This window comes from Eremococcus coleocola ACS-139-V-Col8 (assembly GCF_000183205.1).
GTDB classification, from domain to species: domain Bacteria; phylum Bacillota; class Bacilli; order Lactobacillales; family Aerococcaceae; genus Eremococcus; species Eremococcus coleocola.
Map to the genome: position 1 here is coordinate 1 of NZ_AENN01000018.1, position 97,877 is coordinate 97,877.

The following is a 97,877-nucleotide window of genomic DNA, read 5'->3' on the forward strand; positions in this document are numbered from 1 at the left end:
TTCTTTTTTTTTGTGGTCATTAAACCTATAAGAATAAAGGAGGGTAGTTGGTTGTTTGAATATTTTCAGAATAGCTAAGTTATATTAATTAAAGATTAAAAAAGTTAAAATTGAATTACTATCACAAAATGATATAAAAAAATATTTTTTAAAAACTAAATTTATTAAAAAAGTGAATAAAATTAACTTATATTAGGCTATCCTTAAAAGGATAGCTTAATTATACTATAAGTAAATTTAATAGTATTATCATAAATAATATCTTGATACTTTTTTTATAATTGTATATGATTATTGGTGTAAGCGCTGACAAAATCATGATTGATTTAAGGGCCATTAGATCAATTAAATAATCTAGAGAAGGAAGGTTAAACTATATGCCTGAATTTGTTACCAAGCGTCGATTTGATAATCCACTATTAAATGGTTTCATGTTATTTTTATTTATGATTATTTATGCCAGTATTGCTTGGATTATTTTTTCTCAATTCTTTAATTTAATTATTACACTGATTGCAGGGTCTGCCTTAGACGCCTTACCCCATGAAATTTCCCATAAATATCGTGAAGTTTTTGTAGAAGGGGCCTTCTTCTGGTTGGCGATTACGCCGTGGATTTGGATGGCCTTAAACCTGGGAAATCCGAATAAATATGACAAGGGTTACAAGCAACCCATGGTTGGGATTATTTACGTCGGCAAGGCATTTCTTTGGGGATTGATTGGTTTCTTATTCTCATGCCTTTTATTAGGAATTTTCTGGAAACCTTTTAATTTAGCTTATATCTTTAATCCACAAACGGAAGAACAAGCGATGATTGCGATTAAGGGCCTAACGGCATCCAACTTCTTTGCTTTAGCTTCAATCTTAGGTCAAATTTTATCCGTATCTTTATTCGGTAAGTGGCCAGCCCAATTATTTACCAATGAACCTAAGGCGATTAACTTTATTAACTGGTCCCTATCGCTAGCATTAGCAATTTTAATTTGGGCAGCCATTATGATTCCTGGTTTCTTGGATCCTTTAGCTTTTAATGGCATTGAGATTACCGCTAACCCATGGGGTTCTTGGGTAGGAACGAATGCTTGGTTCCAAGCCTTTATCTTCTTATTCTTGATGCCAGCAGAAGGTTTTGCGGGTTATCCACAACGTTTGGTGACACGTAAACAACCTTGGTCTGGTTTAGTAGGGTTAGCGATTGCTATTGGCGGTGCCTTCCTCTTAAGAGGAGCAGCAAATGTCTTATTAGGCGGTATTGCAGAAGCGTCAGGCCTTGCGCTTGATGTTGTGGTGGCAGCCTTTTTCTTATCCTGGATTAACGTGATGTTGACTTGGCACCAATACTTCGAAGACTATCCAAGCCTTGAACAAGCAGGTGGCAATGAAGGAAAACGGATCTTGACTCAGTTAGCCATTGTCCTAGTCTTAGGTACAATCTGGGGTCTTGCTTGGCCATTTGTTTATAAATATTTACCAATTGCTGGTAATGATTTAGGCTTGGGTCATCCAGTTTTAGGTCCGGTTGCGGGTCAATTTGTCTACATGGTTCCAATGTTATATTCAGCTACTGGTTTTGATAGATGGCCAATTAATCAAAATGTGCCAAAGGTTTAAAAACATATAGATTAAACCAAAGAATGGGAGCTAGACAAAGTGTCTGCTTCCTTTTTTAAAGGACGATTTTTAGCTTTAGTAACCTATATTTTTATAATCAAAAACCGTTTAGAACATTTTTTGTTCTAAACGGTTTTTACTTAAAGCTTTGCTTTAGATGGTTTGTTTATTAGATTATGAATTAGTGTAAGTATTCGAAGATACCAGCAGCACCCATACCATGGCCGATACACATTGATACCATACCATATTTAGAGTCAGGGCGGCGTTCCATTTCAGACAAGAGGCGGGCAGTTAGGATCGTACCAGTTGCTCCTAAGGGGTGACCAAGGGCGATGGCGCCACCATTTACGTTGGTGATATCAGTATTAATACCTAATTGACGGATAGAGGCAACGGCTTGGGCCGCGAAGGCTTCATTTAATTCAATTAAGTCAATATCTTCTAATTTCATATCTGTTAATTCTAAAACTTCAGGAATAGCATAAGCAGGCCCAATCCCCATGATGGATGGGTCTACACCAACTGCTTTGAAACCGATGAACTTAGCAATTGGTTTTACGCCAAGTTTTTCGACCATACGGCCAGACATTACCACTACGAAACCAGCTCCATCAGAAATTTGAGATGCGTTTCCGGCAGTTACCCCACCATCTTTTTTAAAGATGGTTCTTAACTTGCTGAGGCTTTCTACAGAAGAACCTGGACGGATACCTTCATCTTGGTCGAAAATAAATTCTTCCACTTCAATTGAGCCATCTTCTTTATAAACAGGACGTTGGGCGTGAACCGGTACAATTTCGCGTTCGAATTTGCCGGCTTCTTGTGCTTCATGGGCGCGGCGATGGCTTTCAGCGGCAAAAGCATTTTGGTCTTCAGCGGAAATGTTGTATTGAGCCGCAACGTTTTCGGCAGTCACACCCATTGGGTCGCCTAGGCTTGGACCATTGTCTTGAAGGTAGGGGTTATTAGTCATTTCGCTACCACCTAAAGGTGTAGTAGACATTAATTCAACCCCTCCAGCAGCGATAATGTCGCCTTGGCCGGCCATAATTTGGTTGGCAGCTAAGGCAATCGTTTGTAGACCAGAAGAACACCAACGGTTTACAGTTTGACCGGCAACTTTTAAGTCTAAGCCAGCTCTTAAAGCAATCGTCCGGGCGATATTGTGACCTTGAATCCCTTCAGGGAAGGCACAACCCACGATAAGGTCTTCAACCATTTCTGGTTTGAAGTCACCGCCTACGCGGTCTAAGACACCTTCTAAAACTTCAGCAGCAACATCATCAGGACGTGAATAATATAAAGAACCTTTTTTACTTCCTTTTCCTACAGCAGAACGGCCGTAAGCAACAATATATGCATCTTGCATGTAATAATCTCCTCTCAGTTGACCAGGTATTCTTAGTTTCTTAATGGTTTTTTAGTCTTAAGCATGTGTTGGATACGCTCAGATGTCTTTACATTCTTAGTTAAGGCGATGAAACCTTCTCTTTCCAAGCTTTGTAAGTAACGTTGGTTAACCACAGTGTTTAATGGAACGTCCCCACCAGCTAAGACCTTACCAGCTGAGGTTGCAATCGTTGCGTCATAGTCAGAGGCAAAGTTGCCAGAGGTTAAGGTTTGGATATCTGCCTTAGCGATGGCAAAGTAGTTAGAGCCTTCCACCGCATATTCTGCCACTGGTTTTGGTACATAGTTATAGCTAGCTTCTAGGTCAGCCTTCTTTAAAGCGGCTTCTAGAATCAGCTCATCGTTAGCAATAATCATATCGGTATCGCGGAGAATGCCCATGGCTTTAGCGTCGTATGCATTTTTAGAAACTTTAGCATTAATTACATTATTAAAGGCTTTTTGTAAGTCTTTAATTTCTTGACTCCGTTCATTATTCTTAAGATACACACGTTCAGCTAGTTCAGCTAAGCCACCGCCAGCTGGAATAACACCCACGCCCATTTCAACTAAACCAAGATAAGATTCAGCCGCAGCCACAACGAATGGGGAATAAAGAACTAACTCACAACCGCCACCTAGGGCCATCCCCCGCATAGCGGTCACCACTGGTTTATTGGCATGTTTCATGGCTAGCACGCCTTCATGTAATTGGTCAATCATGTCGCCAATTTCAGAATCTTGTTTGCCTTGGTTAATCATATCATGGATTTGATCTAAGTTAGCACCAAGGGAGAAGTTTTTACCTTCAGAATAGATCACCATACCTCGGTAGGCTTCGTTTTCTAAGGTAGCTACCGCTTCTTTAATATCGCCACATAATTCTTGGGTAATGGTGTTGTTTGGCGTTCTTAAGACAAAAATTAAGAGTCTATTGTCGGCTTCATATAAATCAGACACCTTGTCATGGTTCCAAACGGTTCCCTTCACGTAGTCATTTAGGCCGGCAACATTAGAGATGTCTTCTTGGTCTTGATAAAAACCTTGATTCCGATCTTCAATCCATTTTGGTAGAGATCCGAATTTAGCTTTCAAACGGTCTTTCACTTCATTGAAACCAATCGCATCCCAGATTTGAAATGGTCCTAATTTCCAGTTGAAGCCCCAAACCATAGCGCGGTCGACATTTTTATAATCATCGGTTGCTTTTGGCACATTAATGGCTGAATAGTAAAGGACATTACCTAAAGAGTCCCACATATATTGGGCTGCTGGATCATCTGATTGGAAGATAGCTTTTAAGTTTTTATTTAAGTCACGACCTAATTCATTCAAGAATGGAATGTCAACTTTAGAGGCTGCTTGGTAGTCGCCGCTTTCAAAGTCATAAACTAGGTTGTTTTTGCCTTCACGTTTGTAGTAACCGTGTTGGACCTTGTTACCTAAGGCGCCCGCTGCCACTAATTTACTTAGGGATTCAGGCACCACATAGAAGTCTTTTTCAGCAGGGTCTTCTAGGAGTCCTTCAGCTACGTGCATGGCAATATCTAAACCTACGAGGTCATTTAAGCGGTAAGTTGCAGTCTTAGGCCGGCCAAGGAAAAGTCCGGTCATGGCATCGACTTCAGTGATAGAATAGCCTAGGTCTTCGCCCCGTTTCATGGCGTCGACTAAGGCATAAACCCCAATTCGGTTAGCGACAAAGCCAGACACATCTTTAGCATGGACTGCTCCTTTACCTAATTTACGGCTGGTGAAGTCTTCTAGTCGTTCAACGGTTGCTTGGCTGGTCTTGCTGTGAGGGATAATTTCAATCAATTTCATATGACGAGGTGGGTTGAAGAAGTGGTAGCCAACAAAACGACTAGCTTGTTCTTCTGTTAAAACGGAAGCAATTTTTTCAATAGGGATACCAGAAGTATTGGTGGCTAAGATAGCTGAATCTTTAGCAATGCTGGCAACATTCTTCCAGAGGTCATGTTTAATCTCTAGGACCTCTGACACGGCTTCAATATATAAGTCAGAATCATCGTCTTCTTTAAGATCTTGGTCAAAATTACCAAAAGATAAGTTTTTGGCAAAGCTTGCATCGAAAAGAAGTCCTTTACGTTTATCAGTAATTCGGTCAAAAGCTCCTTTAGATAATTTATTTGGATCCTCTTGGTCGATAACAAGATCGAGTAGCTTAACTTGCAGTCCGGCATTGACAAGCAGAGCAGCGATTTGGCTACCCATATTGCCAGCACCAAGGACAGTTACTTTATTAATAGACATGTTTTAATTCCTCCAATATTTTATTAATTTGATTAACGTAAATAGCCAGCTTCTTCAGCTTGTTTGGTTAGTTCTTCACGGAAGTCTGGGTGAGCCACTGCAATTAAACGTTTGACCCGTTCACTAATTGGTTGGTTATGGATATCAGCAATTCCATATTCAGTTACCACATTCATAATATCTTGTCGAGGGCAGGTGACTGGTGTAGCAGGTGGAAAGGCAAAGATTATATTAGACGTCCGTTTACCTTCCTTGTTTACATTAGATGAAGAAACACAAACGAAAGATTTACCGCCCTTAGAGTGACTCGCACCACGGACGAAATCAGAGGCCCCTCCAACAGAAGAGACTTGGCGGTGACCAATTCCTTCAGAGGCGACTTGACCGGTTAGGTCAACCATGAGGCAAGCATTAATTGAAACAAATTTATCAATAGCAGAGATGTTACTTGGCTTATTGACTTCAGCTAAAGGTCGGAAAACCACATTGTCATCTTCCTCAGTAAATTCATAGAGTGCTTGGGTTCCTAAGGCAAAAGCCCCTGTGATAGTTTCAGTGATAACCCCTTGTTTACGTAGTTCTATCATGGATTCAGTAATCATTTCTGTATGAACGGCTAGTCCTGTTACCTTACCAATCATTCCTAAAGAGACGGCATTGGATAGACCACCAAAGCCGACTTGGAGGGTGGCACCATCTGGAATATGTGGGATAATTTGGTCTGCAATTTTATTTTCTAGTTCGGTTGGAACAGATGAAGGAATACCGACCATGGCTTCATCGAATTCACAAATATAATCGACTTCATCGATATGGGCTAAGTGGATCGACTCTTTACTTGGTGTTTCATGTTTGTTGATTTTGGTTACTTTTTTGTTGACCTGTAAGATTACTGTCATATCTTTGTCAAGCGCTTGGCGTGAATAAAGACTTCCCATGGGTCCAAGGTTGAAATAGCCATCTTCATCCATTGGGGTGCCTTGTAAAACGAAAACATTCGGTTTGACTTGTTCAATCATCCGGTAAGATAAGTCGGAGAAGTTACAAGAATCGACATGGAAAAGTTTATTTGGATAAAGTTTCCGTTCAACTGGTCCCATAAAATGAGAAGTATATTTGATATGACTGGCAGCTTCTGGATCTACTAGGAAATTAAAGGGTTCCAAAATAAATAATGAATGCAATTCGACATGATCTAATTCCCCAGCGCGCGCTCCGATTTGGCGGATTAATTCCATTGGCATCCCCGAAATAGGGTTGGATAGGATTTTATCTCCCGATTTAATCACTTGAGCTGCCTCTTTAACTGAAACCAGTTTACTATTATATTGTTCTAAAAACATTTTTACTTCCTCCTTAATAATTTTTATGACTAAAGTAACCAAATAGCAAAATAACCAATACTATTAATCTTTTGAATACAAGTATTAATCGTATTAACAAGCCATAGTATAAGGACTTTAGAAAGCGATTACAAATACCTATTATTTATGATACTATAACCTCAAGTTATATTACTTGTGAAAATTATAATGATGGGGGGTTAAGTAAGGTTAATTTATAAGTAACTCTTTATTAATATTAATTAGAGTATTGTGAAATATATTTTAAAAAATCCTGTCAAGATGTTGTTAAATGGCCTTGTTAATTAGAAAATTATACTGCTTAAGAAAAATCAATAACTAAATCTTATATAAAAGTTAGATGAATTTATAGTTTAGGAATGCTTACATAATCAGTTTGGTTTGTCTTTTATGTCTTTAGGTTATAGTAATATAAAAGATATTTATTGGAAAAATTAAAAAAAGCCTCTTATAATTCAAGATGTGAAAACGCTTTAATTAATAAGGAGGAAAGAATATGTCAAAAGCCGAAAAATTAGCTCAATTGTTCCCAGAGGATTTATATAAATTTTCAGATTGCCTTACTGAAAAGGAAGTCGATGTTTTAATGGAGGTAGAAGCAGCCCTTGAAAAACATTTGCGTCCAGTTATTACCGAGCATAGTGAAAAGGCAGAATTTCCTATGGATGCCTTCTATGCTTTCGTGAATGAAGTTGCTATTATGAGCGACCCTCGTTTATATGAAGACCGGGAAGATAAATATACACCATCTCAATATTACTATGCTTATCTATGGTATCTCATGTCTCGTTTTGATACTTCAATTGCGACTTTCTTCGGTGTTCATGGTGGTTTAGGTTACTATACCTTCCTATTAGGTGGATCACCTGAACAGGTAGAACGTTGGGTTCCAAAATTACAAAACTTTGAACTCCAAACGTGTTTTGGTTTAACTGAACCTGAACATGGATCTGATATTGCGGGAGGTCTAGCAACAACGGCAACTCGCCAAGGTGATAAGTGGATTATTAATGGCGAAAAACGTTGGATTGGTGGCGCAGGCTCAGCTGATGTCTTACCAATTTTTGCTCGCGATACGGAAGATAATAAAATTAAATGTTTTATCTTAGAAAAAGGCCAAAAGGGTCTAACAATCGATAAAATTGAAAATAAAATTGCCTTACGGATGGTACAAAACGGTCACATTACCATGAAAGATGTGGAAGTAGCCGATGATCATCGGTTGGTTAATATTAATGGCTTTAAAGATGTTGCCCGTGTATTATATGTGACTCGGTCAGGTGTCGCTAATTTAGCTGCTGGTAATTCTGCCGGTGCCTTCCGTGCGGCCTTAAAATATACCAAAGAACGTAAACAATTTACTAAATCTCTCGTTGAATTCCAATTAGTCCAAGAAAAATTAGCCCGTATGCAAGCCAATGTCATTTCAGAATTAGCTTTAATCACTCAAATTGCTAAGTTACAAACTAGTGGGGAATTCGATGAAGTACGCTCATCCATTGCCAAAATGTTCAACTCCCTACGTTCCCGTGAAACCGTTGCTTTAGCGCGGGAAGTCTGTGGTGGAAATGGGATTACTTATGACTACGATGTAGCTCGTTTCTTCCAAGATGCGGAAGCAATCTATACCTATGAAGGAACCCATGAGGTAAACTCCTTAGTCATCGGTCGTGCGATTACTGGTAAGGGTGCCTTTGTCTAATTTATAATAAGAGAGGGAGGAGGGCTTAGATTACCGAGCCCTTTTCCACATTTTCTGCTTAATAGCAAAATTTCCTAAGTTTTTACACATTGAGTCAAGTTAAGCTTTAAAAATTAGGCTGACTCCGTTAAATCAGCCCACTAATTAAAGAAAAGGGGTTATAAAAATGTACGAAACAATTTTATTTAAAATCGAGGAAGGGATCGCCACTATTTCAATCAACCGTCCAGAGGTCGGCAATGCTTTTGGCGATAAGACCTATGATGAAATTCGTTTAGCTTTGGAAGAGTGTTCAGGTAATGATGAAGTTAAGACTGTGGTTATTCGTGGGGAAGGACGTTTCTTCTCAGCAGGTGGTGATGTGAAATCCTTTAAAGAAATGTTGGATGCTGGCACTCCAGTCACAGAAGACCTGGTAAAGATGGCCGGTGCTATGGGTCGGGCACCGAAACTTTGCCAAAAACCAGTGGTAGCCATGATTAATGGCGCTGCTGCGGGCGCTGGGGCTGCTCTCGCCATGGCGGCTGATTTCCGGGTAATGAGTGAGTCATCTTCAATTGTGACCGCCTTTATTAATATGGCCTTTCCAGGCGATACTGGTTTAATCTATTATCTACAACAAGCCTTAGGTACACCACGTCTCATGGAATATCTAGCTTTTTCCAAACCGATTAAGGGGGCAGAAGCCAAGGAATTAGGTCTAACCACTCTATTAGTGGCGGATGAAGACTTAGAAAGTGCAACTTATGATTTTGCTAAGAAATTGACTCGATTACCATTGAAGGCCTTTGCCCGTCAAAAAGCTATTGTGAATGAGTTCTTCTATAAAGATTTAGAAGCCTTTAACAATCGTGAAGCCCAATTTATGCATGTTTCAGCTATTGAACCAGACCATGCCGAAGCCGTCAATGCTTTCTTGGAAAAACGCCGGCCAGACTTTAATAAATAAGTTTGATTTGAATTCCTAGTTTTTGGATTAACTAAAAAAACCGTCGCCTTATAGTGACTCCAAAAAGTTGGACCAGAGAGATGAGTACATATTTTATGTACTTGTCTCTCTTATTTTTTTGTTTTGGCGAGAGCGTTTTAATCTTTCAATTCCAAACGCTTGGTAGGCATTAACTCAAACTTCAATTTGAGAAGAAGACTTAAATTTATATTTTTTACTTAACAATCCATACCCAATCGTATCCGAAAGATATTCTGCGACGACTTTCATTTTTAAATCTAAGCTATATTTAGCCATACAAAGACCCCCTAAAGTTGGATTTTTTGGTCCAACTTTAGGGGGTCAGTACACCTACCAATTTTGGTAAGCGACGGATCTTTTTTAGTTTGCAATTAGTTTTTTTCGGGATAATTAATATATACTGCCAAGCGGTCTGCTAAATCATCCGGAGTAGCGTGTTCTAGTACTTCGGCTAATTCATGGACTTCTACTTGATTATAGTTTAATTCTTTTGCTAAGAAGTATTCCCAAATTTCATGTTTGCGGATTAAGTCCTGAGCCATTTGGCGCCCACTGTCAGTTAATTCCATCCCTTGATAGGGTGTGTAAGCCACGAGATTTTCTGCGGCTAATTTGGCAATCATTTCTGACACAGAAGGAGCAGAAATTTTAAGCCCTTGGGCAATCATTTTATTGGAGACTAGTTGGTCATTTTGACTGTGCTCGTAGATGTATTTAATATAGTCTTCCCGGCTTTGTGACATGGTGAATCCTCCCTTTGTATGCGTATTAATATTTTACCATGGATGGGAAGTAAGAACAATTTTTAGATTTACCTAAAAATTTTTAGGTAAACCTATTGATTTTTAAAAATCATTCCCTTATACTGAGTTCAGAAAATAAGTTAGGTAAACCTAAAAGGAGGAACACAATGTTTCGTAAAATCTCAAAAATATTATTTGTATTAAGTTTAGTCGTATCTGTTTTGGTGACACCTTCCGCTTTGGCGGCTGACAAGCCAAAAGTTACAGTCACTACCTCATTCTTAGCCGATATGGTTAAGAATTTAGCGGGTGATGCGGTTGAGGTTGAAATGATTATCCCGGCCGGTTCTGACCCTCACCTTTATGAAGCCAAGGCTCAAGATATTGAAAAAATTGCCCAAGCTGATTTAGTTTTATATCACGGCTTGCACTTTGAAGGAAAAATGGTCGATATCTTAGAAGAAAGAGGTCAAGCAGTGACCCGCGATTTTGATCCAGCTTCAATCAATGAAATGGATGAAGATGGTCAAAAAGCGATCGACCCACATTTCTGGTTTGATATTGACTTGTATAAACAAGCCACTCAAGCTGCTTCAGAATCTTTACAAGCAAGCTTTCCTGATATCAAAGACCAAGTAGCTAAAAATACTGAAAGCTACTTAGGCCAATTGGATGAATTAAAAACTTGGGTGGCTGACCAATTAAAAGACCTGCCAGAAGACCAACGCTATCTTGTGACCCCACATGATGCCTTTAATTATTTTGCTAAGGCCAACGGTTTTACCGTAATTGCTCCGCAAGGAGTGTCTACTGATTCAGAAGTCTCTAACCAACAAATTGGTGAAACAGTTGACTTTATAATTGAACATAAGATTCCAGCTATCTTTGCAGAATCAACCACCAATCCGGAACGGATGGAAAAATTACAAGAGGCTGTGAAAGCTAAAGGTGGTTCAGTGGCCGTGGTAACTGGAGACGATGAATCCTTATTTTCTGACTCCCTTGCTCCTGAAGGTAAAAAAGGTGATACTTATATCACCATGTATCAACACAATATTAATTTAATTGTTAAATATTTAAAAGCTTAATAAAATTCACTCCTATCTTATTTGATGCCGCAAAGTAGAGCGCTGTGACAAAAATTTGCTTCAGCTGCTTTACTTTTTCGGCATATATAAAGGCTTCTAGCTAAGTAGGGCCTGGTGGCTAGCTAAAAGTCTAGTCCCTCTCAGTTACGATAATATCGATAATTTATCGCAGTGGTTGATTGGATGGGAACCGCATCACTTTGTGACTGGTTCCATCCTAATCAGCTTTGCGGGAGTGGTCAGACGAAGCGAAAATAAGAAATTTTCTATTTTCTTGTTTCTTGCCCGCTCCCTAGATATATTTTTGCAACACAAGGAAAGGAAATGTCTTATGGACAAATTATTAGAAGTGCACGATTTAAGTGTGACTTATCAAAACGTCACAGCCTTAGACCATGTGCAATTGGACTTGCCGCAAGGCCACCGGATTGCTGTGATTGGACCTAATGGGGCTGGTAAATCGACTTTAATGCAGGCCTCCTTAGGTTTAATCAAGTCTCAGGGACAAGTGAAATTACTCGGTCAGCCCGTTGACCAAGTGCGTCAACAAATTGCTTATGTACCGCAAAGAGCCAATGTCAATTGGTATTTCCCTGTGACCGTCGAAGAGGTGGTTCTTATGGGGATTTCTTCTAAACGTTGGGGATTTCGTCGGATTTCAAAAGAAGCGCGGGCCCGAGCCTATGCGGCTCTAGAAACCATGCAATTAATCGATTTAAAGAACCGACAAATTAATCAGTTATCTGGTGGTCAAAAGCAAAGGGTCTTTTTAGCTCGGGCCATTGCACAAGATGCCCAAGCTTATTTCTTAGATGAACCCCTAGCTGGGGTGGATCAAAATAGTGAAAAAATCATTATTGATCAAATTAAAGCCTTTCAGGCCCAAGGAAAATCTTCCGTAACGGTCCACCATCAATTAGAAACCTTAAAAGAGTATTTTGATTATGTTGTGCTAGTGAATAAAAAGATTGTGGGCGCTGGTCCGCTGGAACAAGTCCTCAACCAAGATATAATTAATTTAACCTATACGGGTACTAATAATTTAGGCTTGGAGGGATAAGCATGCTGAATTTTTGGAATCAACATTATTTATTTCTAGTAGTAGGCTTGGGTGTTAGTCTCTTAAGTATGGCGGCTGCTATGATTGGCTCTTCCCTAGTTTTTCAAAAACAAAGCCAATTAGGCGATGCCATTGGCCATGCTGCCTATCCTGGGATTATTGCGGCCTTTATGGTGACCCAGTCCCGTAATCCTTTTACTTTGTTACTGGGAGCCGTGGCTTCAGGGATATTAGTCCTTATCTTAATTCACTTCTTTTCGAAAGAACCGGCCTTTCATTTTGAATCAATTCTGGCTTTAGTTTTGTCGACCTTGTTTGGTCTTGGTATGGTCTTGATGTCCTATATTCAAGGTAATGACAATTATCAAGGTGCTTCTCAAGCGGGACTCAAGACTTATATCATGGGGCAGGCGGCTTTTTTGAAACAAGATGATGTGATTTTGATTGCCTTAGTTTCTAGTATTACAATCCTCATCTTCTTTATGGCCTTACCTCGAATTAAATTAAGTCTCTTTGATCCAGTTTTTGCCGCTAGCATTGGAATTGATAGTCGCAAACTTTCTTTATTAAACTTATCTTTGGCGGTGGTAGTGATTTCGGTAGGTCTTAAAGCAGTCGGTGCCATTTTGATTGCCGCTCTTTTGATTACTCCGACCATTATTGGGATGCAATGGTCTCGAAATTATCAGGGGGTTCTCTGGGTTGCTGTTGGGTCCGCCGTAGTAGGCTCTTTATTTGGCACCTGGTTGTCGACCGTCGTTGATAAGCTAGCGACCGGTCCATCTGTTGTTTTGACCTTATTTTTCTTGGCCTTGCTATCTTTTATTATTGGACCCCAAGGTCTCATTGCAGCAAGGGGGTATCAACATGATTGAGTCTTTATGGATTTTGATTTTAGTAGGTGTTACTTGTTCTTTGGTGGGGAACCTATTAGTTCAAAAACAAGAAGTGATGGTTGGGGATGCCATTTCCCATACGATTTTGCTAGGGATTGCCGTGGCCTTCTTTTTGGTTCAAGACTTGGATTCTCCTTGGTTAATTATCGGAGCTACAGTCTTCGGTGTCTTAACGGTCCTAGCAATTGAAGTTGTCGTGGCAAAAACTAATGTCCAAAATGATGCAGCCATTGCCTTGATTTTGACTGCCTTTTTCTCCTTAGCAGTTATCCTCATTTCCAAGTTCTTTGCTAATGTCCATTTGGATATAGACATGGTTTTGCTGGGCCAAGTGATTTTTGCGCCCTTGAACCGCATGACCTTGTTTGGTCATACGCTGCCTAGGGCGATGGTAGAAAATGGTTTATCTTTGTTAGCAGTTCTGGTTTTTATTACGCTAGCATATCAGCCTTTAAAAATGCGGCTTTTTGATGAATCTTTCGCCCGGATGCGGGGTATCCGCTTGTTAACCTTCGATTTGATTTTGATGACCTTAGTATCCTTGACTGCTGTGGTTTCCTTCCAGAATGTTGGCGCCATATTGGTGATTGCTATGATGGTGGCACCAGCCATGACAGCCCAACTATTTGCCAAATCATTTGTCAGTTTATTAACGATAGGGGCTTTGGTGGCCAGTCTTAATGCTGTCTTAGGCTATTATTTAGCCGTGTATTTTAATGTTTCTATGTCAGGTATGGTGGCGGTCGCTTCCTTTATAGTCTTTTGCTTGGCTTTTCTTTTAACTAGAAGTCGGGTAGCAGCTTAATAATTTTTGTCTTTTCCTTTGAGTCTAGGTTTCGACCTAGGCTCTTTTTGTTTCTTTTGTGTGGTGGGGAGGGGGAAATAGTTGCGAAGAATCGGTTCTTCACAACTATTTTGGAGTTTGGCTTGTAAAGATTTTATTCTTCGCAACTTTATTAAGTCGGGGCTTGCTAAGATTCAGTTCTTTGCAACTATTTTAAGTCGGGACTTGCCAAGATTCAGTTCTTCGAAACTTTACCTAGCTTAAACTTGCCAAGAAAAAATCTTCGCAACTCTACCGGCCTAATCTTTACTAATTAGTATTAATTTTTGCTCAAGTGGTGCGAACACAAAACTCTTCGCCCCATTCACAACCAAATAAACTCAACAAACTCATCAATTTTAGAAACTGTTTAGAATTACTTGATAATTACTTGAAAACCATTCGTTATGATAAGAGTGTAAAGAAAAAGAAGGAGGAATTGAGATGGAAAAAGTAATAGAAATCAAAGACTTGAATAAACGCTATAAAGACAAACTGGTTTTAAAGAATTTATCTATGACCCTTTATCAAGGTGATATCTATGGTTTAATTGGGAAGAACGGGGCGGGGAAAACCACTTTACTCAAAATCATCACCCGTTTGATTTCAGACTCAGGCGGTATAATATCCCTCTTCGGTTCGCAAAACACCGCTCAATGGTCAAAAGCCTTAAAACGGACTGGATCCGTGATTGAAACTCCGGTGGCCTATGACCAATTAACCGCAGAAGAAAATTTGCGTTATTATGCTATTCTTCGTGGTATGGTGGATCAAGAAAAGGTAATCGCTGAAACCCTGAAATATGTTAACTTGTACCACGCCCGTAACCAAAAATTTAAAACCTTCTCCCTCGGTATGAAGCAAAAATTAGGGATTGCCATTGCCATGTTGTCCAAACCTGACCTACTCATTTTGGACGAGCCAATTAACGGTTTGGACCCACTGGCCATCGTCGAATTCCGTCAGTTAATTCGGCGACTAAATCAAGAATTTGGTATTTCGATTATTATTTCGTCTCATATTTTATCTGAGCTCTATCAAGTAGCTACCCGGTTTGGTTTCCTAAATGAAGGGCAGTTAGTCCGTGAGATTTCTAAGACTGATTTTGATCATCTGAGCGAAGACTTTATTATTCTCGAAAGTAATCAAATTCAAGCCGCTAGCCAATTAATTAAGGATAAACTCGATTTGACCTTTAAGGTGGTCAATGATCATCAATTACATATCTTTGGCAAAACCCATCATGTTCATGAAATTATCGTCCTCCTATTAAATGCTGGTATTCAAATTGACGGCATTCATTATTCTAGACATAATTTAGAAGATTACTTCACCCAATTAGTTCAAGAGAAAGGAGCGCAAGCCTAATGTTACATTCACTTAAAGCAGATTTCTATCGTTTGTTTAAATCACCCGGCTTCTATATCACTCTAATTGTTTTGACGCTCTATCAAGCAATGACCGTTTGGTTTGAAGCCATTGGTCATATTGGGATGGAAAGCGACCAAGCGGCCCAAAACCAAGCAAGGTTCCAAGATATGACCTGGACAGCGGATGTAGCTGCTCAAGCTATGTCTAATATGAGTTCACTGATGATATACTTTGGACTGCCGCTCTTTGTCATGATTATTGGTTATGACACGAGCAGGCAAACTTATAAAAACATCCTGACTATGGGTGTGACTCGACTCCAATATTTTATCTCTAAAATTGTTGTCTTTGTCGTTGCCTTATTCTTAGAATTAGTTTTCTACTATGGAATCGGTATGTTAATCGCAGGTTTCCGACATGGATGGGGCCAAATTAATATGGACTTTTGGCAAGACTTTTCGCAAATATTTGCAGTTGAATTTCTGAATATCCTAGCTATATTTGCGGTCGCAACCTTGATTCTTTATTGGTTCTTTTCCAATGTCGGTGCGGTGATTTCAACCATTGTTCTGCCTTTGATTACTACCGTGGTGATAACCTTATCACAAATTGAATGGGTAGCGCCTTTTAGTTTCCAAGCAGCTACAGATGTTGCCTGGCAATTGGACTGGAGTCAAGACTTTTGGACGCAGAACTTACTCGCCACTATTGGCACGATCATAGTGGTGAATGGGTTAGCCTATTGGGTCTTCCGACAAAAATCATTGTAATCCCCCACAAAAAAACAGACTTGCAATCTTGCAAGTCTGTTTTTATCTGCTAGTTATTTTTGCTTGAATCATCGGAATTGAAGCTTGGCCAAACCAGGTTAACGGAAAATAAGGTATCGTCATAGTCCAATTCTAGGTAGCCATGATTCTTATCCATGAGTTCTTGGACAATATAAAGGCCTAAGCCAGAAGTTTTTTCACTGCCAGACAAGTCTTCCGAATAAAAGCGGTGGGTTAATTGGGCTAAGTTGCGGATAGCTTGTTTACTTTGGTTTTGGACCTGGAGGTAAACCTGGTCCGCTAGTGATCCTAAAAATATTGCCATGGTTTTGTGGCCGTGTTGTAAGACGTTTCCTAATAGGTTGTCGAGAATTCGCTCGGTTTGTTGGGCGTCTGCTTGAATATAAAGTTGGTCTGCAATGTCTAAGTCAACCTGAAAATCAGCCTCAACAAAAGCATCATAATAGGTCATTAGCTTGCGTTTGACTAGGTCAGATAAATTGATCGCTTGACCATCGATTTTGACTTGATTTTCTAAGAGGTCTTGGTAGAGCAGTAAGTCTTCTAAACGTTGGGAAATACTCGTTAGATTGGTGTCTATTTTCTCTAAATAAGGGTCATCAGGTTGAGACTTGCGTAATTGTTGGACGTATCCTTTCGAGATAGTTAGGGGAGTCCGAATATCATGACTGACATTGTGGAGGGTTTGGTCTAAGTAGGCTTGGTCGCGCTTGATTGCTTGTTTACTGGATTGAATTTCATTAAAAAGTTTATTGTAATCTTTAATTAATGGATCCAAGGATTTATGGGAGGATTGATTGGTTAATTGAAGATTACTTTGGTTATTTTGTTTCTCCTCCACTAAGCTAGAAAGCCCTTTGAGGGCCCGTCGAAGGGAGAGGATATAGATGATAAGAATCACAATAATGGCTGCCGCCACGGAAATAATCCACATAAGTTTATTCCTTTCCCTTTAAGCGAATGCCCAAGCCCCACATGGTTTCAATGTAATCATGATTGGGGCTTATTTTTTTGATTTTTTTTCGAATATTAGAAAGGTGGGTGTTAAGGGTGTTATCACCTGGTAAGTAGTCTTGTCCCCAGATGGAAGCGTAGAGTTGCTCCTTAGTAAAAACTTGTTGGGGATGATTGAATAAGAGTTTAAGGATATCGTATTCTTTAAGTCTTAGTTGGACAGCTTGGCCACAGCATAATAATTGATAAGTTTCTTCGTCGAGTTCTAAGTCACAAAAGCTAAGCTGACTTTGAACAGGTGCTTGGCGGTTGCGGAGGCAAACTTGAATGCGGGCTAAGACTTCCGCCTCATCAAAAGGTTTAGAAATATAATCATCCGCGCCATTTAAGAGATATTGGGTTACAGTTTTCTTGTCACTAATGGCGGTCAACATAATAACCGGGATATTGGAAGACTGTCTGATTTCAGCTAAAACTTGGCCACCATCCTTACCAGGTAGCATAATATCCAAAAGGACGAGGTCAGGCGCTTGGTTATGAAAATAGGCTAGGCCTTCCGTTCCAGAATAGGCTTGGATGACTTGGTAATGGGACACCAAGATGGTTTTAAGTAGTTCATTGATATCGTCATTATCTTCGACTACAAGGATTGTAGGCATACGAAACCTCCTTTATTTAAACATAATTTAGGGCTTATTTGCTTATATTATAGCAAATAAAGCTAGGTTAAGTTAGGATCTTGTAAGCTGAAGATTATTTATATTATGTATTAATTATCATACTTATTTACTGGTTTCCTTAGAAAGATAAGGTGTTCCTTATGGTTCCAGTAAATCAATTAATATAAAAAATAGGTCTGGACATTTTGTCCAGACCTTAGCTTCTATAATTAAGCAGTATTATTTGTCATAGTTTAATATTCAGTTCTGTCTTCTTTGAGTAGTTCTTGGTCGCCGTCTACATCAATAACTTCCCGCCGTACATTTTCAGAAACTTCTTGGTTCTCTATAGATTTAATAATTTTCCATGATATAAAGATAAGCTAGAAAAAATTAGATAAAGATGGTCAAGTGGATAAACATAAAGCAAAACATGATCCTAATTATTTAAATATCAATTCATACGCTGTTAATGTCGCTGTTTACTATGCCAATGCTCTTTTACACTATACTAGTTATACCAAAATAGTAGCAATAGGTGTAACTGGATATAAAGACGAATTTGGAACACTCCAAACAAAAATCGGAGTGTATAATGTATCTAAAGAATATTTTGGTATCGGTCAAAAAGTAGCTGAATACTCTGATTTATCATTTTTAAAAGAATCTAACTTTGATGTTTTCGTTGATAAAGTAAATAACTTAGAATTATCGATTGATGAAGCTGAAAGATAAAAAACGTGAAAAAGAAATTGACACCAGACTAACTAAACTTAATAATGACATTTATCAGAATGAAAAAGGTTTAGGTGAAAGTGACCGTGTATATCTTGTTACTGCTTCTATAATTGCGACTCTTGGTGTTCCGGGTAAAGTTAAACCCTTAGATAAAGAAGATTTAAAATCATCCATTGGAGAAGATAACAGAGATGGAGATATACTAATGAGAAAAGTTAACTCTTTTTTAATGAAAAAATATTCCTACAACTAAAAAAGATTTAATCATAAGAACTCTAAAAAATACTTTGACTACAGAAAACATAATTGTTCCTATTATTGGAGAAAGTCAGCTAAAACGAGTATTTAGTAAAATTGTGGATGATTTGGGAATTTTTTACAAAATTGGACTCAATACTGATTTTACTGGGAAGTTATTTAATAAAATGTATTCATGGCTAGGATTTACACAAGATAAACTCAACGATGTAGTCTTAACTCCCTATTATGTTGCAACTTTATTAGTGAAACTTGCTAGAGTTGATAAAGATTCTTAGGTTTGGGACTTTGCGACGGGGTTTCGTGTCATAATAGTGATAGAGGCAAATAGTTATGTAAATACAGGGGTTTTAGATTCTTTACTTGAAAAATAAATTAAATGCTTATCTCTAAAATTTATGTATGGGAAAGAAAAATTAATATTTAGAAATTAGTAATTGGAGGGATATAAGATATGAAATCATATCAAGACATAAATAAAGAGACAATCGATAAGTGGGTTGAAGAAGGATGGGAATGGGCAAAATCTATTTCACATGAAGAATATAATGATGCTAAAAATGGTAATTGGAATGTATTATTAACACCAACAGTTCCTGTTCCACATGAATGGATTGGTAATATAAAAGATAAAAAAATATTGGGATTAGCTTCAGGAGGAGGACAACAAATGCCAATATTCAATGCATTGGGGGCTAAATGTAGCGTACTTGATTATTCTTCAAAGCAAATAGAATCTGAATATAAAGTTGCAAAAAGGGAAGGTTATACGATACAAGCAATAGAAGGTGATATGACTAAAAAACTCCCATTTGATGATGAAACATTTGACATTGTTTTTCATCCTGTTTCAAATTGTTATGTCGAAGATGTACAGCATATTTTTAACGAGGCATATAGAGTATTGAAAAAAGGCGGTGCATTTCTTGCTGGATTAAATAATGAAATAAATTATATTGTAGATCAAGATGAAAAAGAAATAGTTTGGAAGATGCCGTTTAATCCATTGAAAGATGAAAAAGCTAAAGAATTTATGGTTAAAGAAAATGCAGGAATGCAGTTTTCACATAATATGACAGAACAAATAGGTGGTCAATTGAAAGCAGGATTTACCCTAGTAGATATCTACGAAGATACGAATGGATTTGGAAGACTACATGAAATGAACATTAAAACTTATATAGCAACAAGGTCAATAAAAAAATAATTCCGAGTTTTTAAGGATGAGAACCTCCAGAATTGATGTAGTAGAATTATCTAGAAGTATTGATTTTACTATAAGATATTGCCAGTGGTTCTGCGGGATTATTAGTTTCAGCAATGAACGAAATGTTAAATGATGCAAAAGAAAAAATTAATTCTCCTGATAAATTATATAAAATAATATACCCCACCAGATTATTGTTGTTTTAAAATAATCTGGTGGGGTATTTGGTGGGTAACCAATAAATAATATTGATTTTTAGCTTTTTATAATACTCTTAAATACCGTAAAATCAACCATTTCACTTCAAGTTAATTTTATATTTTATTCCCATTCTTCTTTTCCAAACGTACGATTTATCTCAAACCATTCAAAATACTAAATTCTATTTTTTCTTATAGCAGCAAATCCATCTAATTATAGGACGTTTTCAAATTTTTAGTCCCGTCCCAGTCCCAGTACCGGAGAAATATCGTTTTAATATAATATCTCTTAAGCTTGTTTATCAAGTTTTCAAATTAATGTCACTTCGAATTTAGTTCATTTTTACTTTTTGCTTAGAGGGTTTAAATCTAAATATATTACATGATAATTATCCATTCTATGTATATAAGACAAAAGATCTACAGAACCTAAAGTAAGGAGATTTTGTTAAATTATTTGGTCAAGTAAAAACAAAAATTTATAACAAAGGGAAAGAACATAAGAATGTCCGTATTTTGTCTTCTAAGCCCTTAAAAGCAAAAGAACAGGTAAAGAGTCAAGACAAGGATAAAAAGTCCATATTAGGGCAAATAAAAAGCTTTAAGACAGATGACAAAACTAAGTCAACTAAGAAAGACCATGCAAAGGTGCAGAAAGATAAATATCGGCAGTCTTCGGACTGCCTTTATTTTTTTGCTCAGTTTAACGCGGTAAATCATACGATTGAAAGGAATCTGTGTTATATGCTATAATTAGGTGGATAATCTATATATTTAAAAAGGTAAAATATAGAATTGGAGAAAGATATGGAAGAAAGTGAAATTTATCATCCTTCTTTCGATATAGATTTTTTGTATTCTTATGATTTTAAAACTATCAAGCTAGAGGGATATTATGAAAAGGTTTAATGGATTTCAATTGAAACTATTTATGGCAATGCTTATGGTTCTTGATCATTTAGATCATATTCCGGGACTTTTACCACCATGGTGGGCAGAAAGCTTTCATGTCATAACAAGATGTGTTGCACCATTTTTTGCTTACATGGCAGTTGAAGGCTTTCTTCATACCCGAAGCAGGTTGAAATATAATGGGCGTCTGTTTTTGTGGGCAGGCATTATGTTTGCGGGTAACTTTGGAGTGAACCATCTGTTAAATGTAGATTCCCTGACAATTGACAATAATATTTTCTTTACATTGGCGATGGGAGTGCTTGCATTAAACGTATGGTGCTATCCTGTAAAAAGTGACAAGATTAGTTCGAAAGTAATATTAGCATTGCGTATTCTGGTTGCAGTTCCGATTACTGTTTATGCATGCCTAGCATATGAAGGCAGCGAGACTGTCGTTCCATTTATGCTCATTTGTTATTTTTTGCGTAATAAAGTAAACATTCGAAATATTGCTATTTGTGTGTTGTCTGTATTGCTGTTCATTCTAACTTTTGAGATTTATCCATCTATGGACACAACCATAAAGATGATGATGTTCAACAGTGACTGGTTGGTTTTCACAGCATTACCATTTATGTATTTATATAATGGAGAACAGGGACCAAAAACAAAATTCAGCAAATATTTCTTCTATATATTCTATCCGGCTCATTTGTGGATACTGGCCTTGATCGGGTACATTACCACTATTGTATAAGTAGGCAGAAAATTAAAACGATATTAAAAGTTCATCATATTGAAAAAATATTATGGAAATAAGGGAGATATCAGCAGCACCGTTGATGATATAGCTTTGACGTAAATGAAGGAGAATACATTGGTATTATGTGTGCATCCTTATGGATGAGTCAAAATATGAAGAACTTATTAATGCTCCGTATGTATTAAATATGAATGTAAAAGACTCGGAGATGAGAAATGTAAAGGATTATTTGGATAATAAGATAAGAGAATCGATAATGCCAAATGAAAAGTACGATATTAACACAAAAGCAGATATTGAAATGAATCGAAAAAGTGATCTAGAATCTTTAAAGAAAGTCGAATTTGCGATGGTTTTCATTATTTTTATTCTTAATGTGACAAAAGGTTATTCATCCATTAATTTAAGTCTTATGAGTAGAAAGAAGGAAATTGGAAGCCTTTATTCATGCGGTATGGACGTAGATGAGTTAAAGAATATTTATAGAAAAGAGTTTATAGGAGAGCAAATAAAATCATTTATTGTTGCGGGAATAACCACATTAGGAGTCATGATTGTAATATCTCGTATAGCTCCTAATTTAAGTCTAATTATATTAATAAGATATTATGACTATAAATTATTTCTTGGATTTTCTATTGTGGTTTACGCAATCAACTTACTAATCTATAAATTTTCTTTAAAGAGAATTTTAGACAGACCAACAATCGATTTGATTAGAACAGAATAATTTCAAAGAAAGAGGAGTATTTATTAAATAGAAATTAAGCAAGAAGATATCTCTACTTGGACTTGTAATGTTTGTTATTTCTTACCTACTTACAGTAGAAATATTTGAAAGCTATACAAGTCTTAGACAAACTAGACTCACTTTAATGTTTGTCTGCTCAATTATTGGACTAATAGGTTTAACATTTGGGGTAAAGGAAAAGGGCAGATTATTTATAGTATTGAATCTACTTTTGATTTTTTTACTTCCTATAGTAATGTTTGCTAGTCATCTAGTAGGATTTCTTTGAGTAAGATAATAAGTTTATAGTAAAATTTTGTAAATAATCTTAAAAAAGCTATAGGCTTATCCGCTTATAGCTTTTTATCTCTCAACTTCCTTTCCATAATAATTTTCATAGTTTTTCCTATATTGAACAAGGTCAGAAAATTGTTCTTTATTTAAAGAATACTCTTGCATAAGGGTGTTCTTTTTTTCTTGCAATTTATCAAGTTTGGTTAATATTTCTTTTATCTTTGGTAGTTTTGTATAGTTTTCTAAAATTTCTTTAGCGGCAATTTTATATACGGAAAGTTCACTATAATATTCTTCTGCAAATTGCTTATCATCAGGATTTTTCTTATGGTATTTATAGATTTCACGATACTTATTTATAGTATTTATATTTTCCATATCTTGAGATAAACTCTTCATTTCAGTTTCAATTTTCTTTATTTTATCTAATAAGTCTTGTCTATCATCAGCAGATTTTTTGATCAGATCATCGAGTTGAGTGATTGAATTAATTCCTTGCTCTCTAAGTTTTATTATTGAATCAGCCATTGTTTTGATATTGTGTTTTCTTGCCCAGACTTCGTAACCTTTTGAGGATTGAGCTTTTTCATTAGTAGATATATCAATAATATTTCCTACACGCTTTTTAATAGGATTAGATTTATTTTTAATAGCTAAATCTATTCTTTCTTTGATTTTTTCTTCAGTATAATCTTCTCCGATAGTCTTAGCTCTTGTAAATCTTTGCTTATCTTTATGACGAAAAGCAATGTGTTTACCAAACTTAATTTCATAATCAATAGATTTCATATTTTCTAAAAACTCTTCCCACGATTTAGACTTATTAATCATTCTGTCTATATCAAATCGTAGTTTAGACTTCCAAGAATTTCCTTTCTTATTTTGGTCATATTCGTACCAAGATTTACCCGCAGTTTTATATTTTCTTTTGTAAGCTTCATAATATTTATCAATGACTGAAAGCTTATTTTCTTTACATAATTCATCACTTTGATACCTAATTTTATGGTAATTTTTTTGTTAGATTGGTAGCATTTACCAGTCTTGTAATTAACATTATTAAATATTATATGGTTATGGATATGCCCTCTATCTATATGAGTTGCAAGAACAAATTCATAATCTTCTTTTAAAATTTTCTTACATAATTTCATTCCAATTTCGTGAGCTTTTATAGCGTCAACCTCTCCAGGTAGGAAAGATTGGATTAAATGTCTAGCTAAGACTGTTCCTTTAGTATCATTATCTTCTCGAGTTTTCAAAAATTGAATATGGGCAGTAGCTGGGTGACATTTAAATGAAGATACTAAAATTTTTTCATCAGTTTTTTCACTCTTAGTAATGTAGTCTATTGCTAAATTTAGAGTTGATTTTATAGGATGTATTTTTGTTATTGCCATACTAATCACCAGAACTTTCTTTTGATTTATTAAGAAGTAGGGAATGGATCTGCCATATTTCTCTTGATAATTTTTCTATCTGTTTATTCATTGACTCGATTTCATTTTTGTAAATAACACCAGTTATATTAGTTGCTTTTGCAATCTGGTTTATATTAATTGTTGCATTTTAAAATAGGCATTGGAGATGTCAAAATAAATTAATCCTCATAATATACACTCAAAAAGACCGTAGATTGAAACTACGGCCTAATTTTTTTGTACAAATGTAAAGTACTTGGAACTATTATTCACTTTATTCTTTTTTACTTACAATACCATTTGAGTCCCAGTACCGGACAATAAAGGTAAAAGCAATCTATTAACTTTAAAGAATCTTATTTTCCTTATGGAATCCTTAAATTTGTATTTTATACTAAGTTTATAAAATGAAGAGGAGGTTCATTTATGGACAAATTTATATTAGAAACAAAAAATCTTACTAAAACATTTGGAAAACAAAAAGCAGTAGATGATATTTCTTTAAAAATACAAGAGAATTCTATCTATGGCTTGCTAGGACCTAACGGTGCTGGTAAATCGACTACATTGAAGATGATTACTGGAATGATTCATAAAACATCTGGAGAAATCTTTTTTGAAGGTCACCAGTGGAGTCGTGACGATTTATCGGATATTGGTGCCTTGATAGAGATGCCAGCCTTGTATGAGAACTTATCGGCTAGGGAAAATTTAAAAGTAAGGACACTCCTACTAGGGTTACCAGATTCTAGGATTGATGAAGTTTTGGAAATAGTTAGTTTAAAAGATACTGGCAAAAAGAAAAGTGGTCAATTTTCTTTAGGGATGAAACAAAGGCTAGGTATCGCAATTGCCTTATTAAACAATCCTAAGCTTTTGATTTTAGATGAACCAACAAACGGACTTGATCCTCTAGGAATTCAGAAATTGCGTGATTTAATAAGATCTTTCCCAGAAAAAGGAATAACCGTTATTTTATCTAGTCATATTTTAGCAGAAGTTGAACAAACTGCTGATCATATTGGGATTATTAATAATGGAAAATTACAATATCAAAACATTATTAATCATGATGATAATCTAGAAGAACTTTTTATGAATGTTATAAAAAGTGGAATGGGAGTGTAAAAATGATATCTTATATTCTTGCAGAAAATTTAAAACACAAGGGCACTTTCTTGAAGAAGTTATTAGTTATTATGCCAATAACTTTAATCTTATTGTCATTATTTCTTATGCCAAGTTATTTCACTACTAATTCCTATAACTGGTGGTACGTCATAATAATGCCTGCAACTTTTGCCTTAATCCCAGCAATGATTGATAGAAGAGAAAGTAGAAAGTTAAACTACAGAGCAGTTTTTCCTCTAAATATTAAGCTTGAAAAGTTATGGGTTTCAAAAATAATTACAGCATTAATTTATATGAGTATTGCTGCTATAATTCATATGCTAGGAGTGTATATTTTTCAATTTTTAATTGGAGAGCAATTAACACCAAACTATGGATTTTCAACATTACTATTTGCAAGTTTCTTACTAATAATAACTAATATTTGGCAAATCCCTCTATGCTTTTTCTTAGCAAAAAAATTTGGCTTTATCGCAAGTATTGCAGTAAATGCAGTATTAGGTTTAGGAGCAGGAATATTGTTGTCTGACGGTGCTTTTTGGATTTATTGCCCATATTCTTGGGGAATTAGGTTAATGATTCCTGTTATGCATATTCTACCAAGTGGTATTTTAATAGAAGCATCAAATCCAATGGTATCAAACACATCGTTACTTATTCCTTGTATTTTATCTATATGTCTATTTACCTTACTAACAATGATAAGTGCAAAATGGTTTTCAAATCAAGAGGTAAAGTAATGATAAATATAATAAAATCAGAAATATACAAAATTAAAGGCACCTGGCTTCCTTGGATTCACATAGTCTTACCTATAGCCTATTCTTTAATATTTTATCTGGCATCAAAAACCACTGGATTAAAAAATTTTGAAGAAAGCGATATAATACAAACTTATTTTGTACTTTTAGGAGCGGTAATGCCAATAATATTATGTTTTATAAGTTCAAAAGTATTTGATATGGAAATGAGTGCTGGAAAATTTCAAGTGCTTTTATCTACTACAAAATCTAGAAGCAAAGCCTATATAGGAAAACTCCTTGTATTAGAATTGGGATTTGTTATTTCGCTATCTTTATCTGTTGTGATTTTTGCATTATTAACAGGATATCAAAATATCTTAGATTGGTTTATTGAATTTTTCTTAATTCTTATTAGCAGCCTTTCTCTATACATGATTCATCTTTGGGTATCAATTGAATTAAGTAGTGGTGCATCTATAGGATTGGGTTTTCTAGAAACAATGATTGCTTTACTTTCGATGACTGTCATTGGTGATAGTATTTGGTATTTTATTCCTTGTACTTGGGGCTCCAGGCTTCCAGCTATGTATATTACTATGAGCAAAGTTTCGGATGCTTCCTATTTTTATAAAGAGTTAAGGCTGTGGTGTTTAATAGCATCCTTTATTATCTTAATCCTATTTATTTCCTCAATAATTTGGTTTAATAAGTGGGATGGAAAATCTATTAGTGAATAAAAGTTTTTAATTTAAAATTATGAGGTGATAAAATGTCTTTAATTCTTGCAGTTGATGATGAGTTAGATATGCTTGAACTAATAAAAAACATTTTGAAAAAGAACAACCATCAAGTCGATGTATATCAAAATCCTTTAGACGTTGATAATAGTAAGCTTAGTAAATATGATTTGATACTACTTGATGTTATGATGCCAGGTATTGACGGAATTAGTTTCTGTAAGGATATTCGAGCTAAAGTAGACTGCCCTATTCTTTTTTTAACGGCAAAAACTATGGAAGAAGATATAGTTGAAGGCTTATTAATTGGAGGAGATGATTACATCACAAAACCATTCGGTGCATCAGAACTCCTAGCTCGTATAGAGGCACATTTAAGACGAGAAAAAAGAGAACGACACACTAGTCTAAATCTCGGCGAGATTCGTTTTGATTTATCTTCCAATGAAGTCTTTGTAGGAGATGAAAAAGTTCATTTGACAAAATCTGAGTATCAAATTTCAGAATTACTAGCAAAAAGAAAAGGACAAGTATTTTCAAGAGAGCAAATATATGAGCTTATTTTTGGATTTGATGGTATAAGAGATGCATCTGCAATATCAGAACATATAAAAAATATTAGGGCAAAATTTCAAAAATATTATGAAAATCCAATTGAAACAGTATGGGGGATCGGATATAAATGGAATTAAAATCAAAAGGTCAATCTCTTAAAAATATACTTTTTAAATATTTGTTAAGTATTGCACTAGGACTAGTAATCTCTGTTGGATTAATAATGGCTTTTATATCTGCTTCTTTCCAATTTAAGTGGATATTTCCTGCAAACCATACTGAGAGTTTAATTCTTGAAAAAAGGATAGATATTGCCACTTCAAAAAATTTCGATAAATCATTGCTACCAAATAATACATCTTATCTATTTTTATCAAAAGACGAAAAAGTTGTAGAAACAAATATGAATAAGAATATCCAAGATATAGCCTTTAATTATCATAAGGGGTCTGGTTATTCTAATGCCAATTTATCTTTTATGGAAATACAAAGATCAGATGGATATGTACTTGTAGCTTATGACCTAAAACCTTATTATAAAAGTACTTGGATGCAAAAAAATCTACCACAAGTAAATAATTTATTTCTAAGCTTACTTATAATATTTTGTCTTATAAGTATTATTACTATCACATTAATTTGGGCAAAGAAAATATCAAAAGAATTAAATCCTTTGCTAGAAGCTTCGGAAGAAATCAGGAAACAAAACTTAGATTTTCAAGTTAAAAAGTCAAATGTTCAGGAATTTAATGTCATATTAGAAAGTTTAGAAAAAATAAAGTTAGGGTTAAGTGAATCTTTAAGGACAAATTGGAGAGAGGAAGAGAAAAAAAGAAATCAGATTTCAGCATTAAGCCATGATATAAAGACTCCTCTTTCAATTATAAAGGGAAATTCAGAGTTATTGGGAGAAACAAACCTAACAGAAGATCAGGAAAGCTATCTAGGTTATATTAGAAAAAACACAAACCGTATTGGTAAATATATTGAAACCTTAATGCTTGTTAATAAATCTAACCAAGCAAATGAATTAAACTTTACTCAAATTAGAGCAAAAGAATTTGTAGAAAACATTGAAAAACTAGCTAAAGAATTCACATCAACTTATAAGTTAAATCTTTTAGAAGATATTAACTATGATGATGATTTTTTAATAGTAGATTTAAAAAATTTTGAACGAGCCTTTCTAAATATTCTGAGTAACGCCGAGGAGCAAAGTCCTAAAAACTCAACTATTGAGTTACTTATAAGTTCCAAATCTGATAAGCTTAAAATATCAATACTAGATCAAGGACATGGATTTACAGGTGAAGACCTATTATATGCAACAGATCAATTCTATCAAGGAGACAAAAGTAGGCATTCAAAAGAAAACTATGGTATTGGTTTATTTGTTTCTGAACAAATTATTAATATGCATGGAGGAAGTCTTGTTTTAGAAAATAGGACTGATAAAATAGGTGCAAAGGTCAGCATATTATTACCTGTCAAGAATACTCTCATATAGGGTATTCTTTTTTTGTATTCATAAATTATATATGAGAATACTAAGTTTTTTTATCAGTTTTTTCACTCTTAGTAATGTAACCTATTTCCAAATTTAGAGTTAATTTTATTGGATGAATTTTTGTAATTGCCACACTAATCACCAGAACTTTCATTTGATTTATTAAGAAGTATGGAATGGATCTGCCATATTTCTTTTGCCAATTTTTCTATTTCTTTATTCATTGAATCAATTTCATTTTTGTATATAACACCAGTTGTATTAGTAGCCTTTGCAATCTAGTATATATTATTTGTTGCATTTGAAATTAACCATTGTAGATCTCTAAATAAATTAATCGTCATAATATATACGCAAAAAAGACCGCAGCTTGAAACTACGGTCTTATTTTTGTCCAAATGTAAACCACTTGGAACTATTATTTATTTTATTCTTTTTTACTTCCAGTACCATTTGAGTACCATTAGTCGTTTTTCATTCTCTTTATAGCTTGTAATTAAGCCATTTTAGAAAATTTTGCGATTATTCCCACTCAATTGTTGCAGGAGGTTTCCCGGTGATATCATAGACAATCCGGTTGACGTGGGCGACTTCGTTAACGATCCGGGTGGAGATTTCTTGGAGTACATCCCATGGTAGTTGGGCGAATTCTCCGGTCATGCCGTCGATGGAGGTAATGGCGCGGATGCCGACCATGTGGTCGTAGGTCCGTTCGTCCCCCATGACACCGACTGATTTAACATTCGGTAAGACGGTGAAGTATTGCCATACATCTTTTTCAAGGCCACGTTGGGCGATGACTTCGCGGAGGATGGCATCGGATTCACGGACGATCTCTAATTTTTCTTCAGTGACTTCCCCTAGGACCCGGATGGCTAGGCCTGGGCCAGGGAAGGGTTGCCGCCAGACGATATTATGTGGCATACCTAGGGCTTCGCCTAGGGCGCGAACTTCATCTTTAAAGAGGGTATTTAAGGGCTCAATCAATTCAAATTGCATATCTTCGGGTAGTCCGCCCACATTGTGGTGCGACTTGATGGTTTGGGCTGAGTCAGTACCAGATTCAATTACATCGGTATAAAGGGTTCCTTGGGCCAGGAAGTCAATGCCGTTTAATTTGCTGGCTTCGTCATCGAAGACATAAACAAATTCGTTTCCGATAATTTTACGTTTGCGTTCAGGGTCTGCCACACCGGCTAGTTTACCTAGGAAGCGGTCTTTAGCATCAACCCGGATAATATGGAGACCAAATTGTTCTAAGGTTGCCATGACGCTATCGCCTTCGTTTTTACGGAGCAGACCGTGGTCGACAAATATACAAACCAGTTGGTCACCAATCGCTTTTTGTAAGAGGACACCCACGACGGAGGAGTCAACCCCACCAGATAGGCCAAGAAGAACTTTACGATTGCCAACTTTTTCCTGGATACTTTGGACAGCTAGGTCAATGAAGTTTTCCATGGTCCAGTTGCCTTGAGCACCACAGATATTAAAGGCAAAGTTCTTTAACATGGTATTGCCGTTGACGGATAAGCGAACTTCAGGATGGAATTGGACTCCGTAAATATTCCGTTCAGGATTTTCGAAGGCAGCAATAGGACAAGCTGCAGTTTGGCCGGTGACTTCAAAGCCTTGGGGGGCTTGGGTGACTAAGTCACCGTGGCTCATCAAGACTTGTTGTGAGTCACCTAAGCCTTTAAAAAAGGCTGAATCATTTTTTAGAATTTGGATGGGAGCTTGACCGTATTCACGGTGGTGACCGCGTTCTACTTTGCCTTTAAATAAATAGGTAATTAATTGCATTCCATAACAAATGCCCAAGACTGGAATCCCCAATTCAAAAATCGCTGGATCAACGTGATAAGCATCGTTGGCATAGACCGACTTAGGTCCACCCGATAGGATAATTCCTTTAACATTGCCCTTAGCTATGATTTCATCTGCTGTTAATTTATTGGAGAGGAGTTCACTGTAAACCCCAAGTTCACGTAAACGTCGGGTAATGAGTTGATTATATTGACTACCAAAGTCAAGCACGATGATTTTTTCAATCTCGTTTAAAGATTGGATGGTATCCATTAAATCTTCCTTTCTTTTCTTCTAGTATTTTCTTACTTTGACTAAATCGACGGAGTGATCAGCTGATTTATGGATAATAATGTCCGCTCGCTCCATAGTAGGTTCAATATTTTGAACTAAGTTGGTTAAATTAACAGTATACCAAACTTCATTGCCAAAGTCTTTGATTTTTTCTTCTGGCCAGGAAAGCATAGGATAGAAGAAAGAATCAGGTTGGTCTTTGGATAGTTCCATTAACATCCGATACCGTTGGGTATACCAATTTTTAATATCCCGGTGGTCGGCATCAACATAAATGGAGAAATCAAAGAAATCGGAAACATAAATATGTTCATTTTGAGGTAATTGGAGGGTGTTAATCCCTTCAATAATTAAAATATCAGGATTATCAATGGTTATGAATTCTCCGGCTACAATATCATTGCTCTCGTGAGAGTAATGAGGGTATTGAGCGGGATCATTAGTGGTTTTGACCGTGTTCATAAAATGGATTAAGGCTTTCATATCATAGGATTCAGGAAAGCCCTTGCGGTCAAATAGGTTTTCTTCTTGGAGTTGGGCATTGGAGTATAGGAAACCATCGGTGGTCATCATATCTACTTTCCGGTCAGGATAAATTTTGGCCAACATTTTATGTAGGACCCGCGCAATGGTGGATTTACCAACGGCAACCGAACCAGAAATACCAATAATAAACGGGGTTGAATTGGCTAAATTTGGTTTGTGGAGCATGCGATGTTTGATATGGTTTAATTTATTCATATTTTCTAAGAAAATATGGATATATTTTAAAAGAGGGGCATAGATTTCGTCGATATCCTCTTGATATAACCGGTCATTCAGGGATACCAATTCTTGAAGACGTTTGACATCAATGGTTAAGTCATCGGTTTCCATTAATTGTGACCACTGGTCACGCGAGAACTGGTAATAGTTATTGATTTTTACAGGCATTTACTCACCTCAAATTTTATTTGCAGAACTTTTCTAATGTAACCTTTATTTTAGCATAAAAAAAGCGCTTTAAATATAGTATAGACGTGAATATATAGTTTTTTCTTTGCTAAATCCGCCTTTTCCATGTAAAATAAATTAGGATTATTGTCAAAATAAGAGGGAGAAAGGGGATTAGTATGACAGATTGGCAAAATAAATTTGTGAGTCAAGATATGGTTCGCGCAAGTAACTGTGGCTACGGCCATGCGCATAGTAAGATCATTTTAATGGGCGAACATGCTGTGGTCTATGATTATCCTGCAATTGCTATTCCCTTTACTTCCGTTCAAGTTCGGGTAAAAGTTCAAGCCAACCAAATTGGCCGCGATTTTATTCAAAGTTCTATTTATACGGGGCCCCTAACCACTGTCCCCAAGCAAATGGAGAATATCCAGGCCCTGGTAAACCTAACCCGGGATTCCTTCCAGTTTGATCGTAAAGCACTATTGATTAAGATTGATTCAGACATTCCTGCTGGACGAGGAATGGGATCGTCGGCAGCAGTATCCGTTGCTTTAGTCCGGGCTATTTGTGACTACTTTAATTATTCTATTTCAGATTACCAATTACATCTCCTGGTAAATCAAGCTGAGGCTATTGCTCATGAATCAACGTCTGGCTTGGATACCTTAATTACAGCTTCCGATAAACCAGTCATCTATCGGAAGAGTCAAAAACCCTTTAATTTCCCGCTAGATTTAAATGCTTATTTAGTTTTAGCTGATTCAGGTATGGAAGGACGCACCCAACAAGCTGTTTCCCGAGTGCTTCAACTAAAATTACAGCAAAAAGAATTCGTTGCAGAGTTAATGGAAAGCATCGGTAATTTTGTTGAGCAAGCCTATACAGCCATTCAGGATAAAAATCCAGCTGAGCTAGGTCGACTCATGACCTACAATCATTATTATCTGAATCAATTAGGGGTATCTAACGAACGATTAGACCGAATCATTAATGCTTCATGGATGGCAGGGGCCTTAGGTGCTAAATTAACCGGTGGCGGTATGGGCGGATGTGTGATTACCTTAGCCGAGAATTTAAACCAAGCCAAGGTTATTGCCAAAGCTATGAAGCAGGCAGGTGCGCACAAGACTTGGACCTTAAATTTAAATAAATTTGCCTAATTTATTGAGTGTTTTCTAGGAGGATGGCTATGACAGCAGATAAATATCAAGCCCGAATGCGGGCCCATACCAATATTGCTTTAGTTAAATATTGGGGTAAGCGGAATAAAAATTTATTTTTACCAGTCACATCGAGTCTGTCTTTGACACTCGATGCTTTTTATACTGAAACGGAAGTGCTTTTTGATCCTAGCTTGAAAGAAGATTCTTTCACTTTAGACGGACAAGTTCAAACGGGTCAGAGTCTAGCCAAGGTGTCAAATTTTGTGGACTTATTTCGGCGAGACTTTAATATGTCGCTCCCTGTCCAAATTACTAGTCGAAACCATGTGCCGACGGCGGCTGGTTTGGCTTCTTCTGCTTCGGCTTTTGCAGCCTTAGCTGCGGCTAGTAACCAAGCGCTGGGTTTAGGTTTAAGTCCAGAAGAAGTTTCCGTCTATGCCCGCCAGGGTTCGGGGTCAGCCAGTCGTTCCTTGTTCGGAGGTTTTGCGCTTTGGCATAAGGGTCAAGGGGATGATTCGGCCTCGTCCTATGCCCAACAAATTGATCCAGCTGATTGGGATATTGCCATGTTAGTGGTCCTAGTGAATCCTGGCCCTAAGAAGATTTCTAGCCGGCAAGGGATGGAACATACCATGCAAAGTTCACCTTTTTATGCCTTATGGCCTGAAGAAGTGGCCAAAGACTTAAGTGCCATGGAGGATGCCATCAAAGACCGGAATATCGATCAAATTGGGATAATTGCCGAGCACAATGCCATGAAAATGCATGCGACGATGATTGCGTCTAACCCCTCTTTTACATACTGGCAAGCCCAATCACTCTTAGCGATGGAACGGGTACGTCAACTACGCCAGGCTGGTTATTCTGCTTATTTCACCATGGACGCAGGACCAAACGTCAAAGTTATCTGTCCTTATTCCCAAGTTGAAGCCATTCGGCAAGCCCTCTTAGACGATTTTGCTGAAGATCACTTGGTTATTAGCCGGCCAGGTCCCGCGCCTTATGCGGTATAGGAGTGAAAGATGTTAAAAAAAATTAAGCATGACCCAACACTTAACTCTCAAGGACAAGGATTTGCTCCAGGGAAATTATACTTAGCTGGAGAATATGCGGTCTTAGCCCCACGGCAACCGGCTATTTTATTAGCCTTGAATCGCTATGTAAAAGTTACAATTAAGCCAAGTTCGACTCTGAACCAGGGGATTTTGAGTCAAGCCAAGGGTCAGGCCGATTACCATTACCAAAGGCAAAATGGAAGTATTCCGCAAAAAGAGGCCTATTGGACTTATTGTTTAGCTGCGATTCAGATTGTTGAAGTTTTATTTCGTCAGAAGGGACAAGTCATCGCTGATTATCATTTAGAAACAATGAGCGACTTAGTCGAGGAAGTTAGCGGCAAAAAATTTGGGCTAGGTTCCTCTGGCGCTATTACAGTAGCTACGATTAGAGCCCTCCTTGATTTTTATGGTTACCAGGCCGATTCCCCTTTAGATGTTTATAAATTAGCTGTCCTAGCCCTAGTTAACCTGGGCAATAATGGGTCCTTTGGTGACCTAGCTGCCGCTGCCTTTGGAGGCTGGGTCTATTATCAAGCCCCAGATCGCCAATGGTTAGCTGACCAGGTTTCTCAGAATCAAACGATTGATTTCTTTTTGGAAAATTCCTGGCCGAACTTGCAAATTGAATCTTTGCCAGTACCTAGTAAAATTGACTTTTTAGTGGCATGGACCCAGAGTCCTGCCTCTTCTGACCATTTTGTGGCTAATTTTAAAGAGGCCAGTCAACAGGAACCTCAGCGTTATCAGGAGTTTTTAGCTGAGAATAAGGATGCGGTCTTGGCTTTAAAAACTGCCTTGATTCAAGATGATGTAGGCCAAAGTCAAAGCTTAATCAATAAGATCGGTCAACAATTGGATAACCTATCTCATCATTTAAAGCTAGGTATTTTAACGCCGCAATTAGAAACGATGATTAGCCTAGCCCAAGTCTATGGCTATGCGGCTAAATCTTCCGGAGCGGGTGGGGGCGACTGTGGTATAGCCTTAGGTGGCCTAGAAGCACGGAAGACTGACTTAATTCGTGCCTGGGAAAAACAAGAGATTACTTATTTAGATTTACAAATTAGCCAAACTTTTTGAAGGAGAAATACATGAACCTAGCACAAACACGCAAGAATGATCATGTTCGTTTAGCTTTGGAGCAACAAAGAAAAGACCGGGTGTCAGCCTTTAATGATCTCCGTTTTGTCCATCAGTCTTTGAACCAAGTTCGGCAAGATCATTTAGATTTATCCAGTCATTGGGCTAACCAGGACCATAGTTGGCCCTTCTATATTAATGGTATGACCGGAGGCACGGAAAAAACCAAACAATATAACCAAAAACTTGCCCAAGTAGCTCATGAAACAGGATTGCCCATGGCTACAGGGTCGGTTTCAATTGCACTTAGTCAACCCCAAGTGGCAGATTCCTTTCAGGTGGTTCGGGAATATAATCCAAATGGATTTGTGATGGCGAATTTGGGCGCCCACCATAACTTGGAAAATGCCAAACGTGCGGTTGACTTATTGGATGCCAATGCTTTACAAATTCACTTGAATATTCCGCAAGAAGTAGTGATGCCAGAAGGGGACCGGGATTATGGCATGTGGCTCGATAATATCAGTCAAATTGTGGCTCATCTGGGTTTGCCTGTGATTGTTAAAGAAGTTGGCTTTGGGATGTCACGCGAAACCATCGCTGATTTAATTAGTGTTGGGGTAGAGAATATCGATGTCTCAGGTCGCGGTGGAACTAACTTTGTCCAAATTGAAAATGATCGACGGACGCGGCTCGACTTTCAAGATTTAGGCAACTGGGGGCAGACAACCCCTGAATCACTCTTAGAAGCACTCGCTTTCCAAGATCAGGCTCGGATTCTTGCCTCTGGCGGTATCCGTAGTTATTTAGATATGGTTAAAGCTTATGCCTTAGGTGCCAAAGCGGTTGGTTTATCTGGGCGCTTCTTGGCCTTAGTTGATCAACTATCTATTGAAGATTGCGTTCAAGTAGTGAATGACTGGCGGGATTCAATTGCCCATATGATGTTGATGCTAGGCGTGGAATCGATTGAAGCAATCGCCACTTGTCCAGTAGTAATCAATGGTCAACTTCGTGATTGGGCTCTAAGTCGTGGTATCGATTATCAGGCATTAGCTCAACGTCAGCGCCAACAAAGTTAACTTGTTATAAAGAAGCTACTTTATTTTTAAGTTAGAACATATATTGGACTTGCTTGTTATAGTAAATTTTATTATAAAACAGTAAAAGGATTGGGTATTTTTACTCAATCCTATTTTTTTGTCTAATTTCAACTATTTGACTCAAAATTTGTGGAATAATAGTGCGGCATATTAAAAATAAGGGTGGGAGCTAATTTTTAATGATTTTGAAAGATCAATTATTTTTATTTGCTTATAGGACCTATAAGTTTGGAGGGGATTATCAGGAAAATTAGGTGGGACTACACCTAAAAAGTGTTTAAACAGATAATCAGGAGAAGAGATTATGAGAAAATCTAATAAAACCTAGCGTTTTTCACAAACAATTATAATTTCTGAACTCAAAAAAATGAAAATAATACTAATTAAATATTCATCATCGCATAATAGAAGCGTTTACAATCACTAGTTTTGAAAAAATATTAATATATTAAAATTAGATTTATCATATTAATTAAATTAATGGTACATATTAATTTTTCATATGACTTTTTTTCTATTTTACCCTTAAAAAGCGTTACCACTTCCTTTAAAATGAAGGTATCGACGGATTCAGAGGGTTGAAAGCAGAATTTTATCATCAAATTCTAATAAAAGTTACTTTTGCCACTTAGATAAGTTGATGGAGTTGTAGTTACTAACCGTTTGATTTTTTTTAAATTTTAAGGAGGAAAGAATATGAGTCAAGATTTATATGGTCAATGGCTAGATACGCAAAAAAACTGGTTGGAAAATGTTTCAAAATTAGGAAATGAATCAATGACAAATCAATGGACTGCTCCCTATAAAACTTGGTTAGATTCACAAGAAAAAGCTTATGAATCTTATCAAAAAGCTGTAGGTGGCGACCAACAAGCCCCATCTTTATTTAATCCTTTCATGCCGCAAGCAAATCAATTATTTAATCCTTTCCAAGCATTGCAAAATTTTGACCAAGTTCAAAAAGATTCAGTTAAGGCTTGGCAAGATGCTTATAAGAATAGCCCGATGGGTCAATACATGGCCCAATTGCCAAATATGAATGATTATACGAAGCAAATGCAAAACTTATTCCAAGTGGATCCAAGCACTTATACAAAATTTTTATCTAAAGATACGCGGGATATTTTTGCTAAGATGACCAATGCTTCTCAAATATACGAAAATATGTATAAGTTCTATCAAGAATTTGTAGACACCGTAGCTCAGCCTGCTGGTAAAGAACTTGAAAAAACTTGGAACCAATTAGTAGAACAAGGTAAGGTAAATTACCAAACCTTAGTTGAACCATTTATTCCAGTTCAAGTTAAAGCTTTCATGGAAGCACCTCAACAAATGCTTGAAGCTCTAAGTCAACAAAATGATACTTTCTGGAAACCTTGGAAAGATGCTGCTGAAGACTTAACTTATTTATATAATCAAAGTCTTTTAGGGGATACGGCTAAATTATCTGAATTCTATGATTTATGGCAAGATACCTATGCTCAAACATTTGGTGCTGTAATTAAGTCACCTTTAATGGGGAACAATGCAGAATTCTACGAAGCTAAAAACCAATATATGGATCAATTAGTTCGTCTTTTAGTAGTTTCTTCTGAATTCTCTTCTAAATTGAGCCAAGTGACACAAACTCACTTAAAGAACCATATGAAAGACTTCATGGAATTAGTTGAAAAGAATGAACAACCTAAGACTTATAAGGAATTCTATTATTACTGGTCTAAACAAATTGAATCTACCTTGAATGCTTACTTCTATACTGATGAGTTTGCAGAATTATTAGGGGAATTCTCTTCTGCTTTTGCCCAAGCGAGAACGCGCCAAAATGCAGTCTTAGAACGTTATTTAGCAAATACGCCAATCGTTTTAGAATCTGATATGCGGAGTTTATATAAGAAGGTTCACGAAATGAAACGTGAAATTCGTAGTTTAAAGAAGGAATTAAAAGAATTACATGCAAGTGATGAAGTTGAAGCAAATGCACCCGTTAAAGCGGCAGCTAAGCCTGCTCGTAAACCAGCTGCACGCGCAACAAAATCAAGTACAACTACTGCTAAAGAAAGTAAATAATTAAAATCTACAAGGAGGGAATCTGATTATGTTTGATGAATTATTAGAAATAAATAAACAAAACTTTGAAGATGTGATTCATTCACAAAAGAAAATGCTAGGTGCAATTGATACCTTAGCCCACCTAGAATTACCTAAAAAAGGTGTATCTGAAAAAGAAGCAGTCTATACATCTGATAAAGTAACTTTATATCATTACGTACCAAAATCTAAAAAACTCATATCTCCCCCTGTCTTAATTTCTTATGCCTTGGTAAATAAATACTATATGATGGACCTCCAAGAAGGAAAATCTTTTATCGGTGGATTATTAGATGCCGGTTTAGACCTTTACCTTATCGACTGGGGTTATCCAACTAAAGATGATATGTATATGACCATGGAAGACTATATTCTTGGTTATTTAGATGAAGCTGTGGATTATATCCGTGAAGAATCTGGTTATGATCAAATCAACTTGATGGGGATTTGCCAAGGTGGTACTTTCTCTACAATTTATACATCATTACGCCCTGAAAAAATCAAAAACTTAATTACTTTAGTAACCCCAATTGACTTTGATACTGATGAAAAATTACTTTTCAAATGGGGACCATATTTAGACATCGATTCTATCGTAGATGCCTATGGTGTTGTACCAGGTGATTTCATGAACAATGGTTTCTTAATGTTACAACCTGTTACTTTAACAACTAACAAGTATCTTGATTTAATTGATTCACTCGATGATGCAGATAAGATGACTAACTTCATTGCGATGGAAAAATGGATTTTTGACTCTCCAGGTCAAGCCGGTGAAACCATCCGTCAATTCAACAATGACCTTTACCGTGATAATAAATTAGTCAAAGGCGAATTGATGATTGGCGATGAACAAGTGGATATGAAAAATATCCAATGTCCAGTTCTCCATATTTATGCTAAATTTGACCACCAAGTACCGAATTCTTCTTCAGATAAGATGAAGAAATATGTGGGTTCTAAAGACTTTGAAGAACATTGCATTGAAACCGGTCATATTGGATTGTTTGTATCTGGTAAGTCTCAAAAAATCGTTGTACCAATGATCTCTGATTGGGTTAAAGACCACTCAAAATAAGCGTCCAAGGTTAAACTTATTTACTAGCGCTGATAAAAAAGGTTGAGGCGCTAGGCCTCAACCCTTTTTAATTCGGCTAGTTAAACAATCGCACGAATACTTTCAATGAATAATTCAAATTCATCATCCATAATCGCATGGCCTGATTGTTTGAATATTTTTAAATGGGCTTGTTTACCAAAAGCGGCTTTGAAGGCATAAGCTTCTTTACTTTCAACCACCCGGTCGTAAACACCATGCCAAATATGAACCGGACATTTAATAGTGCTTAAGGATGAATATCCCATTTGCTGGAGTTCTTCCTTAAGGTTAAAGTAAAGTAGACTATAATAGAAGTCGCCAAAATTTTGTTGTCGCATGGCATCCATGGTGAGGCGGTTTTCATAAGTAGGGTCTAAGTGGCTACGTTGAAAGATGCCAGCATGAAGTAAACGTTGAAAGAAGAAACGATTTCGTAGCCGGAAGTTAGATTCCATATGGCTAACAATAGACTGGTGAGCAAACTCAGAAGATGCTTGACCAAAGGGATTAAACAAGGGTAAAACGTTTGGGAAGACATCAATAATGTCTTCAAAACCACGTAGGCCAATCGAGGCAACTAAAATGACTTGTTTAATCGTATCTGGTAAGAGGGCTGCAACTTCTAAAGCAACCCCACCACCGGCTGACCAGCCTATGATTGTTAAATCATTAAGGTTCATCGTCTGGATAAATCGTTTAACATCTTGGGCAAAATCACTGAGATGGGAAATTTTATGATGGTAGCTGGATTGGCCAAAGCCACGCAAGTCTAGGGCATAGAGATTATAATCGCCAGCTAAGGCCTGAAGGGTTCGCGTCCAATTGCTAGCAGAAGACAGGTTACCATGTAGAAAAAGTAGGTTCGGTTTATCGAGACTGAGATCTTGAATGTAGGCGATGTTTTCGTCATTTTCAAGTGTTATATATTGATAAGGGTAGAAGAACATGAGTCTGCTCCTTTTCTATGGCTTTAGGCCAATTATAGCACGCTTTTATATATATTAGTTATAACAAAAAATTAAGGAGTGTATAAGTATGACAGAAGAAAAATATTATGTAGGTCAATCAGATTCATTTACTAAGACAGTAACCGAAGCTGATGTAGTTTTATTCGCAGGTGTAACGGGAGACTTAAACCCAGCTCATGTCAATGATGTTTATGCTAAGAATTCAATGTTTAAAGGACGGATTGCTCATGGTATGTTCTCTGCTGGTTTAATCTCAGCAGTTTTTGGAACTAAACTGCCTGGACCAGGAACAATTTATCTTTCTCAAACCCTTCAATTTAGAAAGCCAGTTTATTTCAATGATACGATTACTGCGACCGTAACTATCAAAGAAATTGATGAAAAAGGTCGTATCTTATTTGATACAACCGTAACAAACCAAAATGGTGATACGGTTGTGACTGGTGAAGCTAAGATGTTACCACCAAAGGACTAAACGATCAGAATTATCTGAAATGAATAAATTATAAAAAAACATCCAGGGATTGGGCTTTTCTGCCCAGTCTCTGGATATTTTTATTTTGCAATTAAATAAATAGGTAAATTATACCGCCGATAATTCCAGTTCCCACCATGACCATGATCGGATCAAGTTTCCATTTACGGAGGATGATGAAGGCAGCAATGAATAGGATGCAAGCAATCCAATCAAGGGGAGCTTGGGGCAGGTAGCGGGTATCTGTCAAGGAAGCGTCTAAGATAGTCAGACCAGCAGAAGTAATAAAAGCGACGATTGCTGGTTTTAAACCATTTAACAAGGCATCGAGGACGCCAAGTTGACGGAACCGCTTATAAAGGTAAGCTAAGGTCATAACAATAATAAGTGAGGGCAAGATACATCCTAGGGTCGCTAGGATAGCTCCGGGTAAGCCCGCCATGCGAAGACCGATAAAGGTAGCTGAATTTACCGCAATAGGACCCGGAGTCATTTGGGCGATGGTAATTAAATCAGTAAATTCTTTGAGACTCATCCATTGATTCTGGGTCACAATTAAATCTTGAATCAGAGGAATTGCAGCTAAGCCGCCTCCAATTGAGAAGGTTCCAACCTGAATAAAGACAAGAAATAGTTTCCATATAATCATTTTATTGGCCTCCTTTAGAACTTAATTTGAGGCTGAAATAGCGAATTAAGCTTAAAATGGTAACCACTAAAATAACATAAACAATATTGATTTTAAGGAAATAAACACTGACAAAGGCCGCCAACATAACTAGGAGGGAAAAGCCTTTATGCACGGCCAAGGCTTTTTGAGCAAGGTCTAAAGCAACATCTAAAATGACTGCGGCTACCCCAGCCTGCATACCTTTTAAGATTGCTGCAATAACGGGGTTGGTTCGAAAAGCATTATAGAAGATAGTTATTAAAGAAAGGATAATAAAAGGAGGCAGAATGGTCCCGATAATGGCAACTAAAGCCCCCAGCCAACCGGCTATTTCATAGCCGACAAGAATCGAGGCGTTGACGGCAACTGCGCCCGGACTCGACTGAGCAATGGTGGTGTAGTTAATAATATCATCTTCGGTTAGCCAACCAAGTTCGTCGACAAACCGTCGTTTCATAAGGGGGATAATGACATAGCCCCCTCCAAAAGTGAAGGTCGAGAGGGTGAAGGTTGTTCTAAAAAGGGTAAGATAAGTGTGTAAAGTAATTTTCATTGTGAACCTCGCTTTCTCACTAACTAGTCTATCACGAATAGCCTTGGAATAATATTTTTAACCGTTGTTAAGAATTCCTCATAAAATGGATGAATTTTAATGTTTTTCTCATTTGCCACTTGACTTTGCAAGTGGTTATTGATACACTAGGCATACAAAATCGTAGCTTAAGTGAGTAGACTAAGAAGGATTAATTAGCGAGATAGTGTTGGTGGGAGACTATTCATCTTACTTAGTTGAACCGGCCTTAGGTGATGGGAAGCGGCAGAAGGAGAATATTAAAGATTTTCTTTTGCACTAATCCCCGCTACATAGCGTTATCATGCAAAGCGAATAAGCTAGTCATAGAGCTTATTAAATAGAGTGGTACTGCGGATTAATCGTTTGAACTATTAAATCGTCTCTAAGCCAAGAGCTTAGAGACTTTTTTAATGGATAAGATTGGGAGCTAATTCAATGAAGAAAAAAATAAGTAGTTTAATTTTAGCAGTGACTTTATTGCTTTTAGTCTTGTTATATTATCATTTTTATGAAGAGCGTTTTGCCTATAATGGTCTCCAATATGTCGGTCTTACCTATGGGCAGTCACTATCAGAATCACAAGAACAACGAGGGGCTGACTGGCACGGAGCGGCTCAAGCGAGTGTTTATAATGGTCAACCTTAGTGACATTTGTTGCTGAGGGTCGAAAGTCCTATAAATGCGCCATAAACTTTTCGACATTAATAATAGCCCGCTGATGGCTACCTTTAGCAATCATATTTTCTCCGTCAAATGCCTCTAATTCAAAACTATAAAAACGCTGATCTTCTTTAATTAAACGGGCTTTAACAATGATTGAACTACCGATTGCAGAAGCTATAAGATGATTACACTGGATTTGAGTCCCTACAGAGGATTGTCCTGCTTCTAAAACACCATTTAATAAATCCTGGGCCGTATTTTCCATCATGGCGATTAAAGCAGGGGTAGCTAAGACTTCGAGTTGTCCAGATCCCATCTTGGCAGCACTAAGCTCGGGAGTCACTTGGAATTCTTTTTCGATTTCTTTCATTAATAACATCTCCTTCTAATTGATTATAATTTTAGTGTAAATGAGTCGGCTTTAAATACCAAGGAAAAATTTAATAATAAAAAACGCTGGGATATTCCCAGCGTTTTTTTCATTAAGTGAATATTAGAGGAAAGCTCCAATACCAGTTAATTCACGACCAACAATCAATGAGTTCACTTCATGGGTTCCTTCATAAGTATAAATTGCTTCAGCATCAGTGAAGAAGCGAGCGACTTCTGTTTCATAAGTGATACCATTACCACCACAAACTTCACGAGCTAAGGCTACTGTTTCACGCATCCGTTTAGCATTATGTAATTTAGCTAGAGAAGAATTGAACATCTTAGCAGTGCCTTCTTCTTGGAGTTCAGCTACACGAGCTGAGTAAGCAATACATGCAGCGACATTAGCTTGCATAGTTGCTAATTTTTCTTGTACTAATTGGAAGCTAGCAATCTTACGTTCGAATTGTTCACGATCAGTCGTTAAACGTAAAGCAGCATTGAAAGCACCAGCAGCAGTACCCATAGCAATGTGGGCTACGTCAACACGAGTGAATACGAAAATCTTAGCAACATCACCAAAGCCATTAATATTCACTAAACGATCTTCGTCTTTAACTTTAACATCTTTAAGGGTGATATGTCCGTTGTTTACGATACGTAAAGCAATCTTATGTTCTACGTTTTCAACAGAAAGCCCTTCAGATCCTTTAGCGACCATGAAACATTTAATTTTGTTGTCGGCAACGTCACGGGCGAACACTGGGATGAAGTCGGCAGTCTTAGCGCCACCAATCCAACGTTTTTCACCGTTTAAGACCCATTCACCGTTTTTGAATTCAGCCGTTGTAGCTAAACCACCGGCAATATCAGAACCATGATCAGGTTCGGTTAAAGCGAAACAGGTTTGACCAGTCATGGTACGAACTTTAGTTGCATATTTTTCTTTTTGTTCTTCTGAACCACCAATTAAAATGGTGTTGTAACCTAAACCACCGTGAACAGTATAGAAAGTAGCAACAGATGGGTCAAAACGAGCTAATTCTAAATATAAGAAAGTATTGTAGATTTCGCGTGCTTTCCATTTATCTTCGCGGCCTTCAAATAAATCTGGGTGATCCATGATACGCGCAGCAGCGAAAGCACCAAGAATTTCTTCACGTGGTAATTCAGCGTTTTCATATGAGTCAATTAAAATTGGACGTACGCGAGTTTCTAATTCATGGCGAAGATTTTGTAAAATAGCTACTTCTTTTTCTGTTAGGGCTGATGAGTAGCCATATACGTCTTCTGGATACATTTCTTTAAGTACTTCTAATTTATTCATAAGTAAATCTCTCCCTTTTTTATTATTCAAACCAAAGAAACGGACATCTAAAGCGCTTACACATAGTATAAGCGACTTTTTATAAAAAAACAAATTAAACATAATTAAAGAACCTATAAGAAAAAGTTATAGATTTAACCGCTTACATATGATACAATATGACTATACTATTTTGATATCAAATAATTGTTACTAGAGGGAGCACCGTTATGAAGTTTGATATAACTCAGATGGAATATTTTGTTAACATCGTCGAATGTGGTTTTAACTTGTCTTTGGCATCTAAGAAAATTCATATTAGCCAGTCCGCCTTGAGTCAGTTTATCACTAACTTTGAAAAAGAACAGCAGGTTGACCTCTTTGAACGGAAGAATGGACGATTAGATTCCTTAACCGCGATTGGCCAAGTGATCTATGAAGCCTCACAAGAAATTGTTAGAGAATATCAGTTATTAAGAGAAAAAATTGAAATTGAAGCCGGCAAGCACCAAGGGACCATTCGCGTAGGTCTTCCTTCTTTAATTTTACGTTTTTACTTTGCTTCATTCTTTACGCAAATTATGCTTGAAAATCCTGATATCTATATTGAAGTAGTTGAAGATGGTTCTATTGGTTTACGGAAAAAGCTAATTGATAAAGAATTAGATCTAGCCGTACTAATCGAACCAACCAACCTTGATCCGAATAAGTTTGAGCAACAAATTATTCAAGTTGATCAAATGGCAGCTTTTATGGATATCCATCATCCATTATCTGAAAAAGTATCGATTGATTGGAAGGATTTGAAACAATATCCAATTTCTACCTTTTCAAAGTCATTTACTACATATGATTTAGTCCAAGAACGATTAGAGAAAGAAAAATTATCCGGTAATATATTGATGTTTTCATCATCTTGGGATTATTTAGTGGAGTGTACCCAGCAAACTGATCTTATTACAATTTTACCAGCTCCAATAAAACGTTATATTAATAAAGAGAAAAATATTATGCGGCCAATTAATAACTATATTCCATTTAACTTTTATATATGCCGTCCTTCATTACCGGAACATCCTATCCTCAAAGAAGAACTTTATAACCGAATTATTGAATTATTTTACCAACCAGTAGAATAATATAGTTACTATAACAAGTCTATAAGTTTTACTTATAGACTTGTTAATTTTTTATTGGTAGATATTTATGAAAGCATAGTTTACAATAATATCTGTAAGCGCTTTTAGAAAATGGAACGGACAGATTAAAGGAGGTCTTTCTTTGAAAGAAGTAGTAATTGTTTCAGCAAAACGTACAGCATTAGGTTCATTTGGTGGTTCTTTAAAGAACATCAATGCGGTGGATATGGCGACAGAAGTTGTCAAAGCATCTTTAAAAGAGATTAATTTAGATCCATCTGAAGTAAATGAAGTTATCTTGGGTAATGTTTTAGGCGCAGGCTTGGGCCAAAACGTGGCTCGTCAAGTCCTAATTAATTCCGGTATTCCTAAAGAATCATCTGCTTTTACTATTAATAAAGTGTGTGGTTCAGGCTTGAAGGCTGTTGCCTTAGCTGCTCAATCAATTATTGCAGGCGATAACGAAGTTGTCGTTGCCGGTGGTACTGAAAGCATGTCTCAAGCACCTTATGTCTTACAAGGACAACGTTGGGGCGCTCGGATGGGAGACGCAAAAGTAGTAGATACCATGATTAAAGATGGTTTAACCGATGCCTTTAACCATTATCATATGGGGATTACTGCTGAAAATATCGCCGAAAAATTTGGTTTTACCCGTGAACAACAAGATGAATTAGCCGCTACCTCACAACAACGTGCAGTTGCTGCGATTGAAGCTGGTAAATTTAAAGATGAAATTGTTCCGATTGAAATTCCACAACGTAAAGGTGACCCAATTGTTTTCGATACCGATGAATTTCCACGTAAAGGTGTTACTGCAGAATCTCTTGGTAAATTAAGACCAGCCTTTAAGAAAGATGGCGGAACTGTAACTGCGGGTAATGCTTCAGGTTTAAACGATGGAGCAGCTATCTTAATCGTCATGACTAAAGAAAAAGCAGATCAATTAGGTATTAAACCACTTGCTACCATTAAATCTTATGCTTCTGGCGGGGTTGATCCAGCTATCATGGGTACAGGTCCAATTCCAGCAACAAAACGTGCATTAGCTCGTGCTGAATGGTCTGTTGAAGATTTAGATTTAATTGAAGCTAATGAAGCATTTGCTGCCCAAGCTTTATCAGTAATCCATGAATTAAACTTCAATACAGATATCGTCAATGTTAACGGTGGTGCGATTGCAGTAGGTCACCCAATTGGTGCTTCAGGTGCTCGTATCTTAGTTACACTACTTCATGAAATGGAAAAACGTGATTCTAAGAAAGGTCTTGCGACCTTATGTATTGGTGGCGGCCAAGGTATCGCCCTAACGGTAGAACGTTAGTACAAATAAAAAGGTAACGAAAGTGGGAATGAGAATGAATACTCAAGTATGGATTCAAGAGATTGAAAGTCGACTGGGGACTACCTTACTTGAGTCTGCTAGACAAACTGATGCAGATGACTCATTCCCTTTTATTTTGGTTGATGAAATTATTCATGACCCTTATTTTGTCGATTTAGTTTCACAAATTGATCGTAACCATACATTGAAGGAATTTAATCAACTCATTAAACAAATTTCTGAGGTGTTTCCAGCCCTGGCAAGTATCTTGTTAACTCAAGCTGCTTATGGGGTTTATCCAATACTTCGCTTTGGTACGGATAGCCAACGGGATACCTACCTTGCTGACTTGATTCAAGGCAAGCGGCTAGGAGCCGTGGCTCATTCAGAAGAAGCTGGGGGGAGTGATATCGAGCAGTTAACGACAACGGTTGTAGAAACTGAAGGTGGATGGATTTTAAATGGTCATAAGGCTTATGTGTCAAATGGCCAGGAGGCCCATTTATTTTATGTTACTGCAAAAAAAGCGGATGCTAACCATAGTTTGCAGCGAGGCGTCTTTGTGGTAAATCGTGATCTAGAAGGCGTAACGGTCCATCCTGCTAAGAAAAAAGTGGGCATAAGGGCCATGTCTGTCACAGAATTGACCTTTGAAAACGTCTTTCTTTCTGAGGAAAGCCTGTTAGGCGGAGTTTACCAAGGAGAAACCCAAAGTAAGGAAATTATGGATCGCATTAAATTATCAATTGTTGCGCAAGCAATTGGCTTAACAGCCTCTAGTATTAAAAAAGGGATTGATTATTTAAGTTTAGACCGTAAGATTGGAACTCGCCTGATTGAAATGCCAGACTATCAACAAATTATTGCACATTTGATTAGTCGTTATGAAGCGATACAAGCATTATATGATAATACGGTATCGCAAAGAACAATTGATAGGGATGCGATTGCTATGCTGAAGTTATTGACTTCTGAATTAGCAACTCAATCAACTGAACAAATTATACATATGAGTGGTGGCTTTGGTTTCATGCGCCAAAATGATTTAGAACGCTTAGCCCGTGATGCACGTGCAACTGCTATATATGGTGGTTCAATGGCTACCCAAAGTAAAATTATCGCAAAAAAATGGTTATAAAAGATGATAAATGGAGGAATTATAAAATATGTCATATAATACAATTCTTTTTGAAGAAAAAAATGGAATCGCTTATATTACGATTAACCAACCTAAGTCATTAAATGCTTTAAATACTGAAGTTTTGACAGAATTAGGTCAAGCCGTTCAAACAATTAAAGAAAGTGAAACAATTAAAGTTGTGATCCTTACGGGGGCTGGCGAAAAATCTTTCGTAGCAGGTGCTAATATTGTTGAAATGTCAACTAAGAACGCTAAAGAGGGTCAAGTATTCTCTCTATTAGGAAACCGTATCTTCGAAGCTCTTGCAACTTTAGACCAACCTTCAATTGCAGCCGTTAATGGTTTTGCACTTGGTGGAGGCTGCGAATTAGCTATGTCATGTGACCTTCGGATTGCCTCTGAAAATGCCTTGTTTGGCCAACCTGAAGTAGGGTTAGGAATTACCCCTGGTTTTGGTGGTACCCAACGTTTAGCTCGGATTGTTGGTATTGCTAAAGCTAAAGAATTAATCTACACAGCTTCTAATATTAAAGCGGCTGAAGCTGAACGCATCGGTTTGGTTAATAAAGTAGTTCCTCAAGAAGAATTAATGGCTGAAGCTGAAAAATTAGCTGGTAAGATTTTGAAACAAAGTCAAACTGCTGTTCAAAAAGCTAAGATTGCAATTGACTTAGGTATTGAATTACCTTTACATCGCGCTGTAGAAGTTGAAGCCGAAATGTTCGGTAATTTATTTGCAACTGAAGATCAAAAAGAAGGAATGGCTGCCTTCGTTGAAAAACGTAAACCTGAATTTACTGGCAAATAGACTAATAGCTTAGGTTTATTGATTTTATTTAAGGTTATTATTAATAATAAAATATTTTATAGGGAGTGTTTATTTTGAGTATTGAAAAAGTAATGGTTATTGGTTCAGGTACAATGGGCTCTGGAATTGCCCAAGTGTTTGCCCAAACAGGTAAAGTCGTTTATTTGAACGATATCAAACAAGAATTTGTTGAACGTGGATTGAATGGTATCAAGAAACAATTACAACGTGCAGTTGACAAGGGTAAGAAAACTCAAGAAGAAGTAGATGGTATTATTGCTAATATTAAACCTTCTGTTGACTATGCGGATGCTAAAGAAGTTGACTTAGTTGTGGAAGCTGCCACTGAAAATAAAGAAATCAAACTTGGTATCTTCAAACAATTAGATGAAATTGCACCCGAACATACAATCTTAGCATCAAACACCTCTTCTTTATCAGTGACTCAAATTGCTTTAGCAACTAAACGTCCAGACAAAGTAATCGGTATGCACTTCTTTAACCCTGCTCCAGTTATGAAATTAGTTGAAGTAATCTCAACTATCGTAACTTCAAATGAAACTTCAAATGCAGTTAAAGAACTATCTAAAGAAATTGGTAAAACACCAGTATCTGTTAAAGATTCTTATGGTTTCGTAGTAAACCGTATCTTAATCCCAATGATTAACGAAGGAGCTTTTGTCTTTGCAGAAGGAATTGCTTCCGGTGAAGAAATTGATGAAGCTATGAAGTTAGGCGCTAACCACCCAATTGGCCCACTAGCTCTTGCAGATTTAATCGGATTAGATATTGTCTTGGCAGTTATGAACGTATTATATGACGGCTTCAAGGATCCTAAGTATCGTCCAGCTCCAATTTTAACTAAATATGTAGAAGCCGGTTGGTTAGGACGTAAGACAGGTAAAGGATTCTTTGATTATAATAAATAATAAATAAAATATTGGAGGTATGGATATGGTACAATTTGTTTCGATTGAAGAAGCAGTTGCCCTAGTCAAAAAAGGTGCGCGTTTAGGTACTTCTGGATTTATTGGACCTTCTGCACCAATTAAATTAATTAAGGCTTTAGCCGATGCTGGAACCAATGAATTAACCTTAATCCAACCGGTTACTTCATTCCCAGGTGCTACTCATGATATAGACTGGTTAGCAGAAAACAATCAAATTGCTAAAGGGATTCTTTCGCATACAGGTACTTCAAAACAAGTATCTGGCCAATTCTTAGCTGGTGATTTAGAAGTAGAATATACACCAATGGGTACTATAATTGAATGTCTTCATGCAGCAGGTGCTGGTCTTGGTGGAGTATTAACGCCTACTGGTGTGGGTACCACTCAAGAAGAAAACCATAAAAAAGTCGAAATTAATGGTAAAGAGTATTTATTCTATGAACCACTACCACTAGATGTTGCTTTTGTTAAAGCTAGTAAAGCAGATAAATTTGGTAATCTTGTATGTCAAGGAACTGAAAAATTCCTTACAAAAGAAATGGCTTTAGCAGCTGATATCGTTATTGCTGAAGTTTCTGAAATTGTTGAAACTGGCGATATTGATCCAGATGATGTATTCGTCCCAGGTGTCTTGGTTGATTATGTAGTTCAAGGTATGACGCCAGAAGAAAATACCAAGTACTATACTGAACTTTGGGGCAATGCCAAGATGTTAAGAGAGGGGTAATTGAATGAATGCTAAAGAAATAATCGCACGTCGTATTGCAAAAGAATTCAATGATGGTGATTTCATTAACTTAGGGTTCGGTATTCCTAACCTTTCTGCGGCGTATACACCAGAAAACGTTCATGTTATTCTACAAGCTGAAAATGGTGCTATGTTATTTGGTCCACCACCAACCCCAGCAGAAGCTAAACCAAACTCTTCTAACTCAGGTGGTATGCCAATCACTATGAAACCAGGTGCGTCTACTTTTGATGGTTTGACTTCATTTGCCCTAATTCGTGGTGGTCACGTTGACCAAACTGTCTTAGGTGCCTTAGAAGTTGACCAAGAAGGTAACATTGCTAACTGGTCTATCCCAGGCGTTCTAGCTCCTGGTATGGGTGGTGCCATGGACTTATTAGTTGGAGCAAAACGTGTTATTGCATCTATCCAACATACTGATAAGAAAGGTAATTCTAAAATATTGAAGAAATGTACCTTACCTTTATCTGCCGCTCACTGCTTAGACTTAGTTATTACTGATAAAGCAGTCTTCGGCTTCCAAGATGGTAAATTCTTATTGAAAGAAACAGCTCCAGGCGTTTCTGTTGATGATGTTTTAGCCATTACTGAAGGCGACGTAGTTGTTGCTGACGATGTTCACGAAATGGACATCTAATTTCTAAGCCTTTTAGAAGGAAGGGATTGGGCAAGAAAGCCCAATCCCTTATTATTTTTTCGATAATAAAATTTTGTAAGGGAGTGATCGTTAGGATGGAAACAGCGCCGCAAAGCGACTTGTTCCATCTTAATCAACCTTGAGGGGGGGCGAGGAATTAAAGTAGTTGAGCGAAAGTATGAGTTCAACTACATTTATCCAAGTGCTCCAGTAAGTAAAAATTAGAGATTTTCATGCTTTTGTTCGGCTCCTTTTTTTTTTTTTATCTTTTCAGTTGACAAATGTAAACCTAGTCTTTATACTTTATCTTAAGTTACAAATGTAAACTTATTAATGGAAGGAGTCGCTTATGATTCACAAAACTTATCCAGTCAACGGCATGGTCTGTGCTTCTTGTGCGCAAACGGTCGAACAAGCTGTAGCTAAACTACCGGGGGTGGAAAAGGCCTCTGTAAACTTAGCCACTGAGAAATTAAGTTTAGACTATGATAAAGATCAGGTGGACTTTCAAACTTTAGCGGATACAGTGGCCAAGGTAGGCTATCAATTAGAAGTCCCTTTATTAAGCCAAGATTTTACCATCGAAGGTATGTCTTGTGCTTCCTGTGCCCAAACGGTTGAAGCAGCTGTGGCCAAGTTAAAAGGAATTGAACAAGCCTCAGTGAACTTAGCTACTGAACAAATGCAAGTGATGTATCAAGAAGGTCAAGTAAATACCAAGGATATTCTTGAAGCCGTTGCCGAATCTGGCTATCAAGCATTTGTCCGTAAAGATGCTAGTCAAGCCCGCATCGACCAAGGTCAGAAACAGGAACAACACATGGATGATTTATGGCGTCGTTTCATGGGGTCGGCTATTTTTGCCCTCCCGCTATTGATTGTTGCCATGGGACCCATGTTGGGTTTACCGATTCCTAGTCATGATTATCCAAAATTATTTGCAGGAATTCAGCTTATGTTAACCTTACCAGTGATATATTTCGGTCGGTCTTTCTTTAGTCAAGGTTTTAAGGCTCTTTTTAAAGGCCATCCCAATATGGATTCCTTGGTAGCCTTAGGTTCTTCTGCCGCTTTTATTTATAGTATTTATGCGACCTTGCGTTTATGGCTAGGTGGTGAGAGTCATTTTGTCATGCAACTTTATTATGAATCAGTTGGTGTCATCTTAACTTTGATTACTTTAGGGAAATATTTTGAAAGCCGGTCGAAGGGGAAAACGTCTGAAGCCATCAAATCTTTGATGGCCTTAGCACCTCAACAAGCGCGTTTGATCAAAGATAAAGAAATGACCATGGTTGACCTAGATCAAGTTCAACTGGATGACATTATTCTGGTTAAACCGGGAGAGAAAATTCCTATGGATGGTCAGATTATTGAGGGAAGCTCAAGTGTGGATGAATCGATGATATCAGGAGAATCCATGCCAGTCTCAAAAAAAGTTGGCGACCAAGTGATTGGGGCGAGTCTTAATAAACAAGGTTCCTTTAAGTTTAAGGTCAATCGATTAAGTCAAGATTCAACCCTTGCTCAGATTATTCATATGGTAGAAGAAGCTCAGGGCTCTAAAGCACCGATTGCCCGCTTAGCTGATAAGGTATCAGGGGTCTTTGTACCTATCGTTATGGTATTAGCCCTCCTATCTGGCTTAGCTTGGTACTTCCTAGGGCAAGAATCATTAACTTTTGCCTTAACGATTACCATTTCGGTCTTAGTGATCGCTTGTCCGTGTGCGCTTGGTTTAGCCACGCCAACTGCAATTATGGTGGGAACCGGAAAAGGGGCTGAAAATGGAATTTTAATTAAATCAGGCGATGCCTTAGAAAACAGTCACAAGATCCAGGTAATGGTTTTGGATAAGACAGGGACCATTACTGAAGGCAAACCTAAAGTGACGGATATCCTCCTTGCAACCGGTCAATCCGAAGACCAAGTCTTGCAGTTAGCTGCAGCAGCTGAAGCAGCTTCAGAACATCCTCTGGGACAAGCAATTGTGGACCAAGCCCAAGCGCAAAATTTACCTCTAGCTGAAACAAGTGATTTCAAGGCCATTTCTGGTCAAGGAATCCAAGTCAAGGTGGCGGGACGTCAATTATACTTGGGGAATTTAAAGTTGATGCAAGCCCAAGCCATTGATGTCAAGACCTACCAAGCCAAAGCAAATATGCTTGCTAGTCAGGGTAAAACCCCGATGTATGTGGCTGACCAAGATAAGCTGTTAGGGATTATTGCTGTCGCCGACCAAGCTAAAGCCAGTTCAAAGGCCGCGATTGCGGCGCTTCATGATTTAGATATTAAGGTGATTATGCTGACTGGTGATAATGAAAAAACTGCCCAAGCTATTGCTAATCAGGTGGGAGTTGACCAAGTCATTGCCGATGTCATGCCAGACGATAAGGCCTCTGTGATTAAAGACTTACAAAGTAAAGATAAAATTGTGGCCATGGTAGGCGATGGGATTAACGACGCTCCTGCCTTAGCTCAAGCAGATGTTGGGATAGCTATTGGTTCAGGAACCGATGTGGCTATGGATTCGGCGGATATTGTCTTGATGCGGTCTGATTTAATGGATGTACCGGCGGCCCTTGAATTGTCCGCGGCTACCATTCGAAATATTAAAGAAAATCTGTTTTGGGCCTTTGCCTATAATGTCTTAGGAATCCCCGTAGCGATGGGCCTCCTTCACTTATTTGGTGGCCCTCTCTTAAGCCCTATGTTAGCCGGTGCCGCCATGTCCTTCTCATCCGTATCCGTTTTATTGAATGCCTTACGGTTAAGAAACTTTAAAATAAAAGCTAAAAATGTATATAAAAATGTATAATAGAAATAAAGAGAATAGAAAGAGGAATGGATAATGGAAAAAACCTATGAAGTAACTGGAATGAAATGTCAAGGGTGTGCCAATACAGTTGAAAGTAAATTGAATCAAGTTGCTGGGGTTACAGCTGCTAAGGTTGATTTAGCTAAGCATCAAGCTCAACTTGAAGGTGATTTCCAAGATGCTGATTTACAAGCAGCGCTTGCGGATACGAATTATGCCCTAAATCTATAGTTTCGATTGATTTTAATCATTTATATTTGATCAAAACCACACTTTCTTTGAGTAGTCTGTCCAGGTTATATTTACTGGTCTGCTAATGAAAATGTGGTTTTTAATTTTGAAAAAATTGCGGATAAATAGGCATATCAATAAACAAATAGTTCTCATCCTGTTATACTAATAAATGAAAGGGGTTTCTAAGATGAAAGAGAAATATTATCTATTAAATGATGGTTTTGCTATTCCTAAGCTTGGATTAGGAACCTATGGCCTCAGAGGGTCTTCAGGTATGCAACGGATTAAAATGGCCTTACAATCAGGCTATCGCTTGATTGATTCAGCCTTTAATTATGAAAATGAAGGAATCGTTGGTCAGGCAATCCGTCAGTCAGGTATTTCAAGAGACCAAATCACGGTTACGTCTAAATTACCGGGTCGCCATCATGCTTATAAGGAGGCTATTGAAACCATCGAAGAGTCTTTAGCCCGTACGGGTTTAGATTATTTAGACTTATATTTAATTCATTGGCCCAACCCAGATCAAAACCAATATGTGGAAGCTTGGCAGGCTTTAATTGATGCCCAAAAATTTGGTTTGATTCGGTCAATTGGGGTGTCTAATTTCTTGCCAGACCATATTGACCGCCTAGAAAAGGAAACTGGGCATTTGCCAGTTGTTAACCAGTTAGAGTGTCACCCCTATTTTAATCAGGCCAAGGTGCTTGACTATCATCAAAGTAAGCAGATTATTGTTGAAGCTTGGTCACCCATTGGACGGGGTTCACAGATGGGACAAGAAGCTGTGATTAATGACTTAGCCCATAAGTATAATCGGTCTAACCAACAAATTATCTTAGCCTGGCATGTTGCCCGAGGCATCATACCAATTCCGAAGTCAGGTAATTATCAACGGCAAGGCGAAAACCTAGCAGCCCTTGATTTTGAACTTAGTCAAGCAGATCTTGAAGCGATTAACGACTTAAGCCAAGATCAAGGTCGGCTTAAAGACCAAAATCCAGCGGTTTATCAAGAATTTTAAAATTAATAATAGGAGGTCGTATAATGGAAACAATGAAAATGTATATTGATGGAGCCTTTCGTGAAAGCTCTAACCATGAATGGTCTAAGGTGACCAATCCTGCCAATGAAGAAGTGGTGGGGCAGGTGCCTAAAGGCACTCAGGAAGATGTTGACTTAGCGGTGGCAGCAGCAAAAGCGGCTTTACCAGCTTGGTCTAGTATAGAGCCTAAGGAGCGTAAAGCATATCTAGAGAAAGTATTAGCCGGAATTAGAGCTCAAGGCGATTATTTAGCCGAACTTATTTCCATGGAGTTTGGGGCGGCGATTACTTTTGCCCAAAAGGCCCATATTCCACTTTCAATTAATGAATTAAAGACAACGCTAGCAGAATTTGATCAATATGAGTTTGAAACATATGAAGATACCGCCTTGGTAACCAAAGACCCGGTGGGTGTGGTCGCTTGTATCACCCCTTGGAACTATCCTTTAAATCAAATCCAACGTAAACTTACACCTGCCTTGTTGGCTGGGAATACGGTCGTGGTGAAACCAGCTTCCTTCACACCTTTAACGGCCTTAGCCTTTGCTAAGATTTTTGATGATGCGGGTATACCTAAAGGGGTGGTTAACTTCGTGACTGGGTCAGGCTCAACTGTGGGAGATTACCTGGCTAAGCATGAAGATGTGAATTGTATCTCCTTTACGGGTTCGACAGAAGTCGGAGCAGGGCTTTATGAAGCAGCCGGCCCAACTATTAAACGGTTAGTGCTAGAATTAGGTGGAAAGTCAGCCATGGTTTATTTAGAGGGTGGCGACTTAGACTACGCTATCGATAAGACCATGGGCACTGTTTATAATAATCAAGGTCAAACCTGTACTGCCCTAACTCGTCTCTTGGTACCAGAAAGTATGTTGGAGGAAGTTGAAGAAAAATTATTAGCCTACTACCAAGACCATATTGTCATTGGAGACCCAGCTGACCCTAAAACCACAGTGGGCCCGATGGTCTCTCAAGCGCAAAAAGACATTGTCTTGGATTATATCGATAAAGGTAAAGCGGCAGGCGCCAAGCTCTTAGTCGGTGGTAAAGGTGTTGATGGTCCAGGCTATTTTGTGGAGCCAACTATCTTTACTCATGTGACCAATGATATGACTATTGCTCGTGAAGAGATTTTTGGGCCAGTCTTATGTGTCATAACTTATAAAACGGTAGAAGAGGCTGTTCAGATTGCTAATGATTCTGATTATGGTTTATCTGGTGCAGTTGTGGGACCTAAAGATAAAGCTAAAAAAGTGGCATTACAATTGAAAACTGGTAATGTTTTCGTCAATGACGGCCCACGCTCAGCTAAAGCCCCATTTGGTGGCTTTAAGCAGTCTGGTCTCGGCCGTGAAAATGGTCTATACGGAATCGATGACTATGTGGAATTAAAGGCCGTATTTTTATAGAGACTTGGAAAAAACTCCAATTTCTCATATGCTTGCCATCAAAGAAAACTTGCATATAATTTAATAAAAAAAGAAGTTTGGTAAAATAACCAAACTTCTTTTTTACTTTATATATGTAGGCCCTTTTTAATCTTGCCAAGCCACAGACTTAACTTGGCAAGATATAATTTTATTACTTATACGTTAATTAACGGATTGTTTTTAAAGCATCTGCCCAAGTAGTTACTTCATTAAACATCATGTTTAATGATCCTGCATGGTAGTCAGCTGGTTTAAATTCAGCCATGTTAACAAAGTCAGTGTTTAATGAGAACTGAACTTGTTGTGAAGTAACGGCTAATTTGAAGTTGGCTAAGATCACACGTAAGAATACGTTAGCAGAAAGTCCTAATGAACCACCATAAGAAACGATAGCTGCAGCTTTATTATTGAATTCGCCAGAAATGTGGTCTAAAGCATCTTTAAGACTTGAAGATAAAGCCTTATTGTATTCTGGAGTTACGAAGACATAACCATCAAATTCAGAAACCTTGTCAGCCCATTTTTGAACTTTAGGGTCTGGGTATTTACCACCAAGCATACCTGGAATGTAGTTACCTTCAAAACGTGGTAAATCAAACTCTTTGATGTCTAAAAGTTCAAATTCATGACCTTGAACATTTTCTTTAGCATAGTTTAATAAGAATTCAGCTACTTGGATGTTGTTACGTCCTTCACGAGTAGTTCCTGTTACGATAGCAATTTTTGACATAGTTTGTTTACTCCTTGAAATTCATAAGTTATTTAATCAACAGAGCCAATTATACAAATGTTCGTTTGAATAATCAAGAGAAAAGTTTCAATTTCGAAATAAATTTTTAATGAATACGTTTTCCCTCTGATATATTAGTGTTTTGTAATTTGAAATAAAATAAGATAAACTTCTTTTTCTTATCATTATTTAATATTTGTAGTATGATAAGCCTTAAGCGAGGTGAAGTTGATGTCAGAAAAAATTGGGATGGTGCTCGAAGGCGGTGGAATGCGTGGCCTCTATACGGCGGGGGTTCTGGATCAATTGATTGATTTAGACTTACCATTAGCCGGTTTGGTGACTGTTTCGGCCGGGGCTCTATTTGGAGTCAACTATCTCTCTAAACAAAAAGGGCGGACCCTACGCTATAATAAGAAATACTTAGGTAATTCTCGGTATATGTCTTTGGCAAACCTATTAAAGACAGGAAACTTTGTCGACAAAGACTTTGCCTACTATGATATTCCAATGAAATTAGATGTCTTTGATGAAGCGGCCTTTGAGGCTGCAGGAGTAGATTTTTATGTTACGGTAACCAATCTAGCCAGTGGACAGGCTGAATATATCAAGATTGATAATGTCTTTGAACAAATGGAAGCCCTACGTGCTTCTTCAGCCCTGCCATTTTTATCTCGTCCGGTCACTTATCAAGATCAGGCATACTTAGATGGGGGCATTGCCGATTCGATTCCTTATCAAAAGGCCTTTGATTTAGGTTATGACCGGCTGATTATTATTTTGACCCGGGATATCAATTATTCTAAAAGTCCCAGTCGGTTAACTATCGGTAAATGGTATTACCGCCATTATCCCGACTTTATCCAACAGTTAAAGAATCGGGCGAATATGTATAATCAACAAGTTGCGGCTATTAAAGCTTTAGAAGCTGAAGGCAAAGCATTTGTGATTCGCCCGAGCCAACCCTTAAAAATGAAGCGACTTGAAAAAGACCCCCAAGTGATTGAAGCGGTTTATCAACTAGGTGTAGCGGATATGCAAGACCGCTTGGTTTCCTTGCGGGAATTTATAAAAGTAAGTGACTGATTATTTATGAGAGGAAGTGGCTTATGCCAGCCTATGATCAATTAGATTTTCTTTTATTTTCTAGGCCAGGATCGGGTGATGACTTGTATGATCTTTATTTAGATCTAGGACAAAGGCATTATCATCTGGAACATCTAGATGCTGAGATGGAGGTAATGGAAGATCCCCTCGAGGGAAATTTGCGGCGGTCGCGGGTGAATAAATTGCGACTTGATTTTGAAAAATTAGGCCTCTTGGATTGGCCATATCAGAAATTAGATGAGGTGAGTGCTCGGGGCGATTGGCCATTAATCTATAATTTTGTGGATGATTTAGATGATGAGGAATATTACTGTATGGGTGACCTTAATGATCCCAGTTCCTTGGACAAGCTCCATCGTCTATTAGAAGAACATTTGGGAATTACTTTTGGTTTACGTGGGTAAGTTAATATTAGAAAAGAGTGACATATGAGTCAGAAAAAACGAATTGCGTGTTTAGGAGATTCAATTACCTTTGGTTATGGGATTGGCTATCAAATGGATACTTATCCTGGTCAGCTCCAACATAAATTAGGTGATAACTATGAAGTTTTGAATTTTGGTTGTAATGGGGCAACCGTCTCTCAAGCGGGAGACCGTCCATATTTAGAATGCCAAGAAGCGCAAAGTGGTTTGACTGCTGAGGCGGATTTAACGATTTTGTGTTTAGGCACCAACGATACTAAGGCGATTAACTGGCAACCTAGTCGTTTTAAAGCAGATTACCAAGCAATCATTGATGCCTACCGCTCTGAGAATCGGTCAGGTCAATTAGTTTTGGTACAGGTTCCCAAGATTTTTGCCAAGACGGTCCACCAAGAAGATTGTAATGACCAATATTTGGTAGAAGTGAACCAAATGATTGAAGAAATTGCAACGGCCAATAACTTAGACTTGATTAACTTGTATTTATTAACCCAAAACCAGCCTTCTTGGTTCTGGGATGGTCTGCATCCAAATGAAGATGGAACACGGGGGATTGCAGAACTTTTGAGCCAGTATATTAAAGGTTTTTTATAAGAGGAGAGATACGTGTGTTGCATTTTGAAAACGACTATTTACAAGGTGCCCATCCAGCTGTTTTACAAGCCTTAATGGCGTCAAATGAAGAAAATTTACCGGGCTATGGTGCAGATGCTTATGGGGCTAAACTCCAAGACCGGTTGAGGGAAATTTTAGCTTGTTCCCAAGCCCAGGTTCGTTTAGTAGCGGGGGGGACCCAAGCCAATGCACTAGTCATTGACATGTTATTGGATGATACTGAAGGAGTGCTTGCACCTGACACAGGACATGTGGCAGTCCATGAAGCCGGGGCAATTGAACATTCACGTCATAAGGTGATTACTATTCCGGCCCAAGCGGGTAAGCTGGATGCTAGTCTAGCCCGGACTTATTTAGAAAACTTTTATGCCGATGAAACCCATCCACATATGGTTTTCCCAGGTATGATCTACATCTCCCAACCGACTGAATACGGGGGGCTCTATAGTAAGGCTGAACTTGAAGCCTTGGCCAAACTTTGCCAAGATTACCAAATTCCACTTTTCGTCGATGGGGCGCGGTTAATTTATGGCTTAGCCAGTCCTCAAAATGATGTGTCGCTGGCTGATTTAGCTCAGTTAGCCGATGTCTTTTATATTGGCGGAACCAAGGTCGGACTTTTACTAGGCGAAGCCTTAGTCTTTACAAAAAATAATTTACCCAAACGTTTTGATACCTTAATTAAACAACGGGGAGCTCTCTTGGCCAAAGGGCGCGTTTTGAGTGTCCAATTTGAAGCCCTTTTTAAGGATAGATTGTATCTGGATATTGCTCAAGATAATGCACGTCATAGTCAACGTTTAACCCAAATTCTCCACCAGACAGGCTTTGAATTTTACCTCGACTCACCAACCAACCAACAATTTATTTGTTTAAGTAAAGATCAGTATGATCAATTAAAAGAGCAAGTGGGTATGTCCTATTTTGGCCTAGATGATAAAGGTCAGGTAGTGGCTCGTCTGGCTACAGCTTGGTTTACAACCGATGCTGATTTAGACCAATTAGAAAACTTATTAAGGTCGCTCTAGTTTCTTTGATCAAAATTAGAAAGTGGGAATAGACATGGCCCAGTGGTGGCAAGATATTCGAAAGTTTCTCAAATTAATTGTTATCTTCGTATCGATTATTTTCTTCGTGTTTTTAATTAACCAATGTGTGACCTTGTATAACCTTTTGGCTCAGATCCATCCTTACGTGGCTATAGCTGGTGTAACCCTGCTTGTCTTAGCAATTTTATGGTTTGCGTATAAGCTCTACCGCCAATGGTCAGCCAGTCCAGAAGTCATCCAATTGAGTCCAGAAGCTTCGGATGCTGACTACCAGGATTATGTCGAGAAGATGCTAGCCCTCCTAGCCAAAAATCCTAACCTGCAGGATTTTGATTTTGAAGATGAGCAAAAAACTCAAGAAGAAAAATTAGACCAAGCGATTGCGGTCTTAGACAACTTATCCTTACCTATGATTAAACAAAATGCTAATGCGATTTTCTTAACGACGGCCGTTTCTCAAAACGGTTCATTAGATAGTTTAGTGGTACTTTTCTCATTGATGCGGATGATTTGGCAATTAGCCAATGTCTATCAAACCCGTCCCAGTCTGAAAGGTTTTCTTAAATTATACGGCCAAGTGGCTTCGGTGGTCTTGATGGCACGGACGATTGAAGATACGGATTTAATTGAAGGTCAGTTAGAGCCCTTGATTGCATCTCTAGTTGGAGAAAGTGTGGCGTCTGCTATCCCGGGGATGGTACCCATCACTAATCTGGTTGTATCTTCCTTAATGGAAGGGTCTGTGAATGCTTTTCTAACCCTAAGAGTGGGCCTAATAACCCAAGCCTATCTAGGCATGGAAAAACGGGAAGACCGGTCTTATATTCGTCGTTCAGCCGCCATGCAATCCTTAACCCATATGGGGTCTATTATTAAAGAAAACGGGAAAGTGATTGTGAAAACTGTTGCCAATGCGGTCAAAAAATCAAGTATGGGGACTGCGAAGAAATGGTTTAACTTAGATGCAGTTTTTAATAAGTAAGATTGCCTCGGGTTAGCTTAGGTATATTTATACGTCAAAACGAGGGACTGGGCAAAAAAGCCCAGTCCCTCGTTTTTTATTTAAACTTTTAGACTAAATTAAAGCTTAATTATAAGTCCGCTTGACTTCAAAACGACGGCCTAATAAGGATAAGGAGTAGCAAACTAGAAAATAAAGAACAGCAACAATAAAGAAAGTAATGATAATCGCGGATACGTCTTGATTATAAATAATTTTAGCATTGTGCATGATTTCTGGCAGAGCAATAATAGTTGCTAGAGAAGTATCTTTAATCAGGGCAATCAACTGGCTGATAATTGAGGTAATCATGTTACGAACAGCTTGGGGTAAGAGAATTAAAGAGAGAACTTGCCAGGTGGTCAAACCAGCAGCATAGCCGGCTTCAGCCTGGCCCTTGGGTAAGCCTTTAAGGCCAGACCGGATGATTTCAGAGACCATACAAGATTCAAAGAGAGACATGGCCGCCACGGTCGACCAGAAAACTGAAAAACGGATACCGATTTGGGGGAGGGCGAAATAGGTAAAGAAAATAATTAGTAAAAGGGGTAAATTACGAATAGTATCGATAATTAGTCCTAAAAGATCTGAAAGGATGGGGATATTTTCAAAACGTAGGGTTCCCAAGATGATGCCTAGAATCAGGGCAATCACAATGGTAATCGATGAAACAGTAATAGTCAGCCATAGACCTTGGAGAAGAAATGAGAATTGGGGCATAGAGAATAAGAAAAGGGGATTCATAGGCTACCTCCTAGCGTGCCATTTTAGCTTGTTGATTTTCCCAGTGTTTGACCATTAAACTTAAGGGAATAGTAATGAGTAAGTAGAAAAGACCGACGATGATATAGGTTGAAAAGACATTGAAACTTTGACTGGCTATCAGGTCGCCTTGATACATGATATCTAGTCCGGCAACCATGGCTAAAATGGAAGAGTTTTTGACCAAGTTAATGATTTGGTTACCAAGTGTCGGTAAGACTAAATTGATAGCTTGGGGAAGGACAATATGGAAGGTAACTTGACTTTGACTAAGTCCAGAAGCAAAACCAGCTTCTTTTTGTCCCTTGGGAATTGAAGTGATTCCACTTTTAACCACGTCAGCGACAAAAGAAGAGGTATAGAGGCTAAGGCCAATTATCCCTGCTTGGTAGCCGGTTACCTTTATGCCATAAAGGGGCACAACCACATAAAAGAACATCACAATCACAAGTAGGGGAATATTCCGGAAGACTTCGATGTAGATGGTTGTAATGGTTGACAAGAGTTTGTTATGGGAAGTTTGTCCAACTGCCATGGAAATACCAATCACAAAACTAGCAATGAGGGCAATCGCGGAGGCTAAGAGGGTATGACCGAAACCCGCTAAGAACTGGTCAGAAAAATTTTGAAATAAGGTGAGCATCTTAATTACCTCCTTGGTTTAGAACTTCAGCAAACCATTTATCATAGATTTTTTGATAAGTGCCGTCTGCTTTCATGGCGGCTAAGGCTTGGTTAAGCTGATTTTTGAAGTCAGCCTGGTTTTTATTAACCGCAATCCCATAAGGTTCTTCGGTGAAATTTTCACCAGCTAAACGAAAGTCTGGGTTTTCAGAAATTAGCCCTAAGAGAATAGCATTATCAGTAGTCAAGGCATCGCCTTGTCCGGCCTTGAGCGCTGTGAGTCCTTCCGCATAAGTTTCTAATTCAATTAGTTTGGCCTGAGGAGCCAGTTTTTTTATGTTTTGGGATGAGGTGGAACCTTTGACCGATACGACTGTGGTAGAGGCATCTAAATTATCGATTGAATTAATCTTAGAATCCTTAGCGACTAAGAGGGATTGACCCGCATCAAAATAAGTATCGGTAAAATCGACTACTTTTTTACGTGCTTCATTGATGGTCATAGTTGCAATGATGGCATCAATATTACCATTACGCAACAAAGGAATCCGAGTTTTAGATGTGACTTCGACAAACTTGGCATGCTTACTGTCACCAGTGAGGCGTTTGGTTAGTTCCTTGGCGACATCAATATCAAAACCTTCTATTTCACCATTTTCAATGTTGTAGAAGCCGAAAAGTTTGGTGTCATTTTTTATACCCCAAACAATCGTTTGATCTTTGTTGCTAAGCCGTTGGACGATATCTGGCTGGCTGACGCTAGTACCAGCCTTGCTAAAAACCAGAACAAAAGTAATTACCAGTAGGGTAAAAATAAGGCTAGCTAGCACCTTACTATATTTTTTAAGAAAAGTCATGATAGGGCCTCCTTCTTAGTGGCGAATAATTTTGCTAAGAAATTGGATAGCCCGTTCTTCCTTAGGTTGTTGGAAGAACTGTTCAGTAGAAGCGTCTTCAACGACCTCGCCCTGATCCATAAAAATGACCCGGTCTGCAACTTCTTTGGCAAAGCCCATTTCATGGGTGACACAGACTAGCGTAATATCTTTAGCGCGAGCAATATTATTCATAACATCTAGAACTTCACCGACCATTTCAGGGTCTAAGGCAGAAGTGGGTTCATCAAAGAGCATAATATCTGGCTTCATAGCTAAAGCGCGGGCGATGGCAATCCGTTGTTTTTGACCACCAGACAAGGTGTTAGGGTAAGCGTTAATTTTATCCGCCATACCAACTTGTTCTAATAAGTCATGGGCCCGGTCTTGAGCTGCTTGCTTATCCAAATTAAGTACTTTAATAGGAGCAAGAGTAATATTATCAAGGACACTCATATGGGGGTAGAGTTCAAAATGCTGAAAAACCATCCCAATATGTTTCCGTAAATCTTTGAGGCTTTTACCTGCCTTTACTGCTTGGTCATCTATTAGGAGTGTGCCGGAATTAATAGCCTCTAAACCATTAATTGTCCGTAATAAAGTTGATTTACCTGAACCAGAAGGGCCAATTAATACCACGACCTCTCCTGTTTCAATGGTTAAATTAATATTTTTTAAGGCGTGATATTTGCCATAGTATTTGTTGACGTTTTGGAATTTAATTGTCATGGTAAGCCCTCCGATTGTTTTTTTGATAGGTTACCACTAAAGGACCCTTATGAAAACAAAGATATATCATAAGATGTTAGCTTTTATAACATGTTATTATGTAAGTTTTTTCACGACATATTAAAATAATTAATCATATTATCAAAAAATAATATTAGTTTTTGCTTGTGAAAGTACCTGTTAAAGTATAGAATGAGAGTGTATCTATTTGTGTTATTTGTAACATAATTTTAGGAGGTTAAAGTATATGAAGATTATTGGAATTGTGGGAACAAATTCAGCAAAGTCTACTAACCGTCAACTTTTAACTTTTATGCAAAGCCATTTTGCTAACAAAGCTGAAATTGAATTAGTCGAAATTAAAGGCTTGCCTGTCTTTAATAAACCAGAAGATAAAGTATTGCCAGATTATGTGAAGGAATTATCTGATAAGATTGAAGCGGCAGATGGAGTGATCATTTCAACACCTGAGTATGACCACGCAGTTCCTGCATCCTTAATGAATGTCTTAGCCTGGTTATCTTATGGTATTTATCCTTTGGTTGATAAACCAGTTATGATTACCGGTGCTTCATACGGAACTCTGGGTTCTTCTCGTGCTCAAGGTCATCTACGTCAAATTTTAGATTCTCCTGATATCCGTGCCCGTGTTATGCCTGCATCAGAATTTCTATTAGGTCATTCTCTTCAAGCCTTTGATGGTAATAATAACTTGGTAGACCAAGAAAAATTAGATGTGCTTGATGGTCTGTTTGATGACTTTTTATTATTTATCGATATCACCAAACAATTGTTGAATGCTAAAGATGCGGTCCGCAAAGAAGCGGAAAATTTTTCTTGGGAAGCTGAATAGGAGGATTAAATATGAAATTAGTAGGGATTGTCGGCTCAGCAGCAGAAAAATCATATAACCGTCAGTTATTACAATTTATCAAAAAACAGTTTGCTAATAAATTTGACTTAGATATTATTGAAATTAAAGATTTACCTTTGTTCAACCAAAGTGAAGATATTTCAGACACACCACTTTTACAAGATATTAATCAACGGATCTTAGATGCGGATGGTGTGATTATTTCTACACCTGAACATAATCATACAATTCCAGCGGCCTTAAAATCTGCCTTAGAATGGTTGTCTTTCAATCTACATCCTTTAGCTAATAAACCTGTTATGATTGTGGGAGCTTCTTACTATGATCAAGGTTCTTCACGGGCTCAATTAAACCTTCGTCAAGTCCTCGATGCACCTGGGGTAAATGCCCATGTCTTACCTGGAAATGAATTTTTACTGGGTTTAGTTAAAGAAGCCTTTGATGAAGAAGGAAATATCAAGGCTGAAGGAACTGTTGGATTCTTATCTCAATGTATTGATAATTTTTTAACCTTTGTTCGGGTGGTTAATACCATTGACGCTGAACAAAAAGCGGCCGCTAATAAACCAGCCGCAGAAGATTTAAATGCCAGTGGTAAGATTGCTACAACCATTGAAGGTGTGGACATGCACGCTGATGACTGGGTTGAACAAGCAGCTGCCAAAGTCAATGCGGTTGAAGGGGATACCTATGTTAAGTTAAACCGTGGTGTTCTAACCGTTGATCAAATTAACATGTTATTAGAATCTATGCCAATGGAAATTACTTATGCTGATTCAAATAACCAATTCTTATACTATAATATGGTGAAACCAGCTTCAGAAATGTTAGCTAAACGTGTACCTGGACAAGTGGGGAATCCTTTAGCAGATTGCCACCCACCAAAATCCCTTAAAAATGTTGAATGGGTCATCCAAACCTTACGGTCAGGTCAACAAGATGTGGTTCGCGTGCATGTACCTAAACATGCGGACAAATACGTGGTTCATAATTATCAAGCAATCAAAGACACAGACGGTCAATATATGGGTATTAATGAATATATCCTAGACTTTAAACCAATCGTTGAATGGTATTTGAAGCAAACGGGTCAAGAATTAGTTGGTGGAGTAGACGTCACCACAAGTGCTTCTCAAAAAGAAGAAAGTCCAGCCCCAGACACGACTTCCTCAGCCTCTATCAGTGAAGAAGAACCAGCCGTAGCCGAAGTAGAAACGGATACTACTTCTTCAGCTTCTTATAGTGAAGAGGAAGAGAAAACAGTTGAAGTTGAAGTAAACCGTGTTGAAGAAGAAAATTCGGTTGATGCTATTACAGGAGCTTCTGAAGCTTAGTCCTTAGAGAAAAGTAAACTCAACTTAGAAGCAATTAGAGCGAATAAAAAGTAGAAATCATTGGGTTTCAATTTTTTATTCGCTTTTTTGGTGTTTGATAGGTGGAAGACTAGCCTATGCTAGTTTGTGATAAAATAAATAGAAAAAATGTGACTTCCTTAAGTTGAGTTAGGCCAAGTTTATCGAAAGAAGGTCTTTCCTAGTTAAGCATAATTGGCTATAATGGAAGGCGATTTAAGTCAGCAATCTTTATATAATCATTTTTGCTAAGGAGCCTGCCATGGAAGAAAAAACATTTTATCAACAATTAATTTTTATAGCGATTCCTGTCGCTTTACAGAATTTGATTGTCTCCTTATTAAATACCTTGGATACGATGATGATTTCTTCGATAGGGGACGCGGCCATCGCAGGAGTGGGGTTAGCCAATCAGGTCTTTTTCTTTTTTATCATGATTTGTTTTGGGATTACGACCGGATCTTCAGTTCTTGTGTCACAATTCTGGGGAAAACGCGACCGTCCTAGCGTTCAAAAAGTTCATGGGATTGCTATGGTGATTAGTGTAACGGTCGCAGTTATTTTTACCTTGCTAGCCTTGCTTTTTCCACAACAAATTTTAGCCAGGATGATTTCAGATCAAAGTGTGGTGACGGCAGGAGCGGCTTATTTACGAGTCGCATCTCTATCCTATATTGTAACCTCTTTATCTTATGTTTATGCCTCTACCTTACGGTCTACGGGTAATCCTCGGACGCCACTCGTTGCGTCAATTTTGAGTTTTTTTGCTAATGCCTTCTTCAACTATGTTTTTATTTTCGGATTTTTTGGCATCCCAGCCTTTGGAGTGGTGGGAGCTGCCATGGGCACTATTATTGCCCGGGTCATTGAATTAGCTACTATCTTATTTGTGGTAAGAACCTATGATGGACCACTTCATTGTAAACTTAAAGAAATGATGTCCTTTGATAAGCTGTTTTTACAACGTTTTTTAACTACGGCTTTACCGGTTATAATTAATGAGACCTTCTGGTCAGCGGGGCAAGTGATGTATTCTATTGCTTATGCAATAATTGGCCGAGAAGCGACGGCTGCCGTCCAAGTTTGCGTGGCGATTCAAAATATTGCTTTTGTCATCGTACGGGGACTTGGTAATGCTTGTACTATTATGGTGGGCAATAAGATTGGACAAGGTCAGATTGAAGAAGTCAAGTCTTATGCCAGTCGCTTCTTGAAATTGGGGCTGGGATCAGGTGTGGTAATCGCCTTAATTATGGGCTTAACGCCACAATGGTCCTTGCGACTCTTTGGGTCTTTGTCGACCACGGTTCAAGGTCTGGCGGTGACATTATTACAAGTTATGGCAGTTATATTTGTGATTAAAACTTTGACTTCAATTATTGTGGTTGGCATCCTCAGGGGTGGGGGTGACACGCGTTTTTCAATGTTTTTAGAAATGGGAACTTCCTGGCTCATAGGTGTTCCCTTAGCCTTTATTGGGGCTGCTTTACTGAAATGGCCTGTCTATGGTGTGATCGCCTTGGTCGGGATTGAAGAAGTAGTCAAGGTTTTGATTGGCTTATTGCGGGTGCGGACCGGTAAATGGGTCCACAATGTAACCGATTAGGTTAGGTTTTCCTGTTTAGGTCATTTGCTTATTATGCCAAATAAAGCCTTTTAATTGAGGCGGGAGTCTTTAAAAAAATAAATGATTTAATTTGGTTGAACCCATTGGATGATTAGCGATAACTAATGTCTGGTGGGTTTTTGAATTGTAAACTATTAGATTAATTCTTTCTATATAAACTTATGAGTAACCTTTTGTACAAAATTATTATAAAATATAAGTTAGGAGGGATACTGGGTGAAGAAAATAATTAAATATTTACTTTTATTATGCATGAGTGGAATCTTGGCTGCTGCGAGTGGCCACCAGGTTTACCATCCTCATGGTACGGTCTACCGACAGAGTGATCAGCTAGTTAACCATCAAGTCGCTAACCATCCCATTGAAACTTCTTATGGCCATCATATATGGGGTCGTCTCTATAAACCACGTCAAATTAAACCGAAACAAGGCTTGCCTTTAATTATTTATGTCCATGGTTATGGCTCTTCCTATCGGTCAGGTGTCCCCTATGCTCAATATTTTGCTGACCGCGGCTATGCGGTCTATACCTTTGATTTCTTTGGGGGAGGTCCCCGAACCAAGTCAGGGGGGACCATGTTAGATATGACGGTAAAAAATGAAGCCGACGATTTAGGCGAAATCATTAATCAGTTGAAATTAGATCCTCAAATTGATGCAGACCGTATCTATCTTTTAGGATCTAGCCAAGGTGGTTTTGTATCTACCTTGGTAGCTTCTGAGCGGGATGATATCAAAAGCCTCTTGCTGATTTATCCCGCCTTTGTTTTAGGGAATTTAGTTGAAGATTTATATCCAGAAGGGCAAGAAATTCCTGAGACTTTTAAATTCTTAGGCTTAGAGGTGTCCGATGATTATGCTTTGGCCCTGAGCCAAATTGATATGGAACAGGTGATGGCGTCACTGACGATTCCGGTATTGATTTTCCATGGTGATCACGACCAAATTATTCCTATTGCTTCTTCTTACCATGCCTTAGATTTATTTGGTCAAAGTCAATTAGTGACTTATCAGGGGCAGGGCCATGGTTTTGATCAGGCTACGCGGTCTAAAGCCATGGAAGTGATGGAAGAATTCTTAAATTACCAAGAAGAAAAGAAGGAGGAATTAGATGAATTCCGAGATGTCAGATAAAGGTCAACATGACTTAACCCAATTAAGCAATCAAGAGCGTTTAAAAATTTCTGATTTGTTTAAAACCTTAGGTGATCCGAGTAGACTACGGATTATTGAAGTCTTATCTCAGGTAGAGGAACTGTCTGTGGATGACCTGGCCAACCAAGTGGGATTGACACAGTCAGCGGCCTCTCACCAATTAAGACGGTTAAAATTAGACCGAGTAGTTAAGTATCGCAAAGAAGGAAAATTTATTTACTATTCCCTAGCAGACCAACATTTACTCTACTTATTCAATATTGCACGAGATCATGTCCAAGAGAACGATATCGAATACCTTATATAATTATTCACAAACTATTGTGAAAACGCTTATTATAGGTATATTATTAATGCCGCTTTAAGTTTCTATAATATATTATTAAGTGTTACTTATAGTTTTTACTTGGTTTATGTGATAATATATGCTAATCTTAAACCATACTATTAAATGGAGGGATGATTGAATGAAAGTTGTTATTGTAGGAACAAACCACGCAGGAATCCATGCGGCCAATACTATCTTGGATAATACGGATGATGAAGTGGTAATGATCGACCGTAACTCTAATTTATCTTATTTAGGTTGTGGAACGGCACTTTGGGTAGGTCGTCAAATTGACGGTTATGAAGGACTTTTCTACACTAAACGTGAAGATTTTGAAGCCAAGGGTGCTCGGATTTTAATGGAAACTGCCGTTGACTCAATTGATTTTGATAAGAAAATTGTTCATGCTGTGACTAAAGATGGCCAAGCCATTGAAGAATCTTATGACAAGTTAGTTTTAGCGACCGGTTCTAAACCGATTGCACCAAACTTACCAGGTAAAGACCTTGAAGGCATCCACTTCTTGAAATTATTCCAAGAAGGCCAAGCTGTTGACCAAGATATGGCCCGCGAAGAAGTTAAAACCGTAGCTGTTTTGGGTGCTGGTTATATCGGGGTTGAAATCGCTGAAGCCGCAGCACGTCGGGGCAAAAAAGTAATTCTTTTAGATGCCATGGATACTTCTTTATCAAATTATTATGACCCAGAGTTTGCAACTTTAATGGATGAAAATCTGCGGGCGCATGGTATTCAAACTCAATTTGGTGAAATGGCTCAAGGCTATGAAGGTGAAGGTCGAGTTGAGGCTTTAGTCACTGATAAAGGTCGTTATGAAGTCGATATGGTCATTAATGCAATTGGTTTTGGTCCGAATAATGACTTAGGTAAAGATCATTTAGAATTATTTACCAATGGGGCTTACCTCGTTAACCGTCGTCAACAAACTTCCGATCCAGATGTATATGCAGTGGGTGATTGTGCCACAGTTTATTCAAATGCTTTACAAGACACAGCTTATATTGCCCTAGCTTCCAATGCTGTTCGTTCTGGCTTAGTGGCAGGTTTTAATCTTGCGGGACAAGACGTTGAACACGTAGGCGTACAAGGTTCAAATGGGATTTCTATCTTTGAACAAAAATTAGTTTCAACCGGTTATTCAGTTAAATCTGCGGCCCGCTTTGGCTTAGACGTAGACTATGTTGATTTTGAAGATAAACAAAAATATCCATTTATGCCAGAGGATGAAAATGCTCCTGTAAAAATCCGGATTGTCTTTGAAAAAGGCTCTCGTCGGATTGTGGGCGCTCAATTAGCCTCAACTTATGATATGTCTGCCACCATCCATATGTTCTCATTGGCTATTCAACAAAAAGTAACCATTGATACCTTGAAATTGACAGACTTCTTCTTCTTGCCACACTTTAACCAAGCTCATAACTATATTACAATGGCTGCCTTACAAGCTAAATAAGCAAGATAGCTTAGCTATCTTAAAAAAGCTGCCCTCATTAGGAATATTCCTTTTGCGGGCAGCTTTATCTTATAGTAAACAAAAAAGGAGGAGCCGGATTTACATCCCAGCTCCTCTGATTTTTGCTAATAAATGATTAACGTTTTTTTGGTAAAATTAAAGTAGCATCTGTATAAGTAAAACGATTGTCTCTTGGATAGAGTCCATGCCAGTTTTCGATCATAGAAGCTTTACTTTGTAATTTACCCCAGAAACTTTGTTTAAAAATATGTAAAGTAGACATACAGCAACCTCCTTAATTTTTATTACTTAAGTAGTGTAACGCACTAAGTCACAGGGGTCTTTAAACCTTAGTAAGAAGTCAGTATCAGTTTGCTGAGAATGGATCGGCTTACTATGAGGAATGTTTTAATAAATACATTTATTTTTAAAAATAAGCCCATCTTGTATCTTAAAGATAAATATCATACAATATTTATGCAAATTTTAATAAGAAGGAGTTTATCCATGAAAAGTTCTGTCAGCAATATTGTTGATTTTAAGCAAATCCCTGTACCAACAAGTGACTTACAAATTGAAATTCCCTCATGGCAAGCGGTCGCTCAACCCCTCATTGATTTTGCTAAGTTAGACTACCAAAAACAAACTGGTCAAGTCATTGAAAAGTTAGAAGACCATCATATTGCCGTTTTAGATATTCCTGCCAATAGTCTAGCTGATTTGAAAAAAATGGGCAGTCAAGTCTTCCAAGACCGTGCCCTCCAAAAAAGATACTATGACTGTATTCTGCCTTTTATCTTGAATTTTTATGCAAATAATACAAATACTGTTTTAAATGATCAAGAGTTAACTGCTTATACCGAAGACTACTTGGGTCAAGTTAAGGCTTATGCAACAAAGGCTAAGTTGAGTATCGAAGAATATGGCCAAAAGGTAATGGGCATGAAGGGATCTGTCATGGACCAATTTAAAGAAAGAGCCAAAGAAGACTTTATTTTTAAATTAATTGCCCAAGACTTATTTGTTAATTCTGAGAAAGTCCTCAGTCATGATGACTATGATGCCTTTATCAATCAACAAGTTTTAGCTAGTGGAGCGGATGAGATTGATTTGCGTCAGAATCTTTCATTTGAAGAATTCTGTCAAATGTATCCTGAAATGCATTTAGGTCAAGCTATGGCAGATTATTACATGGAAAAAATTAAGTTCGTAATTAATCCGCAAGCTAATTTAGGGCAATTATTATAGGTCCTGTGTGAAGGAGAAGAAATTTGAACAAGGAATGGTTTAAAGCGAATGCATGGCGGCTCGGACTGGCAGGCGGCTTATTATTACTGTTTATAATCACGTTATATTTTATTGGTCACTCATCCTTAAGTGGCAGTAAGAGCCCAGTCAAAGATCCAGCCCCTTTGGGTCAGATAAATTTAATGTCCAATGATGGTAAACTAGTCGCCAGTGTGCGTGAAGAGAAAACGAATGTGGGGATTGCCAATCGCTCACAAGAACCCCTAATGGATAAGGTAGCAGCAGAAGATGATTCACAAACCCGCAAGAATTTACCGGATCCCTTACCTTGGTTTTATTTTTCCCCCCAGGTAGCCTTAGATTCGCCTAAGTCCCTGTTGAACCGGGAACGTCTGGTTGAACGGATGTCGCTAAATGATTTTGCCTATTACCAAGTCAAGGATCAGATGCTTCTTTACCAAGGAGGAAAACCCTTTACCGGTTTTTATAACACAGACTTTGATGGGTGGCATTACTATAAAGAAGGCGTCCAAGAAGCCTATCGGCTTTCTTCAGTAGACAGTCAACGCTTAATGCAGGAACGTAAAATTATGGCAGATCTTACGCCTTTGATTCGCCGTAATTACTTTTTTGTGAAGGCTCCAGGCGCTAATGCTTATTTAATGGACTCAAAACGAGTTTCAGACCAAATTTTGTATAAGAACACCCAACAAGTTATTCTTTCAGCCCCTCCGGGAGCACATAATTCTTATATTTTAGCCACGACCGAAAACTTTTATGATATTCCTATGGAAGTGGTTGAAGAAGTTCAGACTTATAGGGGAACCTGGCTCCATGTTTATATTGGTTATGATGAATTAGGTTGGATTGCCAAAGATACGACCCGAACTGACTATGTTCCAACTTATTACAGTGAACGGGAATTGTTGGATGAGATTGAATATGCTGTAATGGATGAACTGCAATATGTGGATGCTCGGATTGGGGTTTCTTTTATTAATAATGAAACCATGAGTCAGATTTCGGTCCAAGACCAAAGTTTCTTCCCAGCTTCAACACAAAAAATCTACGTTTTAGGTGAATTATACCACCAATATAAGAAAGGTATTCTCGATCCCTATGAGTCTTATGTGACTTTATACGATGAAGATAAGGTGCCAGGGGCGGGTATCATTCAATCTTATCCAGCTGGGTCAACCTTTGCGGTAGATGAATTAGTCGATCTAGTTGGAATTTACTCAGATAATACCGCAGCTAATTTACTTATTGATACGGTTGGTGGCGGGGATACTATTAATCCGCATATGCAAAATCTTGGCCTAGTCGGAACCAGTCTCTACGGTAAATATTATGGGGGCGAAAATACCTATTTTGCAACCACACCAAGTGATGCCGCTAAGTATTTTGCCTTGCTTTATAATAACCGGGTCAATGGTGAACCCTGGGATGAACAATTAATTGAGAAATTTTATTTGAATTCCCACACTTTCTTAAGAACCTTAATTGGGGGCGATACCCGGTCTTGGAATAAGTCAGGCTTAGGTAGTACGGAACAGAATGATGTGGCGACTTTTGTAACTCCTTATGGTTCATATTCTCTTGCCATCTATACGGCTGAGCCCGCCAATCGGGATTATGTGGCCCAACAAATAGGTGAGATTTCCTTAAGGGTTCATGATATCTTTAATGAATTACGGTCTCAATTATGGATTACTGTAGAAGATGAGTCGAACTCAGAGTATGTTGGTGAAGAACCAAGCGCGGAAGAAGTTACTGATAGCCTTGAGGATAATGAAGCCACGATTTTTGATGAGGAAACAGAATAATTTAACAAGTAGTTTTAACAAGAGGGACTGGGCTAATGCCTAGTTCTTTTTGTTTTGGACCAACCATCGTTTTAAAGGGTTTTATGTTTTTGAAGATGGCTCAATCGGTCACTTCTCTACAGCCGCTTCAGTCAGGATCTTTGGTAGTTATATCAAACTTATGTATGTTTAAATATGAAAAAATTACTCTTACATGTCCAATACTTAGTTTCCTGTGCATTTGCAGGATACAATGCACATTTTTTAGTTTTCCTATGTATTGAGAGGTCTCAATGCACAATTCTTAGTTCTTCTGTTTTTTACTACCTTAGAACCTATATTTTTCTTCTCATAAAATAACTTATCTATAATTTGTTTGGACAAATTCAAATAAAATTAAAACATCCCCTAGAATCCTTAGAAATTTCTGCTATACTATTAAAAACAGATTAAATTAAGGATGTGATCTTGATGGAAAATCGTGAAGAATTACTAAAGTTAATTGAAACGGATAGTCGGTTAAGCATCGCGGAACTCAGTCGGATGCTAGACATGGATCAAGCAGCGGTTGAAGCGGAAATTGCTGCACTTGAAGAGGAAAATATTATTGTCGGTTATCACACCTTGGTAAACTGGGATAAGACGGATGACGATCATGTTGAAGCCATTATTGAAGTAAAGGTTAACCCTCAAAGGGGGAAGGGGTTTGACTCAATCGCAGCCAAAATTTATCAATTTGAAGAAGTTCAAGCCCTATATTTAATGTCAGGGGGATATGATTTCAATGTGGAGTTGAAAAAGGCTCCTATGAAAGAAATTGCCCGCTTTGTTTCCAATAAACTTTCTATTATTGAGGAAGTTCAGTCTACCACGACTCACGTTATCTTAAAGAAATATAAAGATCATGGTACTTTCTTTGTAGAAAAGGGCAAAGATAAGAGAATGGCGGTTCAAGAATAATGAAACGATTTTTAAACCAAAAAATTCAAGCCATTCAACCCTCTGGAATTCGTAAATTCTTCGATATTGCTAACCAAATGGAAAATGTAATTTCCTTAGGGGTTGGAGAACCAGATTTTGAAACGCCTTGGCACATTCGTGAAGTTGGGGTCGACACCTTAAACAATGGTTATACCTTCTACACGTCCAATGCGGGTCTATTAAAATTACGGGAAGCCATCGCAGAACGAATTGAACGTTTTTATGGCGCAAAGTATAATCCACAACATGAAGTACTAGTGACTGTAGGTGGGTCTGAAGCAATCGACCTAGCCTTACGTGCAACCCTAAATGCCGGGGATGAAGTGATTATCCCTGATCCTTCTTATGTTTCCTACCTTCCTTGTGTGCAATTAGCCGATGGTGTTCCAGTCATGCTACCTTTAAAGGAAAAAAATAACTTTAAGCTGGTGCCAGAAGATCTTGAAGCGGTGATTACACCTAAGACTAAAATCTTAGTCTTGTCTTTCCCGAATAATCCAACCGGAGCCATTATGACCCGGCAGGATCTAGAAGCTATCATACCAGTGATTGTTAAACACGACCTCATGGTGATTACTGACGAAATTTATGCTGATTTAACTTATGGTGATCAAAGCCACACTTCCATCATTTCCTTTCCAGAAATGTATGATCGGACGGTTTATATTTCTGGTTTTTCAAAGGCTTATTCCATGACTGGGTGGCGGTTAGGCTATTGCGCTGCCCCGGAAGATCTATTAATTCAAATGACTAAGATTCATCAATTTGCGATTATGGCTGCGCCAACCATGAGTCAATATGCTGGGATTGAAGCCATTAAGCATGGAGATGAAGATATCGAAGAAATGCGTCACTCCTATGATCAACGGCGTAAGTTTTTACTCCAACAAATGGACCGTTTAGGGATTCCTTGTTTTGAACCGCAAGGGGCTTTTTATATTTTCCCTAATATTAGTCAATTTGGTTTATCTTCGGAAGACTTTGCTTGGGGCTTATTAGAAGCTGAGAAAGTCGCTGTGGTGCCTGGGACTGCTTTTGGTCCGTCAGGTGAAGGATTCATCCGAATTTCCTACGCCTATTCCATCAAAGAATTACGTTTAGCAATTAGTCGTCTCGAAAAATATATTACCAATCTTAAAGCAAACCACTAAAGGAGATATTATGTCAGGAAAATTACCCTTAAGAAATGAATTAGATCCCCAATACACCTGGGACCTATCCCTCTTATTTAAAGACCAAGCTGCCTATGAAGCTGGCGTGCAAGCATTAAAAGCGGCTGTTTCAGATTTTAAACAAAAATACAAGGGGCAGTTACAAAACCCACAAGTGATTTTATCCGCCTTAGCTGCCTACAATCAGATTCGAATTAAACTTTCTTGGGCCATGCACTATGCCAGCATGGCTTATGAAGTCGATAAATTAGATCAAACTGCTGAAGAAAACATCGGTAAATTTAATATCCTCTACGAAAAATTAGCCAAAGACTTATCTTTCTTCAGCTCTGAATTAGCCCAACTATCCGATGCTGACTTGGATGCGGTAGCTGAAATCGAAGGCGGGGCAGACTACCAACCTGTACTGACTCAAATTAAACGTGAAAAAGCCCATATGTTAGCCCCTGATTTGGAAGAAGCCTTATCTGGTTTAGCTAATTCGATTCAAAGTAATTATGAATTGTATAACACTATGAAGTTTCAAGATATGTTTTTCGCAGATTTTGAAGCCAAGGGTCAAACCTACCATAATGCTTTTTCAGCCTTTGAACAGGATTATGAACCTCATCCTGATAAAGATGTGCGACGAGCTGCTTGGAAATCCTTCCATGAAGGCTTAGCCCATTACCAACATACCGCTGCGCGGAATTATATCCAACAAGTTGAAACCGAAAAGAAACTGGCGAGCTTACGTGGATTTGACTCTGTTTTTGACTATTTGCTGTATGATCAAGAAGTATCTCGGCAAGATTATGATCAAATCATTGATACTTATACCCAAGACTTTGCTCCGGTTATGCGTCGTTATGCTAAATTATTAAAGGCCCAACATGACTTGGAAGATATTTCCTTAGCTGATATCAAGATTCCTTTTGCTAAGGGTCCCGTCGCAACGATTGATTATGCTGAGAGTCGCAAGATTATTGAAGCGGCACTAGCCCCTCTCGGTCAAGACTATTTAGACATTGTGGGTCGTGCTTTTGACCAACGTTGGATTGACTATCCGATGAATCAGACTAAGTCAACAGGTGGTTTCTGTTCAACAGTTTATGGTGGCCCATCTTATATTCTCTTAAATTGGACCGCTTCCTTAAGTGAAGTCTTGGTTTTAGCTCATGAATTAGGTCATGCAGGCCACTTTACGCTTTTGAATCAAAATAATTTGGCTATTACACCGGAGCCAAGTATGTATTTTGTTGAAGCACCTTCGACGGCTAACGAGGTCATTACCTGTTCTTACCTCTTGAATCAACCGATTGATGAAAGTGCTAAACGTGATTTGGTCGGAGAATTTATTGCCCGAACTTATTTCCATAATATGGTGACCCACTTATTAGAAGCTGATTTTCAACGTAAGGTTTATACCGCTGTGGATGCAGGTCAAGTTCTAAATGCAGGAAAATTGAATCAATTTTACCGTGAAAGTTTAGAAAACTTCTGGGGAGACGCTTTAGAAGTAAACCCAGGGGCTGAATTAACGTGGATGCGGCAACCCCATTACTTTATGGGCTTGTATTCCTATACTTATTCAGCTGGCTTAACTATTGGAACTCAAATCGGTCAAAAAATTGCAGCCGGTGATCAAACCGCTGTGACCGCTTGGTTAGAAGTTTTAAAAGCCGGTGGTACTTTAGGGCCAATTGAATTGGCAGCCAAGGCTGGGGTTGATATGAAGGATAAGGCAACTCTACAAGCTACGATTAAATTTGTTGATGGTTTGTTGGACCAATTAGAAGCTTAAAAGCACCGATTGATTTAAACAATAAAGCAAAATAAACATCAATTTTACTTGAATCATAAGTAAAGTTGATGTTTTTTTGTGGCTTTAAACTAGTAAAAAGGGGGTTAATGTTACAAAAGAGTTACAAAGAATGCAAAAGGATAACGGGAAGTCAAACCAGATTAAAGCTGATTTACAAAGCCTTTGAAAAGCTTCCATTTTAATTTGACCTGGGTTATGCTTATAAAGTCAATAATTCAGTGTTGATTCGCTGAACCCAAAAGGAGAAATTCAACAATGAAAAAATCTATGAAATTTATGGCAACGACCTTATTATCCACGGCTGCTTTTAATTTAGTAGCACAATCTGTAAATACTGTAAACGCCCAAGAATGGGTCGGTCGTTCTGCACAAGAAATTAAACAATCCATGGCTAACGTTTTAGAGAATGGCCAAGTTGAGTATGAAGTTCAATGGGGCGATACCTTGTCTTCAATCGCTCAAGCTTTAGATATGGACTTAGAAACCCTAGTTTCAATCAATGGTATTGAAAATCCTGATTTTATTTTAGCTGGTACCCTACTAACCTTTGACCAAAGCCAACATTCTTTAACCATTGAACAAGAAGATGGTCAAGTTAAAGAATATAATACTGAAACAGGTCTAGAAATTATTGAAGACGGCGCTTTAAACCAAGAAGTAGCTGAATGGGTGGCGCCAGTTGAAGTGGCTGCTGAAACTGAAGCAGCAGCAGTGGTAGAAGAAGCACCAGTTGTCGAAGAAACTCCAGTAGTTGAAGAAACTCCAGTAGTTGAAGAAACTCCAGTAGTTGAAGAAAAACCGGTTGTGGAAGAAGCACCAGTTGTCGAAGAAACTCCAGTAGTTGAAGAAACTCCAGTAGTTGAAGAAACTCCAGTAGTTGAAGAAAAACCGGTTGTGGAAGAAGCACCAGTTGTCGAAGAAACTCCAGTTGTCGAAGAAACTCCAGTAGTTGAAGAAAAACCGGTTGTGGAAGAAGCACCAGTTGTCGAAGAATCCCCGGCAGTTGCCGATACCACAAGTTCTGATGCTGAAACAGCAGCTAAAGAATGGATTGCTATGAAAGAATCTCATGGTGACTATAATGCAGTCAATCCATCTGGAAAATATATTGGACGTTATCAATTAACTGCTTCTTACTTAAATGGTGATTACTCACCTGAAAATCAAGAACGTGTAGCCAATGAATATGTTATGAACCGCTATGGTTCTTGGGTTGCAGCCCAACAATTCTGGATGGCTAATGGTTGGTATTAAGCGGTTGTAAAGCTGACTTAATTTTTACTATTAATATAAGGTAAGGCTGAGCTGAGGTTCAGCCTTTTTTGCTGTCTATACTTAGTTTTATAGTTTGGATGTTTTCCCTCACTTAGCCCTTAAGTCTAGAAAAAAACCAACTCAATAAAACAATCCCAGTTCCACTTACAAAAAGGAAACAATAGAGCCTTTTTATAAATCTTTAATAATATTTCCTATTATGCTTAAAATTAGTTACAATAGAAACGGACATTGCCTGAGACTTATTCTTTTTGGTACAATTAAGTCTTGAGTTAAAGTTACCAACAATAATTCAAGCAGAAAGATTGGATAATAAGCGCTTATAATTTGTGAAAAGAGGAAAAAAATGACGGAAACCCAGGTAAAAGTAATTGCGGGTCTTGATTCCATCGGTGGTAATATCGTAGTTTTAGAAAAAGATAATTACCAGATTGTGACTGATTTTGGAATTATTAGAGGAACAACAGATAGTGAAGCCTTAGATCTGGCGATGACCAGTGATTTAGTTGATCGAAAAGGTTTACCCCAACTAGATGGATTATATCCGCAAAAACAACTAAAAGCTAAGACGGTGGAAGCTTATGAAACAAGTCAAAAACAAACCATCATTTGCATTTCTCATTTGCATTTAGATCATATTGGGGCACTTCTACATCTAGCACCCCAGATTCCTGTTTATACGAGTCAAGAATCCTATGATTTTTACCAAGCTTTAGCCCAAACAGGTTTTTTGCCGGATTACCAAGTGAACTGGCAGGGTGTCGCTTATGATGAAGTTCTTGAACACGGGCCTTTTAAAATTCAATTTAAAGCCTCAGATCATGATACCAAAGGGATTGCTGCGATTTTTATTGAAAGTCCCGATCTAAAAGTCATCCATTCAGGGGACTTCCGCTACAGTGGTTTCCATCCTGAAAAAGTCTTCGCCTGGGGTCAAGCGGCTCGGCAATTTGAGGCGGATTTAGCTTTGCTTGAAGGAACCACATTTTCTTTCCTTCCTGACCCCAATCAGGCTCCGGTACCCCTGGAACCATGGCAGGAAAAAATTAAAGTTATCGAAAGTAAAACCGAATTAAGTCTACTTAAAAATATTAGCCAGCTCTTGGAAGCGAATCCTCAAGCCAGTGTGGTCTTTAACGGTTATGAACAAAATTTGGAACGCCTGCTCTATTTGTCTCAAGTCTTGAGCCAACTAGGACGACAACTCGCCTTAGATGAAAAATATTATCAGTTAGCCTTATCTTTTGCGAAAATTTATGGCTTGAAGTATGACAATATCTGTTTAGCCGATTTACCCTTAATCAAAAAAAAACCGCAAAACTATGTCTTAAATTTGACCTATGACCACTACCAAGACATGTTTGAATTACCTGCTGGCCTCTACCTACATTCAAATGGTTATCCTTTAGGACCTTATATGCCAGCCTATCAACCTTTCGTTTTGGACCTCCAAGCTCATAATTGGCAAATGTATCAAATGGGTTCTTCTGGACATGCTTATCCTCAGGATTTATTAAACCAAGCTTATTTAGTCAATGCAAAGGTGACCGTGCCTTGGCATTCATCACAACCAGACCTTTATGCTCAAGGATTAAGCAGCCAAGGCTTGAAAGTATGGCGGCCAATCCCATACCAGACCTACTCTGCGAGTCAAATTAAAGCCTTAAAGGAGGATGCTTAAGTTATGCAACGAATCCATTTTCTTTTTACCAGTGATACCCATGGTCATTGGCTTAACCGGCCGGATGATTTAGACCACTCGCTTCTTAACACGACCACCGCCTTCCAAACATTGCGTCAAGCCTACCTAGACCAGGGTGACCAAGTGGTCAGTCTAGATTTGGGGGATTTTATTCAAGGTTCATCTTATGCCACTTATCTAAGCCAAGTGAACCATGATGGCAAGGTGATTGCCCGGGCGATGAACGAAATTGGCTATGATTTTCAATTATTAGGAAACCATGAATTTAATTTTGGCAAGGCTTACCGGGATGATATTTTTAAAGACCTTGAAGCAACTTTCCTAGTTTCCAATTTGGTCAATCAAAGTGATGGTCAGCCCATTATTGGCCAACCTTATACCATTATTGAACGTGGCGGCATTAAAATCGGGATTATTGGGGTGACCACCCATTATATTCCTCACTGGGAAATGCCAGCTAACTATGAGGGGATTGACTTTTTGGATGCGTATGCCACATCTAAAAAGTATGTTGCAATCTTGAGACCACAAGTTGATATCCTCGTCTTGGCTTATCATGGCGGTTATGAAAAGGACTTAACTACCTTTGAAGCTCTGGAAGAACTTACGGGGGAAAATCAAGGTGCTAAGATCCTACAAGAAATTGAAGGGATTGACCTCTTCTTAACAGGACACCAACACCGTCAGATTTGTCAACATGTAGCTCAGACCTTAACCATCCAACCAGGTTATGCCGGTGAATTTATTGGCCATGCTCAAGTAGATTTTGAAGCCGGTCAAATTACTAATATGATAGGCGAATTGATTCCAACCAGTAGCTATGAGAAATCACCTCAACAAATCCAAACCATGTCACCCGAACTTGAACAAGGAGCCCACTGGCTCAATGAAGTCATCGGGCAAGCACCTTTAGATCAGGTCACGGATAATGAGTTTTATGCTCGGGTTTACGGCCATCCCTATATTGAATTGTTGAACAACATCCAATTACAGGAAACGGGGGCTGACTTTTCCGGCGTTGCGTTAGTGAACGATTACTTTGCTCAATTCTCAGGACCAATCACCAATGAAGTCCTCCTTAAATCGTATCCATACTATAATTTGATTGCGACCGTGACGATGACCGGCCAAGAAATTTATGACATTATGAATTTTAATTTAGAATATTTTTCTTTAGATGACCAAGGTCAGTTACGGATTAATCCAGATTATATTGACCCGAAACCTAAACATTATAATTGGGATATTTATTCTGGTATCCAGACTAAGGTCGACATGCAAGCTCCATCAGGGCAACGAGTCGTTGAAATTATTGATGAAAGCACCCAGCAACCAATTGACCGTGATAAGACCTATGTTTTAGCGGTGTCTCAATACCGGGCTGTCGGTGGGGGCGACTTTAAATGGTTTAAACAAGAAAAGATTAAAAAGATTTCTCAAATAGACATCGCGACTTTATTAAAGCAAGCTTTAAGTCAACTTTCTCAAGCAGAATGGCAAGCCATCAATCATAACTACCAGCATATGGTTTGGACAGGGATTGCAGGTTTATCTGACCAACCCGCTCAAAAAATGTAAAGCTATTTTAATGGGAAGATTTACCCAAAATTTACAAATGACTGTTATAATAAAAATACTTAAATAAATAAAGGGGCATACACACGTGCAAGTTAGATTTGAAGATGTTACCATGCGCTTTAATGACAAGGTAGTTTTGGATAGAATTAATTTTACCCTACCAAGTCAAGAACTCATTTCCTTCCTAGGACCCAGTGGCTGTGGGAAGTCTACCACGCTTTATTTGATTTCAGGTTTATTAGAAGCAACATCTGGTCATATTTATTTTGATGATCAAGATGTTACTAAGCTCGACCCAGTTAAACGTGAAGTAGGGCTGGTTTTCCAAAATTATGCCTTATATCCGCATATGACCGTGTTAGATAATATTATGTTCCCCTTAAAAATGGCCAAGGTGCCTAAGAAAGAACGGGTTGAAACGGCCAAACGGATGGCTGAATTAACTCATATTGCTGATCAATTAGATAAATTTCCACGTCAGCTATCTGGCGGCCAACAACAACGGGTGGCTATTTCACGGGCCTTATCTAAGTCACCGGATATCCTATTAATGGACGAACCCCTATCCAACTTAGATGCCCGTCTCCGGGTTGAAATGCGGGAAGAAATCCGTCGTATCCAACAAGAAACTGGTGTGACGACGGTCTTCGTAACCCATGACCAGGAAGAAGCTTTATCGATTGCAGACCACGTTATGGTCTTAGATAAGGGTGAGATTCAACAGATGTCTGACCCTGTTACTTTATACCGCCAACCTAAAAACTTATTTGTGGCCAAGTTTATCGGGTCGCCGGCCATCAATACCTTTACCAAGACCTCGCCAGCCTTAAATCCTCAAGCTAGTCTTGCTGGTCTAAATTGGACCACTTTGGGAATTCGGCCTGAACATTTTAAATTTACCCAAGTAGGCCAACATCTGATTCAAGGGGTGATTAGTCGGATTGAACAAGTTGGAAAAGATATTACCTTCCATGTTCAAGCAGACCATGAGCATTTTGTCGTTTCTGATTTAAATGCCACACAATTACAAGCTGGTGATCAAATCTATTTGACGGCTGACTTAGACCATATCCAAGCCTTCGACGCCCAAGGTCAAGCTGTTAGTCTTAATGACAGTGCTGGCGCCATAACTGATTTACAAGAATCAGTCAGCCAAGTAGAGGAGGCTGACCAGGCTCATGAATAAAAAAGCAAGCCTAAAGTCTAGTTTTCATGCCTTGCTATATTTGCTTCCGATGTTGATTTTTATTGGGATTTTTACGGTCTATCCAATTTTTAAATCCATTGCTATGTCATTTTATGTTGACTACAACATGATCACAGGTGAAATGGACTCGGTTGGCTTAGACAACTATAAGGTCATTTTGTCTGATCCTAAGTTTTTTAAAGCCATCAAAAATACCATGCTCTATGTCGTAGGTGTTGTTCCGGCTTCAATCATCATTTCCATGGTGATTGCTATCATGCTTAATTCAATTCCTAAGCTGCAAGGCTTCTTCCGGTCAATTTATTTCTTACCCTTTGTGACCTCGACGGTTGCCATCTCTGTGGTTTGGTCTTGGCTCTACCACTCAAAATATGGCTTAATTAATTATGGGTTAAGTTTTCTTGGTATTGATCCGATTAACTGGTTGAATTCGCCTAAGAACGCTATGTTAGCGGTGATTATCATGGCCATTTGGAAGGGCTTAGGTTTTAATATCCTCCTATTTTTAGTAGGCTTAGGTAATATTGATGATGTCTATTACCAAGCAGCTAAGGTTGATGGGGCCAATACCTGGTCACGTTTTAAAAATATTACCTTACCCTTATTACGGCCCACTATTTTCTTGTTGTCAATTGTAGGGATTATTAATTCCTTTAAGGTCTTTGATGAGGTCTTTGCACTTTTCTCAGGACGACCAGGACCTGCCGGGTCGGCCACAACGATGGTTTATTACCTCTTCCAAAAATTCTACGCCCAATTTAAATATGGTCAAGCTGCTGCCTCAGGGATTATCCTATTCTTGATTGTGCTAGTCTTAACCTTGATTCAAAATATGGGTAACCGATATTTTGCTAAACGAGGAGGACAAGACTAGGATGAAACAAAAGTTTAAACATATTCTTTTATATACATTTTTAATCTTAGGTGGTTTCTTGATGATCCTGCCTTTCTACTGGATGGTAGCCACCTCCCTTAAATCGGGGGGGGAAGCTATTCAAGTGCCACCAACTTGGTTGCCTTCGCAATGGCTATGGTCCAACTACCAAAGAGCCCTTGAAGCCGCGCCATTTTTCCGTTATTTTCTAAACTCAGTCTTGGTTACTGTCTTGAGTACTGTGGGTGAATTATTTACTTCTATCCTCGCAGCCTATGCCTTTTCTAAGTTAAAATTCTGGGGAAAAGATATTCTCTTCTTAATTTTACTAGCGACTATGATGGTGCCGGGTGAATTAATGACGATTCCTAACTTTGTGACTTTGGCTCGGCTAGATATGATTAATACTTATTGGGCTTTAATCATTCCTTGGTTAGCTTCAGTCTTTACAGTATTTACTTTGAAACAATCGTTTGAAAGTGTACCTGATGCCCTATATTATGCTGCTAAAACCGATGGTTGTAGCGATTGGCGTTTTCTTTGGGAAATTCTGGTACCTCTGTCTAAATCTTCCGTAGTAGCGGTGATGATTCTTAAAGTCATCGGCTCTTGGAATTCATTCATGTGGCCTTTAATCGTCACGAATGATAAAAATTTACGTACGTTACCTGTTGGGTTACAAGCCTTTACCACCGAAGCGGGCACCCAATTTGAATTATTAATGGCCGCTTCGACACTGGTTGTAGTTCCGATGGTTATCGTATATTTATTGTTGCAAAAGTATATAATTCAAGGTATCTCTCGGTCTGGTATTAAAGGATAAACATTTAGGAGGAAGAAATTTAAATGAAAAAATTAAAACTTTTTGCCGCTGCCTTAGTCGCTGCTTCAACCTTAAGTAGCTTCAGCCCGCTTGCATCTGCCCAAGAAAAAACTCAAGTGACTTTCTGGCATGCAATGAATGGTGCGCATGAAGAAGCTTTAACTGCCTTAACGGATAAATTCAATGAATCCCAAGACAAAGTAGAAGTCGTTCTTGAAAACCAAGGTGACTACAAAGCGTTACAACAAAAAGTAATGGGTGCCGGAGTATCTGGTGACCTACCAACCATGTCTCAATTAACCGCGTCAACCGTGGTTGACTTCATGGATCAAGGTTTAACTGAACCTTTAAATGATTATTTAACCGAAGAAAATGGGTTCTCACAAGAATTATTGGATGATATTTATCCTGGCTTTATGACAGGGGTTACCTTAGACGATCAAGTCTATGGTTTACCTTTTTCTAAATCTGTTCGGGTAATGTATGTTAACCAAGACTTATTAGATGAACTAGGCGTAGAAGTTCCTAAAACTTGGGACGATGTGAAAGCCTTAGGTGAAAAATTAGATGAAGCGGGTAAAGAAGAACAAGCTATGGGCTTAGAAAATTCAATTTCAATGGAAGTTGAAACTATGGCTCGTCAAAATGGTGCTGTTTGGATTGCAGACGATAAATCAGCGACAGATATCGCTTCTGATAAAGCAACTGAACCAGTACAATTCATTAAAGACTTGATTGCAGATGACCATGCTCGTCTAGCGGGTGAAGATGGTTATATGTCAGGCCCATTTGCTTCAGGTGCAACTGCCTTGTATATCGGTTCATCTGCTGGCCTTTCTTTCGTACTTGATGGTATTAAAGAATCTGGTATTAATGTGACAACTGCAGAAATCCCTACTTTTGCAGATGGTGATCCTTTAACCTTGTTTGCTGGTAACGACTTAGGTGTCTTCTCTCAAGCCTCAGATGAAGAAAAGGCAGCAGCCGTTCAATATATGGCTTTCTTATTATCAACTGAAAATACTGCTGAGTGGGCTGCTAAGACCGGTTACTTACCAATCACTAAATCTGGTGAAGAATCAGACGTATGGCAAAACTACCTTAAAGAAAATCCTTTAATGGAAGCTGCTTCTAAAGAATTGGAATATGGCCGTGCGCAAGTTCCTTATGTAGGTTCTAGTGAAGTCTTCACTGAAATTGAAACTGCATTAGAAACAATCATGGTTAATGATGGTGATGTGAAAGAAAACATGCAAGCCATCGAAGATCTTGTAAAAGGACATTTAGGACTTTAATTGATACCTTAATTATATAAATATATACTTTTGCCAAAAGGTGACGACCTTTTGAGAAGAAGGAGTTGGACTGTTTGCCCAGCTTCTTTTTTATATTAAAGGGTTTAAGTCTTAAAATTTAAACGGAAAGTAAAACTTTCACTTTTACTTACGGCAAAGTGCTTGCAGTGCATAAGTGGATGAAGTAGGATAAAATATGAAAGAAAAATAGGAGTGAAACGTAGATGAAATTAATTTCTTGGAATATTGATTCCTTAAATGCAGCCTTAACCAGTGACTCGAATCGCGCTTTATTATCCCGGGATGTTCTGCAAACAATCTTAAACTTAAACCCAGATATTATTGCAATTCAAGAAACTAAACTATCAGCCAAAGGCCCCACGCAAAAACACTTAGAAATCCTAGCAGACCTCTTTAAGGACTACATGGTAGTCTGGCGGTCATCTGAAGAGCCAGCCCGTAAGGGGTATGCGGGAACTATGTTCTTGTACAAGCATGACTTAGAACCTAAGGTGACTTTTCCTGAAATTGAAGCACCAAGTCCCATGGATGCTGAGGGCCGGATGATTACCTTAGAATTTGATGATTTCTATGTTACCCAAGTTTATACGCCAAATGCTGGCAATGCCCTCAAACGCTTAGCAGATCGTCAAATTTGGGATCAACAGTATGCAGCCTATTTGGCGAGTTTAGACCAAGATAAAATTGTCCTCGCCACAGGTGACTTTAATGTCGCTCACCACGAAATTGATTTGGCCCATCCTGAGAATAATCATCATTCAGCTGGTTTTACCGATGAAGAACGGGCTGGTTTTACCCAATTACTGGCTCATGGCTTTACGGACACCTTCCGTCATCTCCATGGTGATGTGACCGGGGCCTATACATGGTGGGCTCAACGTGTAAAGACCTCTAAGATTAATAATTCTGGCTGGAGAATTGACTATTGGCTCGTCTCCAACCGCGCGGTTGACCGGGTGATTCAATCAGAAATTATTGATTCAGGAACCCGGCAAGACCATACGCCTATTTTATTAGAAATCGATATATAAGATAAAAACTCCCCAGTCATCTCTTTCTATAAAAGATGTGACTGGGGAATTATTTTAAAATAAAGGACTAAAAAAAGTAGGGGAGGACTAATTCTTTTTTGGCTGTGATGGTTTCTTCAAGTTTTTGTAGTAAGATATGGCGACCTTTGATGGCTACATTGAGACCGCTGCTGCCTTCAGTGAGGGCAGCTAAGGCTTTCTCTGCAAATCCTTTAGCTAATAATCGGTCTAAGGCTGCAGGAGCGCCGCCTCTTTGAACGTGGCCAAGATTCAAGGGTCGGATATTATAATCTAGATGAGGTTTAAGCCAATCAACAAAGTTCTGGGCAGAACTTATTCCTTCTGCAACAATGAAAATTTGGTAGTTTTTACCTTGTTGACGGGAGCGCTTGATTTGATTTAGGACTTTCTCCAAGTGCATATCCTCAGGGCGGTAAATAATTCCTTCAACATCTAAGGCATTGCCGGCCCAATAGGCAATGTCAGGAGCTCGCCGGCCCATAACTTCTACGGCAAAGATAAATTCATGGCTAGCAGCCGTTGTTTTTACTTGGTCGACCATAGCGACCACTGACTTCACTGCTGTATAAAAACCAATTGTTTGATCTGTGTTGGCGATGTCATTATCGATCGTACCGGGAACCGCAATCGTATTTAGACCTAATTGATGCAAGGCTAATGCCCCCTGGTAGGAACCCTCACCCCCGATGACAATGAGTCCATCTAAGCCAAGGTCTTTGACTTTAGCAACGGTTGCTTGGCGGACTTCCGGTTTAAGAAAATCTAAGCAGCGAGAAGTTCCTAATATTGTACCGCCTCTTGATTCGTAGGCTTCACTTTTACTGACGTCAAGGACTTGATAGTCTAAATCAATGAGCCCTTGATAACCTTTATTGAAACCGAGGACTTCTATCCCTATTTGCTTGCCGCCTTTGACTAGGGTGTGGATGGCAGAATTCATACCAGGTGCGTCGCCACCTGAGGTAAGAATACCGATTTTTTTCATGCTTAATCCCTCTTTCTTTAGTCTTTATTATAAGCTTTTTGCTTAGCTTATTTCAAATTATGGAAAAAATTTAAAAAACGCTTGCTTTTTTTATAAAACGGTGTATAATTAAATATTGCATTCGGACGTTTAGCTCAGTTGGTAGAGCAACGGACTCTTAATCCGTGGGTCGCGGGTTCGAACCCCTCAACGTCCATTTCTAACCTTTTTTGAATGAGTACTTAGTGACTATTTTCAAAAAAGGTTATTTTTTATACCATCTGCCAGTTAATTCTTTATAAAATACTTTAAAAGATAGGGTGGCCAGGGAACGAGGAACGACCAACTTTGATTTTGATTTATTAAAGTGTCTTCTTTTATCTATCAGTGGAATGCCAGACTTGGGTCCGCTTTTTTGTGATGAACCGGTGAACTTTTATCAAGGAGTTCTCCTAACTAAAACTATGAATTATTTACCTCGCCTCACGCTTTATGTATTTTTCATGTAGTTCAGTAAGCTATTAAAGAGATAATACCCAAAATGAAAAATAATAAAAGTTGAAACTATAACAATTCCGAGATATATTGATTAATGCCAGATGTACAAATTAAAATAAAGACCATGATATTAGTCATAATAAAGCCATGGTAGATTTGTAAAAACAAGGATTACGCCTACTTTCCAGGTAGATAAATTTATTAAGCATCGTCCAATTGTTTAAGTTTTCAAAGAGTTAAACTCTTATAATATTATTATACCTTGTATGCTTAAACAAATTCTACTTTTATCTCGATAAAATATGGGGGCATGACTCAGCTAAGGGACGTCTCTAAGAAACAATCGTTAGAATTACAATCTAAGAATATGCTATAATTTAAAAGAATTAAGTAAAAGAGAGCTTAAATGAAGAGGTGTTACATGTTATTAACAGTCACAAATTTAAATGCGGGCTACCGCCGTGTTCCTGTTATCAAAGATATTGATTTTACCTTAGCTGCTGGTCAGATTTTGGGTTTGATTGGTTTAAACGGTGCTGGGAAATCAACTTTACTGAAAACGATTCTAGGTCTTTTACCACCTTTACAAGGTCAGGTGGCGGTGGGTGGGGTAACCATCAATGAAAACCATCAAGCCTATGCTAGCCAAATTGCTTATATTCCCGAAGTGCCAATTTTATATGAGGAGTTGACCCTAAAAGAACATTTAGAGATGACTGCACTGGGTTATGGCTTAGCCATTGAAACCGTGATGGAACGGGCTATGCCTTTATTGAAAATGTTTCGCTTAGATCAACATTTAGATTGGTTTCCCATTCATTTTTCAAAAGGGATGAAACAGAAAGTCATGATAACTTGTGCCTTGGTGACGGATGCCAAGCTATTTATTATTGATGAACCTTTCCTTGGCTTAGACCCAATCGCTATTCGAGATTTTATTCAATTATTAAAGGATAAGGCCAGCCAAGGCTGTGGGATTTTACTGACCACGCATATGTTATCGACGACGGCTGACTTTTGTGATGGTTACCTCTTACTTAGTCAAGGCCACCTAGTCGGACAAGGTAGTCTTAGTGATTTGCAGGCTCAGTTTGAACTAGCGGATGCAGATCTTGATGATATTTATATTGCCATGGCCCAAGGCCAAATTGGCCGTGGTTTCGAGCCCAAAGAAGCCTTACTCAAGGAAGCTAACCAAGCAGGTGACCGTCATGACTAGTCTAGAAGAATTAGGCAAAGCTCGGTTTAAATACTTTATTGACCAGGTAGGCAAGTATAGTCGTTTGATTATTAATGATCACTTTTCAGTGATTCTCATGGTTCTCTTAGCTTTTGGTGCTATTTATTACCGTGATTTGCTCGGACATTTACAGACTTTACAAGCATCAAGTTTACGGTTGCCAGTTATTATTGTGGCAACCGGCTTGATTGGCGGTCTTTTTCAGATGGGCCACCCCATGTGGTTTACTAAGCAAGCAGACCGGTCTTATTTATTTGCTCAAGGTCAAAAGTGGCATCCTTATTGGTTTAAGTGGGTTATGTCATCACTCTTTTTACCATTTATCTACTTAGCCCTTGGCTCTTTCTTAGTCTATCCATTTCTGAAGTTAGTTAGCCCGTGGGTTCATTATCCGGTTTGGCTATTTATTGCCTTGGTTTGGCTGATGAAAGTGGCAGACTACTTGATGGTTTACCTATCTGCTTTTGATTTGGGTTTAGCCTATCAAAGTCGGCAATTAGGACGGTCAGCTTATTCTATTATATTTACGATTATTTTGTTTATCTCTTGTCTTTTACCCAAGACTTGGGATTTAGGGATGTTAATTTTACCTGTGGCCATTACTTTTATTTATTTCTTATGGGCTTTTCAAAATATTAATTATTACCCAATGCAATTTGATTATGTGGTTGCCTTGGAAGCAAAGCGGCAAGCGACTTTTTATCGCTGGGTTTCGATTTTTGCTGATGTTCCTACCCGGACTCCAAGTATTCGTCGCTTACCTTGGGTGGATTACTTAATCCAACCCCTAAGTAAGCTTTATCCTAACCGCTTCTATTATTTATATTTGCGGTTACTTGTACGGAATTCTGCTTATGCTTCCATCTGGTTGAAAATCTTGATTTTTATTGCATTTTTATTGTTATTTACGAATTCAAGTTACTTGTTACTAGGTTTGGGTATCCTAAGTAGTTTAATGACAATCATTCAATTACTTCCTTTGATTCATACCTATGACTACCATCCTTTTCAACGGATCTATCCCCACCATCAAAAGAGACAAGTTCAAGCTTTTCAAATTACTATGCTCTTAATTTTTGGAAGTCAGTTGCTAGCCTATAGTCTGGTCCTTTGCCTTAGCCATTTAGATCATCTGGCAAGTTTGTGGTGGATTATTCCGGTTTGGCTGCTGGTTGATTTAGCCCTTATTTATTTTTATGTACCATGGTGGTATCAAAAAAATCAAACAAGTATCTAAGCAAAGAACGATTTTTATATCGAAAGAAGCGGTGGTGTGAATCAGACACCTCAACACCAATTGGACCATCACACCATTCGATTTTTTAAAGAACGGGTAGTTCCGGACAAGTAAGTTCAGATTTATTTGCAGGTGATGAACCAAACTGCCTTGTCCAATGCCCTACAGGCCTATTCCGTGATTAAGATTACGGACCCTAAGTTGAAAACGCCTCTAGCAGTAATTGGTAAATAGGCTTATATCGCGGATGCACCAGAATTGTTTATCTTTTTGGTAGACTGTTATCGGAATGCTCAAATTATGGCCGCCCAAGAGCAAGATGCCACCAAGTTGAAAACGATGGACTTCTTCAACCAAGGGGCTGTCGACGCTAGGCTAGCCGCCCAAAATATGGTGAATGCCATTGAAGCAGACGGTTTAGGAACCGTCTTTTTGGGGTTAATCCTAAATGATCCCCAAGCGGTCATCGATTTATTAGCCTTACCTCAACTGACCTTTCCCATTTTAGGTTTGGGTTTCGGCTATCCAGATGACCAGCCGGACTTGAAGCCGCGGATATCATTAAAATTTAAAGTGGGTGAAAAAGCTTACCCTTATCATAAGGATATTTTACCTGCTACCAGCGATTACGACCAGGCCATGACCCATTATTATGATACCCGTGATTCCAATCGTAGGGCTGAAAACTTTAGTCATTACGTCGTGAATAAGGTATCCTAAGCCAAGCCTGAACGAGCCCGCATTCTCCGGGTGATTCAAAATCAGGGTTTTGATTTAGGTTTGACCGACCCTTAGTCCTTAGAGGTGAAATGTTTTCATTAATTTGTTACAATTTAGGAAATAAAAAGGGGGATTTAAATGACAATTGATAAGATGCTTGTTGATTTAACCGAAGTTCGAGGCATTGCCGGCAATGAAGGCCAAGTGCGTCAGCTTTTCAAAGACTTAGTGGCGGACTATAGTCAAGACTTTGTCCAAGATGGCTTAGGCTCTATTTATGCTAAGCATGAAGGCCAAGCGGATGGTCCGACCTTAATGTTAGGGGCCCATATGGATGAAGTGGGCTTTATGGTTCAATCTATCACCGACAAAGGCTTTATTAAATTTACCACCATTGGTGGTTGGTGGAGCCAAGTGGTCCTAGCTCAAGAAGTTGAAATAACCACCCGTAAAGGAGATGTCTACCATGGGGTAACCGGATCCAAACCGCCCCATGTTTTGAACGCAGAAGCTCGTAAGAAGCCAATTGATATGGATGACATCTTTATTGATGTGGGTGCTACTTCTAAGAAACAAGTTGAAGCCTGGGGTATTCGCCCGGGGGATATGATTACTCCTTTTATTAAAACTCGGCGAATGAATCTAGATTCGCCATTCTTATTAGCCAAAGCTTGGGATAACCGGATTGGGATGGCTGTAGCGGTGGAAGTTTTAAAATTTACTCACAGTCATGACCATCCTAATGTGATTTTTGCTGGGGCAAACGTGCAAGAAGAAATTGGTCTCCGTGGTGCCAAAACCGCTGCTCACTTAGTGAATCCTCAAATTGGGATTGCCTTAGACACAGGGACTGCCGGTGACACACCAGGTATGACTGAGAAAGAAGCTGATTCGATTCTCGGCAAAGGCCCCCAAGTCATTATCAAAGATGGGTCTATGATTGGTCATAAAGGTTTACGGGAATTTGTCACTGACTTAGCTGAACGACGGAATATTCCTTTCCAATATACCTTTATCCCAGGGGGTGGTACCGATGCCGGTTCATTCCACCAAACGCGGGATGGTATTCCATCGATTGCCATTACAGTACCGGTTCGTTATTTACATTCTCATACGTCAGTTATCCATGAAGATGATTTCAAGTATACCGTTCAATTAGTTCAAGCCATTGTTGAAGAGCTCGATCAAGCGGCTTACCAAACCATTATAGAAAATGTTTAAGTCTTATAACTAGAAAGAGGAAAGTATATGATTTTTGTTGATAATCAAAATGTCTACGATGCTTCGATGAACATTGCCCTAGAAACTTATTTGGTCGAAAACCGTTTAGTCGATGAACCCATCCTTTTATTTTATATTAATGACCCCTCAATTATTATTGGCCGTAACCAAAATACCATTGAAGAAGTCAACCAGCCTTATATTGAAGAAAAAGGAATCCGAGTGGTTCGCCGGATGTCTGGTGGGGGCGCGGTTTACCATGACCGGGGTAATTTCTCTTTCTGTTTTATTAAAGATGATGATGGGTCCTTCCGTGACTTCCAATCCTTTACCAAGCCTGTAATTGACGCCCTCCATAAAATGGGTGCCACTGGAGCAGAATTACAAGGTCGTAACGACTTGTTAATTGACGGTAAGAAATTCTCTGGGAATGCCATGTATGCTAAAGATGGCCGGATGACAGCCCATGGAACGATCTTGTTTGACTCTGACTTAGATGAAGTAAATAATGCCTTGAAACCACGGAAAGAAAAAGTGGAATCTAAAGGAATTAAATCTGTCCGTTCACGGGTGACCAATATTAAGCCTTTTGTGGATGATAAATATAAGAATTTAACCACTGAAGAATTCAGAGACTTAGTTTTACTTGAAATCTTTGGTGTAGAGTCACGTGACCAAGTGCCAGAATTCAAATTAACCGATGAAATTTGGGAAGGTGTGAAGAAAATCCATGCCGAACGGATGGGCAACTGGGACTGGAATTATGGCCAATCTCCTGACTTTGATTATGAAAAGAGTCATAAATTCCCATTTGGTTTTGTTGATTTCCGTTTCAATGTGAGCCAAGGTGAAATTGTGGATGCCACAATTTTTGGTGACTTCTTTGGTCTAGGTGATATTAAAGACGTGGAAGAAAAATTAAACGGGGTAAAATTCGAAAAAGCTGCCATTATTGATGCGCTTAAAGATGTCAACTTGAATAAATACTTAGGTGACATTAGTGCGGAAGAATTGGCCAACTTAATTTTTGAATAGTTAACAAAGATTGTATAAATATAAAGAGGACCTAGTTGAAAAGAGATGAGTTAAAATCTCTTTTCAACTAGGTCCTTTTATGTCTTTGAATGATAGTTGGCTTACTGGGGCCAAGTCAGCTCAGGAAAGAGTTCTTGTAAGACTGCTCTGCCTAAATAACGATCCTGACCTTGGCCTACGAAACGGTGGATGGACATGGCGGGGTTGAAGTTGGCTTCAATTACGCCATAATCTCCTGTTTGTTTAATCGGAGCGGTATAATCTTTAATCAGAATATCGACTCCACAGAAGGTGGTACCCAACGCTTCAGCCGCTTGAATAGCAATAGCATTATAATCGTCATAGACTTGATCGGTACGGTCAATGGAAAGACCGCCGGTAGAAACATTGGAGTTTTCTCGTAAATAAACGACTTGGTCTTTGTCGGGGATGCTTTCAAAGCTTAACTGGTTTGCTTCTAACTGGAGGGCTTCTGTCTTCCCTTTTTCTAATAGGGTCATTGGAGCGAAATGCTTAGGTCCGCGTAGAGGATGTTGGTTAGCTTGATCTATCAGTTGGCTGATGGTATGTTTTCCATCACCTACTACTTGGGCAGGCTGGCGCTCACAAACAGCAAGGACTTCACCTGCTTGGACATAGAAACGTAATTCATCTCCAGGTACGAAACTTTCGACTAAAATGGTGTTATCTTCTTCGAAAGCAATTTCTAAGGCTTGGCGATACTGGCTTTGACTAGGAAGGGTTTTAAAAATAGAGATTCCTAAGCCGTAATTGGTATTTTTAGGCTTAACCACAAAGCCTTGTTCAGGTAGGAAAGGATAATAATGACTTGCCTCGTCTATCTCATTAAAATGTTGCCCTTGCGGGACATAAATCCCCGCTTCTTTGAGAATATCTTTGGTTGCTACCTTGTTTTCCATTAGAAAATATGAAATCAAAGAATCTTTAGCAGTCATATTTCCATTACGGATATATTCTTGATGTCCTTGATGGCTTACTTTAATTAAATTATCCATCGGATCAACTATTTCAAGCTTCAAACCAACTTTTAAAGCTTCTTTGATAACATCCTGGGTAGAAAGCTCGAAATTCTCAAAGCCATGAAGATGGTAGGGCCGCTTTTGATATCCCTGCTTAAATTCCCTAGCTTGTTCTAAACCCCAAGCTAAAAAGTTAGCTGGATCAGGGCACTCATTGATTAATTGACCCGCAAGGGTTAGCTTTGAATCTTCTAGGGCTGCTTCTGCTTTTTCTACTAGAGGAAGTAAATCGATTTGACTGTTTTCTTTTAGTACTTGAGCTACTTCTCGCATGCTTTGACAAAGTAGTTTACCTTCTTCAAGGTCTGGACAAGGTGTTTGTGGGTGAGCTTCAGCGACGGCTTGGTTTAACCGATTACCTAAGTTAACGGATGCATCATCGGTTTCGCCCTCTAAGAATAAAAGTGAAATGAGGAAAAGTTTAATAAAGTCAATTTGGTCTTTCGTAATACCATAGGGAGTAAAGGGATTTAAGTCAAAATTACGAAACTCAAGATATTTAATCCCCTGGCAAAGGAAGTCGCGGACTTTTTGTCCACCACGAAAACGCACATCCCGGTAGAGTTCTTTTTCTAATGAAAGAAAGTTATCATTCACTGCCTTTTCAATGGATTCAATCATACTAGTAAGTGAACTATAATCAATGTTAATAGAATTAGCATTGCGGTAACCATACCGACTCTGGCGGATTGACCGCATGATGGTTTGAGGAGGGGTGCCAAATAGTTTGCTTTCATAAGTTGAATCAACATAAGGGCTGACCCCAAATAAATAAGTGAGTAACCAACGATAGCGGAAATAACGACGACCTAATTCAAAATAAATTTGATTAGTTGCTTGAATAAATGAAGGAAATCTACTGCCAACTAGCTTATGGACCAGTTGTGGTTTAATTTGAAAATTGTAATGGATCCCAGAAACCAGTTGTACATCTTTGCCGTAAACCTGAACTAGGTGTTCGCGGTAAGCTACTTCTTTAGAATTGGAAAGTTTGGCTACAGGAATAGTATCGCGATCAGAGTTAAGCTTAGCGGGGGGGGAAGCGGGCCAAATCAAATCTTCTGGGTATGCTGCGGCCGTTATTTGGTGAAGCCCAGCTAACCAATTGATCAAATCTTGATTTTGTTTAAGCGGGGGAGTGATTAGTTCTAATTGGGCTTCGGCAAAATCAGTTTGAATATAAGGATGGTAGTCACGGCCACCTAAACCACCACTATCATGGGTGTGTTGGGAGAAATTACCTTGGTTATCCAAGCGCAAGGATTCCTTCTCAATTCCGACAGTTGATTCAAAAAGTTGGGGAATATCAGATGGTTGAAACCATTGAGTGGAAATAGTCATAATAAGCCTCCATAATATAATAGTGAAGTAATACCTTCTATTATACAAAGTAAAAAAATCAAAAGAAATAATATCGCTTAAAAAATTTGAAAAAAGATATTGACAAGGGTAAGGCGCCTATGATAAATTATTACACGTTGCTGAAAACGGAAAAGTTAATCGAACCTAAAGAATTAAAAAAATTCCTAAAAAGTGATTGACAGCTCAGCAC

89 protein-coding genes, 1 tRNA gene and 4 pseudogenes are annotated in these 97,877 nt (G+C 38.3%); 69 read left to right on the forward strand and 25 right to left on the reverse strand.

Translation table 11 applies throughout. The features are described 5' to 3' along the window. The first annotated feature begins 377 nt into the window (after positions 1-377). Positions 378-1,613 carry a hypothetical protein gene (locus HMPREF9257_RS07985; RefSeq protein ID WP_006419021.1) on the forward strand — a complete coding sequence of 412 codons (1,236 nt, stop codon included), beginning with the start codon at positions 378-380 and terminating at the stop codon, positions 1,611-1,613. A 181-nt stretch (positions 1,614-1,794) separates the two neighbouring features. Here the strand turns inward: HMPREF9257_RS07985 and HMPREF9257_RS07990 are convergent, their stop codons facing one another. Genes HMPREF9257_RS07990 through HMPREF9257_RS08000 form a run of 3 tightly spaced genes read right to left on the reverse strand, consistent with a single transcriptional unit; the run spans position 1,795 to position 6,622 of the window. Beyond that, positions 1,795-2,985 carry a thiolase family protein gene (locus HMPREF9257_RS07990; protein WP_006419019.1) on the reverse strand — a complete coding sequence of 397 codons (1,191 nt, stop codon included), beginning with the start codon at positions 2,983-2,985 and terminating at the stop codon, positions 1,795-1,797. A gap of 32 nt (positions 2,986-3,017) precedes the next feature. Continuing rightward, positions 3,018-5,279 carry a 3-hydroxyacyl-CoA dehydrogenase/crotonase FadB gene (gene fadB, locus HMPREF9257_RS07995; protein ID WP_006419032.1) on the reverse strand — a complete coding sequence of 754 codons (2,262 nt, stop codon included), beginning with the start codon at positions 5,277-5,279 and terminating at the stop codon, positions 3,018-3,020. 32 nt (positions 5,280-5,311) lie between these two features. Further along, complete coding sequence (locus tag HMPREF9257_RS08000; RefSeq protein ID WP_006419029.1) at positions 5,312-6,622, reverse strand: acetyl-CoA hydrolase/transferase family protein; 1,311 nt, start codon at positions 6,620-6,622, stop codon at positions 5,312-5,314. Between the two features lie 517 nt (positions 6,623-7,139). On the opposite strand from HMPREF9257_RS08000, the gene fadE (HMPREF9257_RS08005) reads away from it, so the two are divergent. Next, entirely contained in the window at positions 7,140-8,345 is a 1,206-nt protein-coding gene (gene fadE, locus HMPREF9257_RS08005; protein ID WP_006419061.1) for an acyl-CoA dehydrogenase FadE, read from the forward strand. A gap of 166 nt (positions 8,346-8,511) precedes the next feature. Next, positions 8,512-9,294: an enoyl-CoA hydratase/isomerase family protein gene (locus HMPREF9257_RS08010; protein ID WP_006418993.1), complete on the forward strand. Its 783-nt coding sequence runs from the start codon at positions 8,512-8,514 to the stop codon at positions 9,292-9,294. Positions 9,295-9,468: 174 nt separating this feature from the next. Here the strand turns inward: HMPREF9257_RS08010 and HMPREF9257_RS09550 are convergent, their stop codons facing one another. Together HMPREF9257_RS09550 and HMPREF9257_RS08020 are read right to left on the reverse strand one after the other, a co-directional pair. Next, positions 9,469-9,591, reverse strand: a complete 123-nt coding sequence (locus HMPREF9257_RS09550; protein WP_006419036.1) for a hypothetical protein — start codon at positions 9,589-9,591, stop codon at positions 9,469-9,471. Positions 9,592-9,686: 95 nt separating this feature from the next. Next, entirely contained in the window at positions 9,687-10,058 is a 372-nt protein-coding gene (locus HMPREF9257_RS08020; protein ID WP_006419070.1) for a metal-dependent transcriptional regulator, read from the reverse strand. Positions 10,059-10,225: 167 nt separating this feature from the next. Between HMPREF9257_RS08020 and HMPREF9257_RS08025 the strand changes: the two genes are divergently transcribed. The 6 genes from HMPREF9257_RS08025 to HMPREF9257_RS08050 all read left to right on the forward strand — a co-directional run bounded on the left by HMPREF9257_RS08025 (position 10,226) and on the right by HMPREF9257_RS08050 (position 16,066). After that, the gene (locus HMPREF9257_RS08025) at positions 10,226-11,146 is read left to right on the forward strand and encodes a metal ABC transporter solute-binding protein, Zn/Mn family (protein ID WP_006418997.1); all 921 of its coding nucleotides are present in this window, start codon (positions 10,226-10,228) and stop codon (positions 11,144-11,146) included. A gap of 331 nt (positions 11,147-11,477) precedes the next feature. Next, the gene (locus HMPREF9257_RS08030) at positions 11,478-12,206 is read left to right on the forward strand and encodes a metal ABC transporter ATP-binding protein (RefSeq protein ID WP_006418986.1); all 729 of its coding nucleotides are present in this window, start codon (positions 11,478-11,480) and stop codon (positions 12,204-12,206) included. Between the two features lie 2 nt (positions 12,207-12,208). Further along, positions 12,209-13,081 (forward strand): metal ABC transporter permease, encoded by an 873-nt coding sequence (locus tag HMPREF9257_RS08035; RefSeq protein WP_006419053.1) that lies wholly within the window; start codon positions 12,209-12,211, stop codon positions 13,079-13,081. Further along, entirely contained in the window at positions 13,074-13,907 is an 834-nt protein-coding gene (locus HMPREF9257_RS08040; RefSeq protein WP_006419005.1) for a metal ABC transporter permease, read from the forward strand. Before HMPREF9257_RS08035 ends, HMPREF9257_RS08040 begins: the two co-directional genes overlap by 8 nt. Positions 13,908-14,369: 462 nt before the next feature. After that, positions 14,370-15,293, forward strand: coding sequence for an ABC transporter ATP-binding protein (locus tag HMPREF9257_RS08045; RefSeq protein WP_006419062.1), 924 nt, complete (start codon positions 14,370-14,372; stop codon positions 15,291-15,293). After that, entirely contained in the window at positions 15,293-16,066 is a 774-nt protein-coding gene (locus HMPREF9257_RS08050) for an ABC transporter permease (RefSeq protein ID WP_006419073.1), read from the forward strand. The genes HMPREF9257_RS08045 and HMPREF9257_RS08050 overlap by 1 nt, the downstream gene beginning before the upstream one ends. Before the next feature lie 49 nt (positions 16,067-16,115). On the opposite strand, the gene HMPREF9257_RS08055 is transcribed toward HMPREF9257_RS08050, so the two are convergent. Together HMPREF9257_RS08055 and HMPREF9257_RS08060 are read right to left on the reverse strand one after the other, a co-directional pair. Next, entirely contained in the window at positions 16,116-17,021 is a 906-nt protein-coding gene (locus tag HMPREF9257_RS08055) for a sensor histidine kinase (protein ID WP_006418994.1), read from the reverse strand. A gap of 4 nt (positions 17,022-17,025) precedes the next feature. After that, positions 17,026-17,700 carry a response regulator transcription factor gene (locus tag HMPREF9257_RS08060; protein ID WP_006419069.1) on the reverse strand — a complete coding sequence of 225 codons (675 nt, stop codon included), beginning with the start codon at positions 17,698-17,700 and terminating at the stop codon, positions 17,026-17,028. Between the two features lie 411 nt (positions 17,701-18,111). Between HMPREF9257_RS08060 and HMPREF9257_RS09460 the strand changes: the two genes are divergently transcribed. The 6 genes and pseudogenes from HMPREF9257_RS09460 to HMPREF9257_RS08085 all read left to right on the forward strand — a co-directional run bounded on the left by HMPREF9257_RS09460 (position 18,112) and on the right by HMPREF9257_RS08085 (position 22,490). Next, positions 18,112-18,435, forward strand: a complete 324-nt coding sequence (locus tag HMPREF9257_RS09460) for a hypothetical protein (RefSeq protein WP_245526832.1) — start codon at positions 18,112-18,114, stop codon at positions 18,433-18,435. After that, positions 18,419-18,691 (forward strand): hypothetical protein, encoded by a 273-nt coding sequence (locus HMPREF9257_RS09465; protein ID WP_006419004.1) that lies wholly within the window; start codon positions 18,419-18,421, stop codon positions 18,689-18,691. The genes HMPREF9257_RS09460 and HMPREF9257_RS09465 overlap by 17 nt, the downstream gene beginning before the upstream one ends. 459 nt (positions 18,692-19,150) lie before the next feature. After that, positions 19,151-19,903: a class I SAM-dependent methyltransferase gene (locus tag HMPREF9257_RS08070; protein WP_006419075.1), complete on the forward strand. Its 753-nt coding sequence runs from the start codon at positions 19,151-19,153 to the stop codon at positions 19,901-19,903. A gap of 605 nt (positions 19,904-20,508) precedes the next feature. Further along, positions 20,509-20,856 (forward strand): annotated as a pseudogene (locus tag HMPREF9257_RS09035) (hypothetical protein); the annotation flags it as partial. Between the two features lie 142 nt (positions 20,857-20,998). Further along, complete coding sequence (locus HMPREF9257_RS08080; protein WP_006419066.1) at positions 20,999-21,754, forward strand: TraX family protein; 756 nt, start codon at positions 20,999-21,001, stop codon at positions 21,752-21,754. 142 nt (positions 21,755-21,896) lie between these two features. Then, positions 21,897-22,490, forward strand: coding sequence for an ABC transporter permease family protein (locus HMPREF9257_RS08085; RefSeq protein ID WP_006419052.1), 594 nt, complete (start codon positions 21,897-21,899; stop codon positions 22,488-22,490). Between the two features lie 363 nt (positions 22,491-22,853). On the opposite strand, the pseudogene HMPREF9257_RS09045 reads toward HMPREF9257_RS08085, so the two are convergent. Next, a pseudogene (locus HMPREF9257_RS09045) lies at positions 22,854-24,184 on the reverse strand (relaxase/mobilization nuclease domain-containing protein). 1 nt (position 24,185) lies between these two features. Next, positions 24,186-24,353, reverse strand: a pseudogene (locus HMPREF9257_RS09050) (plasmid mobilization protein); the annotation flags it as partial. 278 nt (positions 24,354-24,631) lie between these two features. Here HMPREF9257_RS09050 and HMPREF9257_RS08100 point away from each other — a divergent pair. Genes HMPREF9257_RS08100 through HMPREF9257_RS08120 form a run of 5 tightly spaced genes read left to right on the forward strand, consistent with a single transcriptional unit; the run spans position 24,632 to position 28,878 of the window. Continuing rightward, complete coding sequence (locus tag HMPREF9257_RS08100; protein ID WP_006419026.1) at positions 24,632-25,333, forward strand: lantibiotic protection ABC transporter ATP-binding protein; 702 nt, start codon at positions 24,632-24,634, stop codon at positions 25,331-25,333. 2 nt (positions 25,334-25,335) lie between these two features. Then, positions 25,336-26,076: a lantibiotic immunity ABC transporter MutE/EpiE family permease subunit gene (locus HMPREF9257_RS08105; protein WP_006419050.1), complete on the forward strand. Its 741-nt coding sequence runs from the start codon at positions 25,336-25,338 to the stop codon at positions 26,074-26,076. Continuing rightward, on the forward strand, positions 26,076-26,816 hold the full coding sequence (locus tag HMPREF9257_RS08110; protein ID WP_006418999.1) for a lantibiotic immunity ABC transporter MutG family permease subunit: 741 nt from the start codon (positions 26,076-26,078) through the stop codon (positions 26,814-26,816). The genes HMPREF9257_RS08105 and HMPREF9257_RS08110 overlap by 1 nt, the downstream gene beginning before the upstream one ends. A gap of 32 nt (positions 26,817-26,848) precedes the next feature. Continuing rightward, positions 26,849-27,508 carry a response regulator transcription factor gene (locus HMPREF9257_RS08115; RefSeq protein WP_006419044.1) on the forward strand — a complete coding sequence of 220 codons (660 nt, stop codon included), beginning with the start codon at positions 26,849-26,851 and terminating at the stop codon, positions 27,506-27,508. After that, entirely contained in the window at positions 27,499-28,878 is a 1,380-nt protein-coding gene (locus HMPREF9257_RS08120; protein ID WP_006419010.1) for a sensor histidine kinase, read from the forward strand. Before HMPREF9257_RS08115 ends, HMPREF9257_RS08120 begins: the two co-directional genes overlap by 10 nt. Before the next feature lie 134 nt (positions 28,879-29,012). On the opposite strand, the pseudogene HMPREF9257_RS09055 reads toward HMPREF9257_RS08120, so the two are convergent. From HMPREF9257_RS09055 to coaA, 3 genes and pseudogenes are all read right to left on the reverse strand, one after another. Then, a pseudogene (locus HMPREF9257_RS09055) lies at positions 29,013-29,207 on the reverse strand (plasmid mobilization protein); the annotation flags it as partial. A 193-nt stretch (positions 29,208-29,400) separates the two neighbouring features. Then, the gene (gene guaA / locus HMPREF9257_RS08125; RefSeq protein WP_006418984.1) at positions 29,401-30,957 is read right to left on the reverse strand and encodes a glutamine-hydrolyzing GMP synthase; all 1,557 of its coding nucleotides are present in this window, start codon (positions 30,955-30,957) and stop codon (positions 29,401-29,403) included. A 21-nt stretch (positions 30,958-30,978) separates the two neighbouring features. Then, positions 30,979-31,911: a type I pantothenate kinase gene (gene coaA / locus HMPREF9257_RS08130; protein ID WP_006419057.1), complete on the reverse strand. Its 933-nt coding sequence runs from the start codon at positions 31,909-31,911 to the stop codon at positions 30,979-30,981. 179 nt (positions 31,912-32,090) lie between these two features. Between coaA and mvk the strand changes: the two genes are divergently transcribed. The 6 genes from mvk (at position 32,091) to phaC (ending at position 39,487) form a co-directional block, all read left to right on the forward strand. Further along, entirely contained in the window at positions 32,091-33,077 is a 987-nt protein-coding gene (gene mvk / locus HMPREF9257_RS08135; protein WP_006419043.1) for a mevalonate kinase, read from the forward strand. 29 nt (positions 33,078-33,106) lie between these two features. Then, entirely contained in the window at positions 33,107-34,093 is a 987-nt protein-coding gene (gene mvaD, locus HMPREF9257_RS08140; RefSeq protein ID WP_006419028.1) for a diphosphomevalonate decarboxylase, read from the forward strand. Between the two features lie 9 nt (positions 34,094-34,102). Further along, entirely contained in the window at positions 34,103-35,218 is a 1,116-nt protein-coding gene (locus HMPREF9257_RS08145) for a phosphomevalonate kinase (RefSeq protein WP_006419033.1), read from the forward strand. Positions 35,219-35,229: 11 nt separating this feature from the next. Next, entirely contained in the window at positions 35,230-36,300 is a 1,071-nt protein-coding gene (fni, locus tag HMPREF9257_RS08150; protein WP_006419041.1) for a type 2 isopentenyl-diphosphate Delta-isomerase, read from the forward strand. Positions 36,301-37,017: 717 nt separating this feature from the next. Continuing rightward, a complete protein-coding gene (locus HMPREF9257_RS08155) occupies positions 37,018-38,388 on the forward strand; it encodes a poly(R)-hydroxyalkanoic acid synthase subunit PhaE (protein WP_006418992.1) in 1,371 nt (456 codons plus the stop codon). A gap of 28 nt (positions 38,389-38,416) precedes the next feature. Then, positions 38,417-39,487, forward strand: coding sequence for a class III poly(R)-hydroxyalkanoic acid synthase subunit PhaC (phaC, locus tag HMPREF9257_RS08160; protein ID WP_006419042.1), 1,071 nt, complete (start codon positions 38,417-38,419; stop codon positions 39,485-39,487). Positions 39,488-39,567: 80 nt separating this feature from the next. Here phaC and HMPREF9257_RS08165 read toward each other — a convergent pair whose 3' ends face one another. Beyond that, complete coding sequence (locus HMPREF9257_RS08165; RefSeq protein WP_006419013.1) at positions 39,568-40,455, reverse strand: alpha/beta fold hydrolase; 888 nt, start codon at positions 40,453-40,455, stop codon at positions 39,568-39,570. An 88-nt stretch (positions 40,456-40,543) separates the two neighbouring features. Here HMPREF9257_RS08165 and HMPREF9257_RS08170 point away from each other — a divergent pair, with 88 nt between their 5' ends. Continuing rightward, complete coding sequence (locus HMPREF9257_RS08170; protein WP_006419020.1) at positions 40,544-40,951, forward strand: MaoC family dehydratase; 408 nt, start codon at positions 40,544-40,546, stop codon at positions 40,949-40,951. 91 nt (positions 40,952-41,042) lie between these two features. Here the strand turns inward: HMPREF9257_RS08170 and HMPREF9257_RS08175 are convergent, their stop codons facing one another. Together HMPREF9257_RS08175 and HMPREF9257_RS08180 are read right to left on the reverse strand one after the other, a co-directional pair. After that, positions 41,043-41,600, reverse strand: coding sequence for a chromate transporter (locus HMPREF9257_RS08175; protein WP_006419037.1), 558 nt, complete (start codon positions 41,598-41,600; stop codon positions 41,043-41,045). Position 41,601: 1 nt separating this feature from the next. Then, a complete protein-coding gene (locus HMPREF9257_RS08180; RefSeq protein WP_006419003.1) occupies positions 41,602-42,174 on the reverse strand; it encodes a chromate transporter in 573 nt (190 codons plus the stop codon). Between the two features lie 456 nt (positions 42,175-42,630). On the opposite strand from HMPREF9257_RS08180, the gene HMPREF9257_RS08185 reads away from it, so the two are divergent. Beyond that, positions 42,631-42,840 (forward strand): hypothetical protein, encoded by a 210-nt coding sequence (locus HMPREF9257_RS08185; protein ID WP_006419027.1) that lies wholly within the window; start codon positions 42,631-42,633, stop codon positions 42,838-42,840. Positions 42,841-42,868: 28 nt separating this feature from the next. On the opposite strand, the gene HMPREF9257_RS08190 is transcribed toward HMPREF9257_RS08185, so the two are convergent. Together HMPREF9257_RS08190 and fadE (HMPREF9257_RS08195) are read right to left on the reverse strand one after the other, a co-directional pair. Then, a complete protein-coding gene (locus tag HMPREF9257_RS08190; RefSeq protein WP_006419024.1) occupies positions 42,869-43,228 on the reverse strand; it encodes a thioesterase family protein in 360 nt (119 codons plus the stop codon). 123 nt (positions 43,229-43,351) lie between these two features. After that, entirely contained in the window at positions 43,352-44,557 is a 1,206-nt protein-coding gene (fadE, locus tag HMPREF9257_RS08195) for an acyl-CoA dehydrogenase FadE (RefSeq protein WP_006419074.1), read from the reverse strand. Positions 44,558-44,766: 209 nt separating this feature from the next. Between fadE (HMPREF9257_RS08195) and HMPREF9257_RS08200 the strand changes: the two genes are divergently transcribed. From HMPREF9257_RS08200 to HMPREF9257_RS08250, 11 genes are all read left to right on the forward strand, one after another. After that, positions 44,767-45,675 carry a LysR family transcriptional regulator gene (locus HMPREF9257_RS08200; RefSeq protein WP_006419038.1) on the forward strand — a complete coding sequence of 303 codons (909 nt, stop codon included), beginning with the start codon at positions 44,767-44,769 and terminating at the stop codon, positions 45,673-45,675. Between the two features lie 142 nt (positions 45,676-45,817). Beyond that, positions 45,818-46,999 carry an acetyl-CoA C-acetyltransferase gene (locus HMPREF9257_RS08205; protein ID WP_006419076.1) on the forward strand — a complete coding sequence of 394 codons (1,182 nt, stop codon included), beginning with the start codon at positions 45,818-45,820 and terminating at the stop codon, positions 46,997-46,999. A 34-nt stretch (positions 47,000-47,033) separates the two neighbouring features. Continuing rightward, positions 47,034-48,137: an acyl-CoA dehydrogenase family protein gene (locus HMPREF9257_RS08210; protein WP_006419006.1), complete on the forward strand. Its 1,104-nt coding sequence runs from the start codon at positions 47,034-47,036 to the stop codon at positions 48,135-48,137. A 28-nt stretch (positions 48,138-48,165) separates the two neighbouring features. Further along, complete coding sequence (locus HMPREF9257_RS08215; RefSeq protein ID WP_006418998.1) at positions 48,166-48,948, forward strand: enoyl-CoA hydratase-related protein; 783 nt, start codon at positions 48,166-48,168, stop codon at positions 48,946-48,948. A gap of 74 nt (positions 48,949-49,022) precedes the next feature. Continuing rightward, positions 49,023-49,877 (forward strand): 3-hydroxybutyryl-CoA dehydrogenase, encoded by an 855-nt coding sequence (locus HMPREF9257_RS08220; RefSeq protein ID WP_006419065.1) that lies wholly within the window; start codon positions 49,023-49,025, stop codon positions 49,875-49,877. Between the two features lie 25 nt (positions 49,878-49,902). After that, positions 49,903-50,625 carry a CoA transferase subunit A gene (locus tag HMPREF9257_RS08225; RefSeq protein ID WP_006419068.1) on the forward strand — a complete coding sequence of 241 codons (723 nt, stop codon included), beginning with the start codon at positions 49,903-49,905 and terminating at the stop codon, positions 50,623-50,625. 4 nt (positions 50,626-50,629) lie between these two features. Continuing rightward, positions 50,630-51,283: a 3-oxoacid CoA-transferase subunit B gene (locus HMPREF9257_RS08230; protein ID WP_006419007.1), complete on the forward strand. Its 654-nt coding sequence runs from the start codon at positions 50,630-50,632 to the stop codon at positions 51,281-51,283. Positions 51,284-51,632: 349 nt separating this feature from the next. Further along, positions 51,633-54,101: a heavy metal translocating P-type ATPase gene (locus HMPREF9257_RS08235; RefSeq protein ID WP_006419002.1), complete on the forward strand. Its 2,469-nt coding sequence runs from the start codon at positions 51,633-51,635 to the stop codon at positions 54,099-54,101. Between the two features lie 33 nt (positions 54,102-54,134). After that, on the forward strand, positions 54,135-54,332 hold the full coding sequence (locus tag HMPREF9257_RS08240) for a heavy-metal-associated domain-containing protein (RefSeq protein WP_006419023.1): 198 nt from the start codon (positions 54,135-54,137) through the stop codon (positions 54,330-54,332). Positions 54,333-54,522: 190 nt separating this feature from the next. After that, on the forward strand, positions 54,523-55,359 hold the full coding sequence (locus HMPREF9257_RS08245; RefSeq protein WP_006419034.1) for an aldo/keto reductase: 837 nt from the start codon (positions 54,523-54,525) through the stop codon (positions 55,357-55,359). A 23-nt stretch (positions 55,360-55,382) separates the two neighbouring features. Next, on the forward strand, positions 55,383-56,789 hold the full coding sequence (locus tag HMPREF9257_RS08250; protein WP_006418996.1) for an aldehyde dehydrogenase family protein: 1,407 nt from the start codon (positions 55,383-55,385) through the stop codon (positions 56,787-56,789). A gap of 187 nt (positions 56,790-56,976) precedes the next feature. On the opposite strand, the gene HMPREF9257_RS08255 is transcribed toward HMPREF9257_RS08250, so the two are convergent. Then, positions 56,977-57,540, reverse strand: a complete 564-nt coding sequence (locus HMPREF9257_RS08255) for an NADPH-dependent FMN reductase (protein WP_006419051.1) — start codon at positions 57,538-57,540, stop codon at positions 56,977-56,979. A gap of 231 nt (positions 57,541-57,771) precedes the next feature. Between HMPREF9257_RS08255 and HMPREF9257_RS08260 the strand changes: the two genes are divergently transcribed. From HMPREF9257_RS08260 to HMPREF9257_RS08280, 5 genes are read left to right on the forward strand one after another with little or no spacing between them, the layout of a single operon-like run. Beyond that, positions 57,772-58,626, forward strand: a complete 855-nt coding sequence (locus HMPREF9257_RS08260; RefSeq protein ID WP_006419045.1) for a patatin-like phospholipase family protein — start codon at positions 57,772-57,774, stop codon at positions 58,624-58,626. Positions 58,627-58,649: 23 nt separating this feature from the next. Continuing rightward, positions 58,650-59,051, forward strand: coding sequence for a hypothetical protein (locus tag HMPREF9257_RS08265; RefSeq protein ID WP_006419055.1), 402 nt, complete (start codon positions 58,650-58,652; stop codon positions 59,049-59,051). A gap of 24 nt (positions 59,052-59,075) precedes the next feature. Then, positions 59,076-59,666 (forward strand): GDSL-type esterase/lipase family protein, encoded by a 591-nt coding sequence (locus HMPREF9257_RS08270; protein WP_006419031.1) that lies wholly within the window; start codon positions 59,076-59,078, stop codon positions 59,664-59,666. Between the two features lie 14 nt (positions 59,667-59,680). Then, positions 59,681-60,715, forward strand: a complete 1,035-nt coding sequence (locus tag HMPREF9257_RS08275; protein ID WP_040466846.1) for a threonine aldolase family protein — start codon at positions 59,681-59,683, stop codon at positions 60,713-60,715. 34 nt (positions 60,716-60,749) lie between these two features. Next, positions 60,750-61,718 carry a DUF697 domain-containing protein gene (locus HMPREF9257_RS08280; protein WP_006419039.1) on the forward strand — a complete coding sequence of 323 codons (969 nt, stop codon included), beginning with the start codon at positions 60,750-60,752 and terminating at the stop codon, positions 61,716-61,718. Between the two features lie 105 nt (positions 61,719-61,823). On the opposite strand, the gene HMPREF9257_RS08285 is transcribed toward HMPREF9257_RS08280, so the two are convergent. Genes HMPREF9257_RS08285 through HMPREF9257_RS08300 form a run of 4 tightly spaced genes read right to left on the reverse strand, consistent with a single transcriptional unit; the run spans position 61,824 to position 64,726 of the window. After that, entirely contained in the window at positions 61,824-62,480 is a 657-nt protein-coding gene (locus HMPREF9257_RS08285) for an amino acid ABC transporter permease (protein WP_006419011.1), read from the reverse strand. A 10-nt stretch (positions 62,481-62,490) separates the two neighbouring features. Next, positions 62,491-63,141: an amino acid ABC transporter permease gene (locus HMPREF9257_RS08290; protein ID WP_006419048.1), complete on the reverse strand. Its 651-nt coding sequence runs from the start codon at positions 63,139-63,141 to the stop codon at positions 62,491-62,493. A 1-nt stretch (position 63,142) separates the two neighbouring features. Continuing rightward, a complete protein-coding gene (locus HMPREF9257_RS08295; RefSeq protein WP_006418988.1) occupies positions 63,143-63,979 on the reverse strand; it encodes a transporter substrate-binding domain-containing protein in 837 nt (278 codons plus the stop codon). Between the two features lie 15 nt (positions 63,980-63,994). Continuing rightward, positions 63,995-64,726, reverse strand: coding sequence for an amino acid ABC transporter ATP-binding protein (locus HMPREF9257_RS08300; RefSeq protein ID WP_006419016.1), 732 nt, complete (start codon positions 64,724-64,726; stop codon positions 63,995-63,997). Positions 64,727-64,973: 247 nt separating this feature from the next. On the opposite strand from HMPREF9257_RS08300, the gene HMPREF9257_RS08305 reads away from it, so the two are divergent. The 6 genes from HMPREF9257_RS08305 to nox all read left to right on the forward strand — a co-directional run bounded on the left by HMPREF9257_RS08305 (position 64,974) and on the right by nox (position 71,533). Further along, complete coding sequence (locus tag HMPREF9257_RS08305; protein WP_006418991.1) at positions 64,974-65,579, forward strand: NADPH-dependent FMN reductase; 606 nt, start codon at positions 64,974-64,976, stop codon at positions 65,577-65,579. A gap of 11 nt (positions 65,580-65,590) precedes the next feature. Continuing rightward, positions 65,591-66,934 (forward strand): NADPH-dependent oxidoreductase, encoded by a 1,344-nt coding sequence (locus HMPREF9257_RS08310; protein ID WP_006418990.1) that lies wholly within the window; start codon positions 65,591-65,593, stop codon positions 66,932-66,934. Between the two features lie 280 nt (positions 66,935-67,214). Next, positions 67,215-68,558, forward strand: a complete 1,344-nt coding sequence (locus HMPREF9257_RS08315; RefSeq protein ID WP_006419058.1) for an MATE family efflux transporter — start codon at positions 67,215-67,217, stop codon at positions 68,556-68,558. 237 nt (positions 68,559-68,795) lie between these two features. After that, positions 68,796-69,713 carry an alpha/beta hydrolase family protein gene (locus HMPREF9257_RS08320; RefSeq protein ID WP_006419030.1) on the forward strand — a complete coding sequence of 306 codons (918 nt, stop codon included), beginning with the start codon at positions 68,796-68,798 and terminating at the stop codon, positions 69,711-69,713. After that, positions 69,691-70,041, forward strand: a complete 351-nt coding sequence (locus HMPREF9257_RS08325; RefSeq protein WP_006418985.1) for an ArsR/SmtB family transcription factor — start codon at positions 69,691-69,693, stop codon at positions 70,039-70,041. Before HMPREF9257_RS08320 ends, HMPREF9257_RS08325 begins: the two co-directional genes overlap by 23 nt. A 160-nt stretch (positions 70,042-70,201) precedes the next feature. Beyond that, positions 70,202-71,533, forward strand: a complete 1,332-nt coding sequence (nox, locus tag HMPREF9257_RS08330) for a H2O-forming NADH oxidase (protein WP_006418987.1) — start codon at positions 70,202-70,204, stop codon at positions 71,531-71,533. A 136-nt stretch (positions 71,534-71,669) separates the two neighbouring features. Here the strand turns inward: nox and HMPREF9257_RS09320 are convergent, their stop codons facing one another. Further along, the gene (locus HMPREF9257_RS09320) at positions 71,670-71,816 is read right to left on the reverse strand and encodes a hypothetical protein (protein WP_006418989.1); all 147 of its coding nucleotides are present in this window, start codon (positions 71,814-71,816) and stop codon (positions 71,670-71,672) included. Positions 71,817-72,040: 224 nt separating this feature from the next. Between HMPREF9257_RS09320 and HMPREF9257_RS08335 the strand changes: the two genes are divergently transcribed. The 13 genes from HMPREF9257_RS08335 (at position 72,041) to HMPREF9257_RS08395 (ending at position 88,349) form a co-directional block, all read left to right on the forward strand. Then, positions 72,041-72,781, forward strand: coding sequence for a hypothetical protein (locus HMPREF9257_RS08335; RefSeq protein ID WP_006419047.1), 741 nt, complete (start codon positions 72,041-72,043; stop codon positions 72,779-72,781). Between the two features lie 23 nt (positions 72,782-72,804). Then, positions 72,805-74,607: a serine hydrolase gene (locus HMPREF9257_RS08340; protein ID WP_006419009.1), complete on the forward strand. Its 1,803-nt coding sequence runs from the start codon at positions 72,805-72,807 to the stop codon at positions 74,605-74,607. Positions 74,608-75,057: 450 nt separating this feature from the next. Then, complete coding sequence (locus tag HMPREF9257_RS08345) at positions 75,058-75,546, forward strand: Lrp/AsnC family transcriptional regulator (protein WP_006419015.1); 489 nt, start codon at positions 75,058-75,060, stop codon at positions 75,544-75,546. Continuing rightward, positions 75,546-76,718: a pyridoxal phosphate-dependent aminotransferase gene (locus HMPREF9257_RS08350; protein ID WP_006419071.1), complete on the forward strand. Its 1,173-nt coding sequence runs from the start codon at positions 75,546-75,548 to the stop codon at positions 76,716-76,718. The genes HMPREF9257_RS08345 and HMPREF9257_RS08350 overlap by 1 nt, the downstream gene beginning before the upstream one ends. A gap of 10 nt (positions 76,719-76,728) precedes the next feature. Then, positions 76,729-78,522: an oligoendopeptidase F gene (gene pepF, locus HMPREF9257_RS08355; RefSeq protein WP_006419060.1), complete on the forward strand. Its 1,794-nt coding sequence runs from the start codon at positions 76,729-76,731 to the stop codon at positions 78,520-78,522. Positions 78,523-78,798: 276 nt separating this feature from the next. Beyond that, on the forward strand, positions 78,799-79,797 hold the full coding sequence (gene apf / locus HMPREF9257_RS08855; RefSeq protein ID WP_006418983.1) for an aggregation-promoting factor: 999 nt from the start codon (positions 78,799-78,801) through the stop codon (positions 79,795-79,797). A 367-nt stretch (positions 79,798-80,164) separates the two neighbouring features. Further along, entirely contained in the window at positions 80,165-81,499 is a 1,335-nt protein-coding gene (locus HMPREF9257_RS08365) for an MBL fold metallo-hydrolase (protein WP_006419022.1), read from the forward strand. Between the two features lie 3 nt (positions 81,500-81,502). Further along, the gene (locus tag HMPREF9257_RS08370) at positions 81,503-83,098 is read left to right on the forward strand and encodes a bifunctional metallophosphatase/5'-nucleotidase (RefSeq protein WP_006419035.1); all 1,596 of its coding nucleotides are present in this window, start codon (positions 81,503-81,505) and stop codon (positions 83,096-83,098) included. A gap of 85 nt (positions 83,099-83,183) precedes the next feature. Beyond that, positions 83,184-84,284 (forward strand): ABC transporter ATP-binding protein, encoded by a 1,101-nt coding sequence (locus HMPREF9257_RS08375; protein WP_006419046.1) that lies wholly within the window; start codon positions 83,184-83,186, stop codon positions 84,282-84,284. Further along, positions 84,277-85,179 carry a carbohydrate ABC transporter permease gene (locus HMPREF9257_RS08380; protein WP_006418995.1) on the forward strand — a complete coding sequence of 301 codons (903 nt, stop codon included), beginning with the start codon at positions 84,277-84,279 and terminating at the stop codon, positions 85,177-85,179. The genes HMPREF9257_RS08375 and HMPREF9257_RS08380 overlap by 8 nt, the downstream gene beginning before the upstream one ends. Before the next feature lies 1 nt (position 85,180). Continuing rightward, positions 85,181-86,002: a carbohydrate ABC transporter permease gene (locus HMPREF9257_RS08385; protein ID WP_006419000.1), complete on the forward strand. Its 822-nt coding sequence runs from the start codon at positions 85,181-85,183 to the stop codon at positions 86,000-86,002. 23 nt (positions 86,003-86,025) lie between these two features. Beyond that, entirely contained in the window at positions 86,026-87,297 is a 1,272-nt protein-coding gene (locus HMPREF9257_RS08390) for an ABC transporter substrate-binding protein (protein WP_006419012.1), read from the forward strand. Between the two features lie 224 nt (positions 87,298-87,521). Beyond that, positions 87,522-88,349, forward strand: a complete 828-nt coding sequence (locus HMPREF9257_RS08395) for an exodeoxyribonuclease III (protein ID WP_006419014.1) — start codon at positions 87,522-87,524, stop codon at positions 88,347-88,349. Between the two features lie 67 nt (positions 88,350-88,416). Here the strand turns inward: HMPREF9257_RS08395 and HMPREF9257_RS08400 are convergent, their stop codons facing one another. Next, complete coding sequence (locus HMPREF9257_RS08400) at positions 88,417-89,355, reverse strand: ATP-dependent 6-phosphofructokinase (protein ID WP_006419040.1); 939 nt, start codon at positions 89,353-89,355, stop codon at positions 88,417-88,419. A 123-nt stretch (positions 89,356-89,478) separates the two neighbouring features. On the opposite strand from HMPREF9257_RS08400, the gene HMPREF9257_RS08405 reads away from it, so the two are divergent. The 6 genes from HMPREF9257_RS08405 to lplA all read left to right on the forward strand — a co-directional run bounded on the left by HMPREF9257_RS08405 (position 89,479) and on the right by lplA (position 95,285). Beyond that, positions 89,479-89,551, forward strand: a tRNA-Lys gene (locus HMPREF9257_RS08405). Between the two features lie 702 nt (positions 89,552-90,253). Further along, positions 90,254-91,051 carry an ABC transporter ATP-binding protein gene (locus HMPREF9257_RS08410; protein ID WP_006419025.1) on the forward strand — a complete coding sequence of 266 codons (798 nt, stop codon included), beginning with the start codon at positions 90,254-90,256 and terminating at the stop codon, positions 91,049-91,051. Then, entirely contained in the window at positions 91,044-92,309 is a 1,266-nt protein-coding gene (locus HMPREF9257_RS08415; protein ID WP_006419008.1) for an ABC transporter permease, read from the forward strand. The genes HMPREF9257_RS08410 and HMPREF9257_RS08415 overlap by 8 nt, the downstream gene beginning before the upstream one ends. Positions 92,310-92,567: 258 nt before the next feature. Then, the gene (locus tag HMPREF9257_RS08420; RefSeq protein WP_006419017.1) at positions 92,568-93,029 is read left to right on the forward strand and encodes a nitroreductase family protein; all 462 of its coding nucleotides are present in this window, start codon (positions 92,568-92,570) and stop codon (positions 93,027-93,029) included. Between the two features lie 138 nt (positions 93,030-93,167). Beyond that, on the forward strand, positions 93,168-94,250 hold the full coding sequence (locus HMPREF9257_RS08425; protein ID WP_006419056.1) for a M42 family metallopeptidase: 1,083 nt from the start codon (positions 93,168-93,170) through the stop codon (positions 94,248-94,250). A gap of 27 nt (positions 94,251-94,277) precedes the next feature. Continuing rightward, the gene (gene lplA / locus HMPREF9257_RS08430; RefSeq protein ID WP_006419049.1) at positions 94,278-95,285 is read left to right on the forward strand and encodes a lipoate--protein ligase; all 1,008 of its coding nucleotides are present in this window, start codon (positions 94,278-94,280) and stop codon (positions 95,283-95,285) included. A 101-nt stretch (positions 95,286-95,386) separates the two neighbouring features. Here lplA and gshAB read toward each other — a convergent pair whose 3' ends face one another. Next, complete coding sequence (gene gshAB, locus HMPREF9257_RS08435; protein ID WP_006419059.1) at positions 95,387-97,666, reverse strand: bifunctional glutamate--cysteine ligase GshA/glutathione synthetase GshB; 2,280 nt, start codon at positions 97,664-97,666, stop codon at positions 95,387-95,389. Between the last annotated feature and the right edge of the window lie 211 nt (positions 97,667-97,877).

Coding starts and splice junctions, on each gene's coding strand:
- HMPREF9257_RS07985 (WP_006419021.1), top strand. CDS start 378: ATGCCTGAATTTGTTACCAAGCGTCGATTTGATAATCCACTATTAAAT.
- HMPREF9257_RS07990 (WP_006419019.1), bottom strand. CDS start 2,985: ATGCAAGATGCATATATTGTTGCTTACGGCCGTTCTGCTGTAGGAAAA.
- fadB (WP_006419032.1), bottom strand. CDS start 5,279: ATGTCTATTAATAAAGTAACTGTCCTTGGTGCTGGCAATATGGGTAGC.
- HMPREF9257_RS08000 (WP_006419029.1), bottom strand. CDS start 6,622: ATGTTTTTAGAACAATATAATAGTAAACTGGTTTCAGTTAAAGAGGCA.
- fadE (WP_006419061.1), top strand. CDS start 7,140: ATGTCAAAAGCCGAAAAATTAGCTCAATTGTTCCCAGAGGATTTATAT.
- HMPREF9257_RS08010 (WP_006418993.1), top strand. CDS start 8,512: ATGTACGAAACAATTTTATTTAAAATCGAGGAAGGGATCGCCACTATT.
- HMPREF9257_RS09550 (WP_006419036.1), bottom strand. CDS start 9,591: ATGGCTAAATATAGCTTAGATTTAAAAATGAAAGTCGTCGCAGAATAT.
- HMPREF9257_RS08020 (WP_006419070.1), bottom strand. CDS start 10,058: ATGTCACAAAGCCGGGAAGACTATATTAAATACATCTACGAGCACAGT.
- HMPREF9257_RS08025 (WP_006418997.1), top strand. CDS start 10,226: ATGTTTCGTAAAATCTCAAAAATATTATTTGTATTAAGTTTAGTCGTA.
- HMPREF9257_RS08030 (WP_006418986.1), top strand. CDS start 11,478: ATGGACAAATTATTAGAAGTGCACGATTTAAGTGTGACTTATCAAAAC.
- HMPREF9257_RS08035 (WP_006419053.1), top strand. CDS start 12,209: ATGCTGAATTTTTGGAATCAACATTATTTATTTCTAGTAGTAGGCTTG.
- HMPREF9257_RS08040 (WP_006419005.1), top strand. CDS start 13,074: ATGATTGAGTCTTTATGGATTTTGATTTTAGTAGGTGTTACTTGTTCT.
- HMPREF9257_RS08045 (WP_006419062.1), top strand. CDS start 14,370: ATGGAAAAAGTAATAGAAATCAAAGACTTGAATAAACGCTATAAAGAC.
- HMPREF9257_RS08050 (WP_006419073.1), top strand. CDS start 15,293: ATGTTACATTCACTTAAAGCAGATTTCTATCGTTTGTTTAAATCACCC.
- HMPREF9257_RS08055 (WP_006418994.1), bottom strand. CDS start 17,021: ATGTGGATTATTTCCGTGGCGGCAGCCATTATTGTGATTCTTATCATC.
- HMPREF9257_RS08060 (WP_006419069.1), bottom strand. CDS start 17,700: ATGCCTACAATCCTTGTAGTCGAAGATAATGACGATATCAATGAACTA.
- HMPREF9257_RS09465 (WP_006419004.1), top strand. CDS start 18,419: ATGAAGCTGAAAGATAAAAAACGTGAAAAAGAAATTGACACCAGACTA.
- HMPREF9257_RS08070 (WP_006419075.1), top strand. CDS start 19,151: ATGAAATCATATCAAGACATAAATAAAGAGACAATCGATAAGTGGGTT.
- HMPREF9257_RS08080 (WP_006419066.1), top strand. CDS start 20,999: ATGAAAAGGTTTAATGGATTTCAATTGAAACTATTTATGGCAATGCTT.
- HMPREF9257_RS08085 (WP_006419052.1), top strand. CDS start 21,897: ATGGATGAGTCAAAATATGAAGAACTTATTAATGCTCCGTATGTATTA.
- HMPREF9257_RS08100 (WP_006419026.1), top strand. CDS start 24,632: ATGGACAAATTTATATTAGAAACAAAAAATCTTACTAAAACATTTGGA.
- HMPREF9257_RS08105 (WP_006419050.1), top strand. CDS start 25,336: ATGATATCTTATATTCTTGCAGAAAATTTAAAACACAAGGGCACTTTC.
- HMPREF9257_RS08110 (WP_006418999.1), top strand. CDS start 26,076: ATGATAAATATAATAAAATCAGAAATATACAAAATTAAAGGCACCTGG.
- HMPREF9257_RS08115 (WP_006419044.1), top strand. CDS start 26,849: ATGTCTTTAATTCTTGCAGTTGATGATGAGTTAGATATGCTTGAACTA.
- HMPREF9257_RS08120 (WP_006419010.1), top strand. CDS start 27,499: ATGGAATTAAAATCAAAAGGTCAATCTCTTAAAAATATACTTTTTAAA.
- guaA (WP_006418984.1), bottom strand. CDS start 30,957: ATGGATACCATCCAATCTTTAAACGAGATTGAAAAAATCATCGTGCTT.
- coaA (WP_006419057.1), bottom strand. CDS start 31,911: ATGCCTGTAAAAATCAATAACTATTACCAGTTCTCGCGTGACCAGTGG.
- mvk (WP_006419043.1), top strand. CDS start 32,091: ATGACAGATTGGCAAAATAAATTTGTGAGTCAAGATATGGTTCGCGCA.
- mvaD (WP_006419028.1), top strand. CDS start 33,107: ATGACAGCAGATAAATATCAAGCCCGAATGCGGGCCCATACCAATATT.
- HMPREF9257_RS08145 (WP_006419033.1), top strand. CDS start 34,103: ATGTTAAAAAAAATTAAGCATGACCCAACACTTAACTCTCAAGGACAA.
- fni (WP_006419041.1), top strand. CDS start 35,230: ATGAACCTAGCACAAACACGCAAGAATGATCATGTTCGTTTAGCTTTG.
- HMPREF9257_RS08155 (WP_006418992.1), top strand. CDS start 37,018: ATGAGTCAAGATTTATATGGTCAATGGCTAGATACGCAAAAAAACTGG.
- phaC (WP_006419042.1), top strand. CDS start 38,417: ATGTTTGATGAATTATTAGAAATAAATAAACAAAACTTTGAAGATGTG.
- HMPREF9257_RS08165 (WP_006419013.1), bottom strand. CDS start 40,455: ATGTTCTTCTACCCTTATCAATATATAACACTTGAAAATGACGAAAAC.
- HMPREF9257_RS08170 (WP_006419020.1), top strand. CDS start 40,544: ATGACAGAAGAAAAATATTATGTAGGTCAATCAGATTCATTTACTAAG.
- HMPREF9257_RS08175 (WP_006419037.1), bottom strand. CDS start 41,600: ATGATTATATGGAAACTATTTCTTGTCTTTATTCAGGTTGGAACCTTC.
- HMPREF9257_RS08180 (WP_006419003.1), bottom strand. CDS start 42,174: ATGAAAATTACTTTACACACTTATCTTACCCTTTTTAGAACAACCTTC.
- HMPREF9257_RS08185 (WP_006419027.1), top strand. CDS start 42,631: ATGAAGAAAAAAATAAGTAGTTTAATTTTAGCAGTGACTTTATTGCTT.
- HMPREF9257_RS08190 (WP_006419024.1), bottom strand. CDS start 43,228: ATGAAAGAAATCGAAAAAGAATTCCAAGTGACTCCCGAGCTTAGTGCT.
- fadE (WP_006419074.1), bottom strand. CDS start 44,557: ATGAATAAATTAGAAGTACTTAAAGAAATGTATCCAGAAGACGTATAT.
- HMPREF9257_RS08200 (WP_006419038.1), top strand. CDS start 44,767: ATGAAGTTTGATATAACTCAGATGGAATATTTTGTTAACATCGTCGAA.
- HMPREF9257_RS08210 (WP_006419006.1), top strand. CDS start 47,034: ATGAATACTCAAGTATGGATTCAAGAGATTGAAAGTCGACTGGGGACT.
- HMPREF9257_RS08215 (WP_006418998.1), top strand. CDS start 48,166: ATGTCATATAATACAATTCTTTTTGAAGAAAAAAATGGAATCGCTTAT.
- HMPREF9257_RS08225 (WP_006419068.1), top strand. CDS start 49,903: ATGGTACAATTTGTTTCGATTGAAGAAGCAGTTGCCCTAGTCAAAAAA.
- HMPREF9257_RS08230 (WP_006419007.1), top strand. CDS start 50,630: ATGAATGCTAAAGAAATAATCGCACGTCGTATTGCAAAAGAATTCAAT.
- HMPREF9257_RS08235 (WP_006419002.1), top strand. CDS start 51,633: ATGATTCACAAAACTTATCCAGTCAACGGCATGGTCTGTGCTTCTTGT.
- HMPREF9257_RS08240 (WP_006419023.1), top strand. CDS start 54,135: ATGGAAAAAACCTATGAAGTAACTGGAATGAAATGTCAAGGGTGTGCC.
- HMPREF9257_RS08245 (WP_006419034.1), top strand. CDS start 54,523: ATGAAAGAGAAATATTATCTATTAAATGATGGTTTTGCTATTCCTAAG.
- HMPREF9257_RS08250 (WP_006418996.1), top strand. CDS start 55,383: ATGGAAACAATGAAAATGTATATTGATGGAGCCTTTCGTGAAAGCTCT.
- HMPREF9257_RS08255 (WP_006419051.1), bottom strand. CDS start 57,540: ATGTCAAAAATTGCTATCGTAACAGGAACTACTCGTGAAGGACGTAAC.
- HMPREF9257_RS08260 (WP_006419045.1), top strand. CDS start 57,772: ATGTCAGAAAAAATTGGGATGGTGCTCGAAGGCGGTGGAATGCGTGGC.
- HMPREF9257_RS08265 (WP_006419055.1), top strand. CDS start 58,650: ATGCCAGCCTATGATCAATTAGATTTTCTTTTATTTTCTAGGCCAGGA.
- HMPREF9257_RS08270 (WP_006419031.1), top strand. CDS start 59,076: ATGAGTCAGAAAAAACGAATTGCGTGTTTAGGAGATTCAATTACCTTT.
- HMPREF9257_RS08280 (WP_006419039.1), top strand. CDS start 60,750: ATGGCCCAGTGGTGGCAAGATATTCGAAAGTTTCTCAAATTAATTGTT.
- HMPREF9257_RS08285 (WP_006419011.1), bottom strand. CDS start 62,480: ATGAATCCCCTTTTCTTATTCTCTATGCCCCAATTCTCATTTCTTCTC.
- HMPREF9257_RS08290 (WP_006419048.1), bottom strand. CDS start 63,141: ATGCTCACCTTATTTCAAAATTTTTCTGACCAGTTCTTAGCGGGTTTC.
- HMPREF9257_RS08295 (WP_006418988.1), bottom strand. CDS start 63,979: ATGACTTTTCTTAAAAAATATAGTAAGGTGCTAGCTAGCCTTATTTTT.
- HMPREF9257_RS08300 (WP_006419016.1), bottom strand. CDS start 64,726: ATGACAATTAAATTCCAAAACGTCAACAAATACTATGGCAAATATCAC.
- HMPREF9257_RS08305 (WP_006418991.1), top strand. CDS start 64,974: ATGAAGATTATTGGAATTGTGGGAACAAATTCAGCAAAGTCTACTAAC.
- HMPREF9257_RS08310 (WP_006418990.1), top strand. CDS start 65,591: ATGAAATTAGTAGGGATTGTCGGCTCAGCAGCAGAAAAATCATATAAC.
- HMPREF9257_RS08315 (WP_006419058.1), top strand. CDS start 67,215: ATGGAAGAAAAAACATTTTATCAACAATTAATTTTTATAGCGATTCCT.
- HMPREF9257_RS08325 (WP_006418985.1), top strand. CDS start 69,691: ATGAATTCCGAGATGTCAGATAAAGGTCAACATGACTTAACCCAATTA.
- nox (WP_006418987.1), top strand. CDS start 70,202: ATGAAAGTTGTTATTGTAGGAACAAACCACGCAGGAATCCATGCGGCC.
- HMPREF9257_RS09320 (WP_006418989.1), bottom strand. CDS start 71,816: ATGTCTACTTTACATATTTTTAAACAAAGTTTCTGGGGTAAATTACAA.
- HMPREF9257_RS08335 (WP_006419047.1), top strand. CDS start 72,041: ATGAAAAGTTCTGTCAGCAATATTGTTGATTTTAAGCAAATCCCTGTA.
- HMPREF9257_RS08345 (WP_006419015.1), top strand. CDS start 75,058: ATGGAAAATCGTGAAGAATTACTAAAGTTAATTGAAACGGATAGTCGG.
- HMPREF9257_RS08350 (WP_006419071.1), top strand. CDS start 75,546: ATGAAACGATTTTTAAACCAAAAAATTCAAGCCATTCAACCCTCTGGA.
- pepF (WP_006419060.1), top strand. CDS start 76,729: ATGTCAGGAAAATTACCCTTAAGAAATGAATTAGATCCCCAATACACC.
- apf (WP_006418983.1), top strand. CDS start 78,799: ATGAAAAAATCTATGAAATTTATGGCAACGACCTTATTATCCACGGCT.
- HMPREF9257_RS08365 (WP_006419022.1), top strand. CDS start 80,165: ATGACGGAAACCCAGGTAAAAGTAATTGCGGGTCTTGATTCCATCGGT.
- HMPREF9257_RS08370 (WP_006419035.1), top strand. CDS start 81,503: ATGCAACGAATCCATTTTCTTTTTACCAGTGATACCCATGGTCATTGG.
- HMPREF9257_RS08380 (WP_006418995.1), top strand. CDS start 84,277: ATGAATAAAAAAGCAAGCCTAAAGTCTAGTTTTCATGCCTTGCTATAT.
- HMPREF9257_RS08385 (WP_006419000.1), top strand. CDS start 85,181: ATGAAACAAAAGTTTAAACATATTCTTTTATATACATTTTTAATCTTA.
- HMPREF9257_RS08390 (WP_006419012.1), top strand. CDS start 86,026: ATGAAAAAATTAAAACTTTTTGCCGCTGCCTTAGTCGCTGCTTCAACC.
- HMPREF9257_RS08395 (WP_006419014.1), top strand. CDS start 87,522: ATGAAATTAATTTCTTGGAATATTGATTCCTTAAATGCAGCCTTAACC.
- HMPREF9257_RS08400 (WP_006419040.1), bottom strand. CDS start 89,355: ATGAAAAAAATCGGTATTCTTACCTCAGGTGGCGACGCACCTGGTATG.
- HMPREF9257_RS08410 (WP_006419025.1), top strand. CDS start 90,254: ATGTTATTAACAGTCACAAATTTAAATGCGGGCTACCGCCGTGTTCCT.
- HMPREF9257_RS08415 (WP_006419008.1), top strand. CDS start 91,044: ATGACTAGTCTAGAAGAATTAGGCAAAGCTCGGTTTAAATACTTTATT.
- HMPREF9257_RS08425 (WP_006419056.1), top strand. CDS start 93,168: ATGACAATTGATAAGATGCTTGTTGATTTAACCGAAGTTCGAGGCATT.
- lplA (WP_006419049.1), top strand. CDS start 94,278: ATGATTTTTGTTGATAATCAAAATGTCTACGATGCTTCGATGAACATT.
- gshAB (WP_006419059.1), bottom strand. CDS start 97,666: ATGACTATTTCCACTCAATGGTTTCAACCATCTGATATTCCCCAACTT.